The sequence below is a fragment of the Antarcticimicrobium sediminis genome (assembly GCF_004348975.1).
GTDB classification, from domain to species: Bacteria; Pseudomonadota; Alphaproteobacteria; order Rhodobacterales; family Rhodobacteraceae; genus Antarcticimicrobium; species Antarcticimicrobium sediminis.
Window position 1 is genome coordinate 285,283 of the sequence record NZ_SMFP01000003.1, and the last position, 100,327, is coordinate 385,609.

Sequence of the window (100,327 nt, forward strand, 5' to 3'; positions counted from 1 at the left end):
GCGGCACCTGCGCTATACCGCCGTGGCGATCCTGCCGGCGCTGGTGGCCCCGCTGGTGGTCTGGCCCAAGGCAACTGGCGGGGCGCTTGATACGCCGCGCCTGTTGGCGGCGCTGGTCACGATTGCGGTGGGGTTGGCCACGAAAAACGTGCTACTGGCGATCTTTTCCGGGGCCGCCACGCTTTACGGGCTGCTCTATCTACTCTGACAGTTGCTGCTGCGCGACCAGACGGGCGTTGTTTTGGGCGATCCCCTGATCAAGATCGGCGCTGTCGTTCTCGAAATACCGCTCGGTCCGGACCCCGGGCAGGCTTCCGAACTGCTGCTCAAGCCGGGTGGGATAGAAGGTAACGTCGACGCTCTCGAACCCGGGCACCTTTTTCAGCAAGGTCGAGGTGGCATTGGCGCAATAGATCCCCGGAACTGCCCCGTTATTAAGCGCCAGCTGATAGGCGATCTCGGCCTGTTCGGGGGTCACTTCGACGGTCTGGACGACCACGTGAAAGGTGCTGCGCGCGTGCGAGCCGCGATAGGCCAGCTCCACCCCCGGCGTGATACCGAACAGCACATCGTTGCGCTCCGGCACCACCGGAGAACGGAACGAACCGGCGGGGTCAAAAATCACCCGCTCCGAGGCGTTGATCATCAGCGAGGTATGGCCGCCCTTGCCGGTGCGGTTGTTGACCATCGTGTACAGGGCCAGCGTCGACGGCCCCGGATTGCGATAGGACACCGCCGCGATGGTTTCACGATCGGCCAAAGGTTGTTTTTCGACGCAGCCCGCAACAAGCAAGAGCGCCGTACACAGGCACAGCAAACGAACCACTCAACAGGTCCTCCGTTCAGGCGAAAGCAAAATGATCAGGTCGCAAAGATCGCCATGAACACCAGCAGCGCCAGCAGGAAGACCACCGTCCAAGTGACGAATTTGACGAAACCGTTAAAGGTTTCGGTCTGGACCGAGACGTCCATATCGCCGTGTTTATGTTCTGCCATCTGTTCCCATCCTGTCAGACTTTGGTCGCGTTTCCACTTTGGATACTGAATTTGCCGGCGGCTGTCACCCGGTCAATGCAGCCATTTCAGCGCCGACGCGGCATTTCTGCACATTTCGCCGGGCCAGATCCGCAGCGCCCCCGGCTACAAGAAGCCCGGTACTAGTCTTCGCCCGGTTCTGCGCCCGAATCTGCGCCCGGTTCTGCGGCCAGTTCTTCGTCCAGATCTGCGGCCAAGCGAAAGCCAATCCGCGTTGGCGGGCGGTCTGGCTGCGGCTTTGGCATGGCGCGCAGCATCACGTTGAGCTGGCTGACATGCTGGATAAGCTGGGTGCGCCCACCGGTCCCGTCGCCACCATAAAAGGTGATGATATCGGGATCGTAATATCCGATCCCCTCGATCCGCAGCACCCCGGCGTCGCCGCCGGTGAACCCCATCGCAACCTCATGCGCATTGTCGAGCTGCTCTTCGAAATTGCGGATATAGAGGATGATTCGCTCATAGGCCCAGCGCGCCGGGCTTTTGTCGGACACCGGTTTGCTGCCCCCCGCGCGCAGCCCCTCCATGCGGGGTTTGGCCTTGGGATCACAGTGCACCTCATGCACACGGGGGAGGACCGCATCCTCATGCGCCTCGGCCGTGGTTTTGATCTTGTCATCCATGCCGCTCACACCCTGCGTTGATCATTCTGATCACAACTTACGTTGAGTATACCGATCACAGCTTGCGTTGATACAGCCAGGTTCCATCATCCCCACGCGTCCGCACCGCCTGCCCGGTGTGATACAGGTGATTGACATGGGCCACCGCCTCGACAAGCGCGAGCCCATAGACACCGCTGTCGATCTTGCGCTTGAACAGCGGCGCGAAACAGGCGGCAGCCGGTTTCGGTGTGTCCAGATGATCCAGCAGACGGGTCAAGGCGCCATGGTGGTTCTCGATCAACTGGCGCATCCGCAGCGGCAGGCCGACGAACGGCAGCTTGTGCCCGCCCAGCGCCAGTTGGTCCGGCCGCGCCAGCAGCGACAACCGCTCGCAAGCCTCCAGCCAGTCGGCCAGCGGATCGGCCTGCGGCTCGGTCGCGTGAACGCCGATATTGGGGCTGATCGAAGACAGGATCTGATCGCCGGTCAAGACAAGATTGTCATCGCGGCTCCAGAATGTGGCGTGTTCGGGCGCGTGCCCGTTGCCCATATGCACGTCCCAGTCGCGACCGCCCATGCGGATCGTATCGTCCTGCTTGATGCGCAGATACCCCAGCGGCAGCGGCGCCACCACATCGGCAAAGTTGAACGGACGCTCGGCCAGCCGCTCGGCCAGAATGTCAGGGTCCATCCCGGCGCTGCGATAATAGGCCAGCGTTTCCTCCGGCAAGACCTCTTGCACGTCCAGCGTCAGCATCCGCGCGAACAACCATGCGGTGCGGGTGGTCACCAATTCGGCCCCATGCGCGGCCTGAAACCAGCCGGCCAACCCGATATGGTCGGGGTGATGGTGGGTCACGACCACGCGGGTCACCGGCTTGCCCGCCATTGGCCCGGCCAGCAGCGTTTCCCAGATCGCGCGGGATTTCTTGCTGTCGAACCCGGTGTCGATCACCGTCCAGCCGTCGCCGTCATCCAGCGCATAGACATTGACGTGATCCAGCTTCATCGGCAGCGGCAGGCGCATCCAAAGCACGCCCTCCGCCACTTCGATCGCCTCCCCCGGTTCGGGCGGAGTGTCCCACGGGTATCGCATTGTCAGGGGCGGGACACCATCCATCCCTCAGCCCCGTGCCAGATCGTCGATGCCCAGCGCATAGAGCCCCTCGGCCCCGGCCTGTGCATGGGCCAGAAGCGCGCCATGTTCCGGCAACATCCGGTCGATATAGAACCGCGCCAGCGCCACCCGCGGCCCGCCCTTTTCGGCCATCGCGGCGGACAGGTGGTAATGCCCGCCCAACACCCGCGCAAAGGCTTTGAGATAGGGCACAGCCCCGGCGAAGCGGTCGTTCATCTCGCCCTGTGAAACCAGCCATTCGGTGGCCTCGCGCAGGGTTTCTGCCGCCTGCCAGACCGGCTCGGCCAGATCCGGCAGGGTGCCGCGGGCGCGCTCGGCCTGTTTCTGAACCTCTTCCAGCAACCGATAGGCCGCCTCGCCGCCGTCCATCATCTTGCGCCCGACCAGATCCATCGCCTGAATCCCGTTCGTGCCTTCATAGATCGCGGTGACCCTTACGTCGCGGTAATATTGCGCCGCCCCGGTTTCCTCGATGAAGCCCATGCCGCCGTGCACCTGCACCCCGGTTTCGGCCACCCGGATGCCGGTCTCGGTGCCGAACGCCTTGGAGATGGGGGTCAGCAGCGCGGCGCGCGCGGCCCAGTCGGCCTCGCCGGTGGCACTTTGCATGTCGATCGCCACGGCGCAGGCCAGCAGGATCGCGCGCGAGGCGAACAGATCGGCGTCCATCTCCAGCAGCATCCGCCGCACATCGGCGTGATCGACGATGGTACCCGAGGGCGTCTTGCCCTGCTTGCGCTCCAGCGCATAGGCCAGCGCGTGCTGATACGCCCCCTCGGCCGCGCCAACGCCCTGACCGCCAACGCCCAGCCGCGCGTTGTTCATCATGGTGAACATCGCCGCCATGCCGCCATGTTCCTTGCCGACCAGCCAGCCGGTGGCGCCATCATACTGCATCACGCAGGTCGGCGAGCCGTGCAGGCCCATCTTGTGCTCAAGGCTGACCACCTTGAGCGTATTGGCCACGCCCGGGTTGCCCGCGTCATCGGGCAGGAACTTTGGCACCAGAAACAGGCTTATGCCCTTGGTTCCCGGCACCCCGTCGGGCAGCCGCGCCAGCACCAGATGGCAGACATTGCCGGCGAAATCATTGTCGCCCCAGGAAATAAAGATCTTCTGCCCGCTCACCGCATAGGTGCCGTCGCCGTTCGGCACGGCCTTTGACGACAGCGCCCCCACGTCCGATCCGGCCTGCGGCTCGGTCAGGTTCATGGTTCCGGCCCATTCCCCGCTGATCAGCTTGGGCAGGTACAGATCCTTGAGCGCATCACTGGCATGGTGCGCCAGCGCCTCGATCTGGCCCTGGCTCATCAACGGGGCCAGTTGCAGCGACAGGCAGGCCGCGCTCATCATCTCGTTGACCGAAGAGGTCACCGTCATCGGCAGCCCCATGCCGCCATATTCGACCGGCGCGCTCATTCCGATCCAGCCGCCCTCGGCGATCGAGGCCCAGCCCTCGGCAAAGCCGGGCGAGCTGCGCAGCTTGCCGTTCTCCAGCCGGGCGGGCTCCAGATCGCCGTTGCGCTGCAACGGGGCCATCACCTCTTCGCACATCTTGCCGGCTTCGGTCAGGATGGCGCTGACAGTGTCGCCATCCGCCTCGGAAAACCGGTCGGTTGCGGCGACCTGATCATAGCCCACCACATGGCGGAACAGGAATTCATACTCTGAAACAGGCGCGCGATAGGGCATTGACGTCCTCTGGTCTGGGCTGTGCGACACCGACGGGCTTGGCTTTCGCCGGTCGCGCAGCTATGGCTCAACATTAGTGGGAATACCTATCCCGCCTCGGCCCACAAGCAACCAGAACGCGGCGTCATTGCCATGGCAACCCCCCCGATCCACCACCAGACCCTCCACCTGAGCGCCAACGCGGCCGATCTGGCCCGCGCCGCCCAGCTGCTTGCCCAAGGGCAACTCGTCGCCTTTCCCACTGAAACAGTCTACGGGCTGGGGGCCGATGCGCGCAATGGCCGGGCCGTCGCCGCGATCTATGCCGCCAAAGGGCGACCCAGCTTCAACCCGCTGATCGTGCATCTGGCCGATACCGACATGGCGCAGACCTATGTAGACTGGAGCGCGACGGCGCAGGCGCTGGCCGAAGCCTTCTGGCCCGGACCGCTGACGCTGGTGCTGCCGCTGCGACCGGGGCACGGGATTTCCGACCTGGTCACAGCCGGGCTCGACACGCTGGCGATCCGGGTGCCCGCCCATCCCACCGCGCGGGCGCTGTTGCGCGCGTTCAATGGGCCGATCTCGGCGCCCTCGGCCAATCCTTCGGGGCGGATCAGCCCGACCACGGCGGCGCATGTGCTGGCCGGGCTGTCGGGCCGAATCGCGGCGGTGGTCGATGACGGCCCCTGCCCGGTCGGGTTGGAATCCACCATCGTCGGGCTGGCGGGCGATCCGGTGCTGCTACGCCCCGGCGGACTGGCGGCAGAGGCAATCGAAGCGGTGCTTGGCCACGCGCTTACCCGGCCCGAAGGTGGCGGCGCGATCAATGCACCGGGGCAGCTCTCGTCGCATTACGCGCCCTCTGAGCGGGTGCGGTTGAACGCCACGACACCACACAAGGGCGAGCTGTTTCTCGGATTTGGCGCTATGACCTGCGATCTGAACCTGTCTCCCTCAGGCGATCTGATGGAAGCTGCAGCCAATCTTTTTGGTCATCTGCATGCGCTCGACGCGCGCGGCCAGCCCATCGCCGTGGCCCCGATCCCCGATCACGGGCTGGGCGCGGCGATCAATGACCGGCTGCGCCGCGCGGCCGCGCCAAGGGGATAGGTCAGACGGAAGGCTCCAACCCGTTGTGCTGACGACACCATCGCAGGCTCACGCCCGCCCGGCGCTCGCCGACAAGGACAGCGGATCGACGCCAAGGGTTTTCAACGCCGCCTCCCACTTTCCACCATCGGAGGGACCAAAGACCAGATCGGGATCCGCATCGGTGGTCAGCCAACCGTTCATCGCGATTTCCGCCTCTAGCTGGCCCTGCCCCCAACCGGCATAGCCCAGCATCAACAGCGCCCGCTGCGGTCCGTTGCCGCTGGCGATATCCTCAAGAATGTCCAGCGTCGCGGTCATGCGAAAGACCTCGCTCACCTCCATCGAATGCAGGCTGGAGTCATAGTCGCTCGAATGCAGGACAAAGCCGCGCGCGGTCTCGACCGGACCACCGAAATACACCGGCATCTGCCCGCGTTCAGGCTGGTCTGGCTTGATGTCGAGCTGTCTCAGAAGATCGATCAACCGCAATTCTGCCGCTGGCTTGTTCACGATCAGCCCCATCGCCCCGTCCTTGCCATGGCTGCACAGGAACACGACCGAATGTTCAAAACGCGGATCGCCCATATCCGGCATCGCGATCAGAAGTTTTCCGGTCAGGTCCATGGCGTTGCGCTCCGGCTCTGGGATCTTGTCGCCTCAACATGGCCCGCAGACCGCCAAGGTGCAAGACCGGGCCTTTGGCGCTGCGGCAAAACGGCGACTAACGGGCTCGTGACTTGGCATTGCAGGCGAGACTCGCCATGTATGGATCATGTTCAGGATGCTCACCACGTTTCTTGTCGCGCTGACGACCCTCACCACGCCCGCACTGGCTGGCGCTGGCGGCGGGCTTGGCAATCTGGTTCAGATCGAGATTCTGGATGGCGGGCCGACCACGCGCGGCACCCATATGGCCGCGCTGCGTCTGACCCTGTCGGATGGCTGGAAAACCTATTGGCGCGCCCCGGGCGAGGCCGGGATTCCCCCCAGCTTTGACTGGCGCGGCTCGCATAATCTGGGCAACGTGGCGATCACATGGCCCGCGCCAGAGGTGTTTCATACCAACGGCTTGCGCACCATCGGCTACAAACATCAGATGATCCTGCCGGTCGAGGTGACACCGACCAACGACGGCCAGCCTGTGCGCCTGCGCGGGCAAATCGACTTTGGCCTGTGCAGCGATGTCTGCATTCCCGGTACGCTGACCTTTGATCAACAGCTTGACCCGCAAGCCGGGCGCAACCCGGCCATCATAGCCGCCCTTGCCCAACGGCCCTATTCCGCCGCCGAGGCGCAAGTCAGTGCCGCCACTTGCCGGGTGTCACCGATCAAAGGCGGGCTGCGGATCGAGGCACGGATCACCATGCCCTCGGTCGGGGGCGAGGAAATCGCGGTGATCGAAGCGGGCACCCCCGGCGTCTGGGCCGATGAGACCCGGACCCACCGTCAGGGCAACACCCTGATCGCGGCAAGCGATCTGATCAGCGAAACCGGCGGGGCCTTTGCGCTGAACCGCTCCGATATCCGCATCACGGTGCTGGGCGCGCGGCATTCGGTGGATATCCGTGGCTGCGACGCCGGCTGATACGCAGATGACGGCAACGCCCCGTCTTGGTGCCATCGCGGTTCTGGTCGAGGGTGACCGGGTGCTGTTGGCACAACGTGGCAAATCCCCCGACAAAGGGCTTTGGGGATTTCCCGGCGGCCATGTCGAACCCGGCGAGACCGCGTTGGAGGCCGCCCGACGCGAGTTGCGCGAGGAAACCGGGCTAGAGGCGCGCCCCGTCGAATATCTGACCAACATCGACCTGATCCGCCGCGATGAGGCGGGCGAGGTCACCGTTCACTACCTGTTGGCCGCCGTGCTCTGCGCCGATCCGGTGGGCACGCCGCAGGCCGACGATGATGCCCAGGACGTGGCTTGGTTTCCGATCGACCAGATCCGCGCCGGGGCCTTGCCGATGAGCGCACGGGTCGGTGAGGTGATGGAGCTGGCGTTGACCCGCCGCCGGGCGTTGTCGCGATAAAGACGCGCTCACTCAGCGAACCAAACGAACGCGCGCGGCATCAAAGCCTGAAGAGCGCCCACTTAGACCCGCCGTGCGGACCGCGCATAGACCAGCGCCGAGATCAGATAGACCGCCAGCACGATCACCAGCGCGCCCACGGCAAAGGCCAGCAGCGCCGCGCGCACCGCCTCCATCCCGCTCAGCAGCGGCAGCGCCGCGATCAGGGCCTGTGGCAGCCCGCCCTGCACCAGCGCCCAGCCCATGGTCGCCCCGAGCCAGCCCAGCAACAGAACCCCGGCCCCCAGCACCGCGCCCCGCAGCGCCCGGTTGGGGCTGTAAATCGCCCGACGCAGCGCGGTCAGCGGACGCGACACGTCATGCTGCATCGCCACCAGCGCCGGCACCACCAGCAGCACCAGCACCACGCCGAAGCCCAACCCGTAAACCAGCGTGATCACCGTGGGTTTCAGGAACTGCGCCTGCTGCGATTTCTCGTACAACAGCGGCGCCAGCCCCAGCACGGTGGTCAGCGTGGTCAACAACACCGGCCGCAACCGGTCGGCGGCAGCGTCAATGATCGAAGGGATCAGCCCGCGCTCTTTGGCGTATTCGTCGATGGTGCTGACCAGCACGATGGAATCGTTGATGATGATCCCGGTCATGCCCAACAGCCCCACCACCGTAAACATGCTCAGCGGCACGTCCCAGATGTAGTGGCCCCAGATCGTGCCAATCAAGCCAAACGGGATCACCGCCATTACCACCAGCGGCCGGGTCCAGCTGGCAAACACCCAGGCCAGCACCAGATAAATCCCGGTCAGACACAGGATCAGACCGTTGCGCGCATCGCTCAGAAATTCGTTCTCCTGCTCGCTCAACCCCGACAGGGTCCATTCCACCTGCCGTTCGCTGGCGATCTTTGGCAGGATCTCGTCCTTCAGCGCCTGCTGAATTTCGGCCGCCCGCGCCGGGTCATCCTCTGAGATATCGCCGGTTACGCTGATCAGCCGCAGCCCGTTCTCGCGCCGCACAGAGGAAAAGCCGGTGCGCTGCTCGACGCTGACAAGATCGGCAAGCGGCACATAGATGCCAGCCGGCGCGCGCATCTGCGTGCGCTCAAGGAAATCGGCAGACAGCTCGCCCTCCGGCAGTTCGACCCGGATCGTGGCGCTGCGCGGCCCGTCGGGATAGGTCGCCGCCTCGATCCCGTTCAGCCGGTCGCGCAGGGCGCGGCCCAGCGTGTCGATGGTGAACCCCAGCGCCTGCCCCTGCGCGGTCAGGTCAAGGATCAGCTCTTCCTTGTCATAGGCCAGGTTGTCCTCGACCGCCGAGACCTCCGGATAGCGCAACAGCGCCGCCTGCAGATCCTGACTGGCGGACTTCAGGGTTTGTACATCCGCGCCATAGAACTGTACGTCCAGCGCATCGCCGCCAGGGCCGGAACGCCAGCCGCGAAAGCTGATCGTTTCGGCCATCGGGTGGCGGCGCACCGCATCTTGCAATTCAGCCACCAGCGCAAAGCTGGAATAGGGCCGCAGATCGGCGTCGATCAGCTCGATCGAGATGCCGCCCAACAGGTCGGCGTCCTTGGTCTCGACCCCCGCCAGCCCGCGCCCGGCGTTGCCGCCGACCTCGGCCATGACATAATCGAGCGGATTGCGGCCATAGCGTTGCTCGTAATCCTTGCCCAGCTCTTCGGTGGCGCGCTGCATCTCGCGCATCATCGCCAGCGTATCGGCCCGCGTCGCGCCCTCGACCATGGCGAAATTGCCGGTGACCGAGCCGCGTTCAGGCGCGTTGAAAAAGCGCCATTGCACATCGCCGCGGATAAGCAGAGCCAGTTGCCCAGCCAGCACCACGACCACCCCGGCCATCACCACGTAACGCCCCCGGACCACCCAGACCATGAGGTGGCGGAACACATGATCGCGCACCCAGCGAAAGCCCCGGTTCACCACCCGGTTGGGCAGGTCGTACCAATGTTCCTTGGCCGAATGGGCAATGGCGTGGGACATGTGGTTGGGCAGGATCAGGAAACATTCCACCAGCGAGGCCAGCAACACCACGATCACGGTAAAGGGGACATCCTTGATCAGGTCGCCAAAGCGCCCGCCAATCGCGGTCAGGCCGAAAAAGGCGATCACCGTCGTCATCGTCGCGGCCAGCACCGGCATCGCCATGCGCCGCGCCGCATTCTCGGCCGCCGCCACCGGATGTTCCCCCAGTCGCCGGGCGCGGAAATCCGCGTGTTCGCCGATCACGATGGCATCATCCACCACGATGCCCAAGGTGATGATCAGGCCAAACAGGCTGATCATGTTGAAGGTCAGACCAAAGGCATACATCAGGGCAATCGCGGCAAACATCGAGGCCGGGATGCCGGCGGCAACCCAGAAGGCGATGCGCGCGTTCAAGAACAGGAACAACAGCGCCACCACCAGAACCAGCCCCATCAGCCCGTTGTCGAGCAGGATGGTCAACCGGCCCGAGATCGCCTCGGCCCTTGTGCGGATCAGTTCCAGCGTCACCCCCTGCGGCAGGCTCAGCTGCATCTCGGCGGCGACATCCTCGACCTCGTGCTGGATCTTGATCGCATCGCCCCGGTCAGAGCGATCCACCCGGATCGACATCGCCGGATTGGCACCAACGAAATAGCTGCGCGCGCGGTCCACGCCTTCGACCCGGATCTCGGCCACCTCGCCGATGGTCAGCTTGGAGCCGTCGGTATTGGAGCGCAGCACGATCCCCGCGATGTCGTCGCGACTGCGCTTTTCGGTGCCGGTGCGCACGCGGGCATTGGCCCCGGTGACATCGCCAGCCGGGGCGGCGTCGACCTCTGCCGCGATGACGGCGGCGATTTCGGCCATCGTGATGTCATGCTCCATCAAGGCGCGCGAGGGCACCTCGACCACGGTTTCGGGGGCGGCGACACCGCGAATGGTGGTGCGGGTAACGCCCACGGCAAACAGCCGCGTGACCAGTTCATCGGCGAACAGACCCAGCTGTTCCGGGGACACCGGGCCGGTGATCACCACATCCGTCACCCGGTCGCGCCAAGCGCCGCGCCGGACCGAAGGATCTTCGGCGTCTTCCGGCAGGGTGGTGATCGCATCCACCGCCGCTTGCACGTCATCGGTGGCCTGGGCCATGTCCCAGCCCGGTTCGAAATCAAGCGTGATGCTCGCCCAGCCTTCGCGCGAGACGGATTGGGTGCTTTCCACCCCGTCGACCGCCAACAGCGACGGTTCCAGCACCTGCACGATGGCGCCATCCACATCCTCGGGGCCGGCGCCCTCCCATTCGACCGAAACGGTGACGGTCTCGATGACCACATCGGGAAAGAACTGTGCCCGCATGTTGGGGATCGCCGCAGCCCCCAACACCAGCAGCAGCACAAGCAGCAGGTTGGCGGCGGTCTTGTGGCGGGTGAAATAGCTGAGCAGCCCACCGGCCCGCAGCGGAAGATCGCGCGCCATCGCCTAGCCCCCCATCCGGGACTCGATCCGCTCGACCAGTTGCGCCGGCACCTGCGCGCCGCCCAGTTGAGCCAACACGCGGACCTTCATTTCCTTGGGCATGCCGGTATTGGCCTCGACCAAGGCCACCAGCCGCGCGCGCCGCTCGTCGCTAAGGTCCAACATCGCGGCCTCGGACGGGATCGCCTGCGCCTCTTCGCGCAGCGGGCGCACCCGGATGCCCGCCCCCAAAAGAGGCGTGCGCCCGATCACGACCTCGCGCCCCGCAAGCCCCGCGCCGCGCAGCAGCACATCGTCGCCCTGCCGCCGCACCAGTTCCACCGGCAGCGACTCAAGCCGGTCTTCGGCCCCCAGCACAAGCACGGTGTTCGCCCCATCCAGCGCTGAGGCCGGCAGCCGCACCACCTGCTCCAACGGCGGCTCCTCGACCGCGACGGTGACGAAATCGCCCGGTTTGAAGCCCGGCGCGCTGTCCAGTCTTGCATAGATCATGCGCCCGGTCTGCCCCGCGTCGGTTGCCGCGCTGTCGCGGCTGATCCGTCCAAAGGCCACCAGCGCCGCGCCGCTCACATCCAGCGTGGCGGTGACCGGGGCCGGGATCAGATCGCCCGCCCCATCCAGCAGCCGGGCATATTGCGCGGTCGAGACGCGAAAGGCGATCTCCAGCGCGTCGGGGTCGATCAGTTCGGCCAGTTTCTCGTTGGAGGACACCAGCCGCCCCTCGACCACGGTGACATTGGACAGCGTCCCGTCAAAGCTGGCGGTGATCGTGGTATCGGCCAGCGCCCGCGCGGCATCGGCCAGGGCGATGCGCGCACGGGCCTGCCGGGTTTCCCCCTGATCCACCCGCGCCTCGGACTGGGCCACGACCTGACGCCGCGCCAGAACCGCCTGCCGCGCGGCCGCCAGCGCCAGTTCGGCCACCTCGACCGTGGCAGCGGTGCCGACGCCACGCTCTTGCAGGCCGGTCTGACGCAGGAACGCACGGTTGCGCAGATCCTCCTGATCGCGGGCGGCGGACAATTCGTCCTGCGCAAGGATCAGTGCACGGGCGGCGTCGCGCTGTTCGGCCTCGGCATCCAGCAGATCGCTTTTGGCCCGGTCCAATGTCGATTGCGCATCCGCCGGGTCAAGCTGCGCCAACAGCTGTCCCGCCGTGACACTGCCGCCATCCTCGAACCCTTCGGCCAGCGCGATCACCCGCCCGCCGACCGCGGCGCGCAGTTCCAGCGTGCGACGGCTTTCGACCTGACCAAAGGCAGGCAGAACCGGGGTCACGGTTCCCATCCGGGCGGTCCGCAGATTGACGGCAAAGACCCGCTCGCGCGCTTGTGGCGGGCGGTTGTCCTCGGCCATACGGCTTTGCACCGCGCCCATCACCAGTTGCCCGGCATAGATCAACAACGCCAGCATGACAGACGCAAGGAACAGCCCGGTCAGACTTTGCCGCAAGAACCGCATTTTCACCTACTCTCCGGGTCGCACACCAAGGATACTCTATAAGGCCCCCGCGCCCTGTAAAAAGCGAGGGTGCGCGGGGTAACCAAGATGTTATACGGTGCCAGAGCCTATTTCCGTCGCTGGTTTTCGCTCAGGCGCGGAAAAATCTCGACGAAGTTGCACGGCTTATGGCGGTAATCCAGTTGCAGCGACAGGATTTCATCCCAGCCGTCCTTGCAGGCACCGGGGCTGCCGGGCAGCGCAAACAGATAGGTGCCGCCCGCGACGCCGCCGGTAGCACGCGATTGCACCGCCGAGGTGCCGATCTTTTTCATCGACACTATGGTAAAGACGGTGGCAAAGGCTTCGATCTCTTTCTCGTACACATCGCGGTGCGCTTCGACCGTCACATCCCGCCCGGTGAGGCCGGTGCCGCCGGTGGAGATCACCACGTCGACCTCCGGGTCGGCGACCCAAGCGCGCAGTTGATCGGCGATTTGGTCCCGCTCGTCGTGCAGGATCTTGCGATCGGCAAGGGTGTGGCCCGCCGCCGTGATGCGATCGACCAGAACCTGGCCCGAGCGGTCCTCGTCCAGCGAGCGGCTGTCAGAGACGGTCAGCACCGCGATGCGGACCGGGATGAAGTCCTTGCTTTCGTCAATTGGCGACATGGCGTTCAGGTCCTCTCAAAACTGGCTATCAAAACGGGGGGCCGGCAGGGCCAGCGCCCTGCGCAAAGGGATTATGATGCGACGTCGAACCAAGTGCCTGCGGGGCCAAGGTTGACCACCTCGGACACGCCGATATGGCCGCGCTCGCCCCAGCAGTCGTGGATATGACCGCAAAGCACCAGTGGCGGGGCGATGCGTTCGATGGCGGCGCGGACCGCCTCCGACCCCACCGACAGCCCCTGCGAGGTGCGGTCGGCCACGCCCTTGGGCGGCGAATGGGTGATCAAGATGTCGGCGCCCTCACAAGGCGCCAGAAGCGCGGCGGCCTCCTCCTCCGTCAGGTTCCAGGACCACGCGCCAAAAGGGGGGGCAGGCACCCCGCCGCCCAGACCGAAGATTTTTATCCCAGCGATCTCGGCCCCTTCTCCGTGCAGAACAGTGGCCCCGGGCAAGGCCGCAGCCCGCAACTCATCGGCGCTTTCCGCGTTGCCCGGCACCAGCACCATCGGCGCGGGGATGCCCGACAGCAGCTCCATCGCCTGATCGAGCCCTTGGCGCATGTTGCAGAAATCCCCCGCACCGATCACCAGATCGGCCCCGCCGCTGGCCGCGACCAGATCTGCCGCCGCAGGGCGGGACAGATGCAGGTCGGAAAAGGCAAGAATTCTCATCCTCTCTCCCCTCAGTCTCTCCACTCACTTCAACTTGGCCCGCACCTCCAGCAGATCGGCCCAAGCCTCTCGCTTCTCCGCAGGATGGCGCAACAGATGGGCCGGGTGGACCATCGGCAGCACCGGCTTGCCCAGCGCCTGTTCCCACGATCCGCGCAATCGCGTGATGCCGCGCTTGCCCAGTACCGCCTGACAACTGACATTGCCCATCAGGACGATCACCTTGGGGTCGATCAATGCGACATGACGTTCCAGAAACGGTTTCATCATGGCGATCTCATCCGGGCGCGGCTCGCGATTCTGCGGCGGGCGCCAGGGCATCACATTGGTGATATAGACATCGACCTGCCGCGACATCCCGATCGCCGCCAGCATCCGGTCGAGCAGATGCCCGGCCGGGCCGACAAAGGGACGCCCCTCGCGGTCCTCTTCCCGGCCCGGAGCCTCGCCGATGATCATTACCGGCGCGCCGGGCGCTCCGTCGGCAAAGACCAAGTTGCGGGCGCCTTTTTTCAGCTCACAGTGTTCAAACCCATCCATCGCGGCGCGCAACGCCTCTATCGTCGGGGCCGCCTGCGCCGCGGTACGGGCAACCTCGACCGGGTCAAGCTTGGGTCGTGGCCGCGCGGCGGGCGAGGCGGTTTCGGCAGCGACAGCCGCCACCTTGGGCACAGGCCGCAGCTTGTCCGGCAAGTCATAACGGTTCACCGGCGTGTCGCCGATGGCGTCGGTTGCTCCCAACTCGATCTGCCATTCAAGCAGCGCGCGGGCGGTATGAAAGTCAATCTGCGATTCCATGGCCGGACCCTAACGCCGAAACCGATCCCGCAAAAGCGCATAGCGCGCGGCATTGCGCGGCGGCGCGCATCAATGGGCGATCGTACAGAGGGGCACATTGATTGATTGGCGAATGAATGGCGCCAAAGCCACCAAAGGGGGCGCGGCCGATGTTGCCCCGCCTGCCCGGCCTTTCTATAAGCAGAGCAGCAGACAAGCCGGAGCGCCGCCCGCATGACCTTTGCCCACCGTCACCTTCTGGGAATCGAACAGCTTTCCCCGCAGGATATCACCACGATCCTGGATCTGGCTGAAACCTATGTCGATCTGAACCGCCAATCGGCCAAACATTGCGATGTGCTGTCCGGTCTGACCCAGATCAACATGTTCTTTGAGAACTCCACCCGCACCCAAGCCAGTTTCGAACTGGCGGGCAAGCGGCTGGGGGCCGATGTGATGAACATGGCGATGCAGGCCAGCTCGATCAAAAAGGGGGAAACCCTGATCGACACGGCGATGACGCTGAACGCGATGCATCCCGATCTTCTGGTGGTGCGCCACCCGCATTCCGGCGCGGTGGACCTGTTGGCGCAAAAGGTGAATTGCGCGGTGCTGAACGCCGGCGACGGACGCCACGAACACCCGACGCAGGCGCTGCTTGACGCGCTGACCATCCGGCGGGCCAAGGGGCGGCTGCACCGGCTAAGCATCGCGATTTGCGGCGATATCGCGCACAGCCGCGTGGCACGCTCGAACCTGTTGCTGCTGGGCAAGATGGAAAACCGCATCCGCCTGATCGGACCGCCGACCCTGATGCCCTCTGGCATCGGCGAGTTCGGGGTCGAGGTCTATGACGACATGCGCAAGGGACTGCGCGATGTCGACGTGGTGATGATGCTGCGACTTCAAAAGGAACGGATGGACGGCGGCTTTATCCCCTCCGAACGGGAATATTACCACCGCTACGGGTTGGATGCGGAAAAGCTGGCGCTGGCCAAACCGGACGCCATCGTGATGCACCCGGGTCCGATGAACCGGGGGGTGGAAATCGACGGCACGCTGGCCGACGACATCAACCGAAGCGTGATTCAGGAACAGGTCGAAATGGGCGTGGCGGTGCGCATGGCCGCGATGGAACTGCTGACCCGCCCCCTGACGACAGGGGCGGCGGTATGAGCGACGACGGGCTGATCGTACCTGAGGACGAGTATGGGCGCATCCGGGTGTTTGCGCTGGACATGCCCCCCGAGCGGGCAGATTTCCTGCGCGAGCCGGGCGCCGCCGATCAGGTGCTGGGGCTGGCCGGGCTCGACCCGACGCAGATCGACGTGATCCGCGTTGCCGATCTCGAGGAACTGGGGCTGACAGGATATCTGACCGAAGGCTGCGGGCTGAGCAAAGAGCAGATCGCGCCGGACCGGGCAATGCTGGAGGCGCTGGACGGCTATGTTCTGGTGCTGCGCAGCCGCGCGTTCAAGGGGGCTGCCGCTGTGCTGGCGCCAGAGCCGGACGTGCGATTGATCGCCACCTATGACGAACCCAGCCCGGACTGGCGCGCGCAACCGCTGCGCAGCGACAGCGCCGCCCCCTATTCCGCCCCGCGCCTGTCCCCTCGGGCCGCGCGGGCGCAGGCGCGGCGCATTGGCGGCAGTCTGTTCGCGGCGGTGATCGTGGTGATCGCGCTGGTCCTGTGGTGGGGGGTCTTCTGATGGGCACACAACAGTTCACCGCCGACCGCAGCGCCTATTTGCGCACCAATGCCTGGCTGGCGGCGCTGGCCATGACAAGCGCGATGGCGCTGCTTTGGGTCATGGGCAACGCGCATGTCTGGACCGGCGCGGTGGCCGGGCTGGCGGCCATCATCGTGCGCGGCTGGTATCTGGCCTCGGAAGAACTGACGGCGGTCTGGGAGATGGACGGCGAGCGGATCACCGGCCCCGGCGGACGGCAGGTGTCGCTGGACCAGATCAGCAAGGTCCGAAAAATGGGCAGTTTTGTACAAGTCATCACCCGAAACGGCGACAAACACCTGATCAAGTATCAGGCCGACCCCGACGCCACGGTGGCGGCCATCGAAAGGGCAGCGGCATGAGCGAGCTTTATTTCACCAACGCCCGCCTGATCGACCCCGAGGCCGGGACCAACGCGCTCGGCTGGCTGCGGGTCGCGGACGGGCAGATCGCGGCGACCGGCGCAGGCGATGCGCCACGCGCCCCGGCGGGCACGACGGTGATTGACTGCGGCGGCAAATGTCTGGCCCCCGGGATCGTCGATCTGGGCGTCAAGGTCTGCGAGCCGGGCGAGCGGCACAAGGAAAGCTATCGCAGCGCCGGGCGGGCGGCGGCGGCGGGAGGCGTGACCACCATCGTGACCCGCCCCGATACCGCCCCGACCATCGACAGCCCCGAAACGCTGGAATTCGTCACCCGCCGGGCGCAGGCCGATGCGCCGGTGAACGTGGTGCCGATGGCGGCGCTGACCAAGGGGCGGCAGGGGCGTGAGATGACCGAGATCGGCTTTCTGATGGATGCCGGTGCCGTCGCCTTTAGCGATTGCGACCACGTGGTCGCCGATGCCAAGGTGCTGTCGCGCGCGCTGAGCTATGCCCGTGCGCTGGGGGCACTGGTGATCGGCCACCCGCAGGAGCCGGGGCTGAGCAAGGGCGCGGCCGCTACCAGCGGCAAGTTCGCCAGCCTGCGCGGATTGCCGGCGGTGTCGCCGATGGCCGAGCGGATGGGGCTGGACCGCGATATCGCGCTGCTGGAGATGACCGGGGCGCGCTATCACGCCGACCAGATCACCACCGCCCGTGCCCTGCCGGCGCTGGAGCGGGCCAAGGCCAACGGGCTGGACATCACCGCCGGGGTTGGCATCCACCACCTGACGCTGAATGAATTCGACGTCGCCGATTACCGCACCTTCTTCAAGCTGAAGCCGCCGCTGCGGGCCGAGGATGATCGTCAGGCGGTGATCGAGGCGGTGCGCACTGGGCTGATCGACGTGATCTGCTCGATGCACACGCCGCAAGACGAAGAGAGCAAGCGGCTCCCCTTCGAGGAGGCCGCGAGCGGCGCTGTCGGGCTGGAGACGCTGCTGCCTGCTGCGATGCGGCTGTATCACGCGGGCGCGCTGGACCTGCCGACGCTGTTTCGCGCCATGAGCCTGAACCCCGCCAAGCGTCTCGGGCTGGCCTCAGGCCGGTTGAGCGCGGGGGCCCCGGCCGATCTGGTGCTGTTCGATCCGGACGCGCCCTTTGTGCTGGACCGCTTCACGCTGCTGTCGAAATCCAAGAACACACCCTTCGACGGCGGCCGCATGCAGGGCCGCGTGCTGGCCACCTATGTCGGCGGCGCGCCCGTCTATCGGAGAGACTGATGCCCGAGCTCACATCCCCCGCCGCAACGCTGATCCTGTGGGCCGTGATCGGCTATGGGCTGGGCGCGATCCCCTTTGGCATGGTGTTGGCGCGGCTCATGGGGTTGGGCAATCTGCGCGAGATCGGCTCGGGCAATATCGGCGCCACCAATGTGCTGCGCACCGGCAACAAGAAGGCGGCGGCGCTGACGTTGCTGCTGGATGGCGGCAAAGGGGCGGCGGCGGTGCTGCTGGCGCGCTTATTCGCCGGTGAGGACGCGGTGATGCTGGCCGGGTTCGCGGCCTTTATCGGCCATTGCTACCCGGTCTGGCTGGGGTTTCGGGGCGGCAAGGGCGTGGCGACCTTTGTCGGCCTGTGGCTGGCTCTGGCCTGGCCGGTGGGGATCGCCTGCTGCCTGACATGGATCAGCGTCGCCCTGTTCAGCCGGATGTCCTCGATGGCGGCGCTGACGGCAGCTGCGGCCTCGACCCTCTGGGCGGTCGGGCTGGGATATGGCCACACCCTTGTGCTCGGCGTCGCGCTGACGCTGCTGGTGTTCTGGCGTCACCGCAGCAATATCACCCGCATCCGGGCCGGAACCGAGCCGAAGATCGGGCAGAAATAGAGCGCACGGAAATAGAGTACGCCGAACCGGGGGAATCGCCCGGACCGCGCCTCAGGGGATCAACCGCTCCAACGCGCGGCCATTGGCCCAGGTGCCGTGCAATTCGCCGTTGGGCATGCGCACATAGACCACCGGATACTCCGCCCCCCAGTCGATCCAGATGATATCGCCGTTGCGGGTGCCGGTGCCATCATAGCTTTGGCCGCCGACGCGCCAACTCAGGTGGACCATGGCGCCCTGCTCGCCGATCGCGACGGTGCCGCGATAGGCCGAGCCGTCGGGATTGCGCCCCTCGACCCGGTAGCCCCCGGCGATCGACTGTGCCGCCAATGGGGCGGCCAGCGTGAGCATCGCCGCCGCCATCCCCCCCATGAGCGCGCGGCGGCCCCATTTCACGACTGTCATATCTTTGCCCCCCTGATCTGCTGACATCTGTCTGTATCAGGGCAGTCTGGCCCGGAACCGGGCCGCTGTCACCCCTGCCAGCGGACCAGCACGGGGCGAACAGCGGGTGGATCAGTAGGCTGAGGCGTCGTAGATCCGGTCGAGATCACCGTTCCAATCGCCGTTGTAGTGCTGCAACAGCTCGTCCGCCGGGGTCATGCCGGTTTCGACGCTGTCCTCCAGCGCGTGCAGGAAATGGCGTTCGTCCTGCACCATGCCGCCCAGCCCCGGACGCGCGCGCACCTTGAGACCGGACCGCGCGATATCCACGACCTGGGTTGCAAGATCCAGCATCTTGCGCCCGCCGACTTCGGCGTGAAGCCCGTCTTTGGCCGCGCCAAGACGCCAAGCCTCGCGAGTCTCGGTATCCCAGTCCTTGACCAGATCCCAAGCGGCGTCCAGCGCGCCCTGATCATAGGTCAGCCCGACCCAGAAGGCCGGCAGCGCGCAGAGCCTGCGCCACGGACCACCATCGGCGCCGCGCATCTCGATGAATTTCTTCAGCCGCGCCTCGGGGAAGGCGGTGGTCAGGTGATCGGCCCAATCGCTGAGCGTCGGTTTTTCGCCGGGCAGCGCCGGCAGCTCGCCCTTGAGGAAATCGCGGAACGATTGCCCCAGCGCGTCAATGTACTTGCCATCGCGATAGACGAAATACATCGGCACATCGAGCATGTACTGGACCCAGGCTTCGAACCCGAAGCCCTCGTCAAAGACAAAGGGCACCATGCCGGTGCGCGCCGGGTCGAGATGCTGCCAGACCCAGGAGCGATAGGATTTCATGCCGTTGGGCTTGCCCTCGAAAAACGGCGAATTGGCAAACAGCGCGGTGGCGACCGGTTGCAGCGCAATGGCCACGCGCATCTTTTGCACCATGTCGGCCTCGGAGCCGAAATCAAGATTGACCTGCACCGTGCAGGTGCGCCGCATCATGGTGGTGCCAGTGGTGCCGACCTTGTCCATATAGGCGTTCATCAACTTGTAGCGGCCCTTGGGCATCAGCGGCATCTGCTCATGCATCCAGATCGGCGCGGCGCCCAGCCCGATGAATCCGACGCCGATCTCGTCGGCGATATCCTTGACCTCGCGCAGGTGTTCATTCACCTCGTCGCAGGTCTGGTGGATGGTCTCCAGTGGTGCGCCCGAAAGCTCCAGCGCCCCGCCCGGTTCCAGCGAAACATTGGCGCCGTCTTTTTCCAGCCCGATCAGATGATCGCCTTCGCGGACCTCGGCCCAGCCATAGCGATCGCGCAGCCCCTCAAGCACGGCCCGGATCGAGCGTTCGCCGTCATAGGGCAGCGGATTGTGGGTGTCTTTGCAATAGCCGAACTTTTCGTGTTCGGTGCCGATGCGCCAATCCTCTTTCGGCTTGCAGCCGTCCGCGAGGTATTCGGCCAGTTGTTCGTGCCGTTCGATCGGGCCGCCGCCAGACTGGGGGATGGACATTCGCGCACTCCGATACTGCTTGCTTTCGTTTCCGGTGGGCAGTGGTGCGGGGAAATGCCGGGACTGTCAATGCAGCCTTTGATGCGCAAGCCGCATTGGACGGCGTTCCCAGATCACAACCGCATGAGCGGTGTCGCGTTTCAGCTCGGCCAGCATCCGCTCGGTGCGCAGACCCGGCAGGGCGGCGAAGACGTCGAACAGATTGCCAGCGCCCTCGGCATTGACCGGGATATGCAGGATCGGGCGGCCCGGTTCCTCCAGCACCCAATGGGCCGGTTGCGCGCTGGGATCGAGCACCAGCCGCTCCAGATCGCGGACCGAGACCGAGCCGCCGGACAGCGGGCCCATATAGGTGATTTCGCCCTCGTCCACCAGAACGACACCGGGGCCGCCCCCGGTGGCGCGAAAGCGGGCGCGCTGAAAGCCGATCACGGCAAGACCGGCGCCAGCAAGCCCCAGCGCCCAGCCGATCCAGCCCAGCAGACCGCCCGTTCCCAACGCCCAATACAGCCCCAGCGCCACCACGCCAGCGCCCAGCAGCGCCTCGCGCCAGCGCGCCAATGCGGCGCGGGCCTCGGGGCGGATAAAGCTCATCGCCAGTCCCCCAGCGCGGTTTGCCACAGGGTGAGTGCGGCCACGGCAGCGGTATCGGCGCGCAGGATTCGCGGACCAAGCGCCACGACGTGGGCCTGTGGCAGGGCGTGCAGGCGGGTGCGCTCGGCGGGTGAAAACCCACCCTCGGGGCCGATCAGGATCGCCCAAGGGCCGGGCGTGGCCCCCGCAAGCCCCTTGAGCACACCGGCCTCAGCCTCGTCGCAGAACATCAACTGCCGCTCCTCGGGCCAGTCGGCCAGCAGGCGGTCGAGCTTTTGCAAATCGGTGACCTCGGGCACGACTGTGCCGCCGCATTGCTCGGCGGCTTCGATGGCATGGGCCTGCAGCCGGTCCTGCCGAATGCGGTCGGAATTTGTGAACTCGGTCTGCACCGGCACGATCCGCGCCGCGCCCATCTCGGCCGCCTTTTCGACGATGAAATCGGTGCGCGCCTTTTTGATCGGCGCGAACAGCAGCCAAAGATCGGGGGGCATCTGCAATGGCCGGCTCTGTTCGACGCAGGCCAGAACGCCGCCACGCTTGCCTGACTCGGCCACGGTGGTGCGCCATTCCCCGTCGCGCCCGTTGAACAGCGCCACCGGATCGCCCAGCCCCAGCCGCATCACCCCAAAGAGGTAATGCGCCTGTTCCCGCGTCAGAGGAACCGATTGCCCCGCCCCCAGCGGGTGCTCTACATACAGCCTGACTTTTGCCTTCATGCGAGACTACATATGCAACCTGAAAGCCCAATGCCAGACAGGACCGCGACAGGACAGGTCGCAGATGCGGTCAAGGGAAACTGGGTCGACCGGTTGGCACCGCCGGCAACGCGGCCCTATCTGCGGCTGTCGCGCGCCGACCGACCGATCGGCACCTGGCTGCTGCTGCTGCCGTGCTGGTGGGGGTTGGCGCTGGCGATGCTGTGGGACCAGTCGCCGCGCTGGGGCGATCTGTGGATCTTTGTCGCCTGCGGGTTGGGCGCCTGGCTGATGCGCGGGGCGGGCTGCACATGGAACGACATCACCGACCGCGATATTGACGGCAGCGTCGAGCGCACGCGTTCGCGCCCGATCCCCTCGGGGCAGGTCAGCATCAAGCAGGCGGTGGCCTATATGGGCGCGCAGGCGCTGGTGGCCTTTGCAATCCTGCTCACGTTTAACTCCGCCGCCATCGTGCTGGGGTTTCTGTCGCTGTTGCCGGTGGCGGTCTATCCCTTTGCCAAGCGGTTCACCTGGTGGCCGCAGGTGTTTCTGGGCCTTGCCTTCAACTGGGGCGCACTGCTGGCCTGGACGGCGCATACCGGGTCGCTGCACTGGGCCCCGGTGATCCTGTATGTCGCCGGGATCTGCTGGACGCTGTTCTATGACACCATCTATGCCCATCAGGACGCCGAGGATGACGCGCTGATCGGGGTCAAATCCACCGCCCGGCTGTTTGGCGAGGCAAGCCCACGCTGGCTGCGCCTTTTTCTGGTGTTGACGCTGGCGCTGATGGCGGTGGCGGTGATCGTGGCGGTGACGCCGCAGGGGTCAGGTCTGGCGCTGCTGCTGGCGCTGGCCGGTCTTTGCGCGATGGGCCTGCACATGGCTTGGCAATTGCGCCAATTCGACCCCGACGACAATGCGCTTTTGCTGCGCCTGTTCCGTGCCAACCGCGACACCGGCTTGATTCCGCTCATCTTCTTCCTTGTTGCGGTGCTGGCATGATTGCACCCTCGTCCCCCCGACGGTATGACATTCGCATTCCAACGAGTAGAAGACCGATCCGTTGATGCGCATTTCCTCCCTTTTCGCCGTCGGCCTGACCTTTGTTGTCGCAGCCATTCTCAGCCTTGTCGCCGCCGGTTTCGCGGTCTCTGCGGTGGAAGATTCCACCGAGATCGGCGTGCGCCGATCCCTCGACGACGCGGGCCATCACTGGGCCGAGGTCGAAGCCGACGGGCTGCGGGTGGTTCTGGCAGGCATCGCGCCGGACGAGGCGACCCGGTTCAATGCCATCACCGTCGCCGCCCAGGTTGTGGACGCTGCCCGCGTCATCGACAACATGGAGATCGCCCCCACCGCCGACCTGACGCCGCCACGGTTTTCGATCGAGGTTCTGCGCAATGACAGCGGCATCTCGATCATCGGGCTGGTGCCGGTCGAAACCGACCGCGACGATCTGGTCGCTGAACTGAAGGATATTGCCGGGACACAGAAGGTGGCCGACCTTCTGGAGACCGCCGCCTATCCCACCCCCGAGGGCTGGGACGCGGCGATGCAATACGCCGTCGAGGCGCTGCGGGCACTGCCACGCTCGAAAGTGTCGGTCAGCGCCGGACAGGTCAAAATCACCGCCATCGCGGACAGCCGCGAGGCCAAGGCCGCGCTGGAGCGCAAGCTGACCCGCGCCGCACCGGCGGGGCTGCGGCTGGGGCTGGAGATCGCCGCGCCGCGCCCGGTGATCACGCCGTTTTCGCTGCGCTTTATCATCGACGAAAACGGCGGGCATTTCGATGCCTGCTCCGCCGAAACCGACGCCGCAGGCGCGCGCATTCTGGCCGCCGGTCGGGCCGCCGGGTTGAGCGGCGAAGCCAGCTGCACCATCGGGATGGGCGTGCCCTCGCCCAACTGGGCGCGCGCAGCTGAGCTGAGCCTGTCGGCACTGGCCAAACTGGGGGCCGGATCGGTCACCTTTGCCGATGCCGATATCACGCTGGTCGCGGCGCAGGGCACCAATGCCGGGCTGTTCGACGCCGTGGTGGGCGAGTTGGAAAACGACCTGCCCGAGGTCTTCGCGCTGCACGCGGTCCTGCCCGCCCCCAAGGACACCGCCGGTGGTCCGCCGGAATTCATCGCCACCCGCAGCCCCGAGGGGCTGGTGCAATTGCGCGGCCGGCTGAACGACGACAACCTGCGGCGCATGGCCGACAGCTATGCCCGGGCGCGGTTCGGATCGGAAAGCGTCCATACCGCCGCGCGCCTGGTCGAGGGGCTGCCGGCAGATTGGCCGGTGCGGGTTCTGGCCGGGCTGGAGGCGCTGTCGAAACTGGCCCATGGGGTGGTGACCGTTTCGCCCGACTCGGTACGTCTGAGCGGGGTCACCCACGATGAAGAAGCCAGTGCCGATATCGCCGGGCTGTTGTCGGACAAGCTGGGCGAGGCCGAGGATTTCACGCTCGACATTACCTATCAGGCGCCGCCGGAACCGGTGGCCGCCTCCCCCGAGCCAGAAGAATGCGAACGCCGCCTGAGCGCGGCGCAGGAGACAGGCAAGATCACCTTTGAGCCGGGCTCGGCCACCATCGCGGCCGCCTCGCAGGGCATCATGAACCAAATCGCCGATATCCTGACCGAATGCCAGGATCTGCGGCTGGAGATTCAAGGCCATACCGACAGCCAAGGCCGCGAGGAGATGAACCTCACCCTCAGCCAGTCGCGGGCGCAATCGGTGCTAAACGAACTGCGCGCGCGCCGCGTTCTGACCGCAAGCTTTGTCGCCGTCGGCTATGGCGAGACCCGCCCGATCGCCCCCAACGACACCGAAGCGGGGCGCGAGGCAAACCGCCGGATCGAGTTTCGCCTGATCCGGCCCGGCAACGAGGCCGAGGAAGAAAGCACATTGGACGCGGTGGCCGAGGAAACCCCGATCACCGAACCTGCCGACGACAACGCGGCCCCCATGGATGACGCAGGCAACGACGAAGAGACTGGCGCGGAACCTGAGACCGACAGCAGCGGAGAGACAAGCGAATGAACAGAACTGAGTTCATCATCACCACGGCGATCATCCTGTTCATCGCCTTTCTCGTCGGTTGGTTCGCCCATTGGCTGCTGCACCGCTTTTCCCGCGTCAATCAAAGCGACGTGGCCGATCTGGACCGGATGAGCCAGGAGTTGCATGAGGCCGAGGAAACCCGCGATCAGGCCATCACCTACCTGCAACAACGCGAGGCCGAGCTGACCAACCAGCTGTCTCAGACCGAAGCCGAGTTGAAGGCGGCGATGGATGGGTTGCGCGACGTCCGGCGCGAAGCAGAAGAGATGCGCGCGCATCTGGACCGCGTCAGACAGGCGCAATAACCGGCCCAATATCAGGCGCAGTAGGCGCGCGCCGCTCTTTCTGAAACACGGATCTTTCTGAAACAGGCGGGGACGCGGGGACGGATCTAAGCCGGTGCTGCGGCGCACGCGGATTTGGGCGCGCTCACCAGCGGATTACCAGCGCTCGAGCGCGTCTTCGTCCGCATCCTTGGCTGCGACCCAATCGGCCCCCTCCGCAGTGATTTCCCGTTTCCAGAACGGCGCCCGCGATTTCAGGTAATCCATCAGGTATTCGGCCGCCTCGAAAGCGTCTTTGCGGTGCGATGCGGCGGTTGCGACCATCATGATCATCTCGCCCAAGGCCAAGCGACCATGGCGATGAATCACCAGAACGTCTCCCAATGCCCAGCGGGTCGCGGCCTGCGTCGCGATCTCGGTGATCGCCTTTTCGGTCATGCCCGGGTAATGCTCGATCTCCATCGCCTGCAACCCGCCCCCGGGCAGGTCGCGCACGACGCCGGTAAAGGTCACGACGGCCCCGGCGCCATCCAGACCGGCGGCAAAGGCGTTGGCCTCGTCTCCCAGATCGAAAGCTGCCGTTTGAACCGCGATCCGCATCAGCTCAGCCGCCCGTCATCGGCGGGAAAAAGGCCACCTCGCGCACACCGGCAAGCGGGGCGTCGAAATCGGACAGATCCTGATCCAGCGCCACGCGCAGCGCGCTGAGATCGGCAAAGGCGGCGGCATAGCGATCTTCGCGCGCGCGCAGCTCTTCGACCAGATCGGCCACAGTGGCGGCATCGGTCTCGACCGTCTCGCGCGGCAGGCCGATGCGTTCGCGCACCCAAGCGAAATAGAGAACCTCCATCAGCGCCCCTCCCTCAAATGCGGCAAGGCTTTACGTAGGTAATCCAAGCCGGTGATCAAGGTCAGCGCGGCCGCGATCCACAGCAGCCACAGCCCCAGCCGCCCCGACCAGATCATGCCATCCTGCATCAATCGCAACCCGTGCAGATCCTCGACCTCTCCATTCAGGACCTGCAGCAAAAGCGCCTCGTCCATGCCCCAAGAGTTCATCACCAAATGATGTTCAAAGATGCCCTGCGAGAACAGCGTCGCGATGGCGATCATCTGCGCCGTCGTCTTCCACTTGGCCAGTTTGGTGACCTTGAGCGTGCCGGCGGTGTCGCCGAGGTATTCACGCAACCCCGCGACGAAGACCTCGCGAAACAGGATCACCGTGGCAGGCAGCACCAACCAAGGGGTCCAATGCTTGGCCGCATAGCCGACAAGGATCATCAGCGCGATCACCACCATCGCCTTGTCGGCAATCGGATCAAGCATCGCGCCCAACTTGGTTTCCTGTTTCCACGCCCGCGCCAGATAGCCGTCAAACCAGTCCGTCACCGCCGCGCCGACGAACAGCACCAGCGCATACCAGTCAGCATAGGGGCGGGAGAAATAGAGAAACATCACGGCAAGACCGGGGGCCGCGAGAAGCCGCAGAAGGGTCAGGGTATTTGGCACATTCCAACGCATGCGCGGACCCTATACGCGCAATTTGAAATGTGGAAGCGGGCGCAGCAGAAATCTGCACGGGAGCAAGCCGTGGCGCGCGCGCAGCACAGACCTTGGGCGGGGACATTTTCAGCCAGGGCAAAAGGGGCTGCCAGAAATCGCCGCCGCTGGCGAACTGCTGACCGGGATCAAAGCGGAGCAACGGCCCCGCGCCCTACCCCTTTTCGTGGAAGAAATCATAGACGGTTTCGGCCAGCGTGTCGGAAATCCCATCCACCGCCTTGAGATCGGCCAGATTGGCACGACCGACCGCCTTGGCACTGCCGAAATGCGTGAGCAAAGCGCGTTTGCGGGTGGCACCGACGCCGGGAATATCGTCGAGCGGATTGGCGCTCATCGACTTGGCGCGCTTGGCGCGATGGGTGCCGATCGCGAAACGGTGCGCCTCGTCTCGCAGGCGCTGGACGAAGTACAGCACCGGGTCATTGTGGCGCAGCGCAAAGGGCGATTCGCCGATGCGGTGAAACTCTTCCTTGCCTTGGTCGCGGTCGATCCCCTTGGCGACGCCGACCATCGGGATATCCTCGACCCCGTATTCCTCCATGATGCCATAGACCGCGCTGACCTGCCCGGCGCCGCCGTCGATCAGCAACAGGTCTGGCCAAAGCCCCTTGTTGCGATCGGGGTCTTCTTTCAACAGCCGGGTGAAGCGGCGCGTCAGCACCTCTTTCATCATGCCGAAATCATCGCCGGGGGTCAGGTCGTCGCCGCGAATGTTGAACTTGCGATAGCTGTTCTTCATGAACCCGTCCGGGCCCGAGACGATCATGCCCCCAACCGCATTGGTGCCCTGAATATGCGAGTTGTCGTAAACCTCGATCCGCTGCGGCGGCGCCTCCAGCCCAAAAGCCTCGGCCAGCCCCTGCAACAGCCGGATCTGGGTGGCGCTTTCCGACATGCGGCGGGCGAGGCTTTCGCGGGCATTGCGCAACGCGCCAGAGACCAGTTCGGCCTTTTCGCCGCGTTGCGGGACAAGAAGCTCGACCCTGCGCCCGGCCTTTTCCGACAGCGCCTCGGTCATCAGATCGGCGTTCTCGATCGCATCCGAAACGATCACCTGACGCGGCGGTTCCTTGTTGTCATAGAACTGACCAAGAAAGGCCTCCATCACCTCGGCTGCGGACACATCGGCGCCGACCCGGGGATAGAAATCGCGGTTGCCCCAGTTCTGATTGGAGCGGATGAAAAAGACCTGAACGCAGGCCTGCCCGCTATCCATATGCAGCCCGATCACATCGGCCTCGGACACGCCACGCGGGTTGATCCCCTGCGCGGTCTGCACCGATGTCAGCGCGCGGATGCGGTCGCGCAGCGCCGCAGCGCGTTCGAATTCCATCTCGTCAGAGGCCAGCTGCATCTGTTCGGCCAGTTCCTCCTGCACCTTGGTCGAGCGGCCCGACAGGAAGCGTTCGGCGTCACGGACCGCCTCGGCATACTCCGTCTCGGAGATCAGGCCGGTGCAGGGCGCGCTACAGCGTTTGATCTGATGCAACAGGCAAGGACGCGTGCGGCTGGTGAACATCGCGTCGGTGCAGTTGCGCAGCAGGAACGCCTTTTGCAACTGGTTCAGCGTCCGGTTCACCGCGCCGGCGCTGGCGAAGGGGCCGAAATAGCTGCCCTTCTCTTTCTTGGCACCGCGATGTTTCTTGATCTGTGGAAACGCGTGATCCTTGGCGAGCAGGATATTGGGAAAGCTTTTGTCGTCGCGCAGCAAGACGTTGTATTTCGGCTTGAGCTGCTTGATCAGGTTCTGCTCCAGCAGCAGCGCCTCGGTCTCGGTCCGCGTCGTGAGAAACATCATTTTGACGGTTTCGCGGATCATCCGGGCGATGCGCGGGGTGTGCCCCGTGGGTCTGGCATAGCTGGAGACCCGCGCGCGCAAATTGCGCGCCTTGCCGACATAAAGCACCCGCGCCTGAGCATCGAGCATCCGATAGACCCCGGGAGAGCTGTCGAGGGTTTTCAGATAGCCCTGAATGCAGGCATGGCCGACGGGCTGCGGCTGGGCTGCGGTATCTGGGGTGTCACTCATATTCCAGAAATATGATTCTCTGGCCGCGCCTGCAATCTCAGGTGGACGATTTCAAGGGAAAACAAATCCACTGAAGCTGTGGGTAAGTCTGAAGATAACTTCGAGACTTCTACAAAATACCCTTGTTCCACGGGAGGTTCCTTGATTTGCCTAAAAATTGATCACATACGCAAGGCGCTGAAAACAAAAGAAACTTTTATAAGTTCCGTCCAAGTTAATGAAAACAAAGGGTAATTCTTAACACTTTGATGACAGAACCGTGAACAGTGCAAAACTTTGGCGGCACCGGCTATTCCGGGCCAAGGATATCGCGGGTTTGCCATCCCAGGTGCTGACCGCCATCAACGCAAAGGAGTTGTCCCGTCACCGCCGGCGCATCCAGAAAATACCCCAACGCGGCGGTGATATCCGCTGCATTGGCGCCGCGTCCGCTGATCGTGTTGGCCCTTTGCGCGGCGAAATGGGCCGCGCTTTGGCGGTGCCCCTGAAGCGTCGGGCCGGGCCCGATGGCATTGACGCGGATCGCCGGGGCCAGCGCCTGCGCAGTCGTGCGCGTCATCGCCCAAAGCCCCATCTTGGCAATGGTATAGGTCATGAACTCTGGCGTCAGTTTGCGCACCCGCTGGTCTATCATATTGACAATCAACCCCGAGGCCACCGGTTCACCGGCCTCGTCACGACTGGGCTCCAGCCCCTGCGCCGCCATCGCCTGCGTCAGAACGAAAGGCGCGCGCAGATTGCTTTCCATGTGCCGGTCCCAGCTGTCGCGGGTGGCAGTCGTGATCGTGTCATATTCAAAGATCGAGGCGTTGTTGATCAGACAGGTGATCGGCCCACCCAGCGCCTTGGCGGCTGTTGGCAGCAACTCGGCGGTCTGCGTCTCGTGCAGCAGGTCTGCCGATAGCGTCACAGCGCGACGCCCCAAAGCGCGGATATCACTGGCGGTGGCCTCGGCGGCCTCCCCCGAGGCGGCATAGTGCACAGCCACGTCATAGCCGCGCCGCGCCATATAAAGCGCCATCGCGCGGCCCAACCGCAGCCCCGCACCGGTGACCAGACAAATCGTCATCGCATCGCTCCCTGTTTGTGCGGCGGGCGTGCGTTACATCAGCACCGCGCAGACATAGATGACATATAGCGCGCTCAGCACGATGCCCCATCTCCGGGTGAGATCGCGACCGAAGAACACGAAGGGCACCAGCAGCAAAGACGCCCCCAGCATCACCCAAAGGTCAAAGCGCAGGAATTCGGGATCGACCGGAATCGGGCCGAACATCGTGGCGGCCCCGATGATGGCCAACAGATTGAACATGTTGGAGCCGATCACGTTGCCCAGCGCCACATCGGCCTGTTTGCGCAGCGCCGCCATCACCGTGGTCGCCAGTTCCGGCAGTGAGGTGCCCAGCGCCACCAGCGTCAGCCCGATCACCGTGTCGCTGACCCCATAGGTCCGCGCGATGATCGAGGCGCTTTCGACCAGCAGGCTGGCCCCGAGCGGCAGACCGATCAGCCCCAGCGCCAGATAGACGCTGATGCGCCAATAGGGCATATCCGGGTCGGCCTCTTCCAGCCCATCGAGTGACTCGGCCTCCAAGGCGCAAGTGCGTCGGTGCGCCAGCGCGTCGCGCATCTGGTCCCATAGAACCAGCGCCAGCATGGCCAGCATCACCAGACCGGACACCAGCGTGAAGGTGCCGGTAAAGGCCAGCCCGATGAACAGAACCGTGGCCACCAGCATGAAGACATAGGATTTTCGGCTGTCACAGGCCCCGGTGTGCATATGCGCAAGAATCGCCGGGATCCCCAGCACCAGCAGGATATTCGCGGTGTTGGAGCCCACCACATTGCCCAGCGCGATACCCGGCGCATGATCAAGCACCGCCCGGATCGAAATCAGCAATTCGGGGGCCGAGGTGCCAAAGGCCACGATGGTCAGGCTAACGATCAGCGCTGGCACACCCAGCCGCAGGCTGAGATTGACCGCGCCGCGCACCAGCGCATCTCCCGCCAGCAGCAGGATCACCAGCCCGAGACCGGCAAGAAGCCAAACCATCATGAACGACGTCCCTTGTGACCACAGGCACAAGGACCGGAGCCGATCCGGAACCGCCCGCACCGCGGACAACGCACCGAGGAGAGTTTCTTTTGCCCCGGAAAGCGCAATTTTCCAAACATGGCCAGCACCGCCATCCCGACAAGGAAGAGTGAAACGATCTTGAAAATCACGTCAGAGGCCAAACCGCGCATAGGCCGCGCGTTCCTCAAGACCGGCAAGGGCGTCCTGCGCCAGTTGCGCGCCAAAGCGCGGCAGGAACGGGCGGCGCAGACCATAGCGTCGGAACTGCACCTTGTCGCCAAACCGCTCCTGCATCTTGGGCTTGAGATGGGCGATCCCCTCGATCAGGCCCAGATCGGTGGCGCGCTGCGCTGTCCAGATCTCGCCCGTGAACAGGTTGGTCTGATCGTCCAGCTTGTCGCCCCGACGCGTCTTGATCTGGGCGATGAAATTCTCATGCAGATCGCCAAGCAGAACCTTCAGCCGCGCCACATCCTCGGGGTTTTCCGGGCGGAACGGGTCAAGCATGGATTTGGACTCACCCGCGGTATGGACCCGCCGCTCCACCCCTTGGCGCGCCAACAGGATATGGGCGCCGAACCCGGATGAAATCACCCCGATCGAACCCAGAATCGAACTGGCGTCGGCCCAGATTTCGTCCGCCGCCGAGGCCAGCCAGTAGCCGCCCGAGGCGGCCACGTCTTCGACAAAGGCAAAGACCGGAACCTTGGTTTCCTCAGACAGCCGCCGGATGCGCGCTGCGATCAGCGAGGATTGCACCGGCGAACCACCGGGCGAGTTGAGCTCGATCGCGACGGCGGCGGGCTTGCCCCTGCGGAATGCTTTTTCCAGCAGCGGCGCAAGGGCGGCATCGCTCAGGGTACTGCGCCCACCGGCACCGATCGTGCCGGTCAGGCGCAGCACCGAAACAAGCGGCGGGTTCTTTATGAATGGGAGGCGCAACTTCATACCGTCCGATGTAGAATGCCGCCCACCGACAAACAAGGTACCGGTGTGATAGAAAGACGCGCAGCGAGGATTTCACGTCACGTGCGCCCACGAGCCGACCCCGACCCAAACCCGAACCGAACCCGAACCGAACCCGGACTGCGGCTCCGGGCTCAGCTGCGAATGCGCCAGCCGGTGCGGAAAATCCACCAGATGACAGCCAGACACAGGAAGGTGAATCCACCAATCGCCAACAGGCTAAGCCCCACCGGCACATCCGCCGTATCAAAGAACGACCACCGGAACCCCGAGATCAGATAGACCACCGGATTGAACAAGGTGATCGTCTGCCAGACCGGCGGCAACATGGTGATCGAATAGAAAGAACCGCCGAGAAACACCAGTGGCGTGACAATCAGCAGCGGCACCAGTTGCAGCTGCTCGAAATTCCCGGCCCAGATCCCGATGATGAACCCCAGCAGCGCAAAGCTGAGGCAGGTCAGCAGCAGGAACGCCACCATCGCCAGCGGGTGGGCGATCTGGAAATCAACGAACAGGGCGGCCGTGCACAGGATCACGGTCCCGACGAACAGCGCCTTGGTCGCCGCCGCGCCGACATAGCCCAGCACGATCTCCAGAAAGTTCACCGGCGCCGAGAGCAGCTCGTAAATGGTGCCGATGAATTTCGGGAAGTAGATCCCGAAAGAAGCGTTTGAGATCGACTGGGTGATCACCGATAGCATGATCAGCCCCGGCACGATAAAGCCGCCATAGCCGATCCCCTCGACCTGTTCGATGCGGCTGCCGATGGCGGTGCCGAATACCACGAAATACAGCGAGGTGGACAGCACCGGCGACAGAAAGCTTTGCAACATGGTCCGGAAAAAACGCGCCATCTCGAACCGATAGATGGCGGCAATGGCGCCCCAGTTCATGGTGTTTCCTCCGAAACCAGATCAACGAAGATTTCTTCCAGACTGCTCTGGCGTGTGTTGACGTCGCGCAGCACCAGCCCGGCGGCGGCAATCGCGTTCAACAAGCCGGTCAGGCCGATACGCTCGGCCTGGGTGTCATACTCGAAAACCAGCACATCGCCCTCCCCTGCCAAGCTCAGCCCCGGTCGGGCGAGCGTCGGCGGGATCGCGGAGATCGCGGCGCTCAACTGCACCTCGATCTGTTTTTTGCCCAGACGCGACATCAACGCGGATGTCTGCTCGACCAGCAACAGCTCGCCCCGGTTGATGACGCCGATGCGATCCGCGATCGCCTCGGCCTCTTCAATGTAATGGGTGGTCAGGATGATCGTCACGCCGTCGGCCTTCAGCTCGGCCACGATGTCCCACATATCCTTGCGCAGCTCGACATCGACGCCGGCGGTCGGCTCGTCCAGAAACAGCACCCGGGGCTCGTGCGCCAGCGCCTTGGCAATCAGAACCCGGCGTTTCATGCCGCCCGAAAGTTCTTTGACCTGCGCATCCTTCTTGTCCCACAGCGACAGGCGGCGCAGTATCCGTTCGATCAGGGCCTCGTCGCGGCGATGCCCAAACAGCCCGCGCGAAAACCGCACCGTATTGAGCACCCGCTCGAACGGTTCCAGCGCGATTTCCTGCGGCACCAGCCCGATCAGCCCGCGCGCGGCGCGAAAATCGCGCAGGATATCATGCCCCCCCACGGTGACCTCTCCGGCGGTTGGCGTGGTGATGCCGCAGATGGTGGAAATCAACGTGGTCTTGCCGGCCCCGTTGGGGCCCAGCAGGGCGATGATCTCGCCCTGCTCGATCTCGAGCGTGACACCTTTGAGCGCCTGAAAACCGCCCTCATAGGTCTTGCGCAGATCGCGGATCGACAGCATCGCGGACATGAAATTCCCTCCCGGTCCGCCCCTTGGGCCGACCTGTCTGACGCACCCCGCGCCCTTACCTATACCCGTCTGCGCAGATTGGCTCAGGCTCAGTCGCGGCCCGTGACCCGCTTGAACCAGCCTTTTTTCTCGCCGCTCTCGCCCTCGGGGTCGGCGGCGCCTTCGCCCTCTTCTGCCGGCCCCTCGATCTGCGTCTGCAGGTTTTGAAAGAACTGGTCCGCCATCTTCTTGGAAAAGCCGTCGATCAGCCGGCTGCCAAGCTGCGCCAGCTTGCCGCCGACCTTGGCGTCGACCTCATAGGACAGCAGCGTCGCCCCCTCACCCACAGCAGCGAGGGTTACAGTCGCACCGCCCTTGGCAAAGCCCGCGGCGCCGCCCTTGCCTTCGCCCGTGATGGTAAGCTTTTCGTTCTCCACCAGGTCGGACATGGTGACGACCCCTTTGAAGGTGGCCTTTACCGGGCCGACCTTCTGCGTCACCGTGGCGGTATAGCCATCCTGCGGATTGCCCTCGACCGCAGATGCGCCCGGCACGCAGGCCTTGAGCATCTCCGGGTCCAGAATCGCGGCATAAACGGTGGCCGGATCGGCCTTGATCTCGCATTCGTCGCTCATATGCATGGTGCGCAACCTCTCCTCTTGAAATGACAGGTCTACCCGAGGACGCCCCGTGGGCCAAGCGGCCTTGCCCCTCGCATACGCAGGAAAATGTCGGAAACGGGCGATTGACGGGGGCGGCTATCGTGATAGCCAACAGGCAGTCTTACGGGAGGGGCCATGCAAATCGCTGCGCAAAGTCGACCGGGGGCAGGAATCGTCCTCGTTCTGATCGGGGTCCTGTCCATTTCGGTCAACGACATGCTGATCAAGCAACTGTCGGGCGGCTACCCGCTCCATCAGGTGGTGTTCACCCGTTCGGCCATTGGCATCCTGTTCAGCCTGACGATGGTGCAGCTCGAAGGGGGCTGGTCGGTCCTGCGCACCCGGCAACCGGGGCTGCACATGCTGCGCGGGCTGATGGTGGTCATCGCCAACATGACCTTTTTCCTTGCGCTGGCGGTGCTGCCGTTGGCCGATGCCACGGCGCTGTTCTTTGCCGCGCCGCTTTTCATCACGTTGCTATCGATCCCGCTTCTGGGCGAAAAGGTCGGACCGCTGCGCATGGGCGCCGTGATCGTCGGCTTTGCCGGGGTGGTGCTCATGCAGCGCCCTTGGCAGGGCAGCGGCGACCTGGAGGTCAGTCGCCTGATGCTGCTGCTGCCGGTGCTCTCGGCGCTGGCCTATGCGCTCATGCAGATCATGACGCGCAAACTGGGGGCCACCACCAAGGCCTCGGCGCTGGCGGTCTATATTCAGGCAATGTTCATTCTGGTCTCACTGGGATTCTGGGTGGTCGCCGGCGACGGCCGCTTTGCCGAGGCCAGCAACAATGCCAGCGTGCAGTTCCTGTTGCGCGCCTGGGTCTGGCCGCGGGACGGCGACTGGATCTATCTTGTCGGTCTGGGGATGAACGCGGCGATCATCGGTTATTGTCTGAGCCAAGCCTATCGGTTGGCCGATGCCGCCACGGTCGCACCGTTCGAATATGTGGGCTTGCCGCTGGCGGTCTTTTGGGGCTGGGCGATCTGGGGCTCCCTGCCCTCGTGGGAGGTGTGGACAGGCATCGCCCTGATCATGGGCGCGGGGCTGTTCGTGTTCCTGCGCGAACAGCAAAAGGCGCGCCGGATCGCGCGCACCGGCCTTGGCCGACGGGACTGAGCCCCCCGGCCAAGGTGCGGCTCAGTCCCAGACCTGTTCCAGATCGGGCAGCGGGATCGCATCCAGCAGCTCGCGCGTATAGGCGGCCTGCGGCGCATCGAACAGCGCTTGGGTCTCGCGGTATTCCACCACCTCGCCGCGATACAGCACCAGCGTGTGACGGCACAGCCTGCGGATCACCGACAGGTCATGGCTGATAAAGGCCAACGTCAGACCCAGTTCCTGCACCAGTTGCTCCAACAGGTTCAGCACCTGCGCCTGACTGGAGACATCAAGACCGGAGACGATCTCGTCCGCGAGGATGAAATCCGGCTCGGTCGCGATGGCCCGCGCGATGCCGACGCGCTGGCGCTGCCCGCCCGACAGCTCATGCGGATAGCGGGTGCGAAAGGCGCGCGGCAGGCCGACGTGATCCAACGCCTGATCGACCCGCGCCGACACCCGGTCGACCCCCTGCAACCGCAGCGGCCCGGCAATGATCGCGCCCACGGTGCGGCGCGGGTTGAGCGAGGACATCGGGTCCTGAAAGATCATCTGGAACCTGCGCCGCAGCGGACGCAACGCATCCTCGTCCAGATGGGTGATGTCCTGTCCGTCGAACCGGATGGCACCGCTGTCGGGTTCCAGCAGCCGGATCATCGCCCGGCCAAGGGTGGATTTCCCCGAGCCCGAGCCACCGACGATGCCCACCACATCGCCTTTCGCAATGCTCAACGAGATGCCCTTGAGGATCTCAACCCGCAGCGCCGGCCCCAGAAGCGGCTTATGCGCCAAGTCGGGAAACGACAGGTGCAGGTTCTCGATGTCATAGATCGGTGTGTCAGACATGGGGCTGCATCCTGTCATGGGCGGCAATCTCGGCCTGCACGCCTTCGATCACCGCATCGGGGACCGGGGTCAGGCTGGCATCGGGATCGGTGTATTTCGGCGTCGCCGCCAAAAGCGCGGCGGAATAGGGATGGCTCGGATGGGCAAAAAACGGCTCCACCCGGGTATCTTCCAGCACTAGGCCGCCAAACAGCACCGTCAGCGACTGGCACACCTTGGAGACCACGCCCAGATCATGGGTCACGAACAGCAACGCGGTGCCGTGGCGCTGTTGCATCTGCCTGATCAGCTTCAGGATCTGTTTCTGCACCGTTACGTCAAGCGCCGTGGTCGGCTCGTCCGCGATGATCAGCCGGGGTTCGGCGGCAAAGGCCGAAGCGATCAGAATGCGTTGACGCATCCCGCCCGAGAGCTCATGCGGATAGGCCCGCATCACCCGCTCCGGCTCGGGGATCGAGACCTCGTGCAACAGCTCCAGCGCGCGCATCTGGGCATCCTGCCGGGTCCATCCAAGGATATCGACCAGCCGGTTGGTGATCTGCGGCCCGACCCGGCGCGACGGGTTCAGCGCGGTCAGCGGGTCCTGCGGGATCAGCGCCGCCTTGGCCCCGATCACCCGACGCCGATCGCGCGGACGCATCGCCAGAAGATCCTCGCCGTCCAGCAGGATGCGGCCCGATGTGACCTGCACCGCCAGCGGCAAGGTGCCCAGAACTGCCTTGCCGATCATGCTTTTGCCGGCCCCGCTTTCGCCCACCAGCCCGCGCACCTCGCCAGCCTCGACCGACAGCGACACGTCGCGCAGGATCGGCGATGGCCCCACATGGGCGCTCAGATTCTCGATCGTCAGAAAACTCATCTCAGCACCGGATCGAAATGGTCCTTCAGCCCTTCGCCAAGCTGGCTGAAGCTGAGGACGGTCAGAAACAAGGTGACCAGCGGAAACACCAGCACCCACCACGCCTGATGGATCGACAGACGACCTTCCGAGATCATGCTGCCCCAGGTCGGTTGATCGGTCGAGATCGACAGGTTGACGAAACTCAGGATCGCTTCGACGATCACCGCGATGCCCATTTCCAGCGTCAGCAGAACGACGATGGTGGGCAACACATTGGGCAGGATCTCGGCTAGCATGATGGAAAACCGTTTGCGCCCCGAGACCTGCGCCGAGGCGACATAGTCCATCGCACCCTGACTCATCGCCTCGGCCCGGATGACGCGGGCAAAGCGGGTCCAGTCGATCACCACGATGGCGATGATGATTGAACTCAACCCGGTGCCCAGAACCGCGATCAACAGGATGGCGAACAGCACCGGCGGAAAAGCCATCCAGATATCGACAAGCCGCGAGATCACCATGTCCGGCCAGCCGCGGAAATAGCCCGCGATCAGCCCCAGAAACGACCCGATCAGGCAGGTCAGCGTGCCCGCGATCAGGGCCACCCCCAGCGCCAGCCGCGCCCCATAGATGATGCGGCTGAGCACATCACGCCCCAGCGAATCCGAGCCCAGCGGAAACGCGGCGTCGGACCCCGCCTCCCAGAACGGCGGCAGGCGGGCGCCGAACAGATCCTGCATCAGCGGGTCCTGCGGCGCGATCAGCGGCGCAAACACCGCCGCCAGCACCAGCAAGCCCAGCCAACTGGCCGACAACCAAAGCCGCACCCCGGCGCGACGTTTCACAAGTCCACGTGCATCAGCCATTGCGCAACCTCGGGTTCAGGGCAGCATAGGTCAAATCAACGACCAGATTGACCACCGTAAAGATCAAAGCGAACAGGATCACGATCCCCTGTATCAAGGGCAGATCGCGGTTGATCACCGCGTCGATCGCCATATTGCCCAGCCCCTCATAGGAAAACAGCCGCTCGATGATGACGGTGCCGCCGATCAGAAAGGTAAACTGCACCCCGATCAGGGTCAGCGTCGGCAGCACGGCATTGGGCAGCGCCTCATGCGTGATGACGTGGTTTTCGCCATAGCCCTTGGTGCGCGACAGCGTCACGTAATCCAGATGCATGGTTTCCTTCAGCGATTGTTTCAGAAGCTGGGAAATAATCGCCGCCAGCGGGATCGCCAGCGCCAGCGCGGGCATGAACATATGCGACACCAGATCGGCCCAGATATCAAAGCGCAGCCGCAGCACGCTTTCGAACAGGTAGAAATTGGTGACGAACGGCAGATCCAACGCCGGCGAGACCCGGCCCGAGATATGAAAGACCGGCCACAGCACCCCGAACAGCAGGATAAACACCAGCCCCCAAAGGAAATCCGGCACCGACAGCGCCATACCATTGACGATGTCGATGGTGCCTTCGGTCCTTGTGCCGCGCCGCCGCGTTCCGGTCAGCGCTAGCGTGCCGCCAAGGATCACCGCGATCACCAGCGCCATGATCGACAGCTCGAGCGTCGCAGGCAGCCGCGACAAGACCAGCTTCAGCACCGGTTGGCGCGAGGTGATCGAGGTGCCGAAATCACCGTGCAGCACGCCGTTCAGCCAGATCACGAATTGTTCGGGGATGGTCTTGTCCAGCCCGTAAAGCGCCTTGAGCCGGGCGATGTCCTCTTCCCCCGCACCGGGGGGCAGCATCATGGCGATCGGGTTGCCGGGCACGACGCGGATAACGAAAAAGACGATGATGGCCACGCCGATCAGCGTGATCGCCATGGTCAGCAATCGCAGCAGGATCCGTCTGAGCAATGTCATGAATATGTTTCCAAATGCCGGAGGGCGGATCGTGCCGCCCTCCGGTCAGAAGTTTGCAAGAATGCGATCAGGCGCGGGTCATCAGATGCGGCAACAGCGCGCCCGAGGCATGCGGGACCACCTTGATGCCCGGCGCATGCAGGATCGGCTGCACGTATTGCAGCAACGGCAGCACCAGCGCGTTGTCGGCAATATAACGGCTGACGCCCTTCCAGCCTTCAATGCGCTTGGCCTCGTCCGGTTCGCCCCAGAGCGGGTTGATCATGTCGATCAGATCCTGTCCGTCCCAAACCGAGTGGGGCGAGGGGCCATACATGGCAAACCCGGTCGAGGTTGTCGGATCGCCCACCGAGTTGCCCCAGTTGTAGAACGCCGCCGGTGCAAGTTGGTCGGCCGCGCGCAGTTCGTAATGCTTGGCGACCTCATAGACTTCGATCTCGGCCTCGATGCCAACCCGACGCCACAGCCCGACGATGGCTTGGATGATCTCATAATCCTTGGGCTTGAAACCACGGGTGGTCTGGATGGTGAACTTGACCGGGTTGTCGGTGGAATAGCCAGATTCAGCCAACAGCGCCTTGGCCCCTTCGGGGTCATAGGGCGTCTTGATGGTGGCATCATAGGCGTCGTATTCCGGCGTCTCAAGCGTATCGATCGGCACGCCATAGCCCGACAGAAGGCGGTCGACGATGGCCTGTTTGTCCACCGCCATGACGGCGGCCTTGCGCACGTTCGGGTCGGTCATCACCTCGATATCGTTGAAGAAGATCATCCCGATATCCGAAATCGGCGCGGCGACACCTTCCAGTTTGCCGGCCTTGAGGCGGTCAAACTCTTCATAGGGCATTTCCAGCGTGACATGGGAATTGCCCGATTCCACCTCGGCCACGCGGGCGGCGGCGTCGGTGACGAACTTGATCGTCACGGATTTGAACTCCGGCGCGCCGCCCCAGTAGTTTTCGTTTGCCTTCAGGCGGACATAGGCGTTGCGCTCGTATTTCTCGACCATATAGGGGCCGGTGCCGATCGGCGCGGCCTCGAACCCGTCGGCGCCGACCTTTTCGTAATAGGCCTTGGGCAGCACGTAACCGGTGAGGAAGTACATCCATTTGAAGATGGTCGGGTCGAACTGTTTCACGTCGGCAATGACGCGATTGTCCTCGACCCGGTGGTTTTCCAGCGTGCCCCAGACGAACTGGATCGGGCTTCCGGTCTCGGGGTTGGCAACGCGCGCCAGGCTCCAGGCCACGTCCTCGGCGGTAAAGTCCGACCCATCGTGCCATTTCACGCCTTCGCGCACATCCATCCAGATCTGGCTGCGGTCGTCATTCCAACCCCAGGCGGTCAGCAGGCCGGGGGCCGGTGCAAGGTCGGGTTGTTGCAGGATGAACTGATCGAATACCGACTGGTAGATGCCCTGAATGGTCGGGTTCACCGCCGAGGAGCCCACGGTCGGATCCCAGCTCGGCAGGTTGACGTTATAGGCGATGATCAGCTCGTCGATCTGTTGCGCCCAGGCGAAGTTCGGCGCGGCAGCGGCCAGTGTAGCGGCGGCCGCCGTGCCCTTGAGCAGGCTGCGTCGTGTCAGTTTGGTCATGTCGTTCCCCTGTTGATTTTGTAGGATTTGTTATTCGTTTTGTACGGTCTGTCTTACCATAGGTTCGGTCGATTTCTCCTGATCGGTTATTTCCCGGCCAGTTTCAGGCCAAGCTGATACCCGGCCCCGGCGCCTGTCCCGGCCCCGGGCCAAACGGCGGCGCCGGTCTGGTACAGCCCGGTGATCGGGGTCGAGCCGTCGGCATATCCGCGCGCCGGACGGAACAGGAAATGCTGGCTCAGGTGGTGACTGCCACACACCTGATCGCCGCCGACAAGGTTGGGATTGTCGGCCTCCAGATCCGTGGGCGCGACGATGCGCTGCGCCAGAATCTTGGAGCGGGTGCCGGGGGCATAGTGTTCGATCAGCGCCAGCGCGCGCTCAGCAAAGGGCTGCGCCGCCTCGTCCCAACTGGTCGCCGTGATCTTACCGGCGGCATCGCCCCGGATCTCGCCCGGGGCCATGCGCACCTGCACCCAAAGCGTATGCTGCCCTTCGGGGGCGCGGGACGGATCGACGGTGGTGGGTTGGCCCACCACGATCACCGGCTCGTCCGGCAACAGCCCCGCCGTGGCCTGCGCATAGGTGCGCGCCATCTGATCCAGCGACGGCGCGATATGGACATAGGCATAGTCGCGCAGCTCTGCCCCGGCGGCCCAGTCGGGCAGATCCGACAGCGCCAGATGGATCATCATCGTGCCCGGCGCATGGCGAAACTTCTTCATCGCGGTATCATAGCGGTCGGTGCCGCTGCCGCCGGTCAGTTCCAGCATCGCGCGCGGCGCCACATTGGCGATCACCGCCCGGTTTGCGGTAATGGTCTCGCCGCCCGCGATCACGCCGGTCGCCTTGCCATCCGCATGCAGGATGCGTTCAACCGGGGTGCTGCACAGAATGCGCCCGCCGCGGGCCTCGATCGCGCCCTGCATGGCGGTGACAATGGTGCCCGCCCCGCCTTTGCCCAAGGCCATGCCAAAGGCCTGGTTCGCCATCGCTTCAAGATAGGGGAACATCGCCCCCCCGGTGATATCGGGGGCAAAATCCAGATGCATCCCCCACGAGCCGAGAAGTGCCCGAAGTTTAGGCGATTCGAAGGTTTCCTCAAGCCAGACACGCGGGGAAGAGGCCAGAAAACGCGCCAGATCCAAGCTGCCGCCGGCCCCTTTCTTGCGCAGGGATTTCCACGCTATAGATGCTATTGCACGTAAATTCATCCGTGCCCCCAGCAATCCGAGGATATGTTCGGACTCGGCAGGAAAGGCCGCCGTCAGCGCATCCCATGCTTGCGCGTCGGTCTCTGACATCGCCGCGATGCGGGCGCGGTTCGCCACCGCATCGGTGCCGATCCCAAGCCATGTATCATCCGGGAAGACGCTGGCAAAACAGTTGCTTGCCCCGACGAACTCCAACCCATGCGTCGCCAGTTCCGCTGCATTCTCTTGAAAATACGGGGAGCCGGCAAACATGGACAGATTCATCGCGGCCCAGTCATGGGCAAAACCCGCGCCGGTATATTCCCCTGTGCGCACGGCACCACCGGGTTCGTCCGCCTGCTCCAGCACGATCACCGACCAGCCGCGTTTGGCCAGATGGTGCGCACAGACCAGCGAATTGACACCGCTGCCAATAATAACTGCATCCGCAGATAACTGTCCCAACACATACTCCCTATTCTTACCAATATATTTGCAAAAGCATTTAATCCTGTCTAGCATTGTTTCACATCCAGACGCCTGAGAGTGGCGTCAAGTCAGCTGAGGAGCAAAAGATGAGCGCATCAAACATTCTGGGCGATCTGGGGGCGATGCTCGCCTCGGGCGGGATCGAAGTGGTCGACTGCACCGGGGTGCTGAGCCCGGACACGCCAATTCTGCAATTGCCCGAAGATTTCGCCAAGAACACCCCTAAGGTCGAGATCCACAAGATCAGCGAATACGACGAAGACGGCCCGTTCTTTGCGTGGAACTGGATGGTTCTGGGGGAACATACAGGCACCCATTTCGATGCGCCGCATCACTGGATTACCGGGCGCGACAATCCCGAAGGCTATACCGATACGCTGAAGGTGCAGCGGCTGATCGCACCGGTCAACGTGCTCGATTTCTCCAAGGAATCCGGGGCCGACTCTGACTTCCTGCTGACCATTGATCATGTAAAGGCCTGGGAGGCCGAGCATGGCGAGATCAACGCCGGTGAATGGGTCGTTCTGCGCAGCGACTGGGACCAATACGGCGACGACGAAGCCAAGTTCCTGAACGCCGACGAAACCGGCCCGCACACCCCCGGACCCACCGCCGAGGTGATCCAGTATCTGATCGACAAGGGCATTGTCGGTTGGGGCAGCCAGTGCATCGGCACCGATGCGGGCATGGCCGGCGGGATGCAACCGCCCTACCCGGCGCATAACCTGCTGCATGCCAACAACCGCTTTGGTCTGGCCTCGCTGGCCAATCTGGACCAACTGCCGGCCAAGGGTGCCATCCTGATCGTCGCCCCGCTGAAGATCCAGAAGGGCACCGGCAGCCCGATCCGCGCGCTGGCGCTGAAGCCGAAGGACTGAAGCCATGAGCGGGGTCGATCACGTCATCATCGGAAGCGGGATCAACGCGTTGGTCGCGGGCGCGCTGCTGGCGCGCAAAGGCAAGAAAGTCATGTTGCTGGAGCGCGAATCCCGCGCTGGCGGCTGCATGATGACCGAAGAGGCCACGCTGCCCGGCTTTCAACATGACGTGATGGCCGCCACCTTTGTGCTGTTCCTGACCTCGCCCGCCTATGGCGAACTGGCCGAGGATCTGGGACGGCACGGGCTGGAGTTCTGTCATACCGCCCATCCGACCGCCGTGTTGCGGCCGGGTGGGCGCGCCACCGTACTGAGCATGGAGCGCGCGGCGAATGTGGCCGCGTTCAATGCGCTGGCCGAGGGCGACGGCGATCGCCATGCCGCCGACGTCGGCGGTATCGAGGCCGACGCGCCGTTTCTTTTTGCTCTGCTGGGCGGTGACCTGTGGTCGCGCGGCACCGCGAAGCTGTTGGCCGCGCAGGCGTGGAAACGCGGGCTGAACGGGTTGAAATCATGGATCGGCGAAGCGCTGATCCCGGCGCGCGGCTGGCTTGAGACCAGCTATGACAGCGAAGATATTCAGGCGCTTTGGGCCCCTTGGGTGCTGCATTGCGGGTTGACGCCCGAGTCGACCTATTCCGGCCAGATGGCAAAGGTCGTGGCCTTTGCGCTGGAGGCTGCCGGTGCGCCGGTGGTCAAGGGCGGCACCGCCCGCGCCGTCGATGCCTTTCGCGCCTTGATCGAAGAACATGGTGGTGAGATTCGCACCGGGGTTGATGTGGATCGTATCCTTGTCGAGCGCGGCCGCGCCACCGGGGTCGAGACCGCCGCGGGCGAAAAGATCATGGCCGGCAACGTGCTGGCCTCGGTCGCCCCCGGCCAGCTTATGACTCGGTTGCTGCGCGATCATGCCCGCCCCGAGGATCAGGCGGGCGCGCGCGCCTATCGTCATGGGCGCGGCGATTTCCAGCTCCATTTCGCGCTGGAGCGCGCCCCCGAATGGCTGACCGACGGGCTTGACGATGTGGCGCTGATCCATCTCTCGGACGGCATCGACGCGGTGTCAAAATCCGCCAACGAGGCCGAGCGCGGGATGATCCCGCAGACCCCGACCATCTGTGTCGGCCAGCCGCACCGGCTGGACCCGAGCCGCTGCCCCGAGGGCAAGGCGATCCTATGGCTGCAAATCCCTGACGCGCCGCGCGTGATCAAGGGCGACGCGGCGGGCGAGATCGCGATCAGCGGCCAGTGGGACGAAGCCACGCGCGAGGCCTATGCCGACCGGATCGAGGCGATCCTTGCGGCGCATATCAAGGATTTCGACGCCATCAAGCTGGCGCGCCGGGCCTATTCCCCCGCCGATCTGGAAGCGATGAACGTGAACCTTGTGGGCGGCGACCCCTATGGCGGGCAATGCGGCATCGACCAGTTCTTTGTCTTTCGTCCGTTCCCGTGGTCGCGCAACGGCACGACGGCGCTCAAGGGGTTGCACCATATCGGCGCCTCGACCCATCCCGGACCGGGGCTGGGCGGCGGCTCGGGCTTCAACGCCGCCAAAAGGCTGGGCGGATGAAGGATCAGGTCACGGCACCGCGCCGGCTGGGCGAAATCGGGCTGAATAATTTCGCGCCCTATCTGATGAACCGCATCATGGGCCGCTATAACGCCAGCCTGCGCGAGGATATGGCGCATCAGGGTATGAGTACGCCCAAGATGCGCGCGCTGGCGGTGCTGGCGGTGATCGACGGCATCCTGATTCGCGAACTCTCGATCTATGCCGTGGTCGAGCAATCCACGCTCAGCCGGGCGCTGGACGGGCTTGCGGGCGACGGTCTGATCCGACGCGAGACCGACAAGGACGACAGCCGCGCCACCCGCGTCTTTATCACCGAGACGGGCCGCGCCGCGTTCGAGCGGCATTGGCCCGCCATGGCGCGCGCCTATGAACAAATGTTTCACGGGATCTCGGAGGCCGAACAACAGGCCTTTCTGGCGATCCTGCACAAACTCCTGCGCAATGTGCGCAGGAACGAATTCTGAGGGAAAAACATGGCCGAAAGATCCTTTAAAAAGGAAGTCGAGCACCTGCGTCAGGGCAAGGGAGAGACCTTTACCGGCGAGGGGATTCTGGCGATCACCAAGGCGTTGCTGGAAAACGGCGTCGGCTATGTCGGCGGCTATCAAGGCGCGCCGATCAGCCACCTGATGGACGTGCTTGCAGATGCCGAAGAGCTGTTGGGCGAATTGGGTGTGCGGTTCGAGGCCAACGCCTCAGAGGCGGCGGCGGCGGCCATGCTGGCGGCCTCGGTGCATTATCCGATCCGCGGGGCGGTCACCTTCAAGGGGCCGGTCGGGGTGAACGTCGCCTCGGATGCGCTGGCCAACCTTGCCTCATCCGGCGTCAATGGCGGCGCGCTGATCATCGTCGGCGAGGACTATGGCGAAGGCTCCTCGATCATGCAGGAGCGCAGCCACCCTTTCGCGATGAAATCACAGATCTGGCTGCTGGACCCGCGCCCCAGCCTGCCCTCGATCGTCAAGGCGGTGGGCGACGGGTTTGCTCTGAGCGAGGCGTCGAACACCCCCGTCATGATGACCGTGCGCATCCGCTCGTGCCATGTGACCGGCAGTTTCGAGTGCAGCGACAACGTTGCCCCGCCCCTGACGGTGAAGGACGCGCTGTCGAACCCGAAAAAGGATTTCAACCGCGTGGTGCTGCCGCCGGCGGCTTTCGCGCACGAGCAGGACAAGATCGACAACCGCTGGCCTGCCGCCGAGAAATACATCATCGAGCACAAGCTGAACGAGATGTTCGGGCCGAGCGATGCCAAGATCGGCCTTGTCTGCCAAGGCGGCATGTATAACGGCGTGGTCCGGGCGTTGCAGCGGCTGGGGCTGGCCGACATCTATGGCAACTCTGATATCCCGGTCTATTGCCTGAACGTGACCTATCCGCTGGTCAGCGATGAATTCGCCGCCTTTGCCGAGGGCAAGGACGCTGTTCTGGTCATCGAGGAGGGCCAGCCGGAATTCATCGAACAGACGCTCTCCACCTTTATCCTGCGCAAGGGGCTGAAGGTGCGGCTGCATGGCAAGGACATGCTGCCGATGGCCGGAGAATACACCGGCAAGGTGATGCTGGACGGGCTGACCGCGTTCCTCAAGGAACATGGCCCCGATCTGCTGCCGGGCCAGGCCCGTGCACCGAACCAGCCCGCACCGGCGATCCCCGACCTGTCGAAAACCGTGCCGACCCGGCCGCCGGGCTTTTGCACCGGCTGCCCGGAGCGGCCGATCTTTGCCGCCATGAAACTGGTGCAGGAAGAGCTGGGCGAGCACCAGATCACCGGCGATATCGGCTGTCACCTGTTTGCCTGCCTGCCGCCCTTTGAGGTCGGCGGCTCCACCATGGGCTATGGGCTTGGCCCGGCCTCCAACGCCGCCTTTGACGGCGGCGGGGAAAAGCGCGCGATCTCGATTCTGGGTGATGGCGGGTTCTGGCACAATGGCCTGTCGTCCTCGATCGGCAACATGGTGTTCAACAAATCCGACAGCGTGGCGGTGATCGTCGACAACTATTATTCGGCCGCCACCGGTGGGCAGGATGTGCTGTCGTCGCGCGCCGACAACCCGACCAAGGCGACGCAGAATTCGATCTCGGACGCGGTGAAGGGGATCGGCGTCAAATGGGTGCGCCAGATTGATCGCACCTATGACGTGACCAAGATGCGCGACACCCTGCGCGAGGCGCTGACCACCGATGAGCCGGGACCGAAGATCATCGTCGCCTCGTCCGAGTGCATGTTGAACCGCCAGCGTCGCGAAAAGCCGCTGCGCAACAAGGCGATCAAGGACGGCACCCGGGTCGAGGTGCCGCGCTTTGGCGTCGACGAGGACATCTGCACCGGCGATCACGCCTGCATCCGGCTGTCGGGCTGCCCATCGCTGTCGCTGAAGAAACTGGACGATCCGCTGCGCGACGATCCGATCGCGCATATCGACCAGTCTTGCGTTGGCTGCGGCAACTGCGGCGAGGTGGCCGATGCCGCCGTGCTCTGCCCCAGCTTTTACCGCGCCGATGTGGTGCATAACGCCACCGGGTTTGAAAAATGGTGGCAGGGCCTGTCAACCAGTGTGATCCGTTGGCTGCAAAGCCGCCGCGCCGCCAAACGCCTTGAATTCCCGGAGACCGTCTGATGAGCATCCAGCAAGCCCTGGCCCCGCGCCAGCCCGACGAGAAACTGAACACCATCATCAAGCTCGCTGTCCTTGCCGTCGGCGGTCAAGGCGGCGGGGTGCTGACCAACTGGATCGAGGCCACCGCCCGGTCACAGGGGTATGCCTGTCAGGCGACCTCGGTCGCGGGCGTGGCACAGCGGACCGGCGCCACGATCTATTACATGGAAATGGCCCCGATGGGCGAGGTCGCGCCGGTGTTCTCGCTTGCCCCTGCGGCAGGGGATGTGGACGTGATGATCGCGGCCGAGATGATGGAGGCCGGGCGCGCCATTCTGCGCGGCTTTGTCACCCCCGACCGCACCACGCTGATCGCCTCGACCCACCGGGCGCTGGCGGTGTCGGAAAAGATGGTGCCGGGCGACGGCATCGCCTCGTCCGAGGAGGTGCGCGCGGCGGCAGAAGTGGCCGCCGACAAGCTGATCCTGTTCGATATGGACCGGCTGGCGATTGAGAACGGCTCGGTGATCTCGTCCTCGCTGTTCGGGGCGCTGGCAGGATCTGGCGCGCTGCCGTTCCCGCGCGCGGCCTTCGAGGATGCGATCCGCGCCTCTGGCAAGGGGGTCGAGGCCTCGCTGCGGGCCTTTGGTGCCGCGTTTGAGCGGGCGCAGAATGCCGCCGTCGATCCAGCCGAGGCGACAAAAGTCGCGCCAGCACCGGCCACGGCAGCGCCGCAAGGCCCTGCGCAGCTGACCAGGAAGTGGGAGGCGCTGACCACCCGCGTGAGCGCCCTGCCCGCCCCGGCGCAGGAGATGGCGCAGCACGGGTTGCGCAAGGTGGTAAAGTTTCAGGACGTCGCCTATGGCGCGGAATACCTTGACCGGCTGGAAACGATTGCCTCGCTGGACGAGGTTGGGCACGGGTATGAGCTGACAGTGGAGGCGGCGAAATACATCGCCAACGCCATGGCCTATGACGATGTGATCCGGGTGGCCGACCTGAAAACGCGCGGCGCACGTTTCGCCCGCATTCAGGACGAGATGGGCGCGGGCGACCGCCCCGTCGCGCTGACCGAATTCATGCACCCCCGCGCCGAGGAAATCGCCGGCATGTTGCCCGCAACGATGGGTGCCAAGGTCGAGGCGAACCCGAAGACCATGGCGCGGCTGGATCGCTGGTTCAACAAAGGCCGGCACGTGCGCACACACAAGCTGGGCAATTTCCTGATGCTGTACGTGCTGGGCGGGCTGCGCGGCTATCGCCGTCGCACCCTGCGCCACAGGTATGAGCAAGAACACCTGACCCGCTGGCTGGACAATGTGAAAGGCGCAGTGGCGCAGAACTATGCCTTTGCCGTCGAACTGGTGCGCTGTCGGCGGCTGGTCAAAGGCTATTCCGACACCCATGCGCGCAGCCTGTCGAAATTCGACCGGGTAATGGAGGGGGCGGAATTGGTACGCACCCGCGAAGACGGGGCCGATTGGGTCGCCCGACTACGCGAGGCAGCACTCAAGGACGAAAAGGGCGAGGCGCTGGACGGTGCGATCCAGACGGTGCGCAGCTTCGCCTGATTCAGCCATAGGACCACCGGCGGTTTCTCCTCTCGCCGGGATCTGCAAGGAAGGCCCGTCGATTTCGGCGGGCTTTTCTTTTGCCGCAGAAAGATCGGTCAGTCCGGTCACACGGAGCGCAACGTCAGCCGGGCGCGCGCCTGCCCGTGGGGTGGCGCACGCTACAGATGAGCGGCGCGCTTTATGGCCGCCAAATTCATCCCCGCTGTGAACAGAGCACACCATTGCCAAAGCGCCAGCCCGCCGGGACGGGCAGGTGCGCGCCCGGCACCTTCGGTGCTGTTCGTGCGCTTTCAGATCTCAAACCAAACGCCCGACGTTGGAGCGCCCGGCGTCGTTTGAACCCTGCGGGTGGGTACGCCCCTACTCTTCTTGCCTCGCCAAGGCCCGGAACGCAGACTGCTCGTACAGCAATGGCTCGCCCTCGCCGAATCGCACGCTGCGGATGCTGCCGATATAGACCACGTGACTACCCGCCTCGGTCCGCTCGGTGACGTCCAGCGACAGGCTCATCAGCGCGTCGGCCAGATAGGGCAGCCCCTTGTCATCCCTGCGCCAGTCACCCTGCGCGAACTTGTCCTCGCCGGTCACGCCGCCGGCCCCCCCAAAGCGCAGCGCCAGATCCTCGGCCTCTTGCCCCAACAGGTTGACGTTGAAGTGACCCGTCTTGGCCACGGCGGCACAGGTGCCGGTGCTCTTGTTCAGACAGACCAGCAGGCTGGGCGGATCGGCGGTCACGGAACAGACCGCCGTCGCCGTGATTCCGCGCCGAGCCTCCCCGTCTTGGGTGGTGACCAGTGTCACCACCCCGGGAAAGCGGCGCATCGCGTCGCGAAAAAGGTCAGGTGAGATCCCCATACCCATCTCAGGCCGCCCTCAGGTCCTGCAAATACGCGGCAGCTTCTGCCGGGTCGGCGAACCACGGGAAGAAGTCGCGCGGATCGTCGAACGCGTTGGCCATCCGATGCGCCAGACGCGGCTCGACACAGGCGGTGCCCATGATTTCCAGCACGAAGTCGGGCGGGGGGGCCAACATCATGTTAGTCCATTGCACCACCCATTTGGCATAGTTCCAATAGGCGTCAAAGGTGCCCTGCATCCACGCCGCATCAAACGCCTGATCCTCGCGCTCCAGAATACGCTTGAGATAGACCGCCGCCGCCTTGGCCGCGTTGTTCGACCCCTGCCCGGTGATCGGGTCATTGAGACAAACAGTATCGCCCAGCCCCAGCACCTGCCGCCCCGAGGGCAGCGTAGCGACGGGTTTGCGCACGGTCGGGGGAAAGCGGCCCGCCAGAATGCCATTGTCGTCGGTCAGCTCAAGATCGTGGCAGCGCTCGGCCTCCCACGGCAGGAAGGTATCGAGGATCCATTTCGACCGTTCCAGATGCTGCTCGGGCGAGGTGACATCGCCCCAGCAATCCATCGGGCCACCCGGCACCCCTTCGAGCACCATGATTTCACAGGGACCGGTGGTGGTCAGCGCCGGAAACACGAAATATTCCCCGACGCCGGGGATCAGGTTGAAGCAAACCGCCGAATGCTCCGGGCGCGGCGTCATCCCCGTCACATAGGTCAGTGCCAGCGCACGCTGCGGTTTGTCATAGGGGGATTTACCAGCGTCGCGTTCGAACATCCGGCCAATCTCGCCCTTGCCCGAGGCGACAATCACCAGATCATCCTCGGCGGCATAGTCTTCCAGCTCGTCGATCCCGGCATCGGCAATCACCAGTTCACCGCCCAGCTTGGTGAACTCGGCCAGCCAGCGCGGGATTTTCACCCGCTGATCCACCGAATAGGCGTTGCGATCCAGCCGCCCGGTCCAGTCGATCACCTTTTCCCCCGGTGCCTCGGGGTTGGGCACGGAAAAGTTGATGCCTTCGACCGGCGGGCAACTGTCCGTCCAGAAATCGATGCCCAGATCGCGCTCGTGCTGGATCGAGGCGCCGAACATGCATTGACTGGACAGCACCTTGCCTGTTGCGATGTCCTCGGCGGTGCGATTTTGCACCACGCGCACCTTGTGCCCCGCCTTGAGCAGGCCGATGCCCAGTTGCAGCCCGGACTGGCCGCCGCCGATGATCGTGAATTTCCGCATTGTTTGAAATCTCCCGTGTTGGTCTTTTGTTGATTTTGTCGCCTGTTCAGGCCCGGATCAGTCCATCAGCAACGGAATGGCGGCGGCGGCCCGTTCCGGCCCCATGGCAGTGTAGCCCCCATCGACGCGAATATCGGTACCGGTGATGAACCCGGCCTCGTCCGAGCACAGAAACAGCACGGCGCCCGCAACCTCCTCCGGATCGCCAACGCGACCCATCAGGTGGAACGGGGCCGCGACGCTGTCGGTCTTTTCCCGGTTGCCGCCGGTCAGCTCATCCATGATGTTCGACCAGGTCCAGCCGGGCGAGACCGCGTTGACGCGGATACCCTCGGGGGCCAGATCCATCGCCTGATTGCGCGTCAGTTGCAGGATCGCTGCCTTGGACACCGGGTAAAGCCAGCGCCCGGTCTGTGCCACCCGCGCCGAGATCGAGCCGAAATTGACGATCGCGCCCTTGTTTTTCGCCAGTTCCGCGCGCGCGGCCTGCATCAGCATGACCGACCCGACAAGGTTCACATCCAGCGCCTCAAGCCATTCGGCGCGGGTCGAGTCGATGCCATTGTCGAGATAGGTGCAGGCGACGTTGACCAGAAAGTCGATCCGCCCGAATTGCTTCAGGGTGGTTTCAACCAGCGCCGCGATCTGTGCATCGTCGCGAATGTCGGTCTCGCTGAACGCCACCCCCTCGGCCTCCAGCGCGCGCCCGGCCTCGGCATTGATATCGGCCACCATCACCCGCGCGCCCGCCGCACGAAACGCAGCCACCACGGCGGCACCGATCTTGGTCGCGCCGCCGGGCACGATGGCCACCTTGCCGTTCAATCCTCGCATACTCGGTCTCCCTGCTTTGTTTTAGGCTTGAAGTAAATCTTACCGGGGGGCCGGGCGGGCGCTATCCGGCGGGCGAAGCCCCTATCCGAAAAACGAAACTTTTTGACGCAGCGTCGTTTTGCCTGCTAGCATCGCGAAGTTTTCCCGCCGGGGATGCATCAGGAGTGCAGGATGGGCACATTGGCGAACCGGGCCCCGCTTTCGGCGCACCAGTTGTTTCGCAGCCAAGATCTGGACGAGACCCGGGACCGGGTGGCGCAAATCTATTGTCCGCACCGGTTGGAAACGCTTGGGCGCACCCCTTTCGATGCCCGGCACAATCACATCCGGGGCGAACGGATGTCGCTGAATTATATGGAATACGGCGCCCACACCCGGATCGACCCGGGCGAGTTGGGGAATTTCTATTTGGTACAGATCCCGCTCTGCGGCGGGGCGCGGATCGTCAATGGCACGGATCGCTATACCTCGGACCGGACCGCGGCGGCGGTGCTGAACCCGCACAAATCCACCTCGATGACATGGGCCGGGGGCACCCGGCAGATTCTGGTCCAGATCGACCGGAGCGCGCTGCAAAAGCTGTTGTGCGATCTGCTCGGCGCGCAGATGCAGCGCCCGCTGAAGTTCAACGGGCCGCTGAATATCCAGCAGGGCCCCGGCAGCGCGCTTGGCCAGTTCGTGCTGCATCTGGTGCGCGAGATCGACGCCGGGAGGTCCGATTTCGGCCGGGCCGGGCTGATGAACCGTCAGATCGAAAGCACCCTGATGACCGGGCTGATCGAGGCGGTGGACAACAATTATTCCGGCTTCCTCGGCCGCCCGACGGGCTCGGCGGCGCCACACAAGCTGCGCCGCGCCGAAGACTATATCGAGGCGCGGCTGGACCAGCCCCTGACGCTGGAAGAGATCGCCCGCGCCGCTGGCACCAGCGCGCGCAGCCTGCAAATGGCGTTTCGTCAGTTCCGCGGCACCACGCCGCTGAACTTCCTGCGCGACCGGCGGCTGGACAAGGCCCATCAGGCCCTGTCAAAGGCGCGCCCCGGCACCACGGTCACCGATATCGCATCAGCCTGGGGGTTCACCCATCTGGGCCGCTTTTCGCAAAGCTATCGTGACCGGTTCGGGCAACCGCCCAGCGACACGCTGCGCGCCGCCCTGAACGGCGGCCGCTTTCACTGAGCGCGCGGTCCCCGGGGGAGTCCCGAGGGCCGGTCAGGCCACCGCTTGGGTGCCGGTTCCGGCCTCGTTTTCGGCCTCGTTTTCGGCCTCGATTTCTGTCGCGCGTTCGCAAGTCCAGACGGTGCGTTTGGACTTCTCGGCGATCCGCTCGAACCCGGCGGCGCGCAGGATGTTCTTGCATTCGCGCATGCCACCGATGCCATAGGCCTTTGGGTGGAATTCCAGAACCATAGCACGGAACCCGGACAGATCGGCGTGGCGCAGGATCTCTTGTTCGCCACCCTCGATATCCATCACCAGAACCGTGGGGTTCAAGGCGGCGCAGACCTCGGAAAAGCTTTCAGTCGGCACCTCGACCGCCCTACTCTTGCGCCGACTGGGTTCAATCAGGGATGACCCAAGATAGCTGCTATGGACATGAAACGTCATCGTGTCGGGTCGCTCTGGCGCGCTGACCAGCACCGCGTTGCGGACCGAGATCCGCGCGCCCAGATCATTGGCGGCATAAAGCGCCTCGATCGCCGGGATCAGCTCGGGATTGGCCTCGAAGGAATGCACCGCGCGCGGCTTTGCCTTGGCCGCGATCACCGCGCCCACCACGCCGATGCCAGCGCCGATTTCCAACACCACGTCCTCGGGGCGCACCACATGCAGCGCGCCGGCCATTTCCAGCCCCTCGTATTGCGCCGCATTGATCCGCGCGATGCGCTTCTCGGTCAAGAAGGGCGAAGCGGGCACCTTGACCCCAAGGCATTCGGCGGCGATTTCGGAAAACTCTGTCTGCTCGGTCTCTGTCTGCTCGGTCTCTGTCTGCTCGGTCATGGCGGTGGCCCCGCATTGGTTGATTTGGCCAGCATCCTGTTGCGCCCGCCCCGTGAAAGCAAGCACCGGCCCCGCACCGTCCTCGCATTAACCGCAAGCGAGTCCGCTTTGCATCACCCCTGTAATCCCGCCTCTGGGGGCGTCAGACCTGCGGCACGATCAGAACCAGCCCGTCCAGCACCTTCGATGCCTCGATCTGGCAGGCAACAGCCGTGTTCCCCCTCAGCCGCGCCGCGTGCAGCACGGCCGCGCGCCAGATCATTCGTGTATTCCGGCCCGTCCTGCCCCCGAGGGCCGCCACCCGGCAGGTCTGGTTTTTTCTTTCGTGCTGAAATCATGGGCATTTTGCCATTGCTGCGTTGCAGCAAACGCAAGGCGGATATGTAGCTATGCGCTCTAGTCAAGTCAGTATTTATGACCAATTATCAGAACACGGGGGGCCACTATCACATTTGAAGGCAAGGGTCCAAAATGGCACATATTACGACACACTCGCACGCTGGCATTTCCATTCTCCGTCCTTTCGTGGCTTTTGGTCACGGCCTGATGAACTGGATGGAACGCATTGCAGTCGCAAATTCGCGGATTGAAGAGATCCAGAAACTGCAAGCGCTGAGCGACGAAGAGCTGGCCAAACGCGGCATTGAGCGCGAAAAAATCGTCCATCACGTGTTTGCTGACCGTATCGGTTTCTGAGCGCGCGATCAGACCCAACAAGCCAGAACCGGGGCGGATGCCGCCCCGGTCTGTCGTGTCCTCACCTGAGCAGCAGGCGCGACACCACCGGCGCAAGCCGGTCCCTCAGATCCGCATCGGGAACAACGGCGCGCAACACTTCCAGCGCCAGATCCTGCGTCTGCACATCCTCCTGTCGCAAGCGGGCCAAGGCCCTGATCAGGTCCGGGTGCGCGCACAAGCCATCCTGCCACCGCCAGACCGGCTGATCCTCGCCGGGCGTGGCGACAAGGCCGCAGCGGCGCGCCGGGGGCGCATCCTTCCACAGTAGCATCGCGATATCGGCCAGAACCGCGTCAGCAGACAGGATTTCTGCGTCCAGTATCTCTGGGCCCGGCATCTCCGCGCCCGGTGCAGCAAGATCAACACTGTCCACCGCCGGATCGGTCAGCGTCGCCTCACCGCCCCAGCCCGCGCGCAGCGCCGGGCCATAGATCTGGCGAGCCAAGGCCAGCTGGCTGTCGTCCTGCGAGGTGTACAACGTAATCCGTTGCACCAGCGGGCGCAGCACGGGCAGCAGGTCTCGGAACCGTTCGGCATCCATGTCGGGAATGGCAAAGATCAACTGGCCAAAGATCGCCTGCTGCTCTGGCCCCCCCTCTCCCCTTCGCGCGGCGATAAGTTCGAGCGCATCCGCCAGCACCTGAGCGCCCATGCCACGGGCCAGCAGATGCGGGCGCGCCGGACCGGGCTGCGCCGCGAGCCCCTCAAGCATCCGCGCCAACTGTCGGGCACTGGTGCGCGTCGCGGCGCTGTCGGCCATATAATCAAGCGTCGAGCCCGAGGCAGGCCATGAAAAAAGGATTGCCCGCTCCGCCCCGCCCAGCGCCTGCGCGATCAGTGCAGCCCGACGCGCTCCTTGTTCGAACCGGGTTGAGGCGCCGGGCACATAGACCAGCGCGCCCTGCTCTGGAGCCGACCTGAGGCGATCCAGCCACTCTGGTTGGGCCATCGGTTGAACCGCGCGCAGCTTGGAAACATCGCCTGCCCCCTCCTGCTTCGGGCGCGATACGGTTGCGATGCCCCACTCCGGTTCGCCCCGCCCCGGAGCGTAAAAAAGCGGCGCCTCTGGATCGCCGCTTTGCCCCCTGTCTGTAAAATAATAGACTGGGATCGTTTGAAAATCCCCGGCCGCCAATGGGTCAGGAAGATCCGGGGTCGCCATGCCCAGCGCCGCCGACAGATCGGCGATATCGCGGGCCGTCTGGCCCAATGCCTCGGGCGTGGCCCCGGCGCTGCGCTGCTCGCCATACATTGATATCAAGGTGTCGCGCGCCGCTGTCGGCTGTCCGGTGTCGCGCAACAGGGCCGCCGCCTCGCCATAGATCGGCACCGGGTCAAACCCGAGGGTGTCACGATAGTGCACCGCGAAATCAGCCAGTTTGGCAATCGCCTGTGCCGCCTGTTCCACTTGCCCCGCCTCGATCATCAGGCTGGCAGCCATACGATAAAGGTCAAAGGCCGCGCGCGGGTCAAAGCCACTTGCAGGGTCGATGTTGCCGGTCAACCGGGCGATCCGCTCCAGTGCCGCGTCGGGGTCGGTCTCGGCCAGATAGGGGAGCGTGGCAAAGCTGTCGCCGCCCCCGGCCCGGGCCGCCGGGGCAATCCCCGGGCACAGGCAGAGGGTAAGGAGCAGGAGGCGGGCAAGACGGACAAGGGCGGGCATGGGGGGAGATCCTTTGGCGCGCGGTGGAACCATTCATTCCACCCCTGCAGCCAAACGACCAGCCCAAAATCAGACCCTAAATCAGGGAGTTTCAGGGGCATTTTGTACAATCCGCCCGCACCGCGCCTTTTGAACCGAACAGCGCGTTTCGACTTGCCCCCTCAGGGCGAACTCCGCAGAACTAAGGGGGGCGTACTGGGCGAAAGCCAGAGACTTCATGTTACGGAAAATGGAGAGAGCTAGATTTTTCGTTACATTTTACTTGATCCGAATCGCCCTGAGCCGTAATACCCGACCAATCGGTCGCCTATTGAGCATTTTAAGACTGGAGAACTCGACGCATGGACGCTTTCATCTGCGACGCGCAACGTACCCCGATCGGACGCTATGGTGGGGCCCTGTCCCAGGTCCGCACCGACGACCTGGCCGCGATCCCGATCGCCGCCCTGATGGCGCGCAATCCGCAGGTCGACTGGGCCAGCGTCGATGACGTCTTCTATGGCGATGCCAATCAGGCTGGCGAGGATAACCGCAACGTCGCCCGCATGGCGGCGCTGTTGGCCGGGCTGCCGGTCGAGGTGCCGGGCACCACGGTGAACCGGTTGTGCGCCAGTGGCATGGATGCGGTCGGCATGGCCGCCCGTGCGATCCGCGCCGGGGACTATGACATGGCGATTGCCGGCGGCGTGGAAAGCATGTCGCGCGCGCCGTTCGTCATGCCCAAGGCGACCAGCGCCTTCAGCCGCGCCAACGCGGTCTATGACACTACCATCGGCTGGCGGTTCCCGAACCCCAAGATGAAGGCGCAATATGGCATCGACTCGATGCCCGAGACCGCCGACAACGTCGCCGCCGACTATGACATCAGCCGCGAAGATCAGGACGCCTTTGCCGCCCGCAGTCAGGCCCGCTGGGCTACGGCGCATGAGGCCGGTATCTTTGCCGAGGAAATCACCCCGGTCATCATCCCGCAGCGCAAGGGTGATCCGGTCGTGGTCGACACCGACGAACACCCCCGCCCGGGCACCGGGACGGCGCAACTGGCCAAGCTGCGCGGCGTCAACGGGGCCGATCTGAGCGTGACCGCTGGCAATGCCAGCGGCGTCAACGATGGCGCGGCGGCGCTGCTGCTGGCCAATGCGGCGACGGCGGCCAAGAACGGGCTGACCCCGATTGCCCGCGTGGTGGCGATGGCCGCCGCCGGCGTGGAGCCGCGCGTGATGGGCATCGGGCCGGTTCCTGCCAGCCGCAAGGTGCTGGCGCGGGCGGGACTCACCATCGAGCAGATGGATGTGATAGAGTTGAACGAAGCCTTCGCCAGCCAGGGTCTTGCCACCCTGCGCGAGCTGGGCGTGGCCGACGACGCGGCGCATGTGAACCCGAACGGCGGTGCCATCGCCATCGGTCACCCGCTGGGCATGTCGGGGGCGCGACTGGTGCTGACGGCGGCCTATCAGTTGAAACGCACGGGCGGGCGCTATGCGCTGTGTACCATGTGCGTCGGAGTTGGACAGGGCGCGGCCCTGATCCTTGAACGCGTGTAACCCGGGAGGAGACCTGCGATGTATGCACAGATGATCAAGACCGCCGGAACCGGCGTCAAATCCCCAGAGGAAATGACAGAGGAGGAACGCAAGTTCCAGGCGCATGTGGACGCGAATGAAAAGGTCGAGCCCAAGGACTGGATGCCCGACGATTACCGCGCCACGCTGATCCGCCAGATTGGTCAGCATGCGCATTCGGAAATCGTGGGTCAGCTTCCCGAGGGCAACTGGATCACCCGCGCCCCCACGCTGGAGCGCAAGGCGATCCTGTTGGCCAAGGTGCAAGACGAGGCCGGGCATGGGTTGTACCTGTATTGCGCGGCGGAAACGCTGGGCATCAGCCGCGACGAGCTGACCGAGGATCTGCTCTCGGGGAAGATGAAGTACAGCTCGATCTTCAACTATCCGACGCTGACCTGGGCCGATATCGGCGCGGTGGGTTGGCTGGTGGATGGCGCAGCGATCATGAATCAGGTGCCGCTGCAGCGGACCTCGTTCGGGCCCTATTCCCGCGCGATGATCCGGATCTGCAAGGAGGAGTCGTTTCACCAGCGCCAAGGCTATGACATCATGATGAAGATGGCCAAGGGCAGTGAAGCGCAAAAGCGGATGGCGCAGGATGCGCTGAACCGGCTGTGGTTCCCGTCGCTGATGATGTTCGGCCCGTCTGACAAAGAGTCGGTGCACAGCGCCCAGTCGATGGCGTGGAAGATCAAGATCAACACCAATGACGAACTGCGCCAAAAATTCGTCGACCAGACGGTGCCGCAGGTCGAATATCTGGGCCTGACCGTTCCGGACGAGACCCTGAGCTGGAACGAAGAGCGCGGCCATTATGATTTCGCAGAGCCCGACTGGGGCGAATTCTTTGACGTGCTCAAGGGCAACGGCCCCTGCAACACCGACCGTCTGAGCGCCCGGCAGGAGGCTTGGGCCGAGGGCAAATGGGTGCGCGACGCGATGATGGCCCATGCCCGCAAGAAATCTGCGGCACAGGTCGCCGCGGAATAACAGCCCCGAATAACAGACCGGTTTGGCGGGCTGATTGCCCCGCCAGCCCAAACCCAGTTCCCGGCGTGCCAAGATGGCAACCGGTGCCAGGAGGAGACACCATGAAAAACGAATGGCCCCTTTGGGAAGTATTCATCCGCGGTCAGCACGGCATGTCACACCGCCATGTGGGCAGCCTGCACGCGCCCGACGCCGAAATGGCGATCAAGAACGCCCGCGACGTCTATACCCGCCGCAATGAGGGCGTGAGCATCTGGGTCGTCGAGGCCAAGCATATCGCCGCCTCGTCGCCCAGCGACAAGGGCCCGCTGTACGAGCCGAGCGCGTCCAAGGTGTATCGCCACCCGACGTTCTTCGACATCCCCGAGGAAGTGGGGGCGATGTGATGAGCACCGCAGTGACATCGGGCGATGACGCCCTGTTTGAATTCCTGTGCCGGATGGGGGACAGCACCCTTGTTCTGGGGCACCGGGTCAGCGAATGGTGCGGCCATGCGCCGGTGCTGGAAGAGGACATCGCGCTGGCCAATACCGCGCTGGACCTGATCGGTCAGACCCAGCTTTGGCTGGGGCTGGCGGGCGAGGTCGAAGGCAAGGGCCGCGATGCCGACAAGCTGGCCTTTCTGCGCGATGGCTGGGATTTCCGCAGCGCGCTGCTGACCGAGGTGCCCAATGGCGATTTCGGTCGCACGTTGATGCGCCAGTTCCTGTTCGACGCCTGGCATTCGATTTATCTTGGGCGGCTGTTGAAAAGCAGCGACAAGCGGGTTGCCGATATCGCCGAGAAGGCCAGCAAGGAAGTGTCCTATCATCTGGAACGCTCGGCTGACACGGTGGTGGCGCTGGGGGATGGCACCGAGGAAAGCCATGCCCGCATGGCCGATGCGCTGGCCTATCTGTGGCCCTATGTCGGCGAGTTGTTCGCTGGCGATGCGGTCGACGCGGCGATGGTCGAGGCCGGGGTCGCCCCCGATCCCGCCAGCCTGCGCGAAGAGTATGACGCGCTGGTGGGCCGTATTCTGGAGGAGGCAACGCTGGCCCTGCCAGAGGGTCGATTTGCCCATAAGGGCGGGCGCGACGGGCGCATGCACACCGAACATCTGGGTCACATCCTGACGCAGATGCAGTGGTTGCAGCGCGCCTATCCGGGTTGCACCTGGTAACAGTGATGACACATGCAAGCGTTGATCAGGTCTGGGATTGGCTCGCTGCCGTCCCAGATCCCGAGATCCCTGTGATCTCGCTCACCGATCTGGGCATCATCCGGGATGTGGCCTGGCAGGACGACACGCTGATCGTGACGGTCACGCCGACCTATTCCGGCTGCCCGGCGACCTCGATCATCAACCTCGATATCGAGACCGCCCTGCGCGGCCACGGCATCGAAAAGATCGAGCTGAAGCGGCAGTTGTCGCCAGCCTGGACCACAGACTGGCTGACGGAGGGCGGCAAACGCAAGCTGGAGGCGTTTGGCATCGCCCCGCCGCAGCCCGCTGGCGGCCCGGACCACTGCCCGCATTGCGGGTCCAAATCCATCGAGAAGATCAGCCAGTTCGGCTCGACCCCGTGCAAGGCCACGTGGCGCTGCAAGGACTGTCTTGAACCCTTCGATTATTTCAAGTGCATCTGAGGAGAAGCAGATGGCGCGTTTCCACGATCTGACCGTGACCGATATCCACAAGACCATCCGCGACGCGGTGGTGGTCACGCTGAAACCACAGCAAGGCGACGAGAGCGCCTTTGATTTCACCCAAGGGCAATACCTGACCCTGCGCCACGACTTTGACGGCGAAGAGCTGCGCCGCAGCTATTCGATTTGCGCCGGCAAGGACGAGGGCATTCTTCAGGTCGGGATCAAGCGGGTCGACGGCGGCGCGTTCTCGACCTGGGCCAATGAGGCGCTGAAGGTGGGCGACAAGGTGCAGGCGATGGCGCCAATGGGCAGCTTTCACACACCGATCGACCCGAATGCCGCGCGCAGCTATCTGGGCTTTGCCGGCGGCTCGGGCGTAACGCCGGTGCTGTCGATCCTGAAGACCACCCTGTCGCGCGAGCCGAAATCGACCTTTACGCTGGTTTATGCCAACAAGGGCGTGAACACGATCATGTTCCGCGAAGAGCTGGAGGATCTCAAGAACCTCTATATGGGGCGGCTGAACATCATCCATATCCTCGAGTCCGACGCGCAGGAGATCGATCTGTTCACCGGGCTGGTGACGCAAGAGAAATGCGGTGAGCTGTTCGAGCATTGGATCGACATCGAAAGCGTCGACACCGCCTTTATCTGTGGGCCGGAACCGATGATGCTGGGCATCGCGGCGGCGCTGCGGGCGCATGGGCTGGGTGACAGTCAGATCAAGTTCGAGCTGTTCGCAAGCGCACAGCCGGGTCGGCTGGCACGCAAGGCGGTCAGCAAGGATGCGGCCAGCAGCGCCAACCAGACCCGCGCGTCGATCACGCTGGACGGGGCGACCCAGACGGTGACCATGGGCAAGGACATGTCGATCCTTGACGCGGCGCTGGAGAACGCGATGGACGCGCCCTATGCCTGCAAGGCGGGGGTCTGTTCGACCTGTCGCTGCCGGGTAATCGAGGGCGAGGTCGAGATGGTCGCCAACCATGCGTTGGAGGATTACGAGGTCGAGAAGGGCTATGTGCTGTCCTGCCAGTCCTATCCGCTGACCGATACCGTCACCGTCGATTACGACCAGTAAGGGGGGCTGAGCATGGCCGAAGACATGAGCATTGCAAGCTATCTGGCCCAGGGCGGGGTTCTGAGCAACCCGGCCAATGTGCCGCCACGCTATCGCGCCGAATTGATGAAGCTGATGGCGACCTTTGTCGACAGCGAGCTGGCCGGCGCCGCTGGCTTTGCCGACATCATCAACCAAGGCCCGGGCATCAAGGAGCGGATCGCGGCCGCCAAGATTGTGCTGGAAAAGACCGACAACGCCGACCGGGTGTTGCGCATCATGGGCGATTTCGGGGCCGATACCGACCGCTATGCCACGCATCACCCCTGGTCCGCGCGGCTGGAGCGGGGGGCCGATATCGGCACCGCGCGCACCGAGCATGACATGAGGCTTGCCGTCTTCAACTATCCGCTGGAGGGCTGGGCCGACGCGGTGGTGATGAACCTGCTGATGGGCCGCGCCGTGGCGGTGCAGATGGCCGAGTTCTCGATGGTGTCCTACCAGCCGCTGGCCGAAGCGTTCCGCGCCATTGCACCGATCGAGGCGCGCCATGCGGAACTGGCCGAGGAAGGCGTGATCAAGCTGATGGAGCACGGCAATACCGTCTTGCAGGACAGCGTCAATTACTGGTGGCCACGGGTCGCGGCGAGCTTTGGCTCGACCGCCTCGACCAAGGCCGAGAGCCTCAAGGCGATGGGGCTGCGCCGCTCCACCAATGCCGAGCTGAAAGCCCGGTGGGAGGCCGAGGCCGGCACGGTTTTGACCCGGTTGGGTGTGGCGGTTCCGGCGTAAAGCCCCCCTACGTGACGCGGCCCCCAAACCGGGGCCGCGTTTCCGCCTAATCCGCTTCCAACTTGGCGAGGGTGCCCAGCAGCATCCGGGCCAGCTGCGCCACCTGAGCCTTGCTCAGCGCGCGGGACAGGATCGTCTTGTCGTGATCGCCCACGGCGCGCATCGCCAGTTCGGCACGGGCGGCGCCCTCCGCTGTCATCTGCACAAAGCGGCTGCGCGCGTCTTGCTCGTTTTCCAGCCGAATGATGCAGCCCTCCGCCTCCAGTTGCTTGAGAACCTTGGTCATTCCGCCCGAGGTGATCAGGACCGCGCGGTACAGCTCGGTCGGGGTCATGCGGCGCGGCGCGGGCTGCGCGCGCAGGGTCACCAACACCTCGAACCCCGCCGGGGTCAGCCCGATCCCGGCCAGCAGCTTTCGCGTGCTGTCGAGCACGATGTCGTTGAGACGGATCAGCGCGAGCATGACTTCGGTTTCGGGGGAGGATACCTCTGGCCAGTTTTCCCCGAGCTGCGCCAAAACCTGCGCGATGGTGTGTTTTCCGGTCATCGCCCCGCCGCCTTCCCCGTTTTTTATCTTGCCGGAAAGGTACATCTTTCCTAGATATCGGAAAACATCTTTCTGGAAAGGGAGTGTCATGCGGACATTTTCGGACCGCCTGCGCCACACAATACTGTTCGAAGCCATCGCCGTGGCCCTTGTCGCGGTCGGCGGTGGGCTGATCACCGGGCACGGAATGATGAGTATCGGCGCGCTGAGCCTGATGCTCAGCCTTATCGCGATGACCTTGAACCTGATCTATAACTGGCTGTTCGACCTTTGGGACCGGGCCTATCGCGCCATGGCACGCCGGGGCGCGGGCTTGCGCGCGGTGCATGCCATCCTGTTTGAAGCGGTCATGCTGGTTGCCGGGCTGTTCGTCACCGCCTGGTGGCTGGAACTGTCGTATCGCGACGCCCTGATGCTGGATCTGGGGTTTGCGGTGTTCTTCCTGATCTATGCCTTTTGCTTCAACTGGACCTATGACGTGGTGTTCCCGGTGCCGCGCACCGCCTGAGCGCCCCGGCGTTCAGATCCCCTGCACGCCCTTGAGCGTCAGGTTACAGACCAGATCGGCATAATCGTCGCGTTCCTGTGCCCCGGCGTCCGAGTTCCACATGAAATACCAGTTCAGCATGCCATAGACCGACATGGTGACGCCGCGCAGTTTGTCGGGGTGTGTCTCGAACACCTCGGGCGCGATATCGTGCAGGCAGCGGCCCATCAGCTTGATCATGTCGCGTTGATAGGCGCGCATCTGGTCCTGCTGGTCCTCAGGCAGGGCCGAAAGCGCGCTGATCTGCACCTGATGTTCGTGATCGGCCCCCTGATAGGCGCGCAGGATCTCGCGGATTACCCGGCGCAGCCGATCGTCCGGGTCCAAGCCTTCGGTATCGACGCCAAAGATGCGATCCCTGAGACGGGACAGATAGCTGTCCAGAATGTCGAACAGGATCGCATCCTTGCTGTCGTAGTAGTGATAGATATTGGCCTTGGAGATCCCGCATTCCGCCGCGAGCTTGGTCATCGAGGCGCGATCGAACCCCTCTTCGGCGAACACCTTGGCCGCCGATTTGAGGATCTGCGCGCGTTTCTGATCATGGTCTTTGGCGATTGTGCGGGCCAAGAGTCACTCCTTCGGGCGGTTGTCGACGACGCGCACGGCCTTGCCCTGGCTGCGCACGACTTCGCCGGGATCCTTGACGTCAATCTCGGTCGAAACACCAACCACGTCCTTGATCCGTTTGTAAAGCATCCGCGCTGCGGCGGTCTTGGATGCCTCGTCGGTGGAATCACTGGCGCATTCCACATGCACGCGCATCGCATCCATCCGACCCGAGCGATACAGCTCGATCTGGAAATGGTTGGTCAGCCCGCCGGTGGCGATCACTTGTTCCTCGATCTGGGTGGGGAACACATTGACGCCGCGCAAAATCATCATGTCGTCGCTGCGCCCGGTGATCTTTTCCATCCGCCGCATCGAGCGCGCGGTGCCCGGCAGCAAGCGCGTCAGGTCGCGGGTGCGATAGCGGATCATCGGCAGCCCCTCTTTGGTCAGCGTGGTGAACACCAACTCGCCCATCTCGCCATCCGCCACCGGCTCGCCGGTCTCCGGGTTGATGATCTCGGGCAGGAAGTGATCCTCCCAGATCACCGGGCCGTCCTTGGTCTCGACGCATTCGCTGGCCACGCCCGGCCCCATGATTTCCGACAGGCCATAGATATCGACAGCATGCATGTCAAAGGCGTCCTCGACCTCGTGGCGCATGGCGTCGGTCCAGGGTTCGGCCCCGAACACACCGACCGAGAGAGAACAGGCGCGCGGGTCAAGGCCAGCCTTGTGGAACTGTTCGAGGATGTTGAGCATATAGGACGGCGTGACCATGATCCCGTCGGGTTTGAAATCGTCGAGCAGGGTGACCTGTTTCTCGGTCTGCCCGCCACTCATCGGCACCACGGTGGCGCCCAGACGTTCGATCCCATAATGCGCGCCGAGCCCGCCAGTGAACAGCCCATAGCCATAGGCGTTGTGCACGATATCCCCCGCCCGCAGGCCCGCTGCGCGCAGGGAGCGCGCGACCAGATCGGCCCAGTTTTCGATATCGCGTTTGGTATAGCCCACCACGGTCGGCTTGCCGGTGGTCCCTGAGGACGCGTGCAGGCGCATGATCTGTTCACGCGGCACGGCAAACAGCCCGAACGGGTAGTTGTCGCGCAGGTCGTTCTTGTAGGTGAACGGGAACTTGGCCAGATCGGCCAATGTCTTCAGATCGTCGGGATGCACGCCAGCAGCATCGAACCGCTGCTTGTACATCGGCACGTTGTCATAAGCGTGGCGCAGCGACCATTTCAGCCGGTCGAGTTGCAGCGCCTCGATCTCGTCGCGCGAGGCGATCTCGATCGCGTCAAGGTCGGCTTTGTTCGGGGTCAGATCCTTCATGGCGTCCTCCTCACCAGGTCATCATCAGTCGTCATTCGTCGAAAAGCTGGCCCTTGATCGCGCGGGACATGCCCCGGAATTCCGCGATTGTCTGGCCGTTCTGATCGGTCACACTCACGTCGTAGATGCCGCTGCGCCCAGTCAGGCTGACCTCGCGCGCGCAGGCGCTAAGGCGGTCGCCCTGCTTGCCCGGTGCGACGAAGTTTATCAGATTGTGCTGGGCCACCGTGGCCTGATTGCGGCTGTTGCAGGCAAAGGCAAAGGCGCTGTCGGCCAGCATGAAGATCACACCGCCATGACAGATCGCATGGCCGTTGCAGTGGTGCGCCTCGACCGTCAGTTCCAGCGTCGCGGTGCCCGCGTCCACATGGGTGATCGCCATGCCCGCCCATTTCGAGGCGTTGTCATTGGCCCACATTGCTTCGGCGGATTTTTGGGCGCGCTCTGTCGGGGTCATGTTCATTCTCCCTTGAACACGGGGGCGCGTTTTTCAAGAAAGCTGGCGACCCCCTCGGCATAGTCCGCGCTTTCGCCGCAGGTCTTCATCGCCTCGGCCTCCAGTTCCAGATGATCGGCCAGCGTATCGGTGGCGGCGGCCTGAATCGTCTGTTTGGTCAGCCCCAGACCAAGGGTCGGGCCATTGGCAAGCTTTTCGGCCAGCGCGCGCGCCTCGTCCATCAGCGCATCATCGGGCAGCGCCTTCCAGATCAGGCCCCAATCCTCGGCCTTTTGCGCGCTGAGCGGCTCGGCAGTAAAGGCAAGGCCCTTGGCGCGCGCCTCGCCCAGTAGCTGCGGCAGATGCCAGCTGCCGCCGGTGTCGGGGATCAGGCCGACCTTGGAAAACGACTGGATGAACTTGGCGCTTTGTGCGGCCAGAACCATGTCGCAGGCCAGCGCGATATTGGCGCCAGCGCCTGCGGCCACACCATTGACGGCGCAGATGACGGGAAAGTTCAGCGAGCGGATCAGATTGACCAGCGGCGCGTAAAAGGTGCGCACCGTGTTGCCGAGATCAGGCGGGCCGTCCATCTTGCGCGGGTCGCGATCCCCCAGATCCTGCCCGGCGCAGAACCCGCGCCCGGCCCCGGTCAAAAGGATCGCCCGCGCGCCCGCGTCGCGGGCCGCCTCGATGGCGCCGCGCAGGGCATGGTGCATCTCTTCGGTGAAACTGTTCAGCCGCTCTGGCCGGTTCAGAGTGATCTCGACCCAAGTGCCGTGATCGCGGATCAAAATGGTGTCCGACATGTGGCCCTCCCCCTCCATAGGCGTGTCATGCGCTGACGATTGGGGGCTGCTGCGCAACATTGCCTCCCCCCGTCTCCTGACAAACATCTTGCATAAACCGACCGGACGGTCAATATATGTTTCAAACATCTTGGCGCGGCATCTGACCGCGACCGCCACGGGAGAGAGGACCGATTTCATGAGCATTCAACCGATTTCCAGTTTCGCCGCCGGAGAGTGGATCGCCCCCGGCGCAGGCGCGCGCGCCATCGCCAGCGCCATCACCGGCGAAGTAATCGCCAGCGCGGGCAACAACGCACTGGATGTGCAGGCGATGCTGGATCATGCCCGCGAGGTCGGCGGCCCCGCCCTGCGCGCGCTGACGTTTCATGACCGTGCCCGCATGCTCAAGGCGCTGGGACAGCACCTGAACGCCAACAAGCAGGCGCTGTACGACATCTCGTTCGACACCGGCGCGACCCAGTCCGATCATATGATCGACATCGACGGCGGTGTCGGCACCCTGTTCGTCTTTGCCTCCAAGGGGCGGCGTGAAATGCCCGACGATCATGTTTACCTTGACGGCGAGTTGGAGCAACTGGGCCGCACCGGCGCCTTTATGGGGCAGCACATCTGTACCCCGCTGCACGGGGTGGCGGTGCATATCAACGCTTTCAACTTCCCGGTCTGGGGGATGCTGGAAAAGCTGGCCCCGACCCTGCTGGCCGGGGTGCCTGCCATCGTCAAGCCCGCGACCAACAGCTGCTATGTCACCGAACTGGCGGTCAAACTGATGCTGGACAGCGGCATCCTGCCCGAGGGTGCGTTGCAATTTGTCGCCGGCGGGCTTGGCGACATGCTGGACCGGCTGGGCATGCAGGATGTGGTCAGCTTTACCGGTTCGGCCGAGACCGCGGGGATGCTGCGGTCGAACAAGACCATCCTTGAAAACTCGGTCCGGTTCGTCGCCGAACAGGACAGTCTGAACGCCTCGATCCTCGGGCCGGATGCACTGCCCGGAACGCCCGAATTCGATTTGTTCATCAAGGAGGTCAGCCGCGAGATGACCGCCAAGGCGGGGCAGAAATGCACCGCCATCCGCCGCATCATCGCCCCCGAACCGCAGGTTCAAGCGGTGATCGAGGCGTTGAGCGCACGGCTGGCGAAAACCGTGATCGGCGACCCACGGCTGGAGGGCACCCGCATGGGGGCGCTGGTGTCAAACCAGCAGAAACAGGACGTGTTGGCAAAGGCCGCGATCATCGCCACCGAGGCCGAGCGTGTGTTCGGCGACCCGGAGAATTTCGAGGTGGTGGGAGCGGACGCCGACAAGGGCGCCTTCCTGCCGCCGATGCTGTTCCATTGCGCCGATCCCGACCGCGCAGAGCGGGTGCATGACACCGAAGCCTTTGGCCCGGTCTCGACCATCATGGGCTATCGCGATCTGAATCACGCGGTGGAAATCGCCAAACGCGGTCAGGGCTCTCTGGTCGCCTCGGTCATCACCCATGACCCCGCCGTGGCGCGTCAGGTGGTGCTTGGCGCCGGGGCCTATCACGGGCGGATCTATATCAACGACCGCGATTCGATGAATGAGGCGACCGGCCACGGCTCTCCCTTGCCGCATCTGGTGCATGGCGGACCGGGGCGTGCCGGCGGCGGCGAAGAGATGGGCGGCGTGCGCGGCGTGAAACACTACATGCAACGCACCGCGATCCAGGGCTCGCCCGATATGCTGAGTGCGATTGGCAACAGATGGGTGCCCGGCGCGACCGAGATCGCCGCCCCCGCGCATCCCTTTACCCGCACATTCAACGAGTTGCGGATCGGCGAGACCCTGCACAGCGCGCCGCGCGTCGTGACGCTGGACGATATCGAGCACTTCGCCGCCTTCACCGGCGATACTTTCTATGCCCACATGGATGATGCGGCGGCCAAACGAAACCCGTTCTTTCCCGGCCGCGTCGCGCATGGCTATCTGCTGCTGAGCTTTGCGGCGGGGCTGTTCGTGGAACCCAACGAAGGGCCGGTGCTGGCCAATACCGGGCTCGACAACCTGCGGTTCATGAAGCCTGTGAGTGCGGGCGACAGCATCAAGGTGCGCCTGACAGTCAAACACAAGACGCCGCGCAACGACGACTATGGCGAGGTGCGCTGGCATGTCACGCTGAGCAATCAGGACGATGAGAAAGTCGCCGAGTACGAATTGCTGACCATGAACGCGTTCTGAGCGTCCGGCTCTGACGCTGCGCCATCCTGAGGTTTCAGGATGGTGCGCGGGTGCTGGCGGCGGTACTCTGGCGCCATGAGAGACGCGCCCCAAAGCTGGTTTGACACCTGCGCCCAGATCCTGACCGACCCGCAGAACCAGCGGGTCTGGTCCATCATCGTGTCGCTGTTCGGCGATCTGGCGCAATGCCCCGGCGACCGCTTGAGCGGCAGCGCGCTGTCGCGGATCATCATGCCGATGGGCATCAAGCCCGAGGCAATCCGCGTCGCCCTGCACCGGCTGCGCAAGGATGGCTGGATCGACAGCGCCCGCTCGGGCCGGGCCAGCGCCCACTTCCTGACCGAGTTCGGCCGCGCCCGCAGCGCCGAGGTCAGCCCGCGCATCTATACCCGGACACCCGACACGCCCACAGACTGGCATCTGCTGATCGCCGAGGACGGCAGCGGGCAATCAGCGCTGGACGAGATGCTGCTGGCCGCCGACTATTTCAGCCTTGCGCGCAACGTGGCCTTGGGGGCCGGTCCCGCCCCCGAAGTGGGCGACGAATTGATGAGCTTTGACGTGCACGCCCGCGCCGTGCCCGACTGGGTCCGGGCGCGTGCCTGTCCCGGCGATCTGGCGGCAAGCTGCCGCGGGCTGGTCGATGCGCTGGAACGCGCCGCCGCCCTGCTGCCATCAGAGGCGGAAATCACGCCGTTGCAGACCGCGACGCTGCGGATGATGATCGTGCACCGCTGGCGCCGGGTGGCGCTGCGCCAGCCCGACCTTCCGGCGCAATTCTTCCCCCCCGACTGGCCCGGACCAAGATGCCGGGCGGCCGTGTTCCGCCTGCTGGACCGACTGCCGCGCCCGGCGCTGGATCAGCTTGACGCCGACTGACCCCCGCTGTCACCGGCTGTCACCACCGCGCCGTCCTCGGGCCCGTCTATTTCGGGCCTGTTTTTTGCTCATCTTCGCATGCGCCCCCGCTCAGCCCGGCCCTGAAAGACCCATCGCGGCCCCGCCCGGCCCCGGAACCGCATGAGGCACGCGAACCGGCCTTGTGGCCCGGCACAACGGGCGCATAGCATGACCGCACACCGACCCGTTGCCGTGTAAAAGAGGGGCTAAGCCTTGCTGACAATCCTGATCATTCTTTTCCTGCTGATCGCAGGACTAATGGCGGCCGCCGTGCTGCGCTCGCGCGCTCTGGGCCGCGAGGCGGAACGTCTGGTGCCGCAAGCGGGCGAGATACAGCCGGTGCCGGGCGGCACGATCCACTTTGTCGATCTGGGCCCGCGCGATGCGCCGGTCGTCGTGCTGATCCACGGGCTGTCCGGGCAACTGCAGCATTTCACCTATGGCGTCGCGGATCTGCTCGCCGACGACTTTCGCGTGATCGCGCTGGATCGTCCCGGCTGCGGCTACTCCACCCGTGACAGTGATGGAGAGGCCGCGCTGTCGCAACAGGCGCGGATGATCTGGGCGTTTCTCGACAAGCTGGAGGTCGACCGCCCGGTTCTGGTCGGGCATTCGCTGGGCGGCGCGGTGGCGCTGGCCATGGCTCTGGAGCGTCCCGATCAGGCGCGCGCGCTGGCACTGATCGCACCGCTGACCCACGACCAGGGCGAGGAAAGCGCGGCGTTCAAGGGGCTGGCGGTAGCGTCGCCCCTGAAGCGACGGGTGATCGCCCACACCATCGCCGTACCGATGGCACAGCGCAGCGCCGCCGCCGTACTGGAACAGGTGTTCAGCCCCGAGCCCTGCCCCGAGGATTTTCTGGTGCGCGGCGGCGGTGCGCTGGGACTGCGGCCCAAGGCGTTCATCGCCGCCTCGGCGGATTTCATGGCCGCCAATACCGGCATCGCGGCGCAACAAGCCCGCTACGCCACCGCGCTGAAGACCCCGGGCGGGGTGTTGTTCGGGGCCGCCGACGGCCTGCTGTCGCCCGCCCGTCACGGCGCACCGATGGAGCGCTATGGCCTGAAATGCGAAGAGGTGGCAGGTGGGGGCCATATGTTGCCGATCACCGTGCCAGAGATCTGCGACAAATTCATCCGACGCATGGCCGCAAAAGCGCCCTGACCCCCCTGCCCGTGCCAGAGCAAGATATCACGGGCAAGCAACGGGCACTGAATACGAAAATCCACGGATTTCCCGCTTGACCCGCCCCTCTGAACCCCCTAAATGCGCACTCACTCATGGCGGAGTAGCTCAGTTGGTTAGAGCAGCGGAATCATAATCCGCGTGTCGGGGGTTCAAGTCCCTCCTCCGCTACCAAATTCCCTCAGGTAAATCAGCGACTTCCTCCTGTGTGGGGTTATCTGTCGGGCTGCAAAATGCGTTCCGGGGTGGCGCCGGGGTGGCAGAACGGCGCCGCTGCATCGGTGTTTCCATTCCCGTAGCCTATTCACCCGATCCCGTACGAGGACACCGGCATGGACCGTGCTCCTAGGGCTCCCATAACAACCCAGCGCGAGGCCGCCCTGACCCGTCCGTCGGGTGGATAGACGCCCACACACAGGTTGGCGATGCGCTCGACCTTCAGGTCGTTCACTGCGAATTCGGTTGGTGTATCGAGCATGTCGAGGCTGGCCGCAATGCGCCCGGGAAAGGATCTTTCACTTGTTCGTCGGCCTCGCCGATGGCAACATGCTTTACGGGAAAAAATAGGGGGAACTCGCGTGAAGGACAGCGCAGTGGAAAGTAATACCATCAGTCTTCGCCGTACCGTTCGGGACTGGCGCGATTGGTGGGAAATCGAGACTGAACTGTTCTTGACGATGGCCTCCAAGGCTTTGATCCTGGACCTGTCCGACATTCACGAGAGCCATTCAACGATCCGCGCGCTCTTCTACGGGTCTAATTATAAGGACCGCATCGAAGCTGCCCTCGACGATTGGGCTGAATATGTCACACGTCACCTGCCTGGCGCCGCGAGAATGGAGCTTTCTTTTTTATTGCGCCATGAACATTTGCCTGAGCCCATCACCCAAGACATTCATACGAAAGGCTTCTCTTGGGTTGATACCCCAACATTCTCGCGGTTGCGCGAGGAGGCTCTCAAGGGCGGCTCCGAACTGCGGGAGATCGTGCGCGTCGCAGTCTTGGGCGAAGACAGTGACGGGGAGGGACAGTCGTTGCGTGCAGCAGTGCTCGACCATTTGAAGACACTTGAGGCAATCGCCATGGAAAAGGAGTGACCCATGTCAATACCATTTGAAATCCCGGCTCACTTCGTCACCGCCGAAAAACTGGGACAGGTGGTGCGGTTCGGAGCGATCCTGAAAGATACCGAAACGGGGCGCATCGTCGCCCACATGCAGGAGACCGGTTTTCTGAACCAGTTGGCCAACTTGCCGGCCAACGCCTTCCTGTCGCCGGTATCTACCCTCTCATCGGTCGCATCCAACTACCAACTTTATCGCGTGGATCAGAAAATCACGGCAATGCAGCAGATGCTTTCGGGGCTGCAATCCATGCAGATCGCAAATCTGGCGCTTGCGGGTCTCGGCATTGGGATCAGTGTCGCGGGCTTCGCCGTGATCAAGTCGCGCATCGACAAGGTCTCGACCAAGATCGACAACCTGGAAAGTCTGATCAGCCGAGAGTTCGAGGACCAGCGCTTGCGCGAGTTGAAAAACCTCGAAGCCGATCTCGACGGCCAGCTCGATCACGCGGAGGAAGGATGGACCAGCACGGACGGCCTACGCATATGGACCCGGGTGGCCGACCGCCTAAACGACATGGTCTACTACTACCCGAAACTGATCGAGGAGCATCTGGCCGCGCAAACCCCGGACTTGAAGCTCGCTGGCTATTTGCTGGAGCGGTATCGTGTGTTGGCAGCGACCCGGGTGGAATGTCTCGTGTTGATCGGTGAGTTGGAAAGCGCCCGCGACTTCTCGCGGCGCTTCATGGCGCGCAACGCCCGCCTGCTGGACCCCGTGTCACCGCTGGACCTCGCTCGCCGTCGCGCTGCAACCGCTGAAGGGGATGCCCTTACACGGGAGGCCGCCTTCCGGCGCGAGATTGAACCTGCCAGACAGTTCACCGCCGCGATCCGGGAATTCCAGGATCTCTCCGAGACCCGCCCCTTGCTGATTGAAACCCTGATCGAAAAGCGCTTGAACGGCCGCGACTACATCGAGCAGCTGCGCGCGGAGAAGGAAACACCCCTCCTGCTGCTGCCGGCAGCCTGACCGCGGCGCGGCTTAAAACGCCTGCGCCGGCAGCCAGAGCACGAGCGCGGGGAAGGCCACCAGCAGCGTCAACCGCAGGATATCGGCCAGGATGAAGGGCACGATGCCCCGGATCACGGTTCCCTGCTTCACGTCCCGCGCCGCAGCCTGCACCACGAACAGGTTCATCCCGATGGGCGGTGTGATCAGCCCGATCTCGGCGACCGTGACCACTATGATACCAAACCAGACCAGGCTGAAATCCAGCTCCAGCGCGACCGGTGCCAGCAGTGGCACCGTCAGCAGGATCATGGACATCGCATCCATGAAACAGCCCAGAACGATGTAGAAGATCAGGATCAGGACCATGACCGAAGTCGGGCCAAGGCCGGAATTGCGGATCTGTTCGATCAAGAATTGCGGCAGACCGGTGTTTTCAAGGAAGAAATTGAACAGGGCCGCCCCGATCAGGATGAAAAAGATCATCCCGGTCAGCCCCGTGGTCTCAAAGACCGAGGCCCTCAGCGTCGCGCGGTTCAACTCGCCCGAGAACAGCGCCAGAACAAAGGCACCGAGCGCGCCCACGGCGGCCGCTTCCGTCGGCGAGAACCATCCCAAGTAAATGCCTCCGATCACCACGAAAAAAAGTACCATCACAGGCCAGACCTGCCCCGTGAGGCGCAGCCGGTCGCGCCAGCCGGTCCGTTCGGATCGGGGGGCGATACCCGGATTCAGCCGCACGCGGACCATGATCGCACCAGCATAGAGCGCGGCCCCCAACAACCCCGGCACCAGCGCGCCGATAAAGAGTTGGCCGATCGAGCTTTGGGTCAGCAGCCCGTAGATGACCAGCAGCACGGAGGGCGGAATCAGAACCCCCAGCGTACCGCCAGCCGCGACGGTGGCGGTGGCCAGCGATGGATCATAGCCGTGCCGCTTCATCTCGGGCAGGGCAACCCGACCGATGGTGGCCACGGTGGCCAGCGACGAGCCGCAGATCGCGCCAAACACCGCGCTCGCGCCAACGGTGGTGATCGCCAACCCGCCCTTGCGGTGTCCGATATAGGCGTTGATCACGTTGAACAGCGACCGCGACAACCCGGCGTGCGAGGCGAACACCCCCATCATGACGAACAGCGGTATCACCGAAAAGGAATAGGGAAAGATCGACTCAAACGGGCTGGACCCGAGGATATAGGCCGCCCCCATCCAACCGTTCAAATACCAGTAGCCCAGAGCCCCGATCGCCCCCATGGACACCGCCACCGGCAGGCCGAGGCCGATCAGAACCAGTGCGGCGCAAAAGCCCAGCAGCCCGAGGATTGCATCACTCATGATCCGGTGTCCTTTTCAAAGCCTGGTGCAGTTCGAGCAGCACACCGAGCATGGAGGCGGCAAGCCCGACCAGCAGCGGGTACCAGTACCACGCGACCGGAATCCCGAGTTGCTGGGACTTGTCACCGAACATCGTGCGGGTCTGGAAGGTCAGAAAGCCCTGCCACAGCATCAGCGCGAGAAGGCCGAGGGTCAGGGCGGCGGCCAGCAGCCGCAAGGCGACCGCCAACGAGTCGGGCATCAATGCCAGCAGGAAATCCACGCTGACATGTGCCGCGGACATGAAGGCATAGGGCATTGCAAGCCAAGCGCCTGTCACCACGAAAAGCTGCACCAAGTCGACCACGCCTTCGATCGGCAGCCCGATCCGGCGGCCCAGAACATCGGCAACCGTCACCACCGCGGCGGCGCCATAGGCGATCACACCCGCCATTGCCATTGCCGTGACAAGGCTCCGGGCCCGTTTCGCAAGCTGTGTTGCCAACCTCTTTCCCCCTTCCGAAAACCTCCGGCCCGCGCAAGAACACGGGCCGGAGCAATTGTCAGACCATGACCGGCATCAGTCCTAATGCGCCGCTTCATATTCCCGGATTTTGTCCTGCATCGCTTTGTAGATATCTTCGGCGTTGTCAACGCCGGCATCCTCGACGGACTGAAGATAGGACGCCATCATCGGTTGCAGGGTCTCTTCCCAACGCGCGCGTTGCGCGTCCGAAAGCGTGATGATCTCATGGCCAGCGTCAACCGCCTCCTGGCGAGCGGGGGCATCCCATTGATCCCACCAGTCGCCGAACTTCGCGACCAGATCCGCGCCCGAATATTTGTCGATGCAGGCCTGAGCGGTGTCGCTTAGACGATCGTAAGAACGCTGGTTCATCACGTAAAAGAACGAGACGGTATAGGCTCCAAGATCGAGATGGTAGTTCAACACCTCGTTCAGGCCAAAGCTCTTGACCGGATCCCATGGGAAAACGGTGCCGTCGATGACGCCACGCTGCAGGCTTTCATAGACTTCCCCCGGCGGCAGACCCTGCGGATCGGCACCCAGAAAGGACAGCATCTCGGACACCGCAGGGCTGGGGGTGCGGATGCGCAGCCCGTCCATGTCCTCGATCGTTTCGACCTTCTTGTTGGCAGTGTGCAGCAGGCCGCCGTTGTGGGCATGAAGCGCCAGCACTTTCAGTCCGCGGTATTCCTCGGAGAGATACTCCGGGTAAAGAGACCAAAGCGCATAGCTTGCCGCGCCGGCGTCATCAGTCAGGAACGGCATGTCGATCAGCGAGGTGCGCGGGAAACGGCCGCGCGGGATGCCATGCAGACCGTGGGCGATATCGACCACCCCGGCCATCACCTGTTCCTGCTGCCGCGCCACATTGCCCAGCTGCGAGCCGGCGGGAAAGATCTCGAACTCGACCTCGCCATCCGTGCAGGCGGTGACCTGTTCGGTCCAGGGCACGATGAAATCGGTGTGGATGCCGTGCACAGCGGGAAGGTAATGGCTCACCTTCAGCTTGATCTTGGCCTCGGCACCGGTTGCGCCTGTCAGGGCCACGGCGGCAGAAAGTGCCGCGCCGGCCAGAAGATTGGGTTTGCGTGTCATCTGAGAATCCTCCCTGTGATATCTCGGGGTTGAGGGTAATGCGACCGGTCGCTGGACGTCAAAGCGCCAGCTTGATCCGGCCGCCATTCTTTGCGCGCGAACAGCAGGACATCATGCGATTGTTTGCGGCCCGTTCGCGGCGCGACAGCACGCTGTCGCGGTGGTCGATGTCGCCGTCGAGCACGGTGACATCGCAGCTGCCGCAGAGCCCTTCGCAGCAGTCGGAGGCGACGTCGATGCCAGTAGCCTGGATCGCGTCGAGCAGGGTTTGATCGGCGGCGACGTTCAGGGTCAGGCCGGAATCCACCAGCTCGACCTCAAAGGCGGTTTCCTTGTCCGGGTCGAGGCCGGTGTCATGGGCCGAGAAATGCTCGAAATGCAGCGTGCCTTCGGGGCGCTCCGCCGTCAGATCCTCCAAGGCGGTGATCATCCGCTCCGGCCCGCAGCAATAGATCTGCCCGCCCTCGGGCAGGGCGGCCACGATCGCCGTGAGATCGGCGCGAGCGCCTTCGTCCTTGATGTGCAGGCTCAGATGGCCCGAATGATCGGCCTGCAGCCGTTCCATCAGCGCCATGGTCGCGCGCGACCGGCCGCAATAATGGATCGCATAGGGCTTCCCCAGACTTTTCAGCCGGTCGGCCATGGCAAGGATCGGGGTGATGCCGATGCCACCGGCGATCAGCACATAGGCGCAAGCCTCCTCGTCGAGCCGGAACAGGTTGCTGGGGCCACGCAGGCGCAGTTCCATCCCCTGTTGCACGCTGTCGTGGAGATAGCGCGATCCCCCGCGCCCCTCGTCTTCGCGCAGAATGGCGAGGTCATAGCCCGGCGCATCGCTGCGCCCGCAAAGCGAATACTTGCGGTCATACCCACCGGCGACCAGCTCCACATGCGCCCCAGCGCTCCAGCGCGGCAGCGGGCGGCCCTTGGCGTCTTGCAGCGTCAGCCCAAGGATGCCGTCCGCCTCTTGCCGAACCTCGGTGACGCGGACCTTGCGGGCGATGTCGCGCCGCGACGGCGCGCCGACCGGGAAGCGCTGGTGATCGTGGGCCAGTTGCGGCTGTGCGCGCTCCGGATTCAGTTCCGGATCCCATTCGACCCACAGATGGTCGGGGCCGCGGAACGAGGTGTTGGGCAGATAGGTGAAATCCTGTTCGGCCAGTCGCAGATGCGGCAGACGGCGGCTCATCTCTTCGAGAAAGATCCGCATCTCCATCCGACCGATGTTCTTGCCCATGCATTGGTGGCTGCCATAGCCAAAGGTCAGGTGGTCGACCGCATTGTCGCGATAGATGTCGAAGCTGTCGCCGCCCTCAAAATGCCGCTCGTCCTGATTGCCGGAAGCCTGCACGATCAGCAGCTTTGCCCCCTCGGGCAGATCGACGCCGTTTAGCGTGGTGGGCGCCGTCACCTGCCGCCGCCAGGCGACGATGGAGCCGGCAAAGCGCAGGCATTCCTCGACCGCGTTGGGGATCAGGCTGGGATCGGCGCAGATGTCGTCCCAAGCCTCGCGGTTGGACAGCAGCGTCTTGAACATATTGGTGGAGGCGAGCGAGGTGGTCTCATGCGCCGCGACGATGATCGCCATCATCATCGAATGCACATAGCTATCGGTAACCACGTCGGGCATCTCAACGTTCTTGCGGATGGTCTCATGCATCCAGCCGGTGCCCTCGGGCTCGGCCTTCATCTTTTCGATGACCGTGCCCGCGTATTGCCAGAACTGGCCAACGTCATGGGCGATGGCGATCTGCTGTTCGTCCGTGGGTTTGCCCCATGTGTTGACCGAATGCGCGACGGAGAAATTGCGCAACACCGCGATCTCGTCCTCGGGCACGCCGAGGAAATGCAGCGCGACGTTGAGCGGCACCTCATACAGCAGGGATTCGACCAGATCGACACGGTCCTCGTCGATGAACGCATCCATCTTTTCCCGCGTCAGGCGCCGGACCATCTCTTGGTGATGTTCGAGGTTGGCGGGAATGAAGTGATCCATCAGGGCGCGGCGGCGCTCCATATGTGCCGGTTCGTCCTCGTTCACCATGGTGCGGTTCATGGCGTAGCCGTAGCTTTTCAGAACCTCCATCGCCTCGGGCGTGGCGGGGGTGATCTTTTCCAGCACGTTGCGGGGCGAAAACAGGATGCCGTCGCGAAACACCGCCTTGATGTCGTCATAGCGGGTCACGACCCAGTATCCGAGCGTCTCGGCATAGAACACCGGAAGCTGATCGCGCGACCAGCGCAGCGCCTCGGCCGGGTCAAGCTGATAGGGGCCATCAAAGGCATCGAAGGCGCGCGCCAGCGCGAAGGGATCAGATACCGGGCAGCTGCCGTGTTCTGCCGAGTCTGCGGGCGCGCCGCTAAACGGGCAGGCTTGCGGTTGGGCTGATCGCTTGTGCGAGGTGTCCGTCATATCTCCGCCTCCTCTCGGAAATGATGTTCGGCTCCGATCTAATTTACTAATACTGTACATACAATCGCAAATATCGGTACGATATGCGCGAATATCGGGACGCGATGTTGCCGAACGCGCAGAATGTGGCTAATGGCGGGATCGGAGACAGGCTGAAACAAGCAGGGCGCGACATGGCACAAGGCACGCTTCAAACGCTGGATCGCGGGATCGAGGCGCTGTTGCTGATCGCCCGCACCCCGGGGGGGCTCAAGGTGGGCGACCTCGCGGAACGCCTCAAGTTGCACCGGGCGATAGCGTACCGGATCATCGCAACCTTGTCGGCCCACGGCATGGTTCGGCGGGTGGAAGACGGGCGCATCGTGCTTGGCGCTGCAGCGTTCCAACTGGGCGCGCAGGCGGCTGACAGCGTCCGGTCCTTGGCACAGCCGATTTTGGAGGATCTGGCTGAAACCACGGGGGCGACCGCCTTTCTGTCCATGGCCGAGGGCGCGGACTGCGTCGTGGTCCAGACTGCGGAGCCGCGCCGCGCGGTGGTCAATATCCACTATCGTGTCGGCCTGAGGCATCCGATCAGGTTGGGGGCCGCCGGGATCGCGATCCTTGCCGCGCGCCCGGCGCATCCCGATGACAGCGAAGAGATCCGCACCGCACGCGAACAGGGGTATAGCGTGACCCGAGGGCAATTGCACAAGGGCGCCGTCGGCGTGTCGAGCCCGGTGCGCCTGCTCGGCGCGGCATTCGCGGGCATGGAGTATTCGATCGGCGTTGTCGCGCTGGAAGCCCTTGACCTGGACCTTGCCTGCCGTGCCGTCCCGGAGGCGGCGCGCGCCTTGTCCGGGCGGTTCGACTGACATCCGGGTCTGGTGACGACTGGTCCACACGTGGCACGGATTTCGGGCAATTCTCCCTCCCGATTGTACGACGCGGGCGGGATCGCCCGGCACCCGCCCGGGGCCAGAGGACCAGATCTCGACCGTATCCTGCCAACCGCAAAGCAGGGCACCGAACGACACCAAGGTAGACCCTTGCAGGGCCGGAAAATCCCTCGCCGCAGCGAACACCGTATACCCGCCCCAGAGCGCGAGGAAACCCAGGCCGCCATCAGACAGTAAATCAGAGATCCCTGCCCTGTCCCCGGATTCGGCGCTGCACCCATATTTTACAAAGGGTTCCTTTACGTGGTGGTAATCATGGACTGGGCCACGCGTAAGGTGCTGGCGTGGCGGCTCTCCAACACGCTGGATGCCAGCTTTTGCCCTCTTGTCTTAAAAATTTCTCAGCTCTCGTTGCATGATGGGAGCCACCACGCAGATCGCGCAAATCGGCGTGGTGGCGGGGGATGGATCGTACCCCTCTTGGTCATAAAGGACCGTTGCCGAGGGTCCTTTATGGTCGCCCCCGCGTTGTGTTCGAACCTGAACGGAGTTCTGAGGGTTCCGAAAACGATCCAGTGAATCATTTTCCTGAGGAACGGGCTTCGGGCCCGCATGACAAGACGAGGTGAGAGATACTCCATGCAGGATACCATTGGCATCGATATTTCCAAGAAAGTACTTGATGCGTACTGCTCAACAAGAGACGAATACCGGCAGTTTTCGAACGATACCACGGGATTGGCCAAGCTGTTGCGATGGGCATCCGTGGATACCGCGCTCATCGTGCTCGAAGCGTCCGGCGCATACCACCGGGAACTCGAGCGTGTGTTGTCGCGCCGGAGATTGACCTTCGGATCGGTCAATCCCCGGCAGGCGCGACGTTTTGCAGAAGCGATTGGCTGTGTTGCCAAGACCGACAAACTGGACGCCAAGATGCTGGCACGGATGGGGGCTACGCGCAGCTCGAACCCTCGGCGGTGCAACCGGAAATCGTTGCAGATCTACGAGAATTGGAGGTGTTTCGCCGGGGCTTGGTCAAGGATCGTACCGCCGCAAAGACGCGGCTCAAGACCGCAAGACAGGCCATGCTGCGGCGTCTCCTCGCGCAACGGCTGGCACAGATCGAGCGACAGATTGTGCGGGTTGATGCCACCATGCAGGCTCTCATTTCCTCCGACACAGGGCTGGCGGAACGGTTAGACATCCTGATCAGCATTCCCGGCATATCAATCGTCTCGGCGACGGCCTTGCTCGCAGACATGCCGGAACTCGGTGCAATCACCGGAAAGGAAGCTGCCGCCTTGGCCGGCTTGGCGCCAATGTCGCGCCAATCAGGGCAATGGCGAGGTCAGGAACGGATCCGGGGAGGCCGCCAATTTGTCCGGCAGGCACTATTCATGCCAACGCTCAGCGCCATCCAGCACAACACCTCCGCCAGAGCGAAGTTCGAAGACCTCGTTCGAGCCGGAAAACCTCGAAAAGTTGCAGTGACCGCTGTCATGCGGAAACTTGTCGTTCTGGCGAATGCATTGCTCAGAGATGGTCGAAAATGGGCTCCTGAAGCCACTTGATCATCACGGATACTCGGCAGTGTCACCGCAGACGGGGCCTACGACACCCGCAAGTGTCACAATGCCATCCACTGCCCGGCAGTGCATGTTTCCATGCACGAGAGGGGCTGGCTGTGGGGCAAATGCCGTAACGTGTCTTACATTCGAAACATGGGGCCTTTGTACCGTTTACATATTCTGCAGGTGATCGCGGGTAGCCTGATCGCCTACAGAGCGTTATGAGAGGTCATTCAACAAAGGCTTCGAACTGGTCCTGCAGGCGGCGCATTTTTTGGATACGTTCGGCAACCTGACCGCCCAGTTGCGCAATGACATCGTCAAGTAGCAAGTTGGTAAGCGTTGCGAAGGGGGTCTGGGAATCCCAAAACAGCTCGGATTCGGTATTTACCGCCAGTACGTTCTCGGTGAAATCATGTGCCCAGTAGCAATGGGTATCGCAGATAATGACCAGAGGAATGCCGGCTTCAGTGGCGGCGCGGGCAAGCTGGAAGCTCAATTTTGTATAGCGGCGCATCTCGAACAGGATCAGTAGCTTGTCGTTGTCGCCAGAGGCAAAGAGCTCACTGAATGTACCGCTTTTGCTTTGCAGGAAAACCGCGTTGGGCCGCACGTATTCGAGCCGCCCGGCAAAATCGGAGGCGATGCCGCTGATGGTCTGAAAACCTGCAATAAAGACTGTCTCTGCCGAACACAGCTGTTTGGTCACGCATCGCCAGCTCGGGCTGTGACGCAATTCGTAGACGGCGACGGTGGCCTGCAGTTCTCGCTCCAGGTTATTGGAGAGCCGCGCATCTGCCCCCGGATCTGTTCGGATACGGTCGACCCGGTCCGATACCAACAGCGGCGTCGCCGCCATATAGGCGCGCAGCCGCTCTTTCAGATCGCTCAACCCCTTGTACCCCAGCGTTCTGAGGAACCGGCTGACTGTCATCTGGCTGACGCCGACACTGTCGGCGATCGAAGCTGCGGTCTCGTACGGCAACTGTCGCATATGGGCGAGAAGATAGGTGGCGACCGCCTTTTCGGATTTCGTCAGGTCCGGGAAGGCTTTGCGAAGTTTATCGGCTAACGGTTCGGTCATCGGTTCATTATCGCAATTTTGTCAAACCATGGTTTGGCCTGTTCCAGTTGCGATGCCAAGCGGATCAGGAGAGCCTCCTCGCCAAATCGTGCGCTGAACATCACCCCGATCGGCAGGTTATCAGGTGACCAGTGAAGCGGCACCGACATGCTTGGTTGTCCGGTCATGTTGAAAAGTTGGGTGAAGGGGCTGAACTCGGCAAGGGCTCGGCCATAGGCCTCCAGATCCGGATTGTCGGTGCGCTGCGGACCCAGCGGCACCGGCGGTTTGGCCAGCGTAGGGCTGAGGATCACGTCATAGGTTTCGTGGAACTCCGCCATCCGGCGCCCCTGCATGTGGATTACCGAAATCGCAGCGGGATAGGCGTCGGCATCAAGCGTCGCGGCGTGTGCAACGGCGTTCCAGGTTACCGGATCGACATCGTTTTCCGAAAGCGGCCGACCCAGTTGTGCGGCGCGTTTCTTCAGCGTCACCGAGACATTGCTGGCCACCAGGGCCCAAAGGGCGGATCCCAACTCTTCCCAGTCTCCAGGTGGCTGCGCATCCTCGACGTCATGACCGAGCGTGGCCAAAAGATGCGCGGCCTTCTCAGCGGCGCGCGCGCATTCGGGATCGACTGGAACCCCGGATATGGGATGCCGCTGGAGACCGATCCGCAAACGTCCCGGTGGCTGGCCGACCTCTGAAAGAAAGGGGCGTTCGACGGCGGGGGCGCAATAGGGGTCGCCCGGGGCATAGCCTTGGGTCGCATCCAACAGCGCCGCACTGTCTCGTACGCTGCGGGTCAGGACGTGGTTCACAGAAAGGCTGCCCCACCCTTCGCCGGCGTAGGGCCCGGCCGGGGTCCGGGCGCGGGTGGGTTTCAGCCCGAACAATCCGCAGCACGAAGCAGGGATGCGGATCGAGCCGCCGCCGTCGCTTGCATGCGCCGCCGGTACGATACCCGAAGCCACTGCCGCAGCCGCCCCGCCAGAGGAGCCGCCGGACGTTCTGTCAAGCGCCCAAGGATTGCGGGTGGTACCGGTAAAGCTGCCCTCGGTTGAGGCCGCCAGCGCCATTTCCGGCGTCGTCGTCTTGCCGAAGATCACCAGCCCGGCCTGTTTGTAACGGGCGGTCAGGGTCGAATCCGCCTGTGCCGGTGGCTGGTCTGCGTAGAAACAGGACCCATTGGTGGTCACGGTTCCCCTCAAAGTCGCGCCGATGTCCTTGAGCAGAAACGGCACCCCGGCGAACGGCCCCTCTCCGGTGCCCACGCGAAGGGCCTCGCGCCCATGATCGTAGAGCTTTTGGGATAGCGCATGCACCGCTGGATCGGCCGATTCCGCGCAGGCGATCGCGGTTTCCAGCACTTCGCCCGCCTCAACCTGCCCGTCGCGTATAAGAGCAGATAGCCCCAAAGCGTCGTGTTCGCGGTATTCGGTTTTCCCAATCATATGCGGCCCTGTTTTTCGTCGAGTGCCCGAGCAAGCGGGAGTGTCAGCTTGTCGTACCTAAGTTTGCCAAATAACATTGCTTGACTGAATGTGAATTGTCTACCATCAATATCGGTGTCGACGCCAAACATGGCGTGCCGATGTCGCAGTATCCTGCAACTCTCGGGTCAAATTTCAGGAGAGCAAAAAAATGAAAATGACAAGACAACAGGGAATTCTCGGTCTCGCCTTCGCTGCGGGGCTGGGGATGCTGACGGGGCTGCCGGGAGCAGCCTATGCCGCGGATGATACCATCGTCTGGGGTAAGCCAGGCGAGATCACAGGGTTCGACGCGCATGTCGCGGGAACCGTGGCCTCGTGGCAGATGTACCAGATGGTTTATGAAACGCTTCTGACCACCGATGACTCCATGGCGCTGCAGCCGGGGCTCGCCGAAAGCTGGGAGCAAACCTCACCCACCAGCTATGTCTTCAAAATCCGTCCTGGTGCGGCCTTTTCCAACGGTCGTGCGGTGGTCGCCGCCGATGTGATCGGCAGCTTGATGCGGATTAAGAATCCCGAAACGGCCTCGTACTGGACCGCGCAGCTCGGTACGATCGCCAAGATCGAGGCACCGGACGATCACACCGTGACGGTCGAGCTCGAGGCGCCGCACACTGCCTTTCTGGCCGCGCTGGCGCATGTCACCGCAGCGATCATGCCGATCAAGGAGTTGGAGGAGGGTAGCTTCGATCCGACGTCGCAACTGATGGGGTCAGGTCCCTTCATGGTTGCCAACCATAAACAGGATGAAAGCTGGTCGCTGACCAAAAACCCACACTACTGGCGCAAAGACGCAACCGCGCCTGAAACGCTCAGTGCGCTGATCATCCCCGATGATTCCGCCCGTATGGCAGCCTTGCGCGATGGGCGGATCGATTTTACCACGTTCAGCAACCCCGACGTTGCGCTGATGTTGGCGCGTGACAGCAATATCGAGGTGCTCCCGCAACAGACCACCAATTACTACCGGATGGACGTGAACGCGAAGAGCGAGACCTCGGCCTTCCACGACATTCGGGTGCGTCAGGCCTTCAATCTCGCGCTCGACAGGGATGCGATCAACGATCTGGTCTTTGCCGGCTCCACCACGGTGGACTACCCTGTGCCTGCGGCCTTCGGCAAGGACGCCTGCCACAACACGTCCACCTATGCACTATCGCGGGAGGATCGCCTGTCAAAGGCCAAGGATTTGCTGGCCGAAGCGGGCAAGCCCGCACCCGAAATCACCATCATGGCGACCTCGGCAGATCCGGTCTATGGACGCATCGCCCAAGTGGCGCAGCAAAGCATCACGGAGGCCGGCTTCAAAGTTGATATCGTGCAGCCTCCGGTCGCCGAGTATCTCGACAAGGTGTTCACCAAGGGTGAGTTCGACGTCTCGCTCTCATGGCTCGCGGGCTATACCGACCCCAGCATGGTGATCGCTTGGTGGAACCCGAACTTCGCCATATGGAACCAGTCTTTCCAAGAGGACGTACCCGCGCTGGATACCGCTCTTGAGGAGGTGAAATCCCTGCCGGACGGCGAAATCCGTGACACCAAGCTGGTCGAGATCTGTGACATGATCGACGATGGCGCCAACCTGCTCGCGCTGGTCAGCCGCACCGACTACATCGCCTACCGCTCCGACACCATCGAGGTGAAGGTGGCGAAACGCTCCGGTTCGTCGAATACGTTCCAGTTCATCTATGATTTCAAATCTCTGGACTGATCGCAGACAAGACAGTTGCGCGGACGCTCCTTGTTGATCGTCCGCGCGGCCGCTGCATCCATATAGGCTGAATGATGCGTATCCTTCTCTATTTTCTGCCAAAGCTGATATTTGCCTCCATCACGATGCTGGGGGTCTCAGCGCTGGTCTTCCTCGCACTGCGGATGATCCCGGGCGGCTATGCCGACGTTCTGCTCGGCCCCTTCGTGACGCCAGAGGCCCGCGAAGCGATCGCGGTACGCTATGGCCTCGATCAACCTCTTCTGGTTCAATATCTGAACTGGCTTGGGGCCTTGTTTCAGGGGGATATGGGCGTTTCGATGGTCACCCGCGCGCCGGTGCTGGACGAGTTTCTCCGCCGTGCGCCGGTGACGCTTGAATTGGCACTGTTGGCTCTGGCCTTTGCGCTGGCGGGCGGCCTGCCTTTGGGCATCCTCGCCGGTATCGCACCGCCGGGGCATCGCGGCGGAATATTGGCGCGGCTGGTTGGTGCGCTGGGGGCCAGCGTTCCCGATTTCGTTCTGGGCAGCCTCCTTATTTTCGTCTTTTCGGTCTGGTCGCTATGGCTGCGGGTCGGCGGATATGTCAGCCCGATTGAGGATCCGGTGGGCAATCTGCGCACCATGTTACTGCCGGCCCTCACGCTGTCCCTGTTCGGTATCGCGCTGGTGCTGCGCACCACCCGCGACGCCGTGCTGCGGGTAATGACCGAGGGCTATATCACCACCGCGCTCGCCCGGGGCGAGCGACCGTTCGACATCATCCGGCTGCACGTGCTGCGCAATTCTGCAATCCCGATCATTACTGTTGTCACCACCTATTTTGGTTTTCTTCTGGGCGGTGCCGTCGTCGTTGAGGTGCTGTTTTCGATTCCGGGTATCGGCTTTTTCATCTTTAGCGGCCTGGAAAATCGAGACTATGCCATCGTACAGGCCGGCGTGCTGATCGCGGCCGCGGTCTTTATCTCCATCAACATGCTGGCCGATCTTGCCTATGCGTTGATCGACCCCCGGGTCGGAAGCGGGCGGCACTGATGGCAGTCGCGAAGGAGATTTCCGCTATGTTTTCAATTTTTGGGCGCATCGACCGGCTGTCGCGCTTCGGCTTTGGCCTGCTGGTCTTTCTCATTCTGCTCGGGTTGATTGGACCGTATCTGCCGCTGGGCGATCCGATGAGGATCGGCGCTGGCCCCCGTCTCTCGTCGCCAAGCTGGCTATTTCCCTTCGGCACGGATGAACTGGGGCGGTCCTTCCTGCCGCGGGTGGTCGACGGGATACGCGCGACGTTTTTGCTGTCGGCTGTCGCGGTGATCATCACCGCCATCATCGGCACGCTGCTGGGCATGGTCGCAGGATTTTTCGGCGGGGTTGCCGATCAGGTGGTGGCGCGCGGCGCCGACATTCTGTTTTCTTTTCCGGCGATCCTGGCGGGCTTGCTGATCGCGGCGGTAATGGGACCGGGGCAAATCTCGGCGATAGCTGTGATTTCAGTGGCCACGTTGCCATTGTTCATCCGTGTCGTGCGGTCGGTCACGCTGGGGCTGGCCTCGCGCGGGTTCATCGTGGCGGCGCAGGTGGCTGGCGCCTCGCCCTGGCGGGTGATGATCGTGCATATCCTACCCAATATCATCGGCGCGGTCATCGTTCAGCTCACCTATGCGCTGTCCATCGGGATGATCATTGAAAGCGCGCTCAGCTTTCTTGGGCTGGGGGGCCAAGCTCCCTATGCCTCTCTGGGGTCATTGCTGCGGCAGGGCAGCGCCTATCTGACCTTTGCGCCTTGGCTGGTGCTGTCCTCGGGTGCTGTGCTGTCGGCGGCGATCATGGCGGTCAACCTGACCGGCGATGCGGTGCGCGACGCGCTGGAACCTCTGAAGGGGCGGTCTTTGACATGAACAATATCGTATCGTGTGAAGATCTCGTGATCACCTACCAATCCTCGAACGGCCCGGTGCGGGCCTTGGACGGAGTCGATTTGACCATCGCCGAGGGCGAGACCCTTGCGATCGTCGGCGAAAGCGGATCGGGCAAGAGCACGCTGGGGATGGCTATGGGCCGGCTGCTGCCCTCCGAGGCCGGGCGCGAGGCAGGACGGCTGGAGGTCGATGGCATGCCCGTCTTCGACATGGCCCGCGACGACTTGCGCAGGCTGCGCCGGGATACGCTGGGCTTCGTATTCCAGAATCCGATGGTGGCGCTTGACCCCACTATGCGGATTGGACGGCAAATGCAGCGGGCTATGGGTCGAAGGGCGCGCGCAGAAGATATCCATGCGCTGCTCGAAAGGGGAGAGCTCGACGATCCTGAGCGGGTGGCAAACAGCTTTCCGCATCAGCTTTCCGGCGGTATGGCTCAGCGCGTGGTCGTGGCCATGGCGATCGCTCGCAGCCCGCGATTGCTGATCGCGGACGAACCGACCGCATCGCTCGATGCCTCGATCCAGGACAAGGTGATCGGCACACTCTGTCGGTTGCGCAAGGAAAGTGGTGCCAGCTTGGTGATCCTGTCGCATGACGTCCATATGATTGCCCGCCATGCTGACCGTGTAGCCGTGATGTATGGGGGGAGGATCGTGGAACAGGGGACGACCGCGCGTGTCCTCGGTGCGCCCGTTCACCCCTATACCCGCGCGCTGCTGAAGGCGGCGGCAGGCCATGAAAAACCTGGCGAATGGTTGACCCCGATCCCAGGCACGCCACCGCTGCTGACCGGTCGCTGCGCCGCCTGTTCGTTTGAGCCACGCTGTAGCGTTTCCCGCGACATTTGCCGCAGTAGCAGGCCCAAGCCACGGACGGTCGAGGAGCGGGAAGTCCTGTGCCTGCTGGCGGGCTCCGAAGCCGAGCGCAAGGAGGTCGCGCAATGAGGGATTCCGCAATACCCGCTCCGGTCGTCGATCTGGATCGAGTCGTCGTGACCTATGGGGGGGGGCTGTTTGGGCGGGGTGGTTTCCAGGCGGTCAAGGCGATCAGCCTTCAGATCGCGCCGGGCCAAACCGTCGGTCTGGTGGGCGAGAGCGGCTCTGGCAAGACCACGCTGGGTCGGGTCTGTCTCGGGCTTCAGCCCCTCAGTTCCGGCACAATGCGGTTCTGCGGTGAAGCGTTCGGTGCGCTGCGGCAACGGCGGGGGCAGCTCTCGGTGGTGCTGCAACATCCCGAATGGGCGTTGAACCCTCGACTGCGCTGTGGCCGATCAGTCGAGGAGCCGCTGGTTATCCTCGGCATGCCGGCCAAGGAGCGGCGCGGGCGGGTTGCGGCGATGCTGGAGAATGTCGGCCTTGACGCGGGATTCGCCGAACGGTTCCCGGGCCAACTCTCTGGCGGCCAGCGACAGCGCGTGGCCATCGCCCGTGCGCTGATCACCGAGCCTCGCTTTATTGTCTTTGACGAGGCCGTCAGCGCATTGGATGTTTCGGTACAGGCGCAGGTGTTGAACCTGATCCGGGAGTTGCAGGATCGGCATGGGTTCGGGGCGCTGTTCATCTCTCATGATCTGGCTGCGACACGCTATATAAGTCACCGGATCGCGGTGATGTACCAAGGCGAATTTGTCGAGGTCGCTGAGGCGGCGCGCTTCTATGGAACACCAGAGCATCCCTATAGCCGAAAACTCATGGCGACGATCGAATGAGGGGCTGGGCACTGGTGCTTGCCGTGGCGATGACCCTTGGCACCGGGGCGGCAGCCCGGGCGGACGAGGTGCAGCGCACTTGGGATGCGGCCTGGGTCTTTGTCCCGGCGGAAGGGGCTGCTGGCTATGCGCGGCGCAGGGTTGCGGAGCTGGCTGCGCATCTCGCAGAAAATCCCCCACGCGCGCTGGTGGTCTATGCCCATGGCTGCGACGGTCTGTCCGAGATTTCCGCCGCCACCGGCCGCTTTCTGGCACAGGCCGGGGTTCTGATGGTGGCCCCTGACAGTTTCGCCCGCCAGGACAAACCGGTCAGTTGCGATCCACGCATCCCGCGCGGCGGGCTGCACCGCGCCGTCCTCGGCTGGCGTCAGGACGAGATGCGCTTTGCCGCCGACCGCCTGCGCGCGCTTGCCCCGGACCTGCCGCTGATCCTGATGGGCCAGTCAGAAGGGGGCATCACGACCGCCACGCTTCCGGATATAGGGGCAGACGCCCGGGTGATCGAGGGGTGGACCTGCCACGCCGGCTGGCCGGAATACCGTGGCCTGAAGGCCCGGCAGGGACAGCCCGTCCTCAGTCTTGTGGGAGAGGAAGATCCCTGGTTCCGCTTGCCCGTCCTGCATGGTGATTGCGGCGCCTTCATGCAGGGGCCGACGCAACGCTCGATCGTTTATCGCGCGCCCTCCCATCTGGCGGGCAAACACTGGCTTTCTGCAGATCGTGGTGTTCAGCGAACTATTCTCGATTTCATTGACGCAATTCCAACAGACAGGGGGCACCGACATGGTGACAATCAAGACGATTGAGGCGTTGAACGCGGCGGTTGACGCGGGTTTTGACGCGCAGGTGGCGCTGACCGCTGATGTCGTGCGCTTCCCTTCGACGCGCGGAAACGAACATACCGCGCAGGATTTCATGGCCAATCAGATGCGCCGCCGGGGTCTTTCTGTCGATCGATTTCTGGTTGATCTCGACGAGATCCGGCACTTGCCCGGCTTTTCGCCGGTGCATGTGAACTATGAAAATGCCTGGAACGTTGTCGGCACCTATCGCGCTGAGGCGCCAAAGGGGCGGTCGCTGATCCTGAACGGTCATATCGATGTGGTGCCCACCGGCCCGCTTGACATGTGGACGACACCACCGTTCGAGCCGCGGGTGGAGGGCGACTGGCTCTATGGCCGGGGCGGCGGCGATATGAAGGCGGGACAGGTGGCCTGTCTGGCCGCGCTTGATGCCATCGGGCGGGCAGGTTTCAAACCTACGGCGGATGTCATCGTGCAAAGCGTGGTGGAAGAGGAATGCACGGGAAACGGGGCACTGGCCTGTCTGGCGCGGGGATACCGCGCGGATGCGGTGCTGATCCCCGAACCGCTGCACGATTGCCTGATCCGCGCCCAATTGGGGGTGATCTGGTTCGAGGTCGCGGTGCGCGGTGTCCCCGTCCATGCCTCGGACGCCACCACAGGGGCAAATGCGATCGACGCGGCTTACCTGGTGATGCAAGGTCTGCGCGGACTCGAGGCGAGGTGGAACGAAAGGAAAGCGGATTATCCCCACTACGACCATGTCGACCACCCGATCAACCTCAACGTGGGGCGGATCGAGGGCGGCGACTGGGCCTCCAGCGTGCCGGCATGGTGCCGCTTCGAAGTGCGGGTGGCGATCTATCCCGAACAGAGCATCCCGGCGGCCAAACGCGAGATCGAGGAAACCATCCTCGAGACCGCACGCGGCAGCGCATTCCTGCGCAACAGCCCGCCCGAGGTAACCTATCACGGGTTCGAGGCGGAAGGATATGTTCTGAGCGATGCGGAGGAACCGGTTGGCGTGCTGGCCGAGGCACATCGCGCGGTATTCGGATCCGACCTGGAGGAGGTCTCATCCACCGCCACCACGGATGCGCGTTTCTTTGGGCTTTACGGCGGGATGCCGGCGCTGGTCTACGGTCCGGTGGCAGATTCGATCCATGGATTTGATGAACGGGTCAACCTGACCTCGCTGAGAAAGGTCACCAAGGCGATGACGCTTTTCATCGCCGATTGGTGCGGTTTGGATCCGGCAACCTGAGGCGGCAAACGCCGGGGCCTCTCGCTCAGGGATCATCACTACGGGATCAATCTCCTGCTCGCCTACTCCGGGGCTCGTCGCTCAGAGATCGCTGACCTTCTGAATTCCGATGTAAGGGAGGAGGATGGGATCCCCTTCGTCGCGATTCAAGCGAACCATCTGCGTGGATTAAGGAATGCGGTCAGAAAACGCCGTCTCCCGCTTCATCCGCACCTTGTCGAACTGGGGATTCTTGATTTCGTGGCGAGGACCCGCAAGGCGGGAAACTGGCTTTGTTCGAGGAGGCTGTCCCGGCACATTTGCGACACCTGACCCATGTAAGGGCCGAAAACATGGTCGCCTTTGACAAAACGTTTGGAGGTGTGTTGGATCATATGCTCCGAACCAGCCTGGAGCGCGGCCTTGATGGCAACCCGCGCCAGCTTTCGTTCCCTGGGTGTCACATCCCGCGTGATTATACGTTCGGTTTTTGAAGAGTTCCGGTTTCTGGCGATGCAAGTCCTTGAGCGCGTCGATTGGGGGGCGGCCCTTGAGCACGGATTGCGGGAGCTGGCTGTTGTAAAGGCGGACGTAGCACAAGATGGTCTGTTCCAGGTCTTCGCCGCTGCGGAAGCGGTGGCTCTGCAAGACGTCCTCGATCCGGCCGTTGAACCGCTCCACCATTCCGTTGGTCTGGGACCGCATCGGCGGGGCGAGGCGGTGTTCGATGTCGAGGTCCGCGCAGAGGCGATCGACATCATGATGACCGGTCGCGGCGCGACGGCGCAGGCTAAAGAGGCGGTCAGTGAACTCCTTGCCGTAACACCTTCGCAATGATGCTGGTTGAGAGGCTATGGCCAGCTGTGCAGCCGTCAAATTGCGCACGAAGACCCAACGGGTGGCGCGGTCAATGGCAACGAACAGATACCGGCGGCGGCCCTCGTCCGCCATCTGCGGCAGGTATTTGACGTCGACATGCAGGTAACCGGGCTCATAGGCCTTGAACGGCTTGTGGGCGGGCCGCGGCGCGGCCGTCTTCAGCACCTCGCGGACAACGGCCAGCAGATCGTCGAGCGGCAACAAGGCTCTTGCGCAAGGAGACCGCCACAGCCTCCTGCGCCGGCATCAGCTTCGTCTGCAACCGGTGCGCCGTGTGGCTGCGGTCATACACGCTGTCGCGCTTGCGCCATTTCCAAACGGTCTGCTCCGAAATCCCGTAGCGCTCCGCCACCACCCACGCCGGCTCGTCGCTCGCCTGGATCGCATGATCAGAATAGATAGGCAAATGTGATGACCCAGATCGACAAAACAACGCCACAGATCAGCGTGTAAGCACCATTCCATACCAATCCGACGTGGGTTGCGCTTATACCGCCAAATGAACCGATCAGAAGGGTCGTCGCCGTGAAGGGCGAACTCGCGCCGCTCAGGGCCCATCCCGATGTAATCGCGACAACGATCGCTATCGGCTGCACTCCAAGGTCAGTGGCTGTCGGAATGAGCGGCGCGATCAGCGTGACGGCGAGGATTGGGTTCATTCCGATCTGTCCAGCCAACGGGATGATCCAGACCAACGAGACCAGAATGAGCCAAGAAGGCAGGTAAGACGGGTCGAACCCGGTCGCCTGCATCATTGGAGCAAACAGTTGCGACCCCGCCGTGCCAATGAAACCCGCCATCATCAGCAAGGTCAGTTCCCCACGATAGCTGGGAAGCTCTTGCAGCACGTAGGTCTTGATACGTGCGCATGTGGTAGAAACTGGATTTTCGGTCCAATGCTGAAGAAGCATCCATACAACCGCGATACAAGGCACTAAGACAGCGACGATACCCACCACTCGAACCTGTGTCAGCGCGCTCAGTGTCACCACGCCAACGAGCAGAACCGCCAACAATACCGCCAGCGGGAGCATCGTTGCCCAGGTTCCTACCGGCGCGCTGCGGGCCGGCTTCACTGTAAGCCGAGGCTTGAAGATCGTGTCGAGTGACCAGCCGATCCCTACAAGTAGGAACGACGTCATCAAGCCTGGAACCAATGCCTTGCTCCAGCTTGTGTCCGGAATGACGCTGACAGTGATCGCAACCGCAAAGGACAGCGGCGACCATGGCAACGCCGAGACAAAGGCGCGTTGAACTGCCAGAAGCATTCGCCGAATACGGTGCCTGCGGATTTCGAGATTGGGTTCGGAGTTCGCATTGGCTGTCACCAGCGAACCAAGCAGCTGAAGCGACCCGTAGTTCAAAAGCAAGGCAAACGCTTGGCCGCCTACGGTCAATGCTGCATAGCGCCTGCCGGGGGGCTGACCTGCGAGAAAGGTTCCGGCTCGCTGGATCGACGGAGAGGTCTGCGCGACCGTACGAAGCGTTGACAGCACGGTGAAAAAGGCGCCGATGAACGCAGCGGTTTCGAGCCCACGCGTAATGATCCCGCGCCAATCAGTGTTCGTGGCGACCAGCGAGATACTGATGAGCATGGCCACGGCGACAAACGCCTTGCGGGACCATCGCACCTGAAAAAGAAGGATCGCAACGACGACAAGAACCAGAAACGGTTTGGCAGGTTGCGTCCACTCTGCGACACTCCATTCCCTGCAAATAACAAGCGCTGAGATCGCGCAAAGCAGAAGGCCCACCGTTCTGTTTGCCAAGCTGCCCATCGAAATGACCTTCTGTTCCCTGATAAGTTGTCGGTGTGCAGGCTGTTCGCACAAGTTGCAAGTTGAGGCCGCACAACAAGATCCTTTTCATACTGCGGCGATACGATGGCGATCATAGACCGTGTTTTGCCCCATGACCGACAATCAAGCCGCCAGAATGCTGCAAAATGCGCGAATGGCCTCAATGCGAAAACTGCGACTCAGTGTTCTGACTGCCGACGGACATCGGCTCAGGGCCGTTCGCGGCGGCCCGACAGTCATGACGGTGAGCTGACCTTCGCGGCGGGCATGGGATGAACAGGCCCCGAGTTTGAAAGCCGACCTTTGGGCTGGAGCACCGAACGACGTTGTTGTTGCATTCCCCGCAATCAGATCCGCATGCGCGGCACGTCATTCGGGGCCAGTCGCAGCTCGATCAGCAGCGGTTTATCTCGGGTTTCGATGGCTTTGATCGCCTGGTCCAGGTCTTCGCTGGACTCGACCAGAATGCCCTGACCACCCAGCGCGGTTCCGACCTGAGCGAACGAGGGCCAGTCGAAGGTCGACAAGCCAGGGTCCATTTTGCGGTCGAGGAACTGGATGTGCTCGGCCCCATAGGCCGAGTCATTCGCTACGATCACGATCAGGTCCTGCTTCATCCGGACAGCGGTGTTAAATTCGTTGATGCCCGCCATCATGAAGCCGCCGTCGCCAGTGAACAGCACGATGGGCCGGTTCGGCACCGCATAGCCCGCGCCGATCGCGACCTGCAGCCCCAAGCCGATGGAGCCGAAATTCGTTGTGGCGATAAAGCTTTCTGCGTTGGGGCAGGACACGCGGCACCAGACCTCTGTCATGAAGCGCCCGCCATCGGTGGTGAGAAACCGGTCTTTTGGCAACGCCTCTTCCAGCCGGTCCAAGGCGTATTCGAAATTCACGAACCCCGGCGCGGCCTTGTCCGGGTCGCCCTTGGGATGGGCGGTCAGCGCGGTGATGTCGAGCTCGGCGGTAAACCCGCTGCCGGGGATCTCGGCCTCGTTCAGCCACCACACGATGTTGTCGGCGGTCAGGCCCGCATCGGCGATCAGCGCCGCATCGGGGTGATAGTTCTTGGCGACCTCGGTGACGGTGTCGTTGATCTGTATGACATGCTTGCCCTTCATCAACGCCCCCTTGTCGGTGGTGAAATGGTGCAAGGATGTGCCAAACGCGACGATGCAATCGGCCTTGCCAATCGCTTCATAGGCGGCGGGCGTCGACAGCGTGCCGAAGATGTCGATGTTGTAGGGGTGATCTTTGAACATCCCCTTGGCCTTCAGCGTCGTAGCCAGCGGCGCTTCCAGCCGGTCTGCCAGTTTCTTGATCTGCGGGACGGCGTCCTTGGCCCCGATGCCTGCCAGGATGATCGGGCGTTTCGCACTGGCGATCATGCCGATGGCTTGATCGAGGTCATCACCCTCGGGCACGTAGGAGGCCGCAGTGTAAGCCGGAAAGACGTGGCGGGTGTGTTCAACCTCCTGCCACATGAAATCGACCGGCATGTTCAAGACAATGGGGCGTTTTTCCACCTGCGCACGGTAGATGGCATGGGCGACATCGTACGACGCGGTCTCTGGCGCGCGCATTTGTTCGAAGCCTGCCCCGGTGATCTTGACCGTTTCGCGCTGGTCGATGTTTTGCAGGTTTTGCGGGTTCGAAACGGCGGTATCGCCAGCCAGCAGAACCATCGGAACATGGGCGCGCGCGGCTTCGGTCAGGGCGGTGACACAGTTGGTCAAGGCCGGGCCATGGGTGACCGTGGCGATGCCGACCTTGCCCGCGACGCGGCCATGGGCAAACGCCATCAGAACCGCGCTTCCCTCAAAGGCCACGGGCACGAAGGTGGCGCCAGCGTCACGCACGAAATGGTCGACCATAAAGAGATTGGCATCCCCCATCAGTCCGAACATCGTGTCGAGGCCGTGGTCGGCAAGGGATTGGGCGATAGATTGGTAAACGTACATGCTGCGGCTCTTCTGCTTCTTGTTTTGAGGTCTGCCGCGATCATATCGCACTGATGGTGCGTGAAATGCGCATACTTGCGGCTTTTGCGGCAATTAATGCGTCATATCACGTATGATGCGGCGCATGGGTGCGCAAATCTCGCGCACCGATGTGGGCGTCCCGTTTCAATCCAGATTCGGCTCGCCTCGCGTCAGCGGATCCACTTCAGATGTAGAGGCCCGAGAAGATCACGACCAGCCCGGCGCCGACCAGCAGCATTGCAAGGATCGCGAAGACCGGGCTTCCGGCCAGCCGCAGGATATCGGGGTTCGCGATCATGCCCAGCGGAATGAGGTAACGCCCGACCCCCAGCGCCATTGCGGTCAGCCGACCTTCAACCAGTTTTCCCCGATCATCCCCCCCGGCAATGAACACTGCGCCACAGACCGGGGGCGTGATCGTGGACAGCAAAGCGAACCAGAACACGAAGAGATGCGCCTGAAGTGGCTCCAGCCCCAGCTGGGTCAGCGCAAGACCGGCGTCGGATACGCAGATGACGTAGGCCGCGGTCGTCGACACCTGCCGCGCGACGTTCATGACCGCACCCGATCACACGCTCAGAAAGTCAGAAAATCCTTACATTGAAGGGGGCATCCAAACATGCATGCCAGTTCACACTTTGCGCGACAACGTCCTATTGAGTGGACAGAATTTTTCTGCGTCACGGATAAAGACAGTTTCCACTACTTGAATTCAATATCGACATACATTCCGGATTTTTTATATCTAAGGATGCGGATATATAAATTAAATCAACCTGTTGACAACCTCTGGTCATGAGCAATAGGGAGCGGTCCGTGGGGGGTATTGAGTAAGAGTGTCCATGACTGAACGCCCCAAGAACATCGAAGATCATTCGACGCCCCCCTACTCCGCCATTCCGGAGATTAGCTCCTACCGGTTGCACCCGACCAGTGAGAAAGCGTTGGGTGAAGGCTTTTTGAGTTATGCGCTGGATCAACATGCGAGTGTCAGCATCGCGGATGCCACGGGCCGTATTACTTATGTCAATGACAAGTTTCTTGGAAGCTGCGGGTACGAGAGGCACGAACTGATCGGGCAGAACCATCGCCTTTTGAATTCCGGCTACCATTCCAGGGAATTCTACAGCGCATTGTGGTCAACAATCGCGAGTGGAAAGACCTGGTCGGGAGAGATGAAGAATAGAAAGAAGAGCGGGGAGCCATACTGGATAAAATCCACGATCGTTCCCAGGCTCAATGAGATTGGGAAACCGGCCGGATTCCTCTCAATCAGAACAGACATTACGTTGGAGAAAGCCGCTGAAGCTTTGAAGGTCCAGCAGGAAACTTTCAACTTTTCTCACAGCGAAGTTTACATGTACTGGGCTGATAATCTGAAGCTTTTCTATTTGAACGAGATGGCTCAAGACCGATGGAAACTCAAAAAAAGAGAACTCTACGGAAAAACACCAATGGACTTCGATTCGAAGTTCTCAAATGGTGAGGTTATCGGAATTTTTAACCGCATTAAAACCGGAGAGAAAAACGTTGTCTCTGTCATCACGGAATCTACAAGAACGGATGGCACGACATATCCCGTGGAAGTCAGCGCCCAGTTGGTTCATCCAGAAGGCGGAAGGCCGAGATTCGTTGTCCTTGTTCAGGACATCACCGATCGGATGAAGGCCGAGAAAGCCAAGTCGGAATTTATCGCGACGGTCAACCACGAACTCCGTACGCCCCTGACATCACTGAAAGGCGCTCTTGATTTGATCAAATCCGGTGTTGGCGGCAAATTACCGGACAAGGCGGGGAACTTGATTGACATTGCCGACAGAAGCAGCGCCCGGCTTGGATATTTGATCAACAATCTTCTGGATGCGGAGAAGATCGAGAAAGGAAATATAGTCTCTGACATGGAGCGGGTGGATATGTCCCATGTTATTGAAGCAGCGATAAGAGAAGTATCCAGCCACTCGATTGTCAGAAAGAATCGTATTTGTTCTTTTGGAACAGCGAGTCCGGTATGTGTGATGGGGGACCGGGACCGGCTTTTCCAGGTAATCGAGAACCTCCTTTCCAATGCCCTGAAGTTCTCGAATGCCGACGATATTGTCGAAGTGACCCTTGTGCGTGAGAAAACGATGGTTCGGGTTTCGGTCAAGGACATTGGCATCGGGATGCCGGAGGATATCACGGCGAGGATATTTGATCGGTTCACCCAAGCGGATTCCACGGACCACCGCAAGGTAGGCGGAGTGGGACTGGGCCTGTCGTTAGTCAAGGCGATCATTGATGATCATGGCGGCACGATTAATTGTGTCAGCGAGGTCGGAAAGGGCACAACCTTTTCTTTCTGTTTGAAACGGCGCCTTGATTGGGGCGACGAGTAGAGATTGCCCCATTTTTTAATTTGGCATGACCTTGTTGCACAAGGCTTACTCTGGTGTGAGCTCGCATTAATGGCCTGTCGGCATGTCAAAAAGGCCTGTCTGTCGGCGTTATCACTGTCGCGGCGCTTGTTCATGAGGTGATGGAAGCCCGAGATGAACGCAGGCTCCTGCGGCTTCAAAAAGCAAAAAGCAGCGCGCCGGTAACCATCATCCTTACTTAAGTTTATGGTCTCCGACAGACCCGGGGAGATTCACCTTAACCCAAAGATTGCGATTTTCTATCTCGCGTTCTTGCCACAGTTCACGGACACCGACGCAAGTCTGGCGATTTGGGTGCAGCGGCTCTTGCTGGGAACAGTCGTGAACATCATGTTTTCGAGCGCCGACGCGCTTTGCGTTGTCCTCGCTGAAAAAGTAACGCACTATTTGAAAACCTCTGGCTCTGGCAGCCGCATCGCGCAGCGGATGGGCGGCGGTGTTCTTGTCGCACTTGGCCTGATAGTTGCACTCAGTAATCAATGAGCAAGGACACGATATGTCAACTGAGACCAAAATCCGACCATTGCAAGAAAGCGACAAGGACGACTGGCGTTGTTTGTGGACGGCGTATCTGGAATTCTATGAAACGACTGTCAGTGAGGAGGTCTATGAGACATCCTTCGCGCGTCTTCTGTCCAGCAGCGATAACGAATATAAATGCCTCATCGCCGAGATTGACGGAAATCCCGTTGGATTGGCGCATTTTCTATATCATCGGTACATGTGGTCAGTGGAAGACACCTGCTACCTCATGGACCTGTTCACTGATCCCGGCGTGAGGGGCAAAGGCGTCGGGCGGGCGTTGATCGAGGCCGTCCATGCAACCGCAAAGCGGGATGGCGTGCCAAGCACCTACTGGCAGACGGAGGAATTCAACTACAAAGGCCGGATGCTCTATGATCAGGTGGCGACCAAATCGCCGTGCGTCATTTATGAGAAGAGCGATTGAAGTGACGTGACCAGATTTCGGTCCGGGCACTATCCCGAGCTTCATAGGCGCTGATTGCTTGCGCGAGGTCGCTGATCTTGTCTGTTTCCTTGTCGGCACCGATTTCCGTTAAGCGCATAGTGTACCACGCCGCTATTCCACCTTCTGGCGCATCCGCGAACCTTGGAAAAGCTGGTTCTGGCATCTGCTTTGCCGCCCACACGTTGGGCGGTTTGGCTCCAAGACAGGCGCACGGGCGATGCCCACCACATTAACAGCACCGCTCGACACAGCCTCTTGCGCTTGCGCCCGCGTTTTGAAACCACCTGTGAGCATCAGAGGCCTGGAAGTTTCCGTTCGGGCACGTTTGGCAAATGCGATGAAGTATAGTCCGCGTCCAGCGCTGTCAGAGGCAGCCTTCACGCCCGACCCAGATGCCGGGTTGCGCGCAGGATCTCGTTTCGCGCGATCATTGCCCGGCAGGCGATTTGTGGAATAAATCGGCCGAGAGGGGGCCGCGGGACAATCTACCTTCCAGGCGCGACCGTTGCGGCGGATGGATATGATTCCGTTTGGACCTCGTTCGATGATCGCGCCGCGGCATCCGACAGCACGGTGAGGAGAGGGCACTCTGGCGTGTCCGAACCGCTGCACTTCGCAATCGTATCCGCCAGAATAGCCTCGATGTCCTGAAGATCCCTTATCTTCGCCCGCACGACGTCGAGATGGTGTCGCCCTCGCTTTTCGACTTCCGCGCAAGTATGGCTACCGCGATCTACCATGCTGAGCAGACCTCGGATTTCCTTCATGGTGAAGCCCAGTTCACGCGCCCGCATGATGAAGCCAAGCCTTTCGACGTGGGCAGACCCATAGCGCCGGTGCCCGGCGGGGCTGCGCGGTGGGTCGGGCATCAGGCCGACACCTTCATAATAGCGGATGGTCTCAAGGTTGCAGCCGGTCAGCCGCGCAAGGTCAGAGCGTTTTAGGTCGCTCGCAATCCCGTGATCGGCTGGCATGAAGTTTTTCCTTGATCCTGTAGTTGCTACAGATCCTATCGTCCAAGTCATCACAGGGCAACAATGAGCATAGCGATGACAGATCAATCCACCGCGACCACAAACCAGCCTGAGGGCCGATCCGGTTGGCTCGCCACCGGCGCCGGAGTGATCGGAGCTCTCGCAATGACCTCTTGCTGTATTCTGCCGCTTGTTTTGGTCAGCCTGGGTGTGACCGGGGTCTTCATCGGTCAGCTTACTGCCCTTTATGCTTACAAATGGGTGACTTTGAGCTTCGCAGCAGCTGCGCTCGCCTATGGGTTCTGGAAGGCCTACCGCCCGGTCCCCGCCGAAGATTGCGTAGACGGAACCTGCGCGCGCCCGATTGATCGCAGGCTGATGCGCGGGGTGCTCTGGGGCGCTTTGCTCATCGTGCTTCTTGCTTTGGCCTTTCCGGCACTCTCGCCCTTCCTTTTGACATTCTGACCATGAGGTCCCCCATGAAACTTCTTGTCTCCACCACTGCCCTTATCCTCTCAGCCAGCGCAGCGCTGGCCGCAGAGGCCACCACACGCGTCGCGGTCGAAGGGCTCACTTGCCCCTCGTGCAGCTATATCGTCGCCACCGCCATGAAGCGGGTGGAGAGCGTTGAAGTCCTCGAGTTTATCGACGGCGACGCGGGAAATGGCCTCTATGTCCTGCGCTATGATGATGTCCTCACAGGCCCAGAGGCCATCGTCGCTGCCGTGACCGGTGTGGGTTATGGTGTCAATCGGCATGCAATCCTGACCCCCTATCGGCGCCCAAAAATGACCCCTTTATTTTGCGCAGGGGTAGCTGGCCCGATGCGGTGTAGCCATCACACAGCGCAGCCGCGTCGGGCC

General features: G+C 63.2%; 98 protein-coding genes, 1 tRNA gene and 4 pseudogenes (1 of these 103 cut by a window edge). 49 read left to right on the top strand and 54 right to left on the bottom strand.

The window, feature by feature from the left end; genetic code table 11:
- Nucleotides 1-208 carry the 3' portion of an AzlD domain-containing protein gene (locus E1B25_RS06880; RefSeq protein ID WP_132828022.1) on the top strand. The gene continues 134 nt to the left of window position 1, outside the view, so the window shows 208 of its 342 coding nt (coding positions 135-342); its start codon lies beyond the left edge, outside the window; it ends in the stop codon at nucleotides 206-208.
- Here E1B25_RS06880 and E1B25_RS06885 read toward each other — a convergent pair.
- From E1B25_RS06885 to E1B25_RS06905, 5 genes are all read right to left on the bottom strand, one after another.
- Nucleotides 200-826: a hypothetical protein gene (locus E1B25_RS06885; RefSeq protein ID WP_132828023.1), complete on the bottom strand. Its 627-nt coding sequence runs from the start codon at nucleotides 824-826 to the stop codon at nucleotides 200-202. The two genes, E1B25_RS06880 and E1B25_RS06885, sit on opposite strands and share 9 nt — an antisense overlap.
- A 35-nt stretch (nucleotides 827-861) precedes the next feature.
- Nucleotides 862-996, bottom strand: coding sequence for an aa3-type cytochrome c oxidase subunit IV (locus E1B25_RS06890; RefSeq protein ID WP_132828024.1), 135 nt, complete (start codon nucleotides 994-996; stop codon nucleotides 862-864).
- 161 nt (nucleotides 997-1,157) lie between these two features.
- On the bottom strand, nucleotides 1,158-1,658 hold the full coding sequence (locus E1B25_RS06895) for a DUF6173 family protein (RefSeq protein WP_132828025.1): 501 nt from the start codon (nucleotides 1,656-1,658) through the stop codon (nucleotides 1,158-1,160).
- A 55-nt stretch (nucleotides 1,659-1,713) separates the two neighbouring features.
- Complete coding sequence (locus tag E1B25_RS06900; RefSeq protein ID WP_132828026.1) at nucleotides 1,714-2,760, bottom strand: MBL fold metallo-hydrolase; 1,047 nt, start codon at nucleotides 2,758-2,760, stop codon at nucleotides 1,714-1,716.
- 3 nt (nucleotides 2,761-2,763) lie between these two features.
- Entirely contained in the window at nucleotides 2,764-4,470 is a 1,707-nt protein-coding gene (locus E1B25_RS06905) for an acyl-CoA dehydrogenase family protein (protein WP_132828027.1), read from the bottom strand.
- A gap of 132 nt (nucleotides 4,471-4,602) precedes the next feature.
- Between E1B25_RS06905 and E1B25_RS06910 the strand changes: the two genes are divergently transcribed.
- Entirely contained in the window at nucleotides 4,603-5,562 is a 960-nt protein-coding gene (locus tag E1B25_RS06910; RefSeq protein WP_132828028.1) for an L-threonylcarbamoyladenylate synthase, read from the top strand.
- A 48-nt stretch (nucleotides 5,563-5,610) separates the two neighbouring features.
- Here the strand turns inward: E1B25_RS06910 and E1B25_RS06915 are convergent, their stop codons facing one another.
- On the bottom strand, nucleotides 5,611-6,168 hold the full coding sequence (locus E1B25_RS06915; protein WP_132828029.1) for a YqgE/AlgH family protein: 558 nt from the start codon (nucleotides 6,166-6,168) through the stop codon (nucleotides 5,611-5,613).
- A 157-nt stretch (nucleotides 6,169-6,325) separates the two neighbouring features.
- On the opposite strand from E1B25_RS06915, the gene E1B25_RS06920 reads away from it, so the two are divergent.
- Together E1B25_RS06920 and E1B25_RS06925 are read left to right on the top strand one after the other, a co-directional pair.
- Entirely contained in the window at nucleotides 6,326-7,129 is an 804-nt protein-coding gene (locus tag E1B25_RS06920; RefSeq protein WP_132828030.1) for a protein-disulfide reductase DsbD domain-containing protein, read from the top strand.
- Nucleotides 7,130-7,136: 7 nt separating this feature from the next.
- Nucleotides 7,137-7,571 carry an NUDIX hydrolase gene (locus E1B25_RS06925; RefSeq protein WP_132828031.1) on the top strand — a complete coding sequence of 145 codons (435 nt, stop codon included), beginning with the start codon at nucleotides 7,137-7,139 and terminating at the stop codon, nucleotides 7,569-7,571.
- Between the two features lie 62 nt (nucleotides 7,572-7,633).
- On the opposite strand, the gene E1B25_RS06930 is transcribed toward E1B25_RS06925, so the two are convergent.
- From E1B25_RS06930 to E1B25_RS06950, 5 genes are all read right to left on the bottom strand, one after another.
- The gene (locus E1B25_RS06930; protein ID WP_132828032.1) at nucleotides 7,634-11,029 is read right to left on the bottom strand and encodes an efflux RND transporter permease subunit; all 3,396 of its coding nucleotides are present in this window, start codon (nucleotides 11,027-11,029) and stop codon (nucleotides 7,634-7,636) included.
- A 3-nt stretch (nucleotides 11,030-11,032) separates the two neighbouring features.
- Nucleotides 11,033-12,490, bottom strand: coding sequence for an efflux RND transporter periplasmic adaptor subunit (locus tag E1B25_RS06935; protein WP_132828124.1), 1,458 nt, complete (start codon nucleotides 12,488-12,490; stop codon nucleotides 11,033-11,035).
- A 107-nt stretch (nucleotides 12,491-12,597) separates the two neighbouring features.
- Nucleotides 12,598-13,140, bottom strand: coding sequence for a molybdenum cofactor biosynthesis protein B (moaB, locus tag E1B25_RS06940; protein ID WP_132828033.1), 543 nt, complete (start codon nucleotides 13,138-13,140; stop codon nucleotides 12,598-12,600).
- Between the two features lie 71 nt (nucleotides 13,141-13,211).
- Complete coding sequence (locus E1B25_RS06945; protein ID WP_132828034.1) at nucleotides 13,212-13,811, bottom strand: metallophosphoesterase family protein; 600 nt, start codon at nucleotides 13,809-13,811, stop codon at nucleotides 13,212-13,214.
- 24 nt (nucleotides 13,812-13,835) lie between these two features.
- The gene (locus tag E1B25_RS06950) at nucleotides 13,836-14,609 is read right to left on the bottom strand and encodes a uracil-DNA glycosylase (protein ID WP_132828035.1); all 774 of its coding nucleotides are present in this window, start codon (nucleotides 14,607-14,609) and stop codon (nucleotides 13,836-13,838) included.
- A 213-nt stretch (nucleotides 14,610-14,822) separates the two neighbouring features.
- Between E1B25_RS06950 and E1B25_RS06955 the strand changes: the two genes are divergently transcribed.
- From E1B25_RS06955 to plsY, 5 genes are read left to right on the top strand one after another with little or no spacing between them, the layout of a single operon-like run.
- A complete protein-coding gene (locus tag E1B25_RS06955) occupies nucleotides 14,823-15,764 on the top strand; it encodes an aspartate carbamoyltransferase catalytic subunit (protein ID WP_132828036.1) in 942 nt (313 codons plus the stop codon).
- Nucleotides 15,761-16,297, top strand: coding sequence for a hypothetical protein (locus tag E1B25_RS06960; protein WP_132828037.1), 537 nt, complete (start codon nucleotides 15,761-15,763; stop codon nucleotides 16,295-16,297). Before E1B25_RS06955 ends, E1B25_RS06960 begins: the two co-directional genes overlap by 4 nt.
- Nucleotides 16,297-16,680, top strand: a complete 384-nt coding sequence (locus E1B25_RS06965) for a hypothetical protein (RefSeq protein WP_132828038.1) — start codon at nucleotides 16,297-16,299, stop codon at nucleotides 16,678-16,680. Before E1B25_RS06960 ends, E1B25_RS06965 begins: the two co-directional genes overlap by 1 nt.
- Entirely contained in the window at nucleotides 16,677-17,963 is a 1,287-nt protein-coding gene (gene pyrC, locus E1B25_RS06970; protein ID WP_132828039.1) for a dihydroorotase, read from the top strand. The genes E1B25_RS06965 and pyrC overlap by 4 nt, the downstream gene beginning before the upstream one ends.
- Complete coding sequence (gene plsY, locus E1B25_RS06975) at nucleotides 17,963-18,568, top strand: glycerol-3-phosphate 1-O-acyltransferase PlsY (RefSeq protein ID WP_132828040.1); 606 nt, start codon at nucleotides 17,963-17,965, stop codon at nucleotides 18,566-18,568. The genes pyrC and plsY overlap by 1 nt, the downstream gene beginning before the upstream one ends.
- A gap of 51 nt (nucleotides 18,569-18,619) precedes the next feature.
- Here the strand turns inward: plsY and lfb1 are convergent, their stop codons facing one another.
- The 4 genes from lfb1 to E1B25_RS06995 form a co-directional block, all read right to left on the bottom strand.
- Nucleotides 18,620-18,973, bottom strand: coding sequence for an LIC10280 family protein (gene lfb1 / locus E1B25_RS06980; protein WP_132828041.1), 354 nt, complete (start codon nucleotides 18,971-18,973; stop codon nucleotides 18,620-18,622).
- 111 nt (nucleotides 18,974-19,084) lie between these two features.
- On the bottom strand, nucleotides 19,085-20,455 hold the full coding sequence (locus tag E1B25_RS06985; RefSeq protein ID WP_132828042.1) for a glutamate--cysteine ligase: 1,371 nt from the start codon (nucleotides 20,453-20,455) through the stop codon (nucleotides 19,085-19,087).
- A gap of 66 nt (nucleotides 20,456-20,521) precedes the next feature.
- Entirely contained in the window at nucleotides 20,522-21,049 is a 528-nt protein-coding gene (locus E1B25_RS06990) for a hypothetical protein (protein WP_132828043.1), read from the bottom strand.
- Nucleotides 21,046-21,768, bottom strand: a complete 723-nt coding sequence (locus tag E1B25_RS06995; RefSeq protein WP_132828044.1) for a 16S rRNA (uracil(1498)-N(3))-methyltransferase — start codon at nucleotides 21,766-21,768, stop codon at nucleotides 21,046-21,048. Before E1B25_RS06995 ends, E1B25_RS06990 begins: the two co-directional genes overlap by 4 nt.
- A gap of 12 nt (nucleotides 21,769-21,780) precedes the next feature.
- On the opposite strand from E1B25_RS06995, the gene ubiA reads away from it, so the two are divergent.
- The 3 genes from ubiA to E1B25_RS07010 all read left to right on the top strand — a co-directional run bounded on the left by ubiA (nucleotide 21,781) and on the right by E1B25_RS07010 (nucleotide 25,110).
- Nucleotides 21,781-22,755: a 4-hydroxybenzoate octaprenyltransferase gene (ubiA, locus tag E1B25_RS07000; protein ID WP_132828045.1), complete on the top strand. Its 975-nt coding sequence runs from the start codon at nucleotides 21,781-21,783 to the stop codon at nucleotides 22,753-22,755.
- Between the two features lie 64 nt (nucleotides 22,756-22,819).
- A complete protein-coding gene (locus tag E1B25_RS07005; RefSeq protein WP_132828046.1) occupies nucleotides 22,820-24,784 on the top strand; it encodes an OmpA family protein in 1,965 nt (654 codons plus the stop codon).
- Entirely contained in the window at nucleotides 24,781-25,110 is a 330-nt protein-coding gene (locus E1B25_RS07010) for a hypothetical protein (protein ID WP_132828047.1), read from the top strand. The genes E1B25_RS07005 and E1B25_RS07010 overlap by 4 nt, the downstream gene beginning before the upstream one ends.
- A gap of 135 nt (nucleotides 25,111-25,245) precedes the next feature.
- Here E1B25_RS07010 and E1B25_RS07015 read toward each other — a convergent pair whose 3' ends face one another.
- From E1B25_RS07015 to E1B25_RS07060, 11 genes are all read right to left on the bottom strand, one after another.
- Nucleotides 25,246-25,689 (bottom strand): molybdenum cofactor biosynthesis protein MoaE, encoded by a 444-nt coding sequence (locus E1B25_RS07015; RefSeq protein ID WP_132828048.1) that lies wholly within the window; start codon nucleotides 25,687-25,689, stop codon nucleotides 25,246-25,248.
- A gap of 4 nt (nucleotides 25,690-25,693) precedes the next feature.
- Nucleotides 25,694-25,939 carry a molybdopterin converting factor subunit 1 gene (gene moaD / locus E1B25_RS07020; protein WP_132828049.1) on the bottom strand — a complete coding sequence of 82 codons (246 nt, stop codon included), beginning with the start codon at nucleotides 25,937-25,939 and terminating at the stop codon, nucleotides 25,694-25,696.
- Complete coding sequence (gene pgsA, locus E1B25_RS07025) at nucleotides 25,939-26,610, bottom strand: CDP-diacylglycerol--glycerol-3-phosphate 3-phosphatidyltransferase (protein ID WP_132828050.1); 672 nt, start codon at nucleotides 26,608-26,610, stop codon at nucleotides 25,939-25,941. Before pgsA ends, moaD begins: the two co-directional genes overlap by 1 nt.
- A 193-nt stretch (nucleotides 26,611-26,803) precedes the next feature.
- Nucleotides 26,804-28,681: an excinuclease ABC subunit UvrC gene (uvrC, locus tag E1B25_RS07030; protein ID WP_132828051.1), complete on the bottom strand. Its 1,878-nt coding sequence runs from the start codon at nucleotides 28,679-28,681 to the stop codon at nucleotides 26,804-26,806.
- Nucleotides 28,682-28,970: 289 nt separating this feature from the next.
- A complete protein-coding gene (locus tag E1B25_RS07035; protein WP_132828052.1) occupies nucleotides 28,971-29,750 on the bottom strand; it encodes an SDR family oxidoreductase in 780 nt (259 codons plus the stop codon).
- Nucleotides 29,751-29,783: 33 nt separating this feature from the next.
- Nucleotides 29,784-30,737 carry a calcium/sodium antiporter gene (locus E1B25_RS07040; RefSeq protein ID WP_132828053.1) on the bottom strand — a complete coding sequence of 318 codons (954 nt, stop codon included), beginning with the start codon at nucleotides 30,735-30,737 and terminating at the stop codon, nucleotides 29,784-29,786.
- Nucleotides 30,734-30,928, bottom strand: a complete 195-nt coding sequence (locus E1B25_RS22510) for a hypothetical protein (RefSeq protein WP_165937565.1) — start codon at nucleotides 30,926-30,928, stop codon at nucleotides 30,734-30,736. Before E1B25_RS22510 ends, E1B25_RS07040 begins: the two co-directional genes overlap by 4 nt.
- The gene (locus E1B25_RS07045; RefSeq protein ID WP_132828054.1) at nucleotides 30,909-31,706 is read right to left on the bottom strand and encodes a S49 family peptidase; all 798 of its coding nucleotides are present in this window, start codon (nucleotides 31,704-31,706) and stop codon (nucleotides 30,909-30,911) included. The genes E1B25_RS22510 and E1B25_RS07045 overlap by 20 nt, the downstream gene beginning before the upstream one ends.
- Nucleotides 31,707-31,858: 152 nt before the next feature.
- Nucleotides 31,859-32,620 (bottom strand): ABC transporter permease, encoded by a 762-nt coding sequence (locus tag E1B25_RS07050; protein ID WP_132828055.1) that lies wholly within the window; start codon nucleotides 32,618-32,620, stop codon nucleotides 31,859-31,861.
- Nucleotides 32,617-33,546: an ABC transporter ATP-binding protein gene (locus E1B25_RS07055; RefSeq protein ID WP_132828056.1), complete on the bottom strand. Its 930-nt coding sequence runs from the start codon at nucleotides 33,544-33,546 to the stop codon at nucleotides 32,617-32,619. Before E1B25_RS07055 ends, E1B25_RS07050 begins: the two co-directional genes overlap by 4 nt.
- 89 nt (nucleotides 33,547-33,635) lie before the next feature.
- Entirely contained in the window at nucleotides 33,636-34,166 is a 531-nt protein-coding gene (locus E1B25_RS07060) for an SRPBCC family protein (RefSeq protein ID WP_132828057.1), read from the bottom strand.
- Nucleotides 34,167-34,322: 156 nt separating this feature from the next.
- Between E1B25_RS07060 and E1B25_RS07065 the strand changes: the two genes are divergently transcribed.
- Complete coding sequence (locus tag E1B25_RS07065; protein WP_132828058.1) at nucleotides 34,323-35,303, top strand: DMT family transporter; 981 nt, start codon at nucleotides 34,323-34,325, stop codon at nucleotides 35,301-35,303.
- 21 nt (nucleotides 35,304-35,324) lie between these two features.
- Here the strand turns inward: E1B25_RS07065 and E1B25_RS07070 are convergent, their stop codons facing one another.
- From E1B25_RS07070 to E1B25_RS07095, 6 genes are all read right to left on the bottom strand, one after another.
- Nucleotides 35,325-36,131, bottom strand: coding sequence for an ATP-binding cassette domain-containing protein (locus E1B25_RS07070; protein ID WP_132828059.1), 807 nt, complete (start codon nucleotides 36,129-36,131; stop codon nucleotides 35,325-35,327).
- A complete protein-coding gene (locus tag E1B25_RS07075) occupies nucleotides 36,124-36,990 on the bottom strand; it encodes an ABC transporter ATP-binding protein (RefSeq protein WP_132828060.1) in 867 nt (288 codons plus the stop codon). Before E1B25_RS07075 ends, E1B25_RS07070 begins: the two co-directional genes overlap by 8 nt.
- On the bottom strand, nucleotides 36,987-37,838 hold the full coding sequence (locus tag E1B25_RS07080) for an ABC transporter permease (protein WP_132828061.1): 852 nt from the start codon (nucleotides 37,836-37,838) through the stop codon (nucleotides 36,987-36,989). The genes E1B25_RS07075 and E1B25_RS07080 overlap by 4 nt, the downstream gene beginning before the upstream one ends.
- Nucleotides 37,831-38,841 (bottom strand): ABC transporter permease, encoded by a 1,011-nt coding sequence (locus E1B25_RS07085; RefSeq protein WP_165937566.1) that lies wholly within the window; start codon nucleotides 38,839-38,841, stop codon nucleotides 37,831-37,833. Before E1B25_RS07085 ends, E1B25_RS07080 begins: the two co-directional genes overlap by 8 nt.
- Before the next feature lie 67 nt (nucleotides 38,842-38,908).
- Complete coding sequence (locus E1B25_RS07090; RefSeq protein ID WP_132828062.1) at nucleotides 38,909-40,438, bottom strand: ABC transporter substrate-binding protein; 1,530 nt, start codon at nucleotides 40,436-40,438, stop codon at nucleotides 38,909-38,911.
- 86 nt (nucleotides 40,439-40,524) lie between these two features.
- Entirely contained in the window at nucleotides 40,525-42,096 is a 1,572-nt protein-coding gene (locus E1B25_RS07095; protein WP_245510633.1) for a phytoene desaturase family protein, read from the bottom strand.
- 110 nt (nucleotides 42,097-42,206) lie between these two features.
- Here E1B25_RS07095 and E1B25_RS07100 point away from each other — a divergent pair, with 110 nt between their 5' ends.
- From E1B25_RS07100 to E1B25_RS07120, 5 genes are read left to right on the top strand one after another with little or no spacing between them, the layout of a single operon-like run.
- On the top strand, nucleotides 42,207-42,998 hold the full coding sequence (locus E1B25_RS07100; protein WP_132828064.1) for a cyclase family protein: 792 nt from the start codon (nucleotides 42,207-42,209) through the stop codon (nucleotides 42,996-42,998).
- Between the two features lie 4 nt (nucleotides 42,999-43,002).
- Nucleotides 43,003-44,571, top strand: a complete 1,569-nt coding sequence (locus E1B25_RS07105) for a phytoene desaturase family protein (RefSeq protein ID WP_132828065.1) — start codon at nucleotides 43,003-43,005, stop codon at nucleotides 44,569-44,571.
- Entirely contained in the window at nucleotides 44,568-45,038 is a 471-nt protein-coding gene (locus E1B25_RS07110) for a MarR family winged helix-turn-helix transcriptional regulator (RefSeq protein WP_132828066.1), read from the top strand. The genes E1B25_RS07105 and E1B25_RS07110 overlap by 4 nt, the downstream gene beginning before the upstream one ends.
- Nucleotides 45,039-45,047: 9 nt before the next feature.
- Nucleotides 45,048-47,195, top strand: coding sequence for a thiamine pyrophosphate-dependent enzyme (locus tag E1B25_RS07115; protein ID WP_132828067.1), 2,148 nt, complete (start codon nucleotides 45,048-45,050; stop codon nucleotides 47,193-47,195).
- The gene (locus E1B25_RS07120; protein ID WP_132828068.1) at nucleotides 47,195-48,745 is read left to right on the top strand and encodes an indolepyruvate oxidoreductase subunit beta family protein; all 1,551 of its coding nucleotides are present in this window, start codon (nucleotides 47,195-47,197) and stop codon (nucleotides 48,743-48,745) included. The genes E1B25_RS07115 and E1B25_RS07120 overlap by 1 nt, the downstream gene beginning before the upstream one ends.
- 363 nt (nucleotides 48,746-49,108) lie before the next feature.
- Here E1B25_RS07120 and E1B25_RS07125 read toward each other — a convergent pair whose 3' ends face one another.
- From E1B25_RS07125 to E1B25_RS07135, 3 genes are read right to left on the bottom strand one after another with little or no spacing between them, the layout of a single operon-like run.
- A complete protein-coding gene (locus E1B25_RS07125) occupies nucleotides 49,109-49,570 on the bottom strand; it encodes a flavin reductase family protein (protein ID WP_165937567.1) in 462 nt (153 codons plus the stop codon).
- A gap of 40 nt (nucleotides 49,571-49,610) precedes the next feature.
- Nucleotides 49,611-50,843, bottom strand: a complete 1,233-nt coding sequence (locus E1B25_RS07130; protein WP_132828070.1) for a styrene monooxygenase/indole monooxygenase family protein — start codon at nucleotides 50,841-50,843, stop codon at nucleotides 49,611-49,613.
- Nucleotides 50,844-50,900: 57 nt separating this feature from the next.
- Nucleotides 50,901-51,677, bottom strand: a complete 777-nt coding sequence (locus E1B25_RS07135) for an SDR family oxidoreductase (protein WP_132828071.1) — start codon at nucleotides 51,675-51,677, stop codon at nucleotides 50,901-50,903.
- Nucleotides 51,678-51,848: 171 nt separating this feature from the next.
- Here E1B25_RS07135 and E1B25_RS07140 point away from each other — a divergent pair, with 171 nt between their 5' ends.
- Complete coding sequence (locus E1B25_RS07140) at nucleotides 51,849-52,856, top strand: AraC family transcriptional regulator (RefSeq protein ID WP_165937568.1); 1,008 nt, start codon at nucleotides 51,849-51,851, stop codon at nucleotides 52,854-52,856.
- Between the two features lie 33 nt (nucleotides 52,857-52,889).
- Here E1B25_RS07140 and E1B25_RS07145 read toward each other — a convergent pair whose 3' ends face one another.
- Entirely contained in the window at nucleotides 52,890-53,678 is a 789-nt protein-coding gene (locus E1B25_RS07145; protein ID WP_132828073.1) for an FkbM family methyltransferase, read from the bottom strand.
- Between the two features lie 471 nt (nucleotides 53,679-54,149).
- Between E1B25_RS07145 and E1B25_RS07150 the strand changes: the two genes are divergently transcribed.
- A complete protein-coding gene (locus E1B25_RS07150) occupies nucleotides 54,150-54,374 on the top strand; it encodes a DUF1127 domain-containing protein (RefSeq protein WP_245510634.1) in 225 nt (74 codons plus the stop codon).
- Between the two features lie 61 nt (nucleotides 54,375-54,435).
- On the opposite strand, the gene E1B25_RS07155 is transcribed toward E1B25_RS07150, so the two are convergent.
- Nucleotides 54,436-56,079 carry an alpha/beta hydrolase gene (locus tag E1B25_RS07155; RefSeq protein ID WP_165937569.1) on the bottom strand — a complete coding sequence of 548 codons (1,644 nt, stop codon included), beginning with the start codon at nucleotides 56,077-56,079 and terminating at the stop codon, nucleotides 54,436-54,438.
- Nucleotides 56,080-56,420: 341 nt separating this feature from the next.
- Here E1B25_RS07155 and pcaF point away from each other — a divergent pair, with 341 nt between their 5' ends.
- From pcaF to E1B25_RS07190, 7 genes are all read left to right on the top strand, one after another.
- Entirely contained in the window at nucleotides 56,421-57,623 is a 1,203-nt protein-coding gene (gene pcaF / locus E1B25_RS07160) for a 3-oxoadipyl-CoA thiolase (RefSeq protein ID WP_132828075.1), read from the top strand.
- An 18-nt stretch (nucleotides 57,624-57,641) separates the two neighbouring features.
- The gene (gene paaA / locus E1B25_RS07165) at nucleotides 57,642-58,634 is read left to right on the top strand and encodes a 1,2-phenylacetyl-CoA epoxidase subunit PaaA (protein ID WP_132828076.1); all 993 of its coding nucleotides are present in this window, start codon (nucleotides 57,642-57,644) and stop codon (nucleotides 58,632-58,634) included.
- Nucleotides 58,635-58,735: 101 nt separating this feature from the next.
- On the top strand, nucleotides 58,736-59,020 hold the full coding sequence (gene paaB, locus E1B25_RS07170) for a 1,2-phenylacetyl-CoA epoxidase subunit PaaB (protein ID WP_132828077.1): 285 nt from the start codon (nucleotides 58,736-58,738) through the stop codon (nucleotides 59,018-59,020).
- The gene (gene paaC, locus E1B25_RS07175; RefSeq protein ID WP_132828078.1) at nucleotides 59,020-59,796 is read left to right on the top strand and encodes a 1,2-phenylacetyl-CoA epoxidase subunit PaaC; all 777 of its coding nucleotides are present in this window, start codon (nucleotides 59,020-59,022) and stop codon (nucleotides 59,794-59,796) included. Before paaB ends, paaC begins: the two co-directional genes overlap by 1 nt.
- A 5-nt stretch (nucleotides 59,797-59,801) precedes the next feature.
- On the top strand, nucleotides 59,802-60,263 hold the full coding sequence (paaD, locus tag E1B25_RS07180; RefSeq protein ID WP_132828079.1) for a 1,2-phenylacetyl-CoA epoxidase subunit PaaD: 462 nt from the start codon (nucleotides 59,802-59,804) through the stop codon (nucleotides 60,261-60,263).
- Between the two features lie 10 nt (nucleotides 60,264-60,273).
- Nucleotides 60,274-61,347, top strand: a complete 1,074-nt coding sequence (locus E1B25_RS07185; protein ID WP_132828080.1) for a 2Fe-2S iron-sulfur cluster-binding protein — start codon at nucleotides 60,274-60,276, stop codon at nucleotides 61,345-61,347.
- A 12-nt stretch (nucleotides 61,348-61,359) separates the two neighbouring features.
- Entirely contained in the window at nucleotides 61,360-62,118 is a 759-nt protein-coding gene (locus tag E1B25_RS07190; protein WP_132828081.1) for a Phenylacetic acid catabolic protein, read from the top strand.
- A 46-nt stretch (nucleotides 62,119-62,164) separates the two neighbouring features.
- Here the strand turns inward: E1B25_RS07190 and E1B25_RS07195 are convergent, their stop codons facing one another.
- Complete coding sequence (locus tag E1B25_RS07195; protein WP_165937570.1) at nucleotides 62,165-62,665, bottom strand: MarR family winged helix-turn-helix transcriptional regulator; 501 nt, start codon at nucleotides 62,663-62,665, stop codon at nucleotides 62,165-62,167.
- An 88-nt stretch (nucleotides 62,666-62,753) separates the two neighbouring features.
- On the opposite strand from E1B25_RS07195, the gene E1B25_RS22115 reads away from it, so the two are divergent.
- A complete protein-coding gene (locus E1B25_RS22115) occupies nucleotides 62,754-63,173 on the top strand; it encodes a PACE efflux transporter (protein WP_165937571.1) in 420 nt (139 codons plus the stop codon).
- Nucleotides 63,174-63,185: 12 nt separating this feature from the next.
- On the opposite strand, the gene E1B25_RS07205 is transcribed toward E1B25_RS22115, so the two are convergent.
- From E1B25_RS07205 to paaG, 4 genes are read right to left on the bottom strand one after another with little or no spacing between them, the layout of a single operon-like run.
- Nucleotides 63,186-63,782 carry a TetR/AcrR family transcriptional regulator gene (locus E1B25_RS07205; RefSeq protein ID WP_132828083.1) on the bottom strand — a complete coding sequence of 199 codons (597 nt, stop codon included), beginning with the start codon at nucleotides 63,780-63,782 and terminating at the stop codon, nucleotides 63,186-63,188.
- 3 nt (nucleotides 63,783-63,785) lie between these two features.
- Nucleotides 63,786-65,096 (bottom strand): phenylacetate--CoA ligase PaaK, encoded by a 1,311-nt coding sequence (gene paaK / locus E1B25_RS07210; protein ID WP_132828084.1) that lies wholly within the window; start codon nucleotides 65,094-65,096, stop codon nucleotides 63,786-63,788.
- A gap of 31 nt (nucleotides 65,097-65,127) precedes the next feature.
- Nucleotides 65,128-65,553 (bottom strand): hydroxyphenylacetyl-CoA thioesterase PaaI, encoded by a 426-nt coding sequence (gene paaI / locus E1B25_RS07215; RefSeq protein ID WP_132828085.1) that lies wholly within the window; start codon nucleotides 65,551-65,553, stop codon nucleotides 65,128-65,130.
- A gap of 2 nt (nucleotides 65,554-65,555) precedes the next feature.
- The gene (gene paaG / locus E1B25_RS07220) at nucleotides 65,556-66,341 is read right to left on the bottom strand and encodes a 2-(1,2-epoxy-1,2-dihydrophenyl)acetyl-CoA isomerase PaaG (RefSeq protein WP_132828086.1); all 786 of its coding nucleotides are present in this window, start codon (nucleotides 66,339-66,341) and stop codon (nucleotides 65,556-65,558) included.
- A gap of 178 nt (nucleotides 66,342-66,519) precedes the next feature.
- Between paaG and paaZ the strand changes: the two genes are divergently transcribed.
- The 6 genes from paaZ (at nucleotide 66,520) to E1B25_RS07250 (ending at nucleotide 72,731) form a co-directional block, all read left to right on the top strand.
- Nucleotides 66,520-68,550, top strand: a complete 2,031-nt coding sequence (paaZ, locus tag E1B25_RS07225; protein ID WP_132828087.1) for a phenylacetic acid degradation bifunctional protein PaaZ — start codon at nucleotides 66,520-66,522, stop codon at nucleotides 68,548-68,550.
- A 75-nt stretch (nucleotides 68,551-68,625) separates the two neighbouring features.
- The gene (locus E1B25_RS07230; protein ID WP_132828088.1) at nucleotides 68,626-69,429 is read left to right on the top strand and encodes a PaaX family transcriptional regulator C-terminal domain-containing protein; all 804 of its coding nucleotides are present in this window, start codon (nucleotides 68,626-68,628) and stop codon (nucleotides 69,427-69,429) included.
- Between the two features lie 234 nt (nucleotides 69,430-69,663).
- A complete protein-coding gene (locus tag E1B25_RS07235; RefSeq protein ID WP_245510635.1) occupies nucleotides 69,664-70,614 on the top strand; it encodes an alpha/beta fold hydrolase in 951 nt (316 codons plus the stop codon).
- A gap of 118 nt (nucleotides 70,615-70,732) precedes the next feature.
- Nucleotides 70,733-70,809: transfer RNA gene (locus E1B25_RS07240), tRNA-Met, on the top strand.
- 404 nt (nucleotides 70,810-71,213) lie between these two features.
- Nucleotides 71,214-71,732 carry a hypothetical protein gene (locus E1B25_RS07245; RefSeq protein ID WP_132828089.1) on the top strand — a complete coding sequence of 173 codons (519 nt, stop codon included), beginning with the start codon at nucleotides 71,214-71,216 and terminating at the stop codon, nucleotides 71,730-71,732.
- Between the two features lie 3 nt (nucleotides 71,733-71,735).
- Nucleotides 71,736-72,731, top strand: coding sequence for a hypothetical protein (locus E1B25_RS07250; RefSeq protein ID WP_132828090.1), 996 nt, complete (start codon nucleotides 71,736-71,738; stop codon nucleotides 72,729-72,731).
- A 12-nt stretch (nucleotides 72,732-72,743) separates the two neighbouring features.
- Here E1B25_RS07250 and E1B25_RS07255 read toward each other — a convergent pair whose 3' ends face one another.
- The 4 genes from E1B25_RS07255 to E1B25_RS07270 all read right to left on the bottom strand — a co-directional run bounded on the left by E1B25_RS07255 (nucleotide 72,744) and on the right by E1B25_RS07270 (nucleotide 78,058).
- Complete coding sequence (locus E1B25_RS07255) at nucleotides 72,744-74,045, bottom strand: TRAP transporter large permease (RefSeq protein WP_132828091.1); 1,302 nt, start codon at nucleotides 74,043-74,045, stop codon at nucleotides 72,744-72,746.
- The gene (locus tag E1B25_RS07260; protein ID WP_206338510.1) at nucleotides 74,038-74,529 is read right to left on the bottom strand and encodes a TRAP transporter small permease; all 492 of its coding nucleotides are present in this window, start codon (nucleotides 74,527-74,529) and stop codon (nucleotides 74,038-74,040) included. The genes E1B25_RS07255 and E1B25_RS07260 overlap by 8 nt, the downstream gene beginning before the upstream one ends.
- Before the next feature lie 81 nt (nucleotides 74,530-74,610).
- Nucleotides 74,611-75,645 (bottom strand): TRAP transporter substrate-binding protein, encoded by a 1,035-nt coding sequence (locus E1B25_RS07265; RefSeq protein ID WP_132828092.1) that lies wholly within the window; start codon nucleotides 75,643-75,645, stop codon nucleotides 74,611-74,613.
- A 58-nt stretch (nucleotides 75,646-75,703) separates the two neighbouring features.
- Complete coding sequence (locus tag E1B25_RS07270) at nucleotides 75,704-78,058, bottom strand: cytochrome P450/oxidoreductase (protein ID WP_132828093.1); 2,355 nt, start codon at nucleotides 78,056-78,058, stop codon at nucleotides 75,704-75,706.
- 83 nt (nucleotides 78,059-78,141) lie between these two features.
- Between E1B25_RS07270 and E1B25_RS07275 the strand changes: the two genes are divergently transcribed.
- Together E1B25_RS07275 and E1B25_RS07280 are read left to right on the top strand one after the other, a co-directional pair.
- The gene (locus E1B25_RS07275; RefSeq protein ID WP_206338511.1) at nucleotides 78,142-78,912 is read left to right on the top strand and encodes an IclR family transcriptional regulator; all 771 of its coding nucleotides are present in this window, start codon (nucleotides 78,142-78,144) and stop codon (nucleotides 78,910-78,912) included.
- 663 nt (nucleotides 78,913-79,575) lie between these two features.
- A pseudogene (locus E1B25_RS07280) lies at nucleotides 79,576-80,507 on the top strand (IS110 family RNA-guided transposase).
- Between the two features lie 226 nt (nucleotides 80,508-80,733).
- Here E1B25_RS07280 and E1B25_RS07285 read toward each other — a convergent pair.
- Together E1B25_RS07285 and E1B25_RS07290 are read right to left on the bottom strand one after the other, a co-directional pair.
- A complete protein-coding gene (locus tag E1B25_RS07285; RefSeq protein ID WP_132828094.1) occupies nucleotides 80,734-81,588 on the bottom strand; it encodes a MurR/RpiR family transcriptional regulator in 855 nt (284 codons plus the stop codon).
- On the bottom strand, nucleotides 81,585-83,021 hold the full coding sequence (locus tag E1B25_RS07290; protein WP_132828095.1) for an amidase: 1,437 nt from the start codon (nucleotides 83,019-83,021) through the stop codon (nucleotides 81,585-81,587). Before E1B25_RS07290 ends, E1B25_RS07285 begins: the two co-directional genes overlap by 4 nt.
- 190 nt (nucleotides 83,022-83,211) lie before the next feature.
- On the opposite strand from E1B25_RS07290, the gene E1B25_RS07295 reads away from it, so the two are divergent.
- From E1B25_RS07295 to E1B25_RS07325, 7 genes are all read left to right on the top strand, one after another.
- Nucleotides 83,212-84,774: an ABC transporter substrate-binding protein gene (locus E1B25_RS07295; RefSeq protein WP_132828096.1), complete on the top strand. Its 1,563-nt coding sequence runs from the start codon at nucleotides 83,212-83,214 to the stop codon at nucleotides 84,772-84,774.
- 74 nt (nucleotides 84,775-84,848) lie between these two features.
- Complete coding sequence (locus E1B25_RS07300) at nucleotides 84,849-85,808, top strand: ABC transporter permease (RefSeq protein WP_132828097.1); 960 nt, start codon at nucleotides 84,849-84,851, stop codon at nucleotides 85,806-85,808.
- A gap of 26 nt (nucleotides 85,809-85,834) precedes the next feature.
- Nucleotides 85,835-86,668 carry an ABC transporter permease gene (locus tag E1B25_RS07305; RefSeq protein WP_132828098.1) on the top strand — a complete coding sequence of 278 codons (834 nt, stop codon included), beginning with the start codon at nucleotides 85,835-85,837 and terminating at the stop codon, nucleotides 86,666-86,668.
- On the top strand, nucleotides 86,665-87,636 hold the full coding sequence (locus E1B25_RS07310; RefSeq protein ID WP_132828099.1) for an ABC transporter ATP-binding protein: 972 nt from the start codon (nucleotides 86,665-86,667) through the stop codon (nucleotides 87,634-87,636). Before E1B25_RS07305 ends, E1B25_RS07310 begins: the two co-directional genes overlap by 4 nt.
- On the top strand, nucleotides 87,633-88,400 hold the full coding sequence (locus tag E1B25_RS07315) for an ABC transporter ATP-binding protein (protein ID WP_206338512.1): 768 nt from the start codon (nucleotides 87,633-87,635) through the stop codon (nucleotides 88,398-88,400). Before E1B25_RS07310 ends, E1B25_RS07315 begins: the two co-directional genes overlap by 4 nt.
- Nucleotides 88,397-89,206: a dienelactone hydrolase family protein gene (locus tag E1B25_RS07320; RefSeq protein ID WP_132828100.1), complete on the top strand. Its 810-nt coding sequence runs from the start codon at nucleotides 88,397-88,399 to the stop codon at nucleotides 89,204-89,206. The genes E1B25_RS07315 and E1B25_RS07320 overlap by 4 nt, the downstream gene beginning before the upstream one ends.
- Nucleotides 89,184-90,467 (top strand): ArgE/DapE family deacylase, encoded by a 1,284-nt coding sequence (locus E1B25_RS07325; protein WP_132828101.1) that lies wholly within the window; start codon nucleotides 89,184-89,186, stop codon nucleotides 90,465-90,467. The genes E1B25_RS07320 and E1B25_RS07325 overlap by 23 nt, the downstream gene beginning before the upstream one ends.
- A 435-nt stretch (nucleotides 90,468-90,902) precedes the next feature.
- Here the strand turns inward: E1B25_RS07325 and E1B25_RS07330 are convergent.
- From E1B25_RS07330 to E1B25_RS07345, 4 genes and pseudogenes are all read right to left on the bottom strand, one after another.
- Nucleotides 90,903-91,758: pseudogene (locus E1B25_RS07330) on the bottom strand (integrase core domain-containing protein); the annotation flags it as partial.
- A complete protein-coding gene (locus E1B25_RS07335; protein WP_132828102.1) occupies nucleotides 91,715-93,103 on the bottom strand; it encodes a hypothetical protein in 1,389 nt (462 codons plus the stop codon). The gene E1B25_RS07335 and the pseudogene E1B25_RS07330, both read right to left, overlap by 44 nt.
- A 368-nt stretch (nucleotides 93,104-93,471) precedes the next feature.
- Nucleotides 93,472-95,085, bottom strand: a complete 1,614-nt coding sequence (locus E1B25_RS07340) for a thiamine pyrophosphate-binding protein (protein ID WP_132828103.1) — start codon at nucleotides 95,083-95,085, stop codon at nucleotides 93,472-93,474.
- Nucleotides 95,086-95,290: 205 nt separating this feature from the next.
- Nucleotides 95,291-95,662, bottom strand: coding sequence for a TRAP transporter large permease subunit (locus tag E1B25_RS07345; protein ID WP_132828104.1), 372 nt, complete (start codon nucleotides 95,660-95,662; stop codon nucleotides 95,291-95,293).
- A gap of 286 nt (nucleotides 95,663-95,948) precedes the next feature.
- Between E1B25_RS07345 and E1B25_RS07350 the strand changes: the two genes are divergently transcribed.
- From E1B25_RS07350 to E1B25_RS07365, 4 genes and pseudogenes are all read left to right on the top strand, one after another.
- The gene (locus tag E1B25_RS07350) at nucleotides 95,949-97,481 is read left to right on the top strand and encodes a PAS domain-containing sensor histidine kinase (RefSeq protein ID WP_132828105.1); all 1,533 of its coding nucleotides are present in this window, start codon (nucleotides 95,949-95,951) and stop codon (nucleotides 97,479-97,481) included.
- A 71-nt stretch (nucleotides 97,482-97,552) separates the two neighbouring features.
- Nucleotides 97,553-97,693: pseudogene (locus E1B25_RS07355) on the top strand (ATP-binding protein); the annotation flags it as partial.
- Between the two features lie 79 nt (nucleotides 97,694-97,772).
- Nucleotides 97,773-98,003 carry a hypothetical protein gene (locus E1B25_RS07360; RefSeq protein ID WP_132828106.1) on the top strand — a complete coding sequence of 77 codons (231 nt, stop codon included), beginning with the start codon at nucleotides 97,773-97,775 and terminating at the stop codon, nucleotides 98,001-98,003.
- Nucleotides 98,004-98,016: 13 nt separating this feature from the next.
- On the top strand, nucleotides 98,017-98,469 hold the full coding sequence (locus E1B25_RS07365) for a GNAT family N-acetyltransferase (RefSeq protein WP_132828107.1): 453 nt from the start codon (nucleotides 98,017-98,019) through the stop codon (nucleotides 98,467-98,469).
- Nucleotides 98,470-98,870: 401 nt separating this feature from the next.
- Here E1B25_RS07365 and E1B25_RS22850 read toward each other — a convergent pair.
- Together E1B25_RS22850 and E1B25_RS07375 are read right to left on the bottom strand one after the other, a co-directional pair.
- A pseudogene (locus tag E1B25_RS22850) lies at nucleotides 98,871-99,051 on the bottom strand (hypothetical protein); the annotation flags it as partial.
- On the bottom strand, nucleotides 98,976-99,464 hold the full coding sequence (locus E1B25_RS07375) for a MerR family transcriptional regulator (protein ID WP_245510637.1): 489 nt from the start codon (nucleotides 99,462-99,464) through the stop codon (nucleotides 98,976-98,978). The pseudogene E1B25_RS22850 and the gene E1B25_RS07375, both read right to left, overlap by 76 nt.
- 75 nt (nucleotides 99,465-99,539) lie before the next feature.
- Here E1B25_RS07375 and E1B25_RS07380 point away from each other — a divergent pair, with 75 nt between their 5' ends.
- On the top strand, nucleotides 99,540-99,929 hold the full coding sequence (locus tag E1B25_RS07380; protein WP_132828108.1) for a mercuric transporter MerT family protein: 390 nt from the start codon (nucleotides 99,540-99,542) through the stop codon (nucleotides 99,927-99,929).
- 14 nt (nucleotides 99,930-99,943) lie between these two features.
- Nucleotides 99,944-100,327, top strand: a 384-nt coding sequence (locus E1B25_RS07385) for a heavy-metal-associated domain-containing protein (RefSeq protein ID WP_132828109.1), incomplete at its 3' end; no start/stop codon positions are given.

Excerpts from the sequence above, each read along its gene's own strand:
- E1B25_RS07275 (WP_206338511.1), top strand. The coding sequence starts at position 78,142 with ATGCGCGAATATCGGGACGCGATGTTGCCGAACGCGCAGAATGTGGCT.
- E1B25_RS07270 (WP_132828093.1), bottom strand. The coding sequence starts at position 78,058 with ATGACGGACACCTCGCACAAGCGATCAGCCCAACCGCAAGCCTGCCCG.
- E1B25_RS06945 (WP_132828034.1), bottom strand. The coding sequence starts at position 13,811 with ATGAGAATTCTTGCCTTTTCCGACCTGCATCTGTCCCGCCCTGCGGCG.
- E1B25_RS07050 (WP_132828055.1), bottom strand. The coding sequence starts at position 32,620 with ATGAACTGGGGCGCCATTGCCGCCATCTATCGGTTCGAGATGGCGCGT.
- E1B25_RS07135 (WP_132828071.1), bottom strand. The coding sequence starts at position 51,677 with ATGCGAGGATTGAACGGCAAGGTGGCCATCGTGCCCGGCGGCGCGACC.
- E1B25_RS06960 (WP_132828037.1), top strand. The coding sequence starts at position 15,761 with ATGAGCGACGACGGGCTGATCGTACCTGAGGACGAGTATGGGCGCATC.
- E1B25_RS22115 (WP_165937571.1), top strand. The coding sequence starts at position 62,754 with ATGCGGACATTTTCGGACCGCCTGCGCCACACAATACTGTTCGAAGCC.
- E1B25_RS06955 (WP_132828036.1), top strand. The coding sequence starts at position 14,823 with ATGACCTTTGCCCACCGTCACCTTCTGGGAATCGAACAGCTTTCCCCG.
- E1B25_RS07255 (WP_132828091.1), bottom strand. The coding sequence starts at position 74,045 with ATGAGTGATGCAATCCTCGGGCTGCTGGGCTTTTGCGCCGCACTGGTT.
- E1B25_RS06985 (WP_132828042.1), bottom strand. The coding sequence starts at position 20,455 with ATGTCCATCCCCCAGTCTGGCGGCGGCCCGATCGAACGGCACGAACAA.
- E1B25_RS07040 (WP_132828053.1), bottom strand. The coding sequence starts at position 30,737 with ATGATGGTTTGGCTTCTTGCCGGTCTCGGGCTGGTGATCCTGCTGCTG.
- plsY (WP_132828040.1), top strand. The coding sequence starts at position 17,963 with ATGCCCGAGCTCACATCCCCCGCCGCAACGCTGATCCTGTGGGCCGTG.
- paaK (WP_132828084.1), bottom strand. The coding sequence starts at position 65,096 with ATGAAGGATCTGACCCCGAACAAAGCCGACCTTGACGCGATCGAGATC.
- E1B25_RS07335 (WP_132828102.1), bottom strand. The coding sequence starts at position 93,103 with ATGGGCAGCTTGGCAAACAGAACGGTGGGCCTTCTGCTTTGCGCGATC.
- E1B25_RS07315 (WP_206338512.1), top strand. The coding sequence starts at position 87,633 with ATGAGGGATTCCGCAATACCCGCTCCGGTCGTCGATCTGGATCGAGTC.
- E1B25_RS07150 (WP_245510634.1), top strand. The coding sequence starts at position 54,150 with ATGGCACATATTACGACACACTCGCACGCTGGCATTTCCATTCTCCGT.
- E1B25_RS22510 (WP_165937565.1), bottom strand. The coding sequence starts at position 30,928 with ATGCGCGGTTTGGCCTCTGACGTGATTTTCAAGATCGTTTCACTCTTC.
- E1B25_RS06910 (WP_132828028.1), top strand. The coding sequence starts at position 4,603 with ATGGCAACCCCCCCGATCCACCACCAGACCCTCCACCTGAGCGCCAAC.
- E1B25_RS07085 (WP_165937566.1), bottom strand. The coding sequence starts at position 38,841 with ATGACATTGCTCAGACGGATCCTGCTGCGATTGCTGACCATGGCGATC.
- paaC (WP_132828078.1), top strand. The coding sequence starts at position 59,020 with ATGAGCACCGCAGTGACATCGGGCGATGACGCCCTGTTTGAATTCCTG.
- E1B25_RS07375 (WP_245510637.1), bottom strand. The coding sequence starts at position 99,464 with ATGCCAGCCGATCACGGGATTGCGAGCGACCTAAAACGCTCTGACCTT.
- E1B25_RS07055 (WP_132828056.1), bottom strand. The coding sequence starts at position 33,546 with ATGTCCGCGATGCTGTCGATCCGCGATCTGCGCAAGACCTATGAGGGC.
- E1B25_RS06925 (WP_132828031.1), top strand. The coding sequence starts at position 7,137 with ATGACGGCAACGCCCCGTCTTGGTGCCATCGCGGTTCTGGTCGAGGGT.
- E1B25_RS07285 (WP_132828094.1), bottom strand. The coding sequence starts at position 81,588 with ATGACCGAACCGTTAGCCGATAAACTTCGCAAAGCCTTCCCGGACCTG.
- lfb1 (WP_132828041.1), bottom strand. The coding sequence starts at position 18,973 with ATGACAGTCGTGAAATGGGGCCGCCGCGCGCTCATGGGGGGGATGGCG.
- E1B25_RS07185 (WP_132828080.1), top strand. The coding sequence starts at position 60,274 with ATGGCGCGTTTCCACGATCTGACCGTGACCGATATCCACAAGACCATC.
- E1B25_RS07155 (WP_165937569.1), bottom strand. The coding sequence starts at position 56,079 with ATGCCCGCCCTTGTCCGTCTTGCCCGCCTCCTGCTCCTTACCCTCTGC.
- E1B25_RS06905 (WP_132828027.1), bottom strand. The coding sequence starts at position 4,470 with ATGCCCTATCGCGCGCCTGTTTCAGAGTATGAATTCCTGTTCCGCCAT.
- E1B25_RS07340 (WP_132828103.1), bottom strand. The coding sequence starts at position 95,085 with ATGTACGTTTACCAATCTATCGCCCAATCCCTTGCCGACCACGGCCTC.
- E1B25_RS06950 (WP_132828035.1), bottom strand. The coding sequence starts at position 14,609 with ATGGAATCGCAGATTGACTTTCATACCGCCCGCGCGCTGCTTGAATGG.
- E1B25_RS07350 (WP_132828105.1), top strand. The coding sequence starts at position 95,949 with ATGACTGAACGCCCCAAGAACATCGAAGATCATTCGACGCCCCCCTAC.
- E1B25_RS07110 (WP_132828066.1), top strand. The coding sequence starts at position 44,568 with ATGAAGGATCAGGTCACGGCACCGCGCCGGCTGGGCGAAATCGGGCTG.
- E1B25_RS07045 (WP_132828054.1), bottom strand. The coding sequence starts at position 31,706 with ATGAAGTTGCGCCTCCCATTCATAAAGAACCCGCCGCTTGTTTCGGTG.
- E1B25_RS07380 (WP_132828108.1), top strand. The coding sequence starts at position 99,540 with ATGACAGATCAATCCACCGCGACCACAAACCAGCCTGAGGGCCGATCC.
- E1B25_RS06920 (WP_132828030.1), top strand. The coding sequence starts at position 6,326 with ATGCTCACCACGTTTCTTGTCGCGCTGACGACCCTCACCACGCCCGCA.
- E1B25_RS07125 (WP_165937567.1), bottom strand. The coding sequence starts at position 49,570 with ATGCGCCGCTTTCCCGGGGTGGTGACACTGGTCACCACCCAAGACGGG.
- E1B25_RS07005 (WP_132828046.1), top strand. The coding sequence starts at position 22,820 with ATGCGCATTTCCTCCCTTTTCGCCGTCGGCCTGACCTTTGTTGTCGCA.
- E1B25_RS06935 (WP_132828124.1), bottom strand. The coding sequence starts at position 12,490 with ATGCGGTTCTTGCGGCAAAGTCTGACCGGGCTGTTCCTTGCGTCTGTC.
- E1B25_RS07090 (WP_132828062.1), bottom strand. The coding sequence starts at position 40,438 with ATGACCAAACTGACACGACGCAGCCTGCTCAAGGGCACGGCGGCCGCC.
- E1B25_RS06900 (WP_132828026.1), bottom strand. The coding sequence starts at position 2,760 with ATGGATGGTGTCCCGCCCCTGACAATGCGATACCCGTGGGACACTCCG.
- E1B25_RS07130 (WP_132828070.1), bottom strand. The coding sequence starts at position 50,843 with ATGCGGAAATTCACGATCATCGGCGGCGGCCAGTCCGGGCTGCAACTG.
- E1B25_RS07035 (WP_132828052.1), bottom strand. The coding sequence starts at position 29,750 with ATGACGATTTGTCTGGTCACCGGTGCGGGGCTGCGGTTGGGCCGCGCG.
- E1B25_RS06890 (WP_132828024.1), bottom strand. The coding sequence starts at position 996 with ATGGCAGAACATAAACACGGCGATATGGACGTCTCGGTCCAGACCGAA.
- E1B25_RS07145 (WP_132828073.1), bottom strand. The coding sequence starts at position 53,678 with ATGACCGAGCAGACAGAGACCGAGCAGACAGAGACCGAGCAGACAGAG.
- E1B25_RS07080 (WP_132828061.1), bottom strand. The coding sequence starts at position 37,838 with ATGGCTGATGCACGTGGACTTGTGAAACGTCGCGCCGGGGTGCGGCTT.
- E1B25_RS07295 (WP_132828096.1), top strand. The coding sequence starts at position 83,212 with ATGAAAATGACAAGACAACAGGGAATTCTCGGTCTCGCCTTCGCTGCG.
- E1B25_RS07365 (WP_132828107.1), top strand. The coding sequence starts at position 98,017 with ATGTCAACTGAGACCAAAATCCGACCATTGCAAGAAAGCGACAAGGAC.
- E1B25_RS06990 (WP_132828043.1), bottom strand. The coding sequence starts at position 21,049 with ATGAGCTTTATCCGCCCCGAGGCCCGCGCCGCATTGGCGCGCTGGCGC.
- E1B25_RS06915 (WP_132828029.1), bottom strand. The coding sequence starts at position 6,168 with ATGGACCTGACCGGAAAACTTCTGATCGCGATGCCGGATATGGGCGAT.
- paaA (WP_132828076.1), top strand. The coding sequence starts at position 57,642 with ATGTATGCACAGATGATCAAGACCGCCGGAACCGGCGTCAAATCCCCA.
- E1B25_RS07115 (WP_132828067.1), top strand. The coding sequence starts at position 45,048 with ATGGCCGAAAGATCCTTTAAAAAGGAAGTCGAGCACCTGCGTCAGGGC.
- E1B25_RS07325 (WP_132828101.1), top strand. The coding sequence starts at position 89,184 with ATGGTGACAATCAAGACGATTGAGGCGTTGAACGCGGCGGTTGACGCG.
- moaB (WP_132828033.1), bottom strand. The coding sequence starts at position 13,140 with ATGTCGCCAATTGACGAAAGCAAGGACTTCATCCCGGTCCGCATCGCG.
- ubiA (WP_132828045.1), top strand. The coding sequence starts at position 21,781 with ATGCAACCTGAAAGCCCAATGCCAGACAGGACCGCGACAGGACAGGTC.
- E1B25_RS07015 (WP_132828048.1), bottom strand. The coding sequence starts at position 25,689 with ATGCGGATCGCGGTTCAAACGGCAGCTTTCGATCTGGGAGACGAGGCC.
- E1B25_RS07070 (WP_132828059.1), bottom strand. The coding sequence starts at position 36,131 with ATGTCTGACACACCGATCTATGACATCGAGAACCTGCACCTGTCGTTT.
- E1B25_RS07100 (WP_132828064.1), top strand. The coding sequence starts at position 42,207 with ATGAGCGCATCAAACATTCTGGGCGATCTGGGGGCGATGCTCGCCTCG.
- E1B25_RS06995 (WP_132828044.1), bottom strand. The coding sequence starts at position 21,768 with ATGAAGGCAAAAGTCAGGCTGTATGTAGAGCACCCGCTGGGGGCGGGG.
- uvrC (WP_132828051.1), bottom strand. The coding sequence starts at position 28,681 with ATGAGTGACACCCCAGATACCGCAGCCCAGCCGCAGCCCGTCGGCCAT.
- paaB (WP_132828077.1), top strand. The coding sequence starts at position 58,736 with ATGAAAAACGAATGGCCCCTTTGGGAAGTATTCATCCGCGGTCAGCAC.
- pyrC (WP_132828039.1), top strand. The coding sequence starts at position 16,677 with ATGAGCGAGCTTTATTTCACCAACGCCCGCCTGATCGACCCCGAGGCC.
- E1B25_RS06965 (WP_132828038.1), top strand. The coding sequence starts at position 16,297 with ATGGGCACACAACAGTTCACCGCCGACCGCAGCGCCTATTTGCGCACC.
- E1B25_RS07075 (WP_132828060.1), bottom strand. The coding sequence starts at position 36,990 with ATGAGTTTTCTGACGATCGAGAATCTGAGCGCCCATGTGGGGCCATCG.
- E1B25_RS07300 (WP_132828097.1), top strand. The coding sequence starts at position 84,849 with ATGCGTATCCTTCTCTATTTTCTGCCAAAGCTGATATTTGCCTCCATC.
- E1B25_RS06930 (WP_132828032.1), bottom strand. The coding sequence starts at position 11,029 with ATGGCGCGCGATCTTCCGCTGCGGGCCGGTGGGCTGCTCAGCTATTTC.
- pgsA (WP_132828050.1), bottom strand. The coding sequence starts at position 26,610 with ATGCGTTGGAATGTGCCAAATACCCTGACCCTTCTGCGGCTTCTCGCG.
- E1B25_RS07140 (WP_165937568.1), top strand. The coding sequence starts at position 51,849 with ATGGGCACATTGGCGAACCGGGCCCCGCTTTCGGCGCACCAGTTGTTT.
- E1B25_RS07345 (WP_132828104.1), bottom strand. The coding sequence starts at position 95,662 with ATGAACGTCGCGCGGCAGGTGTCGACGACCGCGGCCTACGTCATCTGC.
- E1B25_RS07120 (WP_132828068.1), top strand. The coding sequence starts at position 47,195 with ATGAGCATCCAGCAAGCCCTGGCCCCGCGCCAGCCCGACGAGAAACTG.
- pcaF (WP_132828075.1), top strand. The coding sequence starts at position 56,421 with ATGGACGCTTTCATCTGCGACGCGCAACGTACCCCGATCGGACGCTAT.
- E1B25_RS07290 (WP_132828095.1), bottom strand. The coding sequence starts at position 83,021 with ATGATTGGGAAAACCGAATACCGCGAACACGACGCTTTGGGGCTATCT.
- E1B25_RS07105 (WP_132828065.1), top strand. The coding sequence starts at position 43,003 with ATGAGCGGGGTCGATCACGTCATCATCGGAAGCGGGATCAACGCGTTG.
- paaG (WP_132828086.1), bottom strand. The coding sequence starts at position 66,341 with ATGTCGGACACCATTTTGATCCGCGATCACGGCACTTGGGTCGAGATC.
- paaD (WP_132828079.1), top strand. The coding sequence starts at position 59,802 with ATGACACATGCAAGCGTTGATCAGGTCTGGGATTGGCTCGCTGCCGTC.
- E1B25_RS06895 (WP_132828025.1), bottom strand. The coding sequence starts at position 1,658 with ATGGATGACAAGATCAAAACCACGGCCGAGGCGCATGAGGATGCGGTC.
- E1B25_RS07250 (WP_132828090.1), top strand. The coding sequence starts at position 71,736 with ATGTCAATACCATTTGAAATCCCGGCTCACTTCGTCACCGCCGAAAAA.
- E1B25_RS07320 (WP_132828100.1), top strand. The coding sequence starts at position 88,397 with ATGAGGGGCTGGGCACTGGTGCTTGCCGTGGCGATGACCCTTGGCACC.
- E1B25_RS07230 (WP_132828088.1), top strand. The coding sequence starts at position 68,626 with ATGAGAGACGCGCCCCAAAGCTGGTTTGACACCTGCGCCCAGATCCTG.
- paaZ (WP_132828087.1), top strand. The coding sequence starts at position 66,520 with ATGAGCATTCAACCGATTTCCAGTTTCGCCGCCGGAGAGTGGATCGCC.
- E1B25_RS07265 (WP_132828092.1), bottom strand. The coding sequence starts at position 75,645 with ATGACACGCAAACCCAATCTTCTGGCCGGCGCGGCACTTTCTGCCGCC.
- E1B25_RS07305 (WP_132828098.1), top strand. The coding sequence starts at position 85,835 with ATGTTTTCAATTTTTGGGCGCATCGACCGGCTGTCGCGCTTCGGCTTT.
- E1B25_RS07195 (WP_165937570.1), bottom strand. The coding sequence starts at position 62,665 with ATGACCGGAAAACACACCATCGCGCAGGTTTTGGCGCAGCTCGGGGAA.
- paaI (WP_132828085.1), bottom strand. The coding sequence starts at position 65,553 with ATGACCCCGACAGAGCGCGCCCAAAAATCCGCCGAAGCAATGTGGGCC.
- E1B25_RS07310 (WP_132828099.1), top strand. The coding sequence starts at position 86,665 with ATGAACAATATCGTATCGTGTGAAGATCTCGTGATCACCTACCAATCC.
- E1B25_RS07190 (WP_132828081.1), top strand. The coding sequence starts at position 61,360 with ATGGCCGAAGACATGAGCATTGCAAGCTATCTGGCCCAGGGCGGGGTT.
- moaD (WP_132828049.1), bottom strand. The coding sequence starts at position 25,939 with ATGGAGGTTCTCTATTTCGCTTGGGTGCGCGAACGCATCGGCCTGCCG.
- E1B25_RS07060 (WP_132828057.1), bottom strand. The coding sequence starts at position 34,166 with ATGCATATGAGCGACGAATGCGAGATCAAGGCCGATCCGGCCACCGTT.
- E1B25_RS07010 (WP_132828047.1), top strand. The coding sequence starts at position 24,781 with ATGAACAGAACTGAGTTCATCATCACCACGGCGATCATCCTGTTCATC.
- E1B25_RS07065 (WP_132828058.1), top strand. The coding sequence starts at position 34,323 with ATGCAAATCGCTGCGCAAAGTCGACCGGGGGCAGGAATCGTCCTCGTT.